A 115,343-nucleotide genomic window follows, 5' to 3' on the forward strand; every position below is an offset into this window, starting at 1 on the left:
GCTTATTTCGTAGGCTAAAAGGCTTTAGACGTATATTTTCACGATTTGAAAAACTAGACGCTGTTTTTCGTTTTTTTATTCACTTTGCGCTTATCGTAGACAAGTTAATTAGTGTTAACAGGCCCTAGTTAAACATAGGATATGTCGTTTATGTCATCATCGTCATAAAGTAAATTCGACTAGTGCTCTTGCATATATTGTATTACACATCTGACTCATTAACTTGCTGACTTTGAGGCTGTTTTATCCTTAAACTATCAACCAGAGTTGATTAACTTTGAATACTCTTTTGAACAAAGTATAAATTATACGTATTTTTCTTGTAAAGGGAGTTATACAGGCTTAAGTAAATGGCTTGTTATGCGCAAATGTTCTACCAGAAGTTCAGTAGCATTTTTACTGCTATCATTTGCTTTGACAAACACAAGTTAGCTAATTACACATATTAAGAGTAAAAGTTAAAAAAAATAATGAAAAATATAATAATTAAGATATAATTCTTCGCTTTTAAAATAGACGAAAGAAATCTATTGAGGGTTGTTAATGATCAATATTGCGAGAGTACTTCCTTTACTTGTTATTTCATTTATCGTTACTGGCTGTGTATCTCATCAGCCAACGGTTAATTTTTCAGACTCTTTTCTTGAAAAAAAGGGGAAAACAGTTGGTATAGCAAGAACAAAAACGATTGAAGCTGAAACCACTTACACAGGGTCGATTGGGTTGTTAGATTATGGTATTATTTCTGCGGTTAACTCTGGGCTAGATAACCATTTAAAAACACTCGAGTTTCCAGAGTATACTAGCTTACAAAATGAAATTGCTAAGCTACTTAAAGAAAAGGGGTTGTCTGTTATTATAATCGAGGACCCTATTGATAAAGAAAAATTTAAAATAAAAACATCTGAAAATGGAAAAAATACAACAAAATTTACTGCTATAAAAGAAAAACACTCCTTAGACTATATATTACTTTTAGATTTGCAAAAATTGGGAACAACACGGAGTTACTATGGGCCAGCCCCCACCTCTGATCCAATTGCAACAACAAATATACTAGGTCAAATGATCGACCTCAATACAGGGAAGCTAGAGTGGTATCGAGCAGCTAAAACTGAAGTATTGATTGATGAACCTTGGGATGAAAGTGAAAGCAAGTACCCAAATTTAACAAATGCAGTGTATCGTTCATTTGATAATGCAATTCAAATAATAAAACAAGATTTTACTTTGGAACAAGCTTCCAACAAGGTAACTACCACAAAAACAGTTAATTAACCATTTTTTGAAAGGGGAAGTGTTTTATTTCCCCTCTCAATGAGCGATAAGTAATATGTCCCTGTTTGTTTGCCAATAGTCTGCCACGTTCGTAGTAGCGCCCTAAGCTATTAGTAAATTTTATACTTTGATTTTTAGTAGGTAGATGTTGCCACTTTTTAATATCGTTGTTTATTAGATCTGGTAATTTTTTCAATAGAGATTTTATCTCAGATGTAGCTAACTTCATAGAATCCGTTTTAGTTTCTAGATTAGAAATAGTCTCATTTGGTTGTAATAAAGGCGATGACTGAAGATGAAAATAATTTCGATAAGATATTTTTTCTGAGTTGTTATATATCTCAACCAAAGCTGTTAGTATTAAGGCTCTGTAGTCTGATGTTAGTTTAATTGTTGGTGTAATATGGATATAGTCGCTTTTTCTTTTAGCCTTAAAGTTAGTGCTATTTTTCCAGTTCAAAAATGAGTTACTGTCGTTTTCTACCAGAATATTCTGATTTTTTTTCCCTAAAGTATCTAAAAACTTCGTTACAGGACGGTTTTTATTCTGTTGAGCTCTGTTTTCTTCCATATTACGAATAATAGCTCCCCCAATGATTGCTCCTGTAAACCCTGCAGTGTGTGTATATCCTGGTTGCATTGCTGCATTCATCTGTGCTTGATGCATAGTCTGATTAATGTGAACACTGCTATAACCCTGCTCCCTGAGCGATACGTTAACACTTTCCATCTGCTCAATATTCACAATTATGATATTTGGGATATTTTCCAGTGGCTGCTCAGTTTTTATAATAGTTTTTTTTGTGTTAGCGCAAGACGCTAATAATATAACAAGTATTACTGCTATTGCTAAACGTGGATAACTATACTTCATTTCCCGAAACCAACATTGTTCTTCAAACGCTATGATTATTATTTGTTGATTAAGTTTTGATCAGGGTTGGGCTGAACTACTAACATCAACTTGAGTGTTGGTAACTTTATCACACTTAAAGGTTGAAGCATAACGCAATATAATTCTTCATTCTTGGATTATGTGTAACAAGTTTAACTATTTAGCAAGATGATTAAAGCAGTGATCTGTAAGTTGGTCATTGAAAATCTATAGGCTTAGTGAACTCATAAGTATAATACAGTAGCAGTAGAGTATATTCGTCACACTGACCAGCTGACTACTTACACCTCAAACTAGAGTTTAGGTAAATTATAGGTAGATGTAAGGCTTGCGATTACCGATTTTTATAAACCTAATTTAATTATGAGTGACCTCTTATATCATGTAAGTTGTCGCCTAACAGGAGTAAACCGCTTGTGTTGAAAATAACTGTTTAGCAAGCTTAGTCCCTTTTTATAAACTTCCGTTGTAACTGTACGGCAGCTTGCTGGATAGTCTGCTCCGTTCCCATCATATCAATAAAACCCCTTTCCTTTTTACTCACATACGTCAGTAGAGCTTCATGATTGATATTCAATCGTTCCAAAATAGAATGAATATGACTGGGAATAACGCCACGTTTATCGTAACGGATAGCGCGCCCAAGCCAATCAATGAGCTGTAAGTAATCTTTTAGCGAAAACGGAATTGTGATTGGTTTGCCTTGCTTTTCGTTACCGGAAAACCGAAGTATAGGAACGGTGGGTAACGCTTGTTTAGGTAGCTTAGTGGTTCGAACAAACGGCTTATTTTGTTTTTTATTTTTACGTTGACGTTTTACCCAAGCCATCATCCGAGCTTGTATTGAGGTAAAATCAGATGCTTCTGGTGTATCAGCTATGCCTGCGCGAACAGGATTTAGGTCGACATAACTCATACAGGTTAGTAGTGCAGCTTCATCATTAGCCCATCGAGCGATAGGTTCATTTAAGCAACGCATAAACCATGACAAGTCAGCTAATCGTTGACGCCATTGCTGAGTAATATCATCTACTAACTTTAAATCGGCGTTATTTAGTTTTGAACCTGCTAAATAGCACTGAACCATGGGGGGACCATGATAAAGCTTTCGCCAACGACGAATGACTTCATCATTTGTCCATTGATTAGTCTTTTGCTCATCAATACGAACTACTAAATGGTAGTGATTCGACACTACGGCATAAGCACAGATATCAATAGCAAAGACTTTAACCAGTTTAGTTAGTTGTTCAACCAGCCAGGTTTTGCGGTGTTCAAAGTTACGCCCAGTAACCTTGTCATCACCACATAAAAAGGTATGGCGGACACACCGGCATATACAGTGGTAGTAGGGGGTATCTGCGACACTGACTAGCTGACTCTGAGGGCGTGTTATTCTTACACCTTCAACTAGGATTTAATAAAATTTATAGGCAGCAGGGAGGTTTGTTGCTGCTGCCTACTCTTTAAAGTCAGTTAAAAAGTGGGTGTCCCCTTTTTCACTTTTTTATTAACCTACAAGAGTTTCATATTCACGAATAAAATTTTCAATAAAATCTATTAATGAATCAATATCATCCGCTTTAAATTCAATAGTTTCGGAATAATTTTCCAACAACGGATCTGGATTAAGATTAACACTACAGTAGATAATGCCTTCTTTGCGAAGCAATCGAATCGAAAAATCAGAACCTAGTTTAAAAACTTCAGCAATATCACCCTCTCCATCCTTAAACTTAATTAGTTCACGCTTCCAAACTTTCGCATCAACCACATGCGAAACGCGAGAGAAAACCGACCAAGAAGTATCACTATTTGTAATAACTAAATCGAGCCAATTTTTGTTTCCCTCATTTGATGGAGAAGCCTCGAAACTATAGGTCTTCCACTGTAAGGTTGACTTTCTCATATTTCCTTCACCTCTATCGAATGACCCTAGTATTTCTAAACTGCTCCATAGTCATACCTCTTTCAAGGAGCAAGTCTCGAACCGATATATCTGCTGCATCCCATGCCTCGGTATGCCAATTTTTCTTAACACTTGGATTATTAGCGATTTCCTTTCGTAGTTGCCCCCAGGTCATAGGCGGGGCTCCAAATTCATCGAGCTCCGTCATTCGATTATAAATTGCCTTAGCTTCGTATACTTCATGAACAACATGTGCAAGTGCTCGCTCATCACTCCTAAGAACATCCGCATTTATGTGGATATCTAGTCTTCCAGTGTCAGGATTAACAATATCATCCCATAGTACGGGTTGATCAAGATTTACTTGTTTATGCTTAAACTGCACTAGATATTCTGCGTCAGCATCCGGTCGAGACCAGCCAGATTTGAACTTGATATCAACGTAGTCAGGAATATCAAAGCCTTGAGCTCTGGCAAGACTAAACGCTTCGTCCGCACTTAAAACTCGACCATCCGCATTATCTAACCAACTTACTCGTGGCTCATGCGCTGAACCTGAAATAGAAGGCCTGTCTGGAACATCAAACTCAACACTGTTCCTATTATTTAAGGGGCTTCTTGTTGGATTCAGATCCATATCTGGCCCATATCGCCCTAAAGCAAGTCCTCCAATTACAGATCCTACAGCAATGATTATTCCTCGAGCGGGTCCTTCTTGAAACTCATTATAAGAGCTTGAGACCTCACCACCCAAACTTGCCGCCATTCGGTTATAGTGTTCTATATGAGGGCTAAATATCGAGCCTAGCCCAAACATCTTACCTATAGCGTAATCATTACTGTTCTGCACAAAGAACGGTGCAGCGCTCGTATCATATCGTAATTTATGTTCTCCCATGTTATGAGAGACGTAATTATTGACACCATAATCACTATCAGATTGAGTGCTACTATAATTCAACGATTCATTTAGTACATCAGCCAGCGTAGAGCGAAAGCTATAGTCATGCGTAGCAGGCCCTTTGTTACCGGTATCCCACGCATTAGAAAACCAATTAGTAATATTTTCCCAAGTAAACCCTGTTCGATCACTGCCTTTAGAGCCTAAAAAGGCTTTATTAGCTGCCATCATACTTTCTTGCTTAGGAGACAAGTAGCGAGCATTATGAACTGGATTACTAAATGGCTCTTGATCAAGGTAATAATTATTTGATCTCGCTTTTTTAAGTCGCTCTTGAACAATAGAATTTTCGCTTTTACCTGCTAACGTGCCTAAAAAGGCTTTATTAGCTGCCATCATATTTTCTTGTTTAGGAGACAAGTAGCGAGCTTTATGAATCGGATCATTAAATGGCGCTGGTTCAAGGTGATCTTTAATGTATCTCGCTTTTTTAAGTCGCTCTTGAGTAATAGGATGCTCATTAATATCGGTTAGCAATGTGTCGGATTGGCGCTTTTGTAACACGTAATTTTCTAAATCCTTCCCATACGCACCACCTACACTGTGACCAATAGTTCCAGCTGCTGCTCTAGCAAAATCAAAACCATCCCCATATACAGCAGTTTGCACCAACTCATGTAACATACTGCTCTTGAAGTAGGCTGGAGCACGTGCTTCAACGAAGGATGAAGCTTTGGCTCGTTCCATCTCTGCAGTTAAACCAATTTTCTGCCCAATGTAACCATTAGCCCCGGCAACTGCCGTCTGACGCCAGTCGTATTTCTTTTGCCAGCCCAGGGCCATGCCAACACCTTGGCTTGCAATATCTCCAACGACTTTTTTCACCCAGTAGTTGTCAGCATTATTCAAAAAGTCGCTGGCTTGTTTAGCCCATTGAAAGCCATCAGTGCCTTTACCAAGCTCAGTTAAGCCTTGGCCAACACCGTAGCTCACAGCACCACTTACTGCGCCACGTATACCGGCTTTGGCTACCTGGCTAAAACTAAAGCCACTTTGAACCCCCATTGCCATTCCAGCCAACTGGCCAGCGGCATTAGCGGCTGCTTGACTAGAAGCTCCTACAGCAACTGCAGTGACGAAAGTATTCATGCCTTGCATCATTGCTTGTACCACAGGCCCCACAAAAGCAGCCGCTGCAATCGCCACGACCATAATGATCAACTCAGCCGCTCCACCACAAGCACCTTCTTTATGAGGGGGAGGTGGCATATCTGGCAGGGTAGGGCTGGTATCACCCAGGGCTAAGCCAGGTTGATAGGGACGATACGTTGAGCTGTTGTTATGAATATTGGTAACTTTGTTAGGGATAGTAAGTACTAACCCCTCCTTTAGTGCTTGTGGATCCTCGATACCATTGGCATCGGCGATTAAAAACCACAGGCTGCTATCACCCCATAAAGCACGGGCAATACTTTGTAAGGTATCGCCTTTGTTGACGGTGTAACTACCAGGAGATTGGGCAGGGTAATCAGCGCTGATGGGCTGGTAGTTGGCATCAAAATCAGCACTGTAAACCGGGGTGATTTTATCGGGTTTGCGCTGCAACCCTTCGGATAGGGCCAGTTGCGTCGCGTAGTCGGTGTAAGAGGGGCCATCATCACCGACATCACCTATCCCTAAGCCATTTACATAGTAATAGTTATGGGTTTTCAGGTAGCCTTCGCCTTTTTCCGTACGGCGCAGTACTTGGCCTTTATGGTTATTCACATAGCGGAAGATACGCTGGTGGTAATCATCGCGCGCCATGCTGACATGACCATTCGCATCATATTCAAAAAAGCTGAAACCTGGTGCCCAGTCATATTGCAGATCTGCATCGGTGCAGGCTTTTAACTCAATTTGCTTCTGTTTGTAGTCATCCCACAGCTCGTAGGTATAGCGGGTGGTCAACTCAGGGTCACGGCCATAGGTGACGGATTGCTTTAGGTTGCCGGCTTTATCAAAACTGTATTTGACGCCGGTGTTATTGCCATCAGTAACCGTATGCTCCTGTATTTTACGGTTATTGGCATTGTAGGTATTGCGAACGTGCTTGAGCAGATTGCCGTCAGACTTGTACTCAAGATACTCCGAGGCATTACCCGCGGCATCATTAATCCGGCGTGCCCGCAGTGCATCATTGATATGGGTAGTGGATAAAAAGCCATTGGTGTCATAGGCATAGGCTTCGTGATTTTGACCATGCTGGGCAGAAGTCCGTTGCCCCAGTGCGTTATAGGTGACGGCATAGCCTTTATCGCCCGCAACCACGTTAACTGCATGGCTGGCTTTATCCGTTGCTCGCTCACCATTTAACTGACCCTGGGTGATGGTGAAGCGATTCATCGCATCATAGGCGTACCAAAAGTCCTGGGAGGCGGTTAAGCCATTCGGCTGTAGATAACGGCTAAAGACCCGACGTCGGTTACCGACAGCATCATATTCATAACGCAGCTCATACTGCTCATCTTTAATATGATCAATGCGGTTAGCGGCGTCATAACTGATAAAGCTTCGCTGGGTGTAGACTTTTTCATGACCGCGTTCTGCATCACTGTAGCTATAACCTTCAAAGGTCAGATTGCCATTCGCATCGTACTGAAATTCAGCAAAGGCATTAATGCCTAAATCATCAATCCCTTTGATATAGCCGTTGTTGTAATAGCGGTAGTGAATTTCCTGGTCAAAATGCTTGTCATTATTGAGTTTGGTATCACCCCGTTGCGCGACTAACCAGCCTGCCTGGTTATAGTCATACCAGGTTTGCCGGCCCCCCATATCGCGGTGAAAACGAATCCGGTTATACAGGTCATGGTGATCAACGCGTTGGTTGCCTTCCGCATCGGTAGTGGTTTTGCGCCAACCACCAATGGCATGCTCCGACTGTTTTTTATAGGCATCTGTGGCTTCATCAAAGCGTTCGGCACCAATGTCTGCATCCCACTGATAATCATATTGCGTGGTATGGCCCAGGTTATCAGTGTGTGCACGAACGCGACTCATGCCATCGTAACGGTAGGTTTCTTTGTGGCCTAACGCATTGGTATGGCTAATGCGGTTACCGGCTTCATCGTAGGTGTAATGGTCATCATTGCTACCCGCACGATCGACATGAAGCAGATTCCCCACATTGTCATAGTGGAACTGAGTGACTTGCCCCAGCTCATTTGTTTCCTGCTGCTTACGACCAAAGGCATCGTAATGGAACTGTTTAACGCCGCCATCAGCATGAAACTCTTTTACCACCCGGTCTTCCAACCACTGCTGGGTGTTGGTATGGCCGTTGGCATCGGTTACACCGACCGTTCGCCCTTGTAGATCAGTGTGGTAGTGGGTTGTAGGCCGTAGCTGTTCAATAAACCCATTGGCGTGGGTGACACTGACTGTTGCACCTTGTTTTTCAGTTAGCTTGCCCAGTTTGTTGTAGCTAAACGCGGTTTTATTACCCAGGCCATCGGTTTCAGCAATGATTTCACCAAAGGCATTAAAGCGCTGTTGTCGATGGATGGCATGCTGCTCCAGTTTACCTTCACCAATCAGGTAGTCCATCGTGCTGCGCTTAACGGGGGGCCGACCGGTATTGCTGTGCGTGGCCGAGGTGTTATCAGATCCTCCCCAATTGATAATGCCCTCAGCCCGATTCGCTAAACGACCTTTATGATCCAGCACCTCATAGTAATATTCATAGGCTTTACCTTTTTCTAAACCTGGGGCATTGGTTAAATCAAAGCCCCAGCGACTGGTGGTTTCATTCACTTTAAGGCGGGAGCCATCCACATAGTGGGTGTATTTAGCGGGGTTATAGTTTTCCTCGTTATAGGGGCGTGCAGCGTAGTCCGCTTCTTGCTTGGGCCGATAGTAGAGCCGAACCCGACTGGCATCGCGAGGCTGGTCTTTTAGGGTTAATAGCCTTGGGTTTTGATGGATGATTTCATTAAAGGCAACAGCAGCCTGGCCTCCTTGGCTATGATAAGCTCCACTCCATTGATAGCGGTTATCCAATTTGGTTAATAATTCCCACTGCTGATTTTCATCTTGTTTGTAAACATTGATGTGATAATAAATGCCATCATTATGAATACTATGGGCTGAGGCATGGCGCCACCAGTGGCCACCATATCGATTGGCTTTGGCTATCCCTGCAGAAGCATCCACTGTCCAGCTGCCTTTGGCATTGGGGTTAAATCCAGTATCCCAGTCTAGTTTTAGCTTGCCAGTGTAGCCCTCTAGCCCTTGCCAGCTGACATGAAACTCGTGCAAGTTGTAGTGCACTTCGGGGTAGTTATGTCGGCGTGCCTTGGCATAAAGCTTAATATCAACTTGGAACCGCTCACCACCCTGAATATCCAGTGCCCCCCGGGTAAAGGGCTTCGCTTCGACTACTTGATCCACTTTGGTAAGCTCAGCATCTTTAATCAAAGTGGTCATTTCAGGCTGGATCACATCTGTGAGCTGGTTACGGACATCATAACGTTGCACGGTCACGGCCAGTTGCGCTGCTGTATCGCTCTTTAAGTCGAGGTTGCGCAGCTGAGCGAGTGATAATTGACTGAGATCGGCACCAGCCGAAGCCACATGCAAGGTCATATTGCCATTTTGGTCATAACCATAAAGACGGGTGGCCCCGGTTTGCTGGTTGGTTTTTACCAAACGTCCCAGCTGGTCATACTCAAAAAACTCATGCTGTTTACCATTGATGATTTTTTCAGTGACCTGGCCATGGCTGTTGTAGTGGGTTTGATAGATTGTGCCTTCCGCATCTATTCGGCTCACTTCACGATTAAGGGCGTCGTAGCCAAAGCGGGTTTGAATAGTGTGTCGTGTACCATCCGCTTGTGTGCGGAGTTCATCCTTACGCACCACATTACCCTGAGCATCATAGTGAAAGTCGATACCAGCACCATTGGCATCCACCGTTTTGCGGAGTAAGCCTGCGGCATCGTAGTGGTGACGGGTGATCAGGTCCTGGTCAGCCAAGTCATAGGGTGCGGTATTAGCATTGGCTTTTTGCACTTGCAGTGCGGATTGGCCTAGGGCGTTGTAGCCAACGACGGTTGTGGGTGTTACCTGGGCACCTGATGCATCGGTAAAGTGGGTATTTTGGGCTGTGGTTTGACGACCTAATGCATCAAACTGCTGTTGGCGCTGCTCTACGTTGCCGACGACCTGCTTCTCGCCATTGGCTGTGGTCATTTCTCCAAACTTGCGGATCAGTACTTGGTGACCCAGGGCATCGTAACCATAGGTGGTGACCTGGTCAGCAACCCCCTGCTGTAACTGACCGTCTGCTAAGACCTCGTTGTGTTGAATGCCCAGTAATCGTGTTTCAACACGCTGGTTTTGGGCGTTATAGCGGTGAGTTGTAATCCGGTCGCTGGTTAAGGGTGTTAGCCCTTGTTCTATAGCCGTTAAAGGGGTGTCAGCGGTTAAGGATCGCCACAGTGTTTGGGGTAATGGTTGTGCATAGCGATGGCTTTTAATGAGGTTACCTGCACCATCAAAGGCTTGCTGTGTCACATAACCCGCCGCATCAACCACTAATACGGCTTGGTTTTTTGCATCGTACCAGGTGAATTGCTGTTGCCCATTAGCATCAACCTTAACCGTCAGGTTGCCATTCGCATCGAACTGGTTTTGTGTACGTTGTTGCCCTTCAAAGTAGCCTTGTTCAGCACTGTAAAAAAGCCCTCGCTGAGCCGTTGACGCCAGTTCTCGGTTTTGTGCATCAAACTGGGTGTGGGTTTCCCGAAAGCTTGCATTCGCATTGGGCTGAGGTGGCTGATGACGAGCGACCGGAAGAGATACAGGGTCATCATAGACACGCTGGCGAATCATATTGCCGGCAGCATCGTACTCAAACTGGGTGAGTACACCATTCGCAGTGACTTCCGCGACTTTTTGGTTAACGGCATTAAAGTAGTACGTGGTGCGGTTACCGTTGCCATCAGTGTGTTGAATCAGGTTACCCGCTAAGTCATACACTCGGCTTAGCTCAGGTTTTACGGCGCGTGCTTGGGATTCGCCATTAGTCTGAAGCTGGAGCACGTTGCGAGAGGGTAATACTTCTTTAATCAACCGGTCTTGGGCATCGTACTCATACAGGATCGTTGCAGCCAGGGCGGTACCAGCGGCTTCTGTGGTAGCGGTTTTACGGCCCAGGGCATCATAACGATGAGTGGTAATAAGGTGTTGGGCTTCAACTTTGCCTGCTAACGCATCAGTAACGACCTGCACCTTAGGGGATTGCTTACGGGTCAGCTGACCTGCTGCGTTGTACTCAAAGTAACTGGTGTAACCATTTTTATCGGTATGGGCGGTTTTATTACCCACACCATCATACTGGTAGGTTTGTTGATACGTGCCATCATGCTCCAGGGTAACGCGTCCTGCCGCATCATACTCAAAGCGCGTTTGTTGCTGCACACCGCCTTTATCCAACTGCTCAAGCAGCTTAGTGACATCGGCTTGTGGATGAACCTGTGCTAAATCCAGGGCCTGCTGATAACGTGTCTTTTGTGCGACATGATCACTGGCCGTATAGGTATAGTGCGTGGCATAACCTGCCGCATCAACCTCAAGCTGGAGTCGGTTATTGGCATCATAAAAGAAGTGTCGCACAGCACCACGAGCATCGGTACTCTGGATCAGGTTGCCAAAAGCATCAAACTGGCTGTGGATAGTATGGCCACTTGCATCCGTTTGACTGATTTTACGGCCTAAGCTGTCTATCTGTTGGTGCTGGGTGTACTGGGCTAATAGTTGCTTACGCTCTGACATCGTTAATGCTGAGGCGCGCTTACCATAGCCTTGTGCATCGACAATGCCTGCGCGTGTACGTTCTGCCAATGCCCATGCACTATCACTGTCAACCAGTGCACTACCACGCCCATCAGTGGTCGCGCTTAGTTGGCCCAACGCATCATAGTGAAAGCGTTGGGTTGTCGCTTCCATTTGGCCTGCTGCTTGTGTTTCAGCAATTTTCAGCCCTCGGGCATCATACTGTCGCTGAGTGGTACGTTGTTGATCAGTGCCTACCGCTTCAGTAGTACTTACCTGTCGGCCCAGGAAGTCATACTGGTGGGCAGTTACAATGGGACTGGAGGGTTCAGCTGGTGTCGGGGTTGGCTGTGGACGCGGTGCTGGTTGATTTTCACCGACCACCAGTGTGCTATTGGGGCGACTGGTAAAAATACCCGTAAGCTGCTTGACAGTGTTACCTTGGGCATCAACATAGGTTAGCTGGTAGTTGAACTCTCCAAATGCTGCTTTTGTCAGCTCCGCAGTGATCTGTTGATCTGCTAGCGTGATGTTGCTGGTTTGCCAGGGTTGATCAGTACCTGTCGGGCGATAGCGGAATTGAACACGGGTATCCTTAAGCGCTTCTGGTAATTGCCAGCTCACTTTGGTTGGGGTAGCTGGTTGGCCAATAACTAACTCAACCCATTGGGAGTCGCTCCACATGGCTTTATCGGCTTCATCATGGCGATTATCCAAAAACGATACGTTGACCCGATAACGTCCTGCAGGCAACTCAGTGCGGGCGAGGTTAACCTGCCCATTCCACTCAGGCACAATCCAGCGGCCTTTTTCAACCACGGAGCCATCGGGTTGTTTTTCTTTCCAGTATTCAAAGCCACCCATACCCGTGTGTTCATATTCGTCTACGACCTTGCCATCCATATCGTAAATAGCGACATAAACCCCAGTAGGACTGTTATCGGTGGTGGTTAAGTGCCCTGGTTTTATCGAGTACCCCCCTGCAACAGGGTAAAGCTCGACCGTAGGCTCAGTGAAGGGATCGGGTTTATGCCAGCGCATTTCCCAATGTTGGTTTTCAACCTCAGTGCTTTGGGGTAATACACTATTACTGATGGTTAATTTAACGCTGGAATTCGTTGAGTTACTGGTTGTTGGGGCCACTGTTGAGGTACTGCTGGCAGACTCTTTGGCAGCCGTTGCTGGGTGCCAGCTTGGACCAATGACTTTTAACAGTTGACCACTGGCATCGTATTGATAGCGGGTGATGCGTGCTTTTGCGGTATCGGGAATGGTTTGCGCAATGCCTGAAGCCAGCGATACAGGGTCAACAAATGCTCGTTGCGAGACTTTACGACCCAACGCATCGTATTGGTACTCGACGAGTTGACCATGGGTGGCTAAGCCTTCAGCATCGACAGTGGTAGGCCGCAATTCACGGGTTAGTTGCCCCTTTGCGTCATAAGCAAAAAAGGTGGTATGGCCATTGGCATCTGTCACTGCAGTACGTTGGCCCAGGTGGTTGTGGTGGTTAAGGGTTTGCGCCTTCGTAATATTTTCTACCACCAGCACGCTATTCGGACGGCTCACAAAGGTGCCGGTGAACTGTTTTAGTAGCGTTCCTTGGCTGTCTGTATATTCCAGCTGGTATTCAAATAGGCCTTCTTCTGCTTGGGTAAGCTCAGCAGTAATCTTTTCATTCTGTTGACTGACTGAACTGTTGCGCCAGGCTTCTTCAGTGTTTGCGGGGCGGTAGCGGAAGGTAGTGGCAAAGTCGCCAGTGAGTTTGGGGGTGTTCCAGCTGACCTGAGTATTTTTAGGGGGTTCGCCAATGACCAGTGTCGTCCATTGGTTTTCACTCCACATGTCAGCATCGCCTTCGTCATGGCGGTTATCGATAAACGACAGTTTGACTTTATATTGCCCTGGTGCGAGATGCTTTCTGGCCAGGTTGACTTGTCCTTGCCACTCAGGAACGATCCAGCGGCCTTTTTCAGTGATACTGCCGTCGGGTTGCTTCTCTTTCCAGCTTTCAAAGCCACCCATGGGGGTGTATTCATACTCATCAACCACATTACCAGCCATATCGTAAATAGCCACATAGACACCAACAGGGCTGTCATCCACCGTTTTGATATGGCCGGGCTTAATGGCATAGCCACCCTCTACGGGGTAAAGCTCTACTTTAGGTTCCGTAAAGGGATCAGGTTTAATCCAGCGCATTTCCCAGTGTTGGTTTTCAACTTCAGCACTTTGTTGATGCAAGCTATTGGCAACCGTTAATACCACGGGAGATATGCCGGTTGCAGCCGCTTCACCCAGTTGCCAGACTTCTTGAGCTTGTTGCTGACCCGCTGCATCAAAGCGAGTCGCCACCATGCGATTGGCCGCCTTTTCAGCTGGGGTTTGACTGTTTAGCGCCTCCGTCACCGCCGCGATGGTTAAGGGGGTAGCCGAATTTAACAGTGAGCTAACCAAGGGGGTTGCATGTTGGGTTTGCTGAATAACACGGTTTAAGTGGTCATAGCGATACGCAGTGACATAGCCCATAGCATCAACCGTATAAGTGACCCGTCCTGCACTATCTCTTAGCTGTTGGGTCACCTGGGGCTGTTCATTGGTGAGTAAATGCTTGAGTTGTAATTCCGTTTGCCCTTGGCCATCCACTTTAAGCGTGCCCGCCAGTGCTGAGCCATCTGCAGTCTCTGGTTGAGTAGTCGCTAATAGTCGCTGCCCTGTTGCGAGCACTTCAATTTCATAGGTGGTTGCTGAGTGCAGTTTAGTGAGTTTGAGCTGTGCTTGATCACCTTCAAGCTGAATAAAGGCTTGTTGCCATTCAGTGTCTGAATGATTGGTAGCAGCGTTGACGGGACGATAGCGAACCGCCATGCCCGCCAGTGTTTTAGGCAGGGTAAATGCGGTGATAGCACGACTTGTGGTTTGGTCACTGAGGGTGATGGTGATTGGCGAGGCGGTTTCAGGGGTACCGTCCTTAAAGTGATACGTTACGGTGAGCTGGTAAGCACCGGCTGGCAGCTGGGTATTATCACTGATATTGACCTGTCCACCTGCCTGTTGATCTAGCCACGTCCAAATAGGGCCGTTATAGGTCATTAACGCACCTGATGCCGCTTCTTTAACATGAATGCTGACGGCTTGTAACTGTGGCAGCAGATTAGCGGGAATTAATCCATCAATGCTGGTACCAGGTTGTGCGGCACTGGCTTTAAACTGGCTAAGTGATAATTGCACATTGGCGTCTTGTCCTGCGCTAAAGCTCCCCAGCAATTGGGCTTGCGGTTGACCTGCAGCGTTTTGGCTTTGGACTCTTAACTGATAGGCCTCACCGTTGGTCAGTGCTGTGGCTGGCATCGCAAGCTGGAGCTTATCGCCTTGTTTGGAGAGGGGGATAGCTTGCCACTCATCTGAACTAGCTAATCGATAATGCGCAACCAGTTTTTCGCTGGGTTGCGGGTTAAGGTCTTTGGCATCAACAGTAATATGTTGTGCCTGATAAGGTTGCTCGCCAATTTGATAATTAAAGGTTTCAGTTTGGGCAGGTCGATTATCCTTAAAGTGTCGGGTAATCGTAACTTGGTAATCACCCTCTGTGAGTGGTTCACCCACACTTAAATTCACAGAGCCATCATATAGCCCTAATTGCTGCGTAATATAATTAGGGTGAGTTAATGCCGTTGAAACAACCTCACCATTTTTATTGACGACTTGCGCTTCAAGGTATTGAATATCTGCCGCATCTAATCGTGAAACATAGCCTTTAATCGCAGTGCCAGTGGTTTTTTCTGCCCAATCGCCACCTAAGGTAAATAGCTTCTCTTGTTGAGAGACTTTGTTATCTTCAGATAGAAACTCGCCTTTTGATTGACAGATCTTTTTTCCATTTGCATCGAAGTATTCTATTCGATACTCGATAGCTCCAGTAATATCATCTGTTATTTGAACTGAGTTACTATTATTTTCTCGGTCGACATTTATAGTAGAAAAACGCCCTTGAAAACCTTTTTGGCGATAGTGAAGGACAACTTTTTTAGCTTCAGTGATATTATCTTGCCATTTAAGTTTTAGAGGTTCTAAGTAATTTCCGATATTAATAAATAGCTCTGTAACTTCTGTCCATTTCCCATCACCATCCCAGCGAGAATGCCTTCCATCTGAGCGTGCGTCATACCGGTCCTCAACAGTAACAACTACTTTATATTTTCCTATCGATAAATTATCTTCTCCTAAGTTTACTTGACCATTCCAGTTTGATGGCGCAAACCATCTGTAGCCCATTTCTGAAAGTCCACCCCATCCACCTTTGTAAATTCTTACTTCTCCTCCCATTGGTGTTGAAATTGTGCGGATATGTTGCCCTGCATTGTCATAAATTGCCGCATTGACTGAGGTTGGGGTTCTGTCCTTAAAATTAATACTGTTGGTTTTTAAAGATAAACCTGACTCAACTTTATACAAAGTTGGTGACTGTATTCTGCCTTCATAGAATAAATTATCTTTATCTTTATAAGGTAAATTATTAATTATTCCGTAAGAAAAGTTTTGTAATTTACTGCTTTGTAAAAATTTAGTTTTTGACACTGTAATAGTGTATTTTTCACTTTTTTGGTCACTCCACGTTTTTATTGCTGAATTAATTAATTTATACGGTTGATTCGGTTTTATGGTTTTGGAAACCCAGTTTGATGTGGCAGTAACTGTGCCGACTTCTTGAGCTTCCCAGGTTTGTCCATAAGTGCCACTAACCAGTGATAAACCAGATTCCAGAATAGGGCGACTTTTTTCGTGCAGTTGAGTGCCATGGACAACAATCGGTGTTTGTTTTAAGCCTGCTCGAATAGCAGTTAAATTTTGTGTATGTTCTTTTGCAATGGGGTGTGGGTAACGCAATGTAGTAATGGACTCACCTAGTGCATTGTAGCGATACTCAGTGACATAACCTAAATCATTGACGGTAAAACGTTTGCGCCCCGCCGTATCATAAACATGGTAATTGGCTTTAGCGATCGTGCTGTTGGCAGATAAATGCTGGGTGATTTGGTTAATGTCTGCACGTGATTGGCGCAAGTTTGGGGCAGGTGTTTTATATTTAAAATTAGCAACAACCTGACCTAATGCATCAAAACGATAACCGGTTAAATAGCCTGCAGCATCTTGTGTATATAAACGTCGTCCTGCATTATCATACCAGTGAGACTCATGATGAATATCTTCTGGTTTTGCAGTGTGTTGCCACTGGCTTACTTTTTCATTAACCTTATTTATTGACGTATCATTGTTTAACTCAAGTTGTTGCCAAGTAACATTATAGCGTTTAGCTGCAATAACACGGCCTGCTTGATCATACTGAAACTCTGTTAGCCAACCATTGGCATCGGCCTTAAACTTGGTTTGACCCAATACATCGTAAATAACTCGCTCGGTAGTGATCCATTCTGTAGTATCAAGATTATTTAAACGGTTTTCGATATCTGTTAAGGTGAGATTAGGATGATTAACCAAATCGCTTAGCGCGTTTTTAGTGATTGCTTTAGCAATAATTTGGCTATTTTTATCGTAGTTAATTTTTGTTAAATAACCTAAACCATCAATGCTAAACGTGAGTCGATTGTCTGCATCATAAATTAACCCCTGCCATTGATCTTCAGCGCTCGAATTTAATGCTGCAGTGAGTTCTTGTTCGGTGTAGGTAAGGCTGGCATCCACTGTATTTTTATAATTGATTTCAGCAATTTTATTGCCATTATTATCATACTGCGTTTCTGATACGGCACCTTGGGGATTAATGGTAAAACGTAGATGGCCAACATTATCATAGACATATTGTGTAGTATGATTTTCAGCATTAATTTTTTTTATCAGTTGGCCGGCATCGTCATAGTAAAAACGCGTGGTTAGTTTTAATCCATCGGGATCAATAATGGTTGCTTCCCGTTGCCCATAACCATTAAAGCGATGTTCAGTCACCCTTTGCCAACCGTTTGCATCACCTTGTTGAATACGAATTTGATTGCCGGCATTGTCGTATTCATAAGCGGTGATCAGGTTTAACCCCTCTGGGTCAACGACTGTTTTGGTCAGTTGTCCATTACGGTTATAGTGATGCTGGGTGAGGGTATTATTGGCATCAGTTACTTGAACTTTATTGCCCAACGCATCGTATTGAATCTGCTCTTTGAGGGCTAAACCATCAGGGTCAGTAATTTGTATGAGTTGGCGACCAACAGCATCATACTCATAGTGAACTTGTAACCCATCAGCCTGTGTGACACTAGTTTTCCAGCCTAATTGATTAAACTGTTGTGTGGTTTCTTGGCCTAGCGCATCAACGGTTTTAATGAGATTACCGGCTTTATCATAGAAAAACTCACTGGTGGTGTTATCAGGGGCTGTAATCCGGACATTTTCACCCTGTAGGTTTTTTTCGGTAATTTTTTGCAAACCCGTTGGGGTGGTGACGATGACTTGATGGCCTGTGACAAACTCAACGCCTTCAGCATTCGTTGCAGTCGTTTTCTGATACTGGTAAGCAGTTGTATTACCCCGCGCGTCTGTTGTGTTTAATACGCGGTTAAAGGCATCATAGGATGTATGTGATGTAGACTGATTAGGGCTGGTAATGCTGAGTTGGCGACCCAATCTATCATACTCAAAGGTTGTGGTATGGCCTAAGGCATTGGTTGTTTGGGTTGTGCGCCCAAATGCATCCAACGTATAGTGGGTGGTTAAATCGGGTAATAATGCATCACCTTGCAGTACGGACGTTGATGTTGTTACTTTTTCCCCGCGCCGGTTATACGTCAGATATTGGGTTTGTGTGATGCTGAGTGACTGGCGAATGGTTTGAGTGATGCTATTAAGTTCACCAAATGCATTATAATTCAGTTGTTGGCTATTATTTTCGGCATCAATTTTTTCAGTGATTTGTCCACGCCGATTATAACGATTACGTTTTATTGCATCGCTCTCTTTAGCTAACTGGCTAAACAGTGTGGCCACCGCCGAAGTAATAATCCCCCCTTCAAGCGACGTGAGCTGTTCTGGTGTAAGCCGTGTTATATAAACACGGGTTGATATTGCATGATCAAAGGCGTTGTAAATAACCGCAGAGACTTCACCTAAGGCATTAATGGTGTGTGTTAAACGCCCACGTTGATCGTAATAAAAACGGGTAATATGGCCGGCTGCATCCTGTTGTTGCGTTTTGCGACCTGCGCTGTCATAACGAAACAGGGTTTCTGCACCCAATGCATTTGTGGTTTTAATCAGCCGGCCAAAGCCATCATATTCTGCCTGTGAGGTACTGGCTTGATTCAGTAACTCATGCTGCTGAGCGAGCATAATGCCTTTGGTTGTGTGGATAACCTGCCCAGCGGCATTATATTGATAGCGATGGGTATTGCCTTGGGCATCGGTTTCTTCCCGCAGGCGGTTGGCCGCATCGTACTTGTAACTATGGAGCTGGTCTTGTTCCGTTTGTTTTTGCTGAATCAGTGCTAACAGTAAATCATTACCTGCTTGAAAGCGTCCAGGTTTTCCTTGTACCCAGTTGATGAGTCGCGTTTGTTCGGTATGAGTGAGCTGTGTCGCTAAACGACGTTGAAGAGTTTTATTACCCACCGCATCGTAGGCGAAAAAGGTGAGATAGCCTTCTGCATCGACTGCAGCAATGATCCAACCCTGTGCATTATAAAAATTGAGCGCATGCTGGTCTTGAACACTGGGTGTGACTTGTAGCTCACTGAGGGAGCAGGTTAACCACTGATGAATGTCTGTTTCAGGATTTAAAACACGGGAAGCCAGTTGGCTGATATAGCTACGTTCGCCGGTTGCCGTATATCCATAGCGAGTGAGATAACCTTCGGCATCTAACATGCCGGAAAGTTGTCCACTCTTCGAATAAAAGAAGCGTTGAACGCGGTCGTCAGCCGTCAGCGTTTCCCCAAGTTGCTGCTGAACTGCAGTAATATTTAGGGCAAGATCAGACTGAGCGTTTAAGTCTGTGGGGGTATTTAAAGTTTTAGCATGTTGAATGGTCAGAATTTTACGGCCTGCTTGGTCGTAACGGTGTTCTGTAACTGCACCCTCTCCATCAATACTGAATCGTAATTGATTGTTTTTAGCAAACACCTGTCGTGTTATTCGATCATGTTCGCTGAGTGATGGGCGAATAGATTCGAAGGGTGTTGGTTTTATCCCCGTGAGTGTGCCTTCGTTATTTCTGACTTGTAATGCCGCAAACGTATTGACTGATAGAGCAGTTGCATAGCGTCGTTGGGCGATTTGCTTACCCGTCTTGTTATAAAAATACTCGGTAACGTAGCCCATCGCATCGACAGTGGCGAGAGGTTGCCCATTGCGATGATAAAAGGTCAGTGAAATTGCACCACTTGGGTCTTGTTCTGCAATCTTTCGACCCTGTTTATCGTAAAGAAAAGTATGAGTGGGTGTAGAGTGATTACCTGTTGTAGTATTTAAGTCAATTTGTGTGCGGTTAATAATACGACCCACAGAATCATACAGTTCAGTGGTTTGTAAGCCATTGGCTGCGGTTTTTAACACCTGTTGTAATTGGTCTTGATATTGATAGCGTGTGGTTTCACCCAGGCTATTGGTTGAAGCTAATAACCGGCCTAATCCGTCATAAACAAAGAGGGTTTCAAAGTTATCTTTATTATGTTGGATTTCATCAGTGCGTGTTGTTGAATTTTCAACGGGTGCTTGTCCACGGCTATCGACGGATTTTATTAATTGGCCGTGAGTATCATAAATAAAATACGTGGTATTGAGGATATTGCTCGCATTAGGTTGTGTGGATACTAAATTACTTTGGTTGAGGGCCTGTGATTGAACCACTTTATGCAACTGTCCACGAAAATCAAAATACTGATCTTTACGCTTAATGTGTCCAAGTGATGTTTGCTGCGCTAACCACTGTTTTATAGTGGCATTACTTGGTTGATTTGAAGGGGAAAAGTTTTCAACAGGCAATATAGCTGAAAGGTAAGTAAGCGTTGTGGTCTGTTGGAGTTGATCATCCCCCCAGCTTTGATACTGATACGCTTCTAGAAAGCCTTCTGCGTTAAGATGAAAACTGATGCGTTGTTTTTCATCATAAACCCAGTATTGACTCACTCCCTGTTGTGTATCGCCTTTAGGGTAAATGGTTTCGCTGATTTTTTGTTGAGCGGAATTAAAAGTACGCGTTATTTTATTTTGTTCCGCATCAATTTCGGTGGTGCGATTACCGTACTGGTCATAGGTATACGAAAGTATGCGTCCAGTGTTGTCGGTTTGTGTTAGCAGATTATCATCATTATCGTATTGGTAATTAATTTCTAACCTAAAACCGTGGGCATCAGCGGGGTTGGCGGTACGAGTTAAGCGACCTTGTTCATCATACCAAAGGCTGTAGGTAGGGCCTGTACCTGAGGTGGCATTATTGACCTGAATAATATCCGTTTTGCGGGCATTAAGGTCATACACGTAGCGAGTAGTGACTGCTTGACTGCCTTTACCCTCTGTGATTTCACTAACACGAAACTGGCCATCACTCCCTTGCTGATAGTTGATGGTGAGTTCTGTGCCATCACTTTGTTTAATATGGGTTATACGACGACTGTCACCGTCGTATTGATATTGTGTTTTATAAACATGATTATCCGTTATGCTGTTATCTTCTGGCGTCAGATCAACAATGACGGAAGTGAGTCGATTGAGTTGATCATATTGATAGCGTGTTTTTACCGATGAGTGACTTGCGGATGAGTGACTTGCGGATGAGTGATGGATTGCAGAGACATTATTGCCAGTGTACTCAATAGAGAGTGTTTGTCCTTGTTCATCCCTAAGAGCGACTACTTTATCGTGCTGATATTCAAGCTGTATTTTGAAACCATGCCGGTCTGAACGAGTAATTAATCGGCCCTGGTTATTTTGCCAGTGATAGGTTTCAGTAATTAAGCTTGAGCCTTCTGTCCAACGCCAGCGATTGTCACCTAAATACTCAAGTTTATCATGAGCACCACTACCGTCAGTACTGATATAACACTGTTGTTGGGTATTGTAGGTATAGGTTGTGGTAGCACCATCTGCACTTATACGCTGGATAGTACTGTTTGGCTGGTTGATTTCACCCGTTAAACTGAGTAGTTGCTGGTTAAAGCCAAAGCGAAAATTATCGCCATTGGCATCATTGAGTAACCCTTGACTGTTATAGGTTCTCAATAGGTGCGCATCGATACCTTGACTAATTAATGCATCGTCTTTTTGTTGAAGAATGAGGTTACCCGTAACCGCATTAATTTTAATGGATTCTTTGCCTTGCCCAAACTTAGTTTTGTTTCCCAAACCTATCGTTGTGGTATTAAACAAACCGAGTCCGTAACCACTGACAACTGCGACCATAAGTCAATCTACTCCTATATTTATACGATGTTATTCGTATAAATGATGAAATCTTTACGTCGACTAATGCTTAAAGAAGTGATGTTTACTAAAAAATTCATTACCGGATCCTGAATACAATCGGCTTAAGTAATGAGTAAGAGCAAAATTTAGACAGAGTACAAAAGTTGACGTCTTTAATATCTATATCCTTAAAAACGTCAAAATCGTTTACTTGTTTTTTGTAAAGTTTTGTAACTTTCGTGCCAAGTTTGATTTAGTCGAGAGGGGAGGTTGCTAAATGAAGTAAAAGGCTACCTGTAACATAAAAATTAAATAGATGTTACTGTAGCCCTATTAAGCTCAATACCAACTAGAGTACAGCCGGTTTAGTGGATGATGTGTCGTATTGGGGCAATGAGGCCTATGAGGCTCATCAATCGCAAGATTTGCATGGCAGTGTGGGCAGTAACTTCCCTTAAGCTTAGTGTTTGAGCTTCTACAATAAGGGCAAGGCTCTGAACGACTAATCATGCCTGTACCACCACAGTAATGACAATTGATTTGTTTCATAGTGATTAATCGTCACCCCAGTGCTTTTTCAAGTGTCGTAGATTATCAGCCTTATTCCTTTCTGCTTCGGCTTTTTTTCTAAGCTCATTTGAGTGAGAGGTTTGAAAAGTTTCACTTTCCTCTGCTTCTCTTGCCTCCTTTTCAAATTTTGATGCGGCATCTTCATGTTTCTTAATTAGACGGTCAGCTTTTTCCTTACTGTATCCTGTCATAACTGTATCCTCATGATTTGGCCTTTTTGGATAAACACCCCTTTAGAGGTGAGTATGCCGTTTGCTTTGGATATAAAATACAACATTCAGAGGTTATATACTCAAAGCGAAGGATTTTTAGTAGCGGTCGTCAAGTGATGAAGCTCCAGGCGCTTATATTAATAAGTGACTGTGGTGGCAGTTAAATGTGCCTCGGCAATAGCTCCTGCATTGCTCTACTATATGACATCCATGTCATTATGCATAAACTGCATTCCCACCATCCTTGGTAGTCAAGATCTCTGACAACAAACCCTAAAATTGATTCGCGAAGTGTATATTTTCATCTCTGTGGGTATAAGTATAGGAACAATTTTGTACCCTGTTAGACGTCAGCAACTATGTAATTATACTTATATTTTTTGCAGAAAATTGAATAAAATATTGGATATTACTTAATTTTCAAGCATGTGAATAATAGTTTTCATTTTATCAACATGACTTCCATGCCAGTAAATTTGTTGGCAATGAGAGCACTGATTAAAGGTGGTAAAACTTGTATAAACATCAGTAGGTACAAGGTGTTTAACGTTCGTTTTATCGACACTGGTAATTTTACTGTTACAACGAATGCATAAGCTAAAAGGTTCTATATATTGTTTTAGGTTATAAAATGTTGAGACTTCTTTAAGCTGTAATAAAGGTTTACGGTTTCGTAACCATCGACCAAACTTAATATTACTTCGCTTTAAAAGACCTAAGTCACGAGATAGCATAATTCGTTGTTCTTTTTCTGCTAAGGCAGCAAGTTTTGCATCACCTAAGTCATGATTCCAATAAAGTGTATCAAAGCCCAACATACGTAAATAGTTGCATAGTCGGCCTAAATGAACATCTAAAATAAAGTGAGGGTGACTGGTCGGTTTTACTGGTAAGTTTGTTGCTTGATGTTGATTTAAAACATCTCTTACGGGATATAGTGTAATAACATCATTGTTATTGAGTTGATAAGTAAATGGTTGGAGTTGATTATTAACATAGAGCGCTCCAACTTCGGTATGGGGTATACCAATTGCTTCAATTGAGTCTTTGATTGCAGGAAAGCGATCAAAAGCGTAGTTTATTTTTGGTTGCTGAACAAAGTCAGTTAACTCCCCGTTAATGAAGAAAGTACACTGATGTTCTTTTGGTGATGCGCTGTAAGTTTTATTGCTGATATATTTTGGCCATATTTTATACAAAACAACTTTGGCATCAGCGAAGCTAATATCACCAAGATGACTAAGTTGATTCGCGAGACTAGAGAACTGTTCCGCTATATACGCTGCGTTTTCTTGTGATTGATAATGATTAATCACCATATGTTTTGTTTGTTTTTGATACTGGTGTAGTGAGCTGAACCCATAGAGATTACAAAGCAATTGGTAGGCGCGTGTTGTTTTTATTGTTTGTGGCCAGTAATGGATGAGGGTTTTAGCCTGTTTCTTCAGGGTGTGAGGTGCTATAAATAGTTGTTTGGTCACTGGGATGTCCTACATCATTAGTACAATGAGCTATCGAAAATGTTAACGACCACTGTTATGCCCCACACTGCAGATAGTCACATACTTGATAGCGTTACTAATAATGTCATGCTCCCAATATACCCTTCGCTGTGGGTATATGATGAGCAGTTAACCATGAGCGATGGCTCTTTTCTTGTGGGGAGAAGGCATATGGTAATACCGCTGCCAATAATACCAATATTGTAGGGGAAGGCAAGTATTGGTGTGTATCTTAGCTTGATCAACAGAGAAGGGGGGGTATGAAAAAAATCATAATTGATATGGAATATTTGTTTAAGAAATGTTTATTGCATTTTGTTATGATTGTTACTTTTTAAAAAGCAAATTATTGCCATCTTTTTTGTCAATCAATTCTATCATTCATATTGCTGACGTGTTTAAGATATAGCTGCAGTGAAAGATATACCCAATACGAATGGTTTTTAGGTGCGGCCATCGAGTGACGAAGCCCCATGAACCTATATTAATAGGTGATTGGGGTGAGGAGTGAAGATAACAAAACCTAGAAATCATTCGTGAAGGGTATACATAAGTGATCGGTACCTGTGTAGCAGTAAGGATATAGCATGACAAACGAAGAGCTTGAGCGTGCAGTAGTAGACTATATTCTGGAAAAAAACCTGATTCCACCGCAGAAGCTTGTTCAAGCAAAAATAATAACAAGTTACTCTGATAATTTAATCTATGAAGTCCTTTATGATTTAAATCTGTTATCTGTTGACCAATTAAATAAAATATTATCTGAAGTGACAGGATTTCCCGTTATAGATCCTCTTTATGAAATAAATAAAATAAACATTCCAGAAGAAGTATTATCGCTATTACCTAATGAATTGGTTCTTCAATATGTCATTTTTCCTTTTCGCCTTGAAGAGAATACGCTCTTTATTGCAATGTCGAACCCTACGGATAAAGCGTTAGTTGATCAGATAGAAAAGAAAGCTGGATATCCCGTTAAGCGCTTTGTTTGTTACTTTAAAACGATACTTCGTGCAGTTGTTCGACACTACTCATACATGGAAGGTAAAAACTTTAATGATGTTATCCAAGATGCCATTGATGAGGTAGAGGGCCGTAAAGATATTAAACCAGAAGTCAGTATTTGGACTGAGCCTTTAGGTAAGGCATTGAAACGGGAGATTACACTTTTTACAAATAAAGCTGAGATGCCTGCAGAAGGTGAGGTGGGTGTCTCCATGTTGATACAGCAAATTATTGACTATGCAATCTATATGGGGGCCAGTGACATACATTTTGAAGCTTTTGAAGATGCTATCAAAGTGCGTTTACGTAAGGATGGTATTTTAGCTACCCAGTGGTATTTACCGAAAATAATCCAGAATAGATTATTCAATCGCATTAAAGTTATGGGTAATCTTCGTTCTACAATGAGCACTTTTGCTCAGGATGGTAGCTTTACTTATCAGAATATTGTGGATGCAGGTGTTGATATACGATTATCCACTGTGCCGACAATACATGGTGAGCGGATTGCCATGCGTATTTTAGATAAGAATCGTAGGGTATTAGAGTTGAATGATTTGGGTATTCCCCCTAAGGAGTATCAGACATTTATCAAAGCACTTAAAACCAGTCAGGGGTTAATCTTAAATGTAGGGCCAACAGGGAGTGGTAAAACAACAACTATATATGGAGCGCTTGACTTTTTAAACAGAGATTTCTGTTCGATTATCACCATGGAATCGCCGATTGAGTATCAAATAAGTGGCGTTAGTCAAATTCATGTTGATCCAAATAAAAAATATAATTTTGTTGAAGCCTTTGCCGATGTGTTAAGGCAAGACCCTGATGTTATTGTATTAGGAGAAATTTTGGATAGGGAATCTGCACATGTTGCGGTCACGGCTGCTTCAACGGGGCACTTAATTTTTTCGACGTTACATGCAACATGTTCCGCATTTGCTATTCCTCGGTTACTATCATTAGGTGTTGATGCATCAGTGCTTTCTGATGTGCTTCGTGTCATAGTAGCTCAACGATTACTGCGGTTATTGTGCCCGCAATGTAAAGTGATTGATGAGTTATCAGAAGAGCGACTGCAAAGACTAGGATTAGCCCGAGACGATCTGGGGCCAAATAATTATTTTCGCGCTAGAGGCTGCGAACACTGTAATCATAGAGGCTATATTGGACGAGTGGGCTGTTTTGAAGTATTAGAAATTGATGACCGGATCAGAGAGATGATCTTAAATGGTAATACAGGGTTGGATGTTTATTACTATGCGCATCAACATGGTATGCGCAGTATGTTCCATGATGCACTCTTTAAAGCGCAACAGGGTTATACATCACTCGATGAGGTTATTTATCAAGCGCCAATATTTAAGAGGGTTTAATTAGGGCCTATTAATAGGCTCAAAATAACTGTTATATAAATCTCTTATGTATCGAATAACCAGCCTACAAATGATTGCTGCACACAGCACATTAAACATAATTTCTGCTATTCATCATTGACTCTATTCCCAGTTTTTCCTTCCAAATGCTGTTATATGAATTAGTTATCATATATATCTTAAGAATATTTAGATATGATTTACCTTATAAATAGAACAAGGTTATAGTATTTTTAGCATGTTTTTTTGGTGTTATGTGAAGGGTAAAAAATACTAAAAAAAACTATAACTAATTTATTATATATGTTTAAAAAATATTGTTTTTGATGATTCACCAGCATGGTGAAAGTCAAAAAAGTGAATACTGAGGGTTGGGTATGAAGTGCTACAAGCAAAAAATATACAGTGGGCTAATCATTTGTATGATATCCACAGTTTGTACTGCGCAATCTAGTCAAGCATATGATGACTCAGATGCGGTTATTATTACAGACTCATACGATGATATTGTCGGCAAACCGACGAAAACGTGGTGGCAACCAAAGCCTGGCTTAACCTGGTGGTGGCAACTTGAGAACAGTGATACGATGTCTACTGATATCAACGCTGAGGTTGTCGACATTGATCTGTTTGATGGCAGTGAAGGTGGTCAAAATAGTAAGATTAATCAATTTAAGAACAAAGGAAAAAAAGTTATATGCTATTTTAGTGCAGGTACTTATGAAAAGTGGCGAAGCGATGCAAAGCGGTTTACTAAAGAAACGTTGATTCCCGATGGTGACATGGACGACTGGCCCGACGAAACCTGGCTAAATATTGGTAATACTAATGCATTGGTAACAATAAAAAGTATCATGGAAGACCGAATTAAACTTGCTAAAGATTCAGGTTGTGATGCTGTTGAGCCTGATAATGTCGATGGTTTTGAAAATACCTCTGAAACTAAAGGCTATATCAAATATGAAGATCAGTTGAAGTATAATAAATGGCTTGCTGGTACAGCTCACAAATATCAACTGGCTATTGCTTTAAAGAATGATATGCAACAAGTTGAAGAGCTTGTTGATTATTTTGATTTTGCTGTCAATGAACAATGCTTTGTATATGATAATGAATGTGTGCAGTATGAATCTACTTTTTTGAAAAAAAATAAAGCAGTGTTTAGTCAAGAATATGGTGGTTCTGATGGGTTAAGTAAAGCAAAATATCTAAACACAGCATGTCCCTACTTTAAAAGCCAGAATATTGTTTCTTTATGGAAAAAAAGTACAAGTCTTGATGGAAAAGGTGTTGTAACCTGCAAGTAATGTATATTTAACATATCCAAAACGAATGGTATAAAAGCTTGTCCTACAGTCAAAATGACCACTGTCCTCGGCTGTAGGCGTTTTATCCCACCTCTCTTTGAATCTCCAAAGCACCTTGTCAGATAGACTATTGATCTTCAATAGATATTAGCTGGAATATGATAAAGTTATTGATCATTTATAGCAATTTGTTGACAATGCTTTCATGTACCCGTTACAAATATAACAATAAATAGCTAAGAAGCCAGGAAGGCAAATATAAAAATAACCTGCTCGCTGTAGAGAGTAGAATAAAAAAACAGGACGAATACCAGCATGGCTAGCACTGATCCAAGTGTATCATCAGCTTCTACTAAAGATGAAGATTATTTAAGCAAACGACAGTTAAAACAAGGGGCTGTTGGTTGGTTTCTACTAACTTTCTTAGGGGTATCTTATGTTATCTCTGGTGATTTTTCTGGGTGGAACTTTGGCCTAGCACAAGGTGGTTTTGGTGGTTTACTGATTGCGACCATTTTAATGGCTGTTATGTACTTGTTGTTGGTATTTTGTCTAGCAGAGATGTCATCCTCGCTGCCAACAGCAGGTGGTGGTTATGGATTTGCTCGCTGTGCTTTAGGACCCTGGGGCGGTTATATTACTGGCACAGCAATTATTTTGGAATATGCTATTGCACCTGCGGCAATTGCCGTATTTATTGGTGGTTATATGAACTCATTGGTCGGTGTTGATGGACCGATCATCTATCTGCTTTTCTATGTCGTCTTTATAGGTATACATCTATTGGGTGTAGGTGAAGCATTTAAAATCATGTTTGTGATTACAGGAACGGCTATTGTTGCAATTGGTGTATTGGTTGTGAGTCTTTTACCACACTTTAATGCACAAAACCTGTTTGATATACCCGTCAATGAGACCGCGTTAGGCGCTAATCTCTTTTTACCACATGGCTTTTTAGGTATTTGGGAAGCAATACCTTTTGCAATTTGGTTTTTTCTAGCCGTAGAAGGTGTACCACTGGCCGCTGAGGAAGCCCATACGCCTCACAAAGATATCCCTAAAAGTATTATTTATGCGATGACAATTTTAATTATTATTGCCTTTCTAGTCTTGTTTTTAGTGCCAGGTGTTGCCGGTTCTGCAGGCATGCAAGATCATACGGCGCCTTTAGTTGGTGCTATTCAAAAAGTGCATGGCGAGTCATCAAATGCTGCGCTATTTGTAAATATTGCTGGTTTAGCTGGTTTAATTGCCAGTTTTTTCTCGATTACTTATGGCTATTCTCGGCAAATTTTTGCGCTCTCTCGCGCAGGATATTTACCCAAAAGCTTGTCACTCACTTCTCGTCGAAAAGTACCGGTTTTAGCGTTAGTTATTCCTGGAATATTTGGTTTCTTGTTATCATTGACCGGGGAAGGGGACTTGTTAATTACCATGGCAGTATTTGGTGCAACATTATCCTATATTATGATGTGCACTTCCCACTTGCTGCTGCGAAAAAGATCATCGGCTAAAAAGTCAAAGTTTGTGACACCCGGTGGAGCTGTGACGCCTTGGGTTGCTTTAATACTCGCGATAGTGGCTTTTATGAGTACGTTTCTTGCCAATATTGTTGCTGCATGTTGGGCTGCAATATTTTTCGGTATTATGATTTTGTATTTTGCTTTATATAGCCGTTTTCGGCTGGTTGCATCAGCACCTGAGGAGGAGTTTGCGGTGGTGAGTAAGGCTGAGAAGCAGATCTATTCTTAAGGGCAGCTCTAAAAATGCACTTTTTACGCAATAGCAGTGTCAGCGCTGTACTTATGCCTTAATAAAAATATAAATATATCTAGGTTAACAAGGATGTAATATGGATAGTTTGAAAAATGTAAAACAGATAATAAATAATCACCCTGCATCACATATCAAAGTGGGAGTTTTTGATATTGATGGCATTATGTTAGGGAAATATCTAAGTAAGAAAAAATTTATTAATGCCTTGGAAAATGGTTTCAATTTTTGTGATGTCGTATTAGGTTGGGATAGCAAAGACCAGCTTTATGATAATGTACAGCATACTGGCTGGCATACTGGATACCCTGATGCGTCATTAGAAATTCTACCTGAAACAGTACGCTCAATACCTTTTGAAAATAACTTACCTTTGTTTCTAACTCAGTTTGTGGGTAAGTCTGCTGAGGTTTGTCCACGGCAAGTATTACAGCGTGTACTACAGCAAGCCGAACAAATGGATATTGATGTTTATGCGGCGTTTGAATATGAGTTTTTTGTGTTTGCAGAAAATGCAGACTCTGTTCGTGATAAAAAATTTGCTGAATTAAAGCCTTTTACACCAGACTACTTTGGTTACTCCGTTATTAGAAATTCTGTTCATGCTGAACTCTATCATGAGTTATTATCGTTGGCAGAAACAATGCAGTTTCCTATTGAAGGTATTCATACAGAAACAGGGCCTGGTGTCATTGAAGCGGCGTTAGCATATACCGAAGGCTTAAAAGCTGCTGATCAAGCAGCATTATTTAAAACATTCACAAAAGTGTTTGCCCAACGCAGGGGATTAATGGCGACATTTATGGCAAAGTGGTCCCCTGAATTTCCTGGTCAAAGTGGTCATTTGCATGTGTCACTACGCTCTAAGAAAACAGGAAAACCATTGTTTTTTGATGCAGATGAAACTCATCATATGAGTGAAATTCAGCAGTATTTTGTGGCAGGTTTACAGCAGCTCATGCCAGAATTCACGGCGTTAATGGCGCCAACAATAAACAGCTACCGTCGGCTTATACCTGATTACTGGGCACCGACTCATGCGACATGGGGTGTGGAAAATCGAACAACAGCATTACGAGTGATACCTGGTAATGAATACAGTCAACGAGTCGAACACCGTTTACCAGGTGCAGATGCCAATCCTTATTTAGTCTTGGCAGCGGTTGTGGCTGCTGGTTTATGGGGTATCCAACAACAGCAAAAACCCTCAGCGGCAATAACGGGAAATGCGTATGCACTAAAGGAGGAGTCATTAGCCTTGCCCAATAACTTATGGGATGCAGCTCAATTGTTTAAGTCATCCACTGCAGCAAAAACCTTTTTCGGTGAGGGGTTTGTATCACATTTTGCCAGTACTCGAGAATGGGAAGTCAGACAGTTTAGAAAACATATATCGAGTTGGGAATTAGACCGGTATTTTGAAATCATTTAGCTTTTTATTAATACCCGAAATGAGAGGTATACCCATGACGAAGGGTATATCTACCACAGCAAGGAATGCACATTATGGCTACCCATTTTCAAACCATAAGCCCTGTGGATAATTCTATATATGTTGAACGGGAATATTCTATAGGTGAACAAATACAGACAGCTTTGGAAAAAGCGCAAAAAGCTCACACCTATTGGAAGAATGTTTCACTCACACAACGAGTGCAATTATGCTCACAAGCAATTGAATTATTAAAGACCAAACAAGATCAATTAGCCCGAGAAATTTGCTGGCAAATGGGTCGTCCTATTGCCCATGCAGGAGGAGAAATTGATGGCGTGGTAGAGCGTGCAGAATATATGTTAAGCATTGCAGAGTCAGCACTAGCGCCTATTCAGATTGCGGGTAATCATAATCGTATTCGTTATATTCAGAAAGAACCACTGGGTGTGGTGTTTTTAATTGCGCCATGGAACTATCCTTATTTGACGGCAATTAATACGTTAATTCCTGCACTTGTTGCAGGTAATGCTGTGATTATTAAGCACTCAAGTCAAACGCCTTTATGTGCAGAAAGGTTGGTGGAAATCTTTCTGGAAGCTGGTTTTCCTGAAAGTGTATTTCAGTATTTACATTTAACACATGCTGATTGTGGGCAAGTTATTGAACATCCAGCCATAAATTTTGTGGCCTTTACAGGCTCAGTTGCTGGCGGGCGCTCTGTAGCAAATAGTGCGGCCCCACTTTTTAAAGGTGTTGGACTTGAGCTAGGCGGTAAAGACCCTGTTTATATCAGGGATGATGCTGATTTATCCACAGCTGTTGCTTCGGTAATGGATGGTGTATTTTACAATGCGGGACAATCTTGTTGTGGTATTGAGCGCATTTATGTACATAAAGGCGTCTACCATGATTTTATTGATGCAGCCTGTCAATGGGTAAAAACATTAAACCTTGGGCGTCCTGATGAATTGGCAACGACTCTGGGCCCTATGGTCAGCAAACAAGCTGCGACTGTTGTGCGTTCACAAATAAAAGAGGCAGTAGCCAGTGGAGCAACCCCACTAATTGATGAGTTTAAATATGCATTATCGAAGCCTGATACACCTTATTTAGCGCCTCAGTTACTGACTAATGTTAACCACACTATGTCATTAATGAGAGAAGAGTCATTTGGCCCTGTAGCAGGTATTATGACTGTGGATAATGACAATGAAGCAGTTAGTCTCATGAATGATTCAGATTATGGATTGACGGCAGCTATTTATACACAGGATGTTGATATCGCCAAGTCGCTGGGTGAACAATTGGAGACAGGAACAGTGTTTATGAATCGCTGTGACTACCTTGATCCTGCATTAGTCTGGACGGGGGTTAAGTACTCAGGGCGTGGTTGTACACTTTCCATTCTTGGCTATGACCAACTAACACAACCTAAGTCTTATAATCTAAAACTTGTCGAGGCTTAAGGGTATGACTAGTGAGTTACAAATAAATACTTGGAGCTACCCCACCTCTGTTATTGCTGGTCCTGGCTCCCGTCAACAGCTTGCATTTAGTATTGAGCAGATAGGTATACAAAATCCATTGTGGGTTGTGGACACTCAACTACAAAATTTAGTGGAGATTCAGTCACTCATAGCGCAATGTACTTCTACAAAATATACGTCTTCTGACTTGAATGTTTTTGATCAGTTTTTAGGAAACCCAAATGAAGTGCATGTTGCTGAAGGTATCAAACAGTTTAACAACGGTGGACATGATGGTGTCATTGCGATTGGTGGAGGCAGTGCATTAGATATTGCAAAAGCTATTGCATTAATGGCTCATCAACACGATATTTCACTATGGCAGCTGGAGGATGTGGGAAATAACTGGACATTAGCAGATGCTTCAAAAATTCATCCGATTATTGCTATTCCTACCACCGCAGGTACAGGTTCGGAAGTCGGACGGGCTGCAGTTATTACCAATACAGAGGCGAAGAAAAAAGTCATTATTTTTCATCCACTGTTATTGCCAAAACGGGTTATTCTTGATCCAGAGCTATTAGTCTATTTACCTTCAAAATTAACTGCTGCGACGGGAATGGATGCACTTGCCCATAATTTAGAAGCATTATGTGCTCCTGGTTATCATCCAATGGCTAAAGGTATTGCATTAGAAGGTATTCGTTTAATTCATGAAAACTTAATCCTAAGTTATCAACAGCCAGATAACCTTGCAGCAAGAATGCATATGTTGTCTGCTTCAATGATGGGGGCGACCGCTTTCCAAGCTGGCTTGGGAGCAATGCATGCGCTCGCGCATCCCTTAGGTGCTTATTACAATATTCATCATGGATTGTTGAATGCGATTTTGATGCCCTATGTGCTGCAAATGAATGCTGACTGCTGTGAAACATTATTTCAGCGTTTAACGGCCTATCTACAGTTAACTGCAATGCAACCAAACCAGTCATCTGCAACAGTATTGATTGATTGGATTTTGCGTCTAAGAACCTCGCTGGAGATTCCTCATACACTTGGGGATGTGGGAGTGGATGAGCACTGTTTATCTTTTATCAGCAAGGCAGCATATGTTGACCCTTCAGCTTCGACAAACCCAAAGCGATTATCAATAGAGGACTATCAATTACTATGCAGCAATGCAATTAAAGGAATTCTGAATTAAAAATAAGGGATAAATAAAAATGAAGCTGGGAATTTTACAGTGTGATGATGTAAGACCTGAATTATTAAGAAAACATGGCAACTATCCAGCCATGATTCAAAAACTACTTTCTGCAGCTGATTTCCCTTGCGAGTTTTCTATTTTTCAGGTCCATCATAATGAGTTTCCTGACCATATTACTGTCTGTGATGCATATATTACGACAGGAAGTCGTTATAGTGCATATGATAATCTTACTTGGATAAGATTGTTGGAGACATTCTTTCTACAAATTGCAGAAACTAATATTCCTGTAGTAGGTATATGTTTTGGTCATCAAGTAATGGCGCAGGCACTAGGAGGACAGGTAGCAAAATCGCCAAATGGATGGGGAGTGGGAGTTTATCAAAATGATATTGTGTTAAAAACGCCATGGATGGACCCTGTACAATCTAACTTGAACTTAGTAGCAAGTCATCAAGACCAGGTTATTAACCTACCATCTGATGCAACGCATATTGCAGGTTGTGCTTTTTGCCCCAATTATATGGCGCTCTTTACAAAGAATATGTTGGGTATTCAAGGTCATCCTGAGTTTTCAAAAGCTTATGGTAGAGACTTGCTAGAGTGCCGCATAGATGTTGTACCTGCAGCGGTAATGGAACAGGCATTAGCTAGCTTTAATAGTGAGGATGACAGCATAGTCTGTGCGCGTTGGATCTTGAATTTTTTTCATGAATTTAAGCGTCAAGCCTATACTAAATCTTATTAGAAGAAGGACCTAGTATCATTCTTACCTGGGGGGTTGTTTGTAGCAAAGTATATGTAAAGATTAGTCTATGCTTAACAGTAGAAAACAATTTATATAAACGCTAGCTATATGCAGACAATACATAATTATTTATTGCTTGCTTTATTTAGTTTCATTAGCTCTCTACAGGCTGCACCTTATAATATCGGTGTCATACCTAAGTCTACTGCAACTAAATTTTGGGAAGAGGTTAGAGAGGGCGCGAAAGCTGCGGGTGAAGAGCTTGATGCGAATGTTGTTTGGTCTGGACCACGGCAGGAGAATCAAAGTCAAGCAGGCTATATAAAACGAATGATTGATAGTGACTTAATTAATGCTATCGTTATCGCCCCAAGTCATTATTTGGAATTGCAGCCTATTTTAGAGGAAGTTATTCATCGTAAAATTAAGCTGGTTATCATTGATTCAGCAATAAATAATGTTGACTACGATTCTTTTATTGCAACAGATAATTATCAAGCTGGTGTTGAAGCTGCAGCGTTTATGGCTCAGTTTATGGACAAAGATGCTAACATTTCTGTCATTCGTTTTCGAAAAGGAAATGCTTCGACTGTTGCCAGAGAAACGGGTTTTACTAATACAATAAAAAAGCATAAAAAAGTTAATATTGTTTTTGAAGACTATTTAGGACCTAGCACAGGTTCTGTTTACCATGAAACAATTAAATTATTAAGCTCTCAGCATGATATTGATGCTTTCTTTACACCAAATGAAGCGACTACTGAGGGTGTGTTACGGGCAATTTATAAGATGAAGAATGCTAAGATTCCTGTGATTGTTGGTTTTGACTCGAATAAGTTTTTGGAGGAGGGACTCAAAAAAAACGTACTGAAAGGCTTGGTTGTTCAACAGCCTTTTAAAATGGGGTATCTTGGTGTTAAGACAGCAATAAATTTATTAAAGGGTAAGAAGGTAAAGAAAAAAATATTTTTACCAATAAAAGTTATCACAGCCAAAGACCTTATGCCAAAAGAGTAGAGTGTTAATAATTAATAAATATTTTGGGGGCTAGAAAGGGAAAAATCAATAATGAGGGGGGGAGCAATATGAAAAGGTTAAATGTCGTGACTCTGGCGGCCATAATAAAAAACTTTATACACCACTTTACTATATTATCATGTTTGGTTTTTTTATTATCTGGATGTAGTAAACCCGTTCCTGAAAATAAATTAGACTATGTTGGTGAATGGCAAAATGAAGAGATGCGGCTTTTCATTGCTCGTGATGGAACTGTGGCCTATAAACGATGGAAAAATGGAGTGACAACATCAGTTAATGGTCCAATTACAGAGTTTATAGAAGATGACTTTGAGGTTGGTTTGTTATTTTTAACGACCCGGTTTGAGGTATCTACTCCACCAATGCAGGTAGATGGCATCTGGCAAATGGTGGTTGATGGAGTAATGTTAACAAAAGTTGAGGAATAAACGATTAGTCAAAGGCTGAGGCAAACCTTGTCAGTTTATTACATTAACTGTATACTTCGTGACCACTTATGATTTGGCTTTAATATATTGATATGACAGGAGGAAATATGATTGTAACTAACCCTAACTTACTACTTGCAGGCTAACATTAAGAAAAACCCTTCCTAACAGGTTATTCCTTTCTTTTTTAGCCTAATAAGCTAGCCTGCAACCAATTGTTTTTTATGTACTGCTCAGTGTATATCACAGTGAGTATTTGGATATTATTTTATTGGTTAACAAGGTTGTTTATGGGCAATTCATTGCGCATTCTTGATGAAAAAACAGCATTAATAGCAACCACAGAATGCTGGATAGAAGGGCGAGCACTTCAACAATTACAAACTACTGCAAAATTAGAGGGTATGCGTCAGGTTGTAGGTATGCCTGATTTACACCCTGGGCGAGGTTATCCAATTGGAGCGGTTTGCTGGAGTAATGAAAACACATTGTATCCAGCATTAGTGGGTAATGATATTGGTTGTGGTGTTGCTCTTTTTAGTACTGATGCGATAGTGCATCGATTGAAGCTAACTAAGTTAGAAAAGCAACTGAGTCAGTTACCCGGCTTGGATGAAACTGACTATGCCTCATTACTACAGCAATCAGAAATACCTGATTTACCGGTGAACGATTCATTAGGTACAGTTGGTGGTGGAAATCATTTTGCTGAACTTCAGCAAGTGGTCGAGGTTTATGAGAACACTGCATCAATGACAATGGCTAAAGACCAGCTCTACTGTCTTATTCATTCAGGTTCCCGAGGTTTAGGTCAACAAATATTGGCGAGCCATATTCGTGAATATGGTCATAAGCCATTATCTAATCAGCAGGTTCAGCAAGCTTATATGGCGCAGCATCATTTGGCACTGGCTTGGGCAAAATTAAATCGTACGTTAATTGCTTTACGTATTCAAAAAGCAATAAAGTGCCAAATGCATTGTTTGTTGGATGTGGCCCATAATTTAGTTGCTCCAGTGAGTATTAATGGGGAGTCAGGTTGGTTACACCGTAAAGGAGCTGTTCCTGCAGACTTAGGGCCAGTAGTGATTCCAGGCTCAAGAGGAGACTATAGCTATTTAGTTCAACCCCATGCAAATTGGATAAGCTTAAACTCGCTGGCACATGGTGCTGGTCGAAAATGGCAGCGAAGTGAGTGCTATGGACGACTAAAAAAACGTTACACGGTACGCGCATTGCAGCAAACAAAAATAGGTGGTCGTGTAATTTGTGATGATCGCGAGCTACTATTTGAAGAAGCTCCTGAAGCGTATAAAGATATTAATCACGTTATCGAAGTAATGGAACGTTCTGGTTTATTAACAAAAATCGCTAAATTAAAGCCAGTCATAACGTATAAAAAGCCTTATGACTAAGTACTTTAAAATGGCGCTTTACTATTTTAGGGGGATCCTAAAGTAAGGGTTCAGAGAGGAGATATATTAATCTCCTCTTTGTATTTAATAAAAAGGTTTATTTAATATCAAATTTCCAGGGGGCTGACTCATTACCAGCCTGGTCAGCAGCTATGACACAAAGTACTTGGGGTAATTCTTCACGTTTAAAGAAAAAATTGGTCCAAAATGGAATACGATAACCTTCCATATTATTGCAATCGGTTTTGTCTGGTTGCCCTTGTTTCACTTTAAAAAGACTGATCTCAGGAGGCAAGTAACCTAGTTGAGCAAATACACTATCTTCACCAGACTCAATGTGAAGTGGTGGCTTCACTGTTGGTGGAGTACTATCAAGCTTTTTGTGTGCAATAGTAGCATGTTGAGGTGATTGCCAATGTTCAGAGTATTCTGGCGTACTTCCTCCAATGACACATAAAAAGCGATACCCTTCTTGAGTGCCAAGCCTATCTTGAATGACTGGCTGAAGCTCAGTAGCAACAACACTACTATAGTTGTATATATCCTGGCAAGCAGCATGAGATGAGGTTACTTTATAACGGTAATAATCATGGCCTTTGACGGAAGCTTCCCAGTTTGGATAGTGCGCGATGCCTTGATCATCTACTTCAGATTTTGCATCACCATATTGATAATCAAGTGTTACGCCATTGCCCTTGTCCAAAGTGCAAGAGGAAGCGTTTAAATCAAAAATACCATTTACAAAACAGGCGCTAAGCTGTGTAACAGGAAAAGCATAGTTACTGTCTTTTTGCTTTTCTACACCGTTTTCAGTTAATTCACAGGGAGCACCACTAAAGCATACAGCATAATCACTGCTGCCTGCTGTTGTCGTATTCAACACACCGACTACTTCATTTGTGTAACGGTTGATGACCGGAGAACCAGAACTACCACCTTTAATATCATGACATTTATTACGTTGAGCTGAAAACCAGTTCCAGTGAGCTTCGATAACATTGTGAGTGGATTCTTGGACACAGGCGGCAATACGCATGTAGGACTGATCGTAGGGCACGCCATCGGTTGGTGCACCGATAATAAGGATATCATTGTTCTCTGGTAACACTTTTGTTGCCAGCTTCATTGGGGTGATGCCTGCTTGTTTTAACTCTCCAACGGTAGTGTTAAGTTCAATAACAGCTAAGTCATGTCCCCGCATGGTTGCCCATTTAATTGTTTTAGCCGAATAGGCTTGTTGCTGTTCCTTTGTATCAATGAAATAGTTAAAAGTGACAGACCCAGATGCTTTTTTATTAACTTGAAACTCGTTTTCATTCCAAACGCCTGTACAGTGCCCATTCGTTAATACATAAGCTGGTCCATTGTCACTGCCTGTATCAATAAATGTACCTGTGCAAGTCATTCCACCGCTAACGGATACCCGAGCAATAGCTCGCCAGTGATTATGTTCCCCCTGCTGGTTATTAAGTAGTGTTGAATCACTAAAATTAATTAAACCTTCCCCCCAATCATATTGATTGTTTGACGCTACAGCTGTAGTAAGGGGAGATAAGAATATTGTTGAGAATAGACTGGAAAGAATTAAATAACGTCCATTTTTTCTTAGTAACATGTTTACACTCCAGTTAGTCATGAACTGTCGTGCCATGTTACTAAACATGCACTCAAGAATAAGTACCAGTTGTCGTACTATTGATAGTATTTATCGCTCGAAAATGTGTTAACAGGCCCTAATAAGAGTGGTGTTGCGTTTAAGCTGCCCAATTAGGTTAGATGTTGCGTAAAATAATAACATTTAACCAGGGCAGCTTGAAGTAAAATAGACCTTTTCGGTTAACCGCTTGGCTTATTGAGGCTGAGCCATAACGGTATCTAAACCAAAGTTATATTTTTTCAAATCACTATTATGTTTTTTGGAAAATTGTTTAAAATCGATAGTTTCCCAGTTCCCTTTTCCAAATCGTTTTAGGTATTCTTGAACAGCATCTTTTGTAATGACACTCATTTTTGAGCGCATGGAAAGACCTTCGTCGACAAAATCAATACCATTAAAGTAGTCGTAGAGCATTACTGCAACCCAGCCTCCTTCCATGAAGTGACCTCCTGCTGTGACTGACATGGTCCCTTGGCTAACAGCCTCCATACCTTCTTTACTTAAATCAACACCACCAGTGAAAATATCCTGGCCTGGTGTTTTCCCTAGTTTTTTTATGGCATCAACAATTCCAATGGACATAAGATCACTGGCTGCCCAGCCGACAGAGGCTTCTGGGTAGCGTTCGTACAGTTTTGAGAATTTGAGGTTAGCAGTATCCTTATCCCAGTTTGCAGGTACGACCTGTTTAAGCACTGCATCACTCCGTTTCATCGCTGCTTTTAAGCCTTTATTTCGCTCAATCGCAGCACCATCGGCGCTATGACCAGAAATGGCAATGACGTGAACCTTGCCATCTTTACCCAGTTTTCCAGCGCTTTTTGCCATATCAACGAGGGTATTGGCGAGGTTTGCTCCAGCGCCTTTGTCATCAGGCAACATTTCCCCCAGCCAGTATTTATACTTTTCGCGAGGTTTGCCAACATCGTTAACATGCTCACTGGATATACCCGAATTAAAGAGAAAAACAGGTACTTTTGCGTCTTCTGACGCTTTAATGAGTTGGTAAGCAGATTTTTGAAAATTTGGGAATACGACGGCATCAACCTTTTCGGTAATGGCTTTCTGAAACGCTGAAATCATATTTTCGCGACGACCCTCTGCGTAGAATACTTTGAGTTCCATACCTAAATCTTTGCAAGCAGCATGCATAAACTCCTCAACGGGCCCCCAGAAAGAGTCACCTGCTGAGCGAGTAGTGATAAGTGCAAGGGTTTTGGCATTAACTGTACAGGTGGTAATAACCAGTAAGCAGATTAAGGATATGTGTCGTATTGATGCAACCATAATAAACTCGCTCCTGACCTTTTGCGGCCCTCATTATGAGGGTAAATATGTATAATGGTTTTACATTGGTATAGCAGTCATTTCTAATGATTGCGACTTGTTGCAGAAAATAATTATTTAAAGCATATGTACTATAAAATTATTTTATAAAGCTATATTAAATAACTATTATATTAACGTGAATGCTGTATAGCGCTTCGTTTATTACTGGATTTGGAGGATAAGTCCATGCCATTGCCGTGGCCTCGAATGTTATTATTCGCAGTGAGCTATTTTGTATTGGGATGGTTGGTAATTGCCATAGCACCCAGTTCAGCTAATGCGGCAGCGTCTTCGCAGATTAATGATAAAACGTCTGTTGAAGCTGAAATAGCACCGCTAAGCGATAAAGAAGTGCGAGCGTTGCTCATTGATAAAATGACAGCTGATGCTGAGTCACGCACCAAGCAACATATGTTTAACACATTTCGGGATCAAGCGGGGTTATTTAGGCAACGCTTTCAAGAAATTAAAAACAGTTTACAGCAGTGGCCAGAAATATCGGATCGACTTTCTCAAGGTATTTTGGGAGAACAAGAGGATGCCTTCACTCTGCTATTGATGCTTACCGCTGGTATGCTGATTTTTGGGATAATAGTAGAGAAAGTGCTTGGTATTAAACTCAATCAGTTTAATCAACGAATTCTAACTCAAGAGTCCCATGAATGGTCGACGGTGCTGGGTTATTTTGTATTGCGCGTTTGTTTTAATCTAATGAGTGTTGGCTTTTTTGCTGCAGGCTGTGCTTTATTTGTATTTGGGATCGAGCAGTTTGAAGGGCTTGAAACTGCAATGCTTTCAGTGCTTTATGCAGTGATTAACATTCGGATTGCATATGTATTATCCCGAGCTATTTTTGCACCTCACAGTAAAGGTATTCGACCTTTACCTTTGCATTGCCTGGATGCTGCAAGGTTCCATCGTTGGGTTATTTTATTCAGTGTTATTTATTTTGCTATGGGGGAAATATTTAGCCTTGCTTTAGCTCAAGGTGTACCCCAGGTATTGAATGACTTTGCAATCATTGTTTTAGTAGGAGTCCCATTAACTATCCTGGTTATTGCTTTTACCTGGCGAGAGCGAAAACTTATTGCTGAACTGTTCCAAGAAAAACTTGTAAAACCAGAGATATTAGAAAAATCAGAGAAAAAAGACTGTTCGACCGCTATACAAATAGTCGCTCAAGCTTGGCCTTTGTTATTCTCGTTCTGGATTGTGGCACTTTGGGGTGTTTGGGCAATGAATTTAATTGCCGGCAATTACGAGCTTGTAGATAAAGTTAGTATTGCGTGGTGGATTACACTATTTTTTCCGCTGATAGACCGTATATTTTACCGCTTATTACTCAAAGTGATCACCCTTCAATGGTTGCAAAGCAGGACATTTCCTGAACGCTCATATCGATTTGTTCATGTATTACAGTTGGGCTTTCGTATATTGCTAATTGGTACTGCCATTGTGGCGTTAGCTGAGTCCTGGGGATTTGGGGCTTTGGCTATTTTGAACACGGCAGTAGGTCAACGGGTAATTTATGCGGCAGTAGATATCATGATTACACTGCTTACTGCGTATATTGCCTGGGAGGTTATTCATTCACTGATAGAGCGTAAATTACCTGAACCATTATCTGACGAGGAAGCCAGTTCTTTGGAGGGAGAAGGTGGGGGCACAGGCGCTTCACGAGTAGAAACCTTTTTGCCGTTGTTAAGAACGTTTTTATTAGCTGTTATTGTTGTCACAGTCATCATTACCATTTTACAGTCACTTGGGGTTCAAATTGGGCCATTAATAGCAGGAGCTGGGGTAGTCGGTATTGCTATTGGTTTTGGCGCTCAAAAATTAGTGCAGGATATTATTTCAGGGGTGTTTTTCCTGTGGGATGATGCATTTCGGCGTGGAGAATATATCGAAGCCGCAGGTTTAAGAGGGACTGTTGAGCATATTTCAGTACGGTCTATGCGACTACGTCACCACCTAGGCGCAGTACAGACATTACCTTATAGTGAAATCGCGACAGTCGTTAATTTAAGTCGTGATTGGGTAACAATGAAACTAGAACTCCGTTTACCTTATGATACTGACCTTGAAAAGGTACGAAAAGTAATTAAAAAAGTGGGACAGCAAATGGCGGAAGACCCGGAATATGGTCAGCATTTTCTGTTACCACTAAAGTCTCAGGGAGTTACACGCGTCGAAGAATCAGCATTAATTGTTCGAATGAAGTTCACCTGTAAGCCTGGTGAGCAATGGGTGATCCGACGTGAAGCTTATCGGAGAGTGAAGGAAGCTCTGGAAAGTAATGGTATTAAGTTTGCCCATCGTGAAGTACGTGTGCGACTACCAGAGGAAGGAGGAGAGGGGGCCGAGGCTACAGGCAATATTCCGCTACCATCTCATATTGCTAAATCGGCTGCAGCGATAGCGGCTGTTTTGGCGGCTGATGAAATCAAAAAACAAAATAGAATTGATGACAATAAAGCAGATAGTTTTGATCAAGATGAAGGTGATGTTTAATTAAACGGCTTGTTTATTTACCCACAGCAAAGGCAACAAACCCTAAAATTGATTCGCGAAAGGTATACGTTACATTTTTTGAGTTTTAGATAACTGAACATATGATTAAGTTAAAACCTTTAACTAAGTGCAATCATCATATTATCTCTTGCGATGGATACGTTGGCTGGCAACCTTGGTTTATGAGTAAGTAAATAATTATCCATTTGATGACTAATATGTGTCAGCCAGCTTTGCTTGGGTTTGAGTTGCTCAATAATCTCAAGAGCCATAGTTAGATTATTATGGCTTTTGGGGTGAGCGTGTTCTGGGCTGTGTGTGCAATCTAAAATAAGGTAGTCTGGTGCAAAATGCTTTAAATAACTTTGGGTGTCATCTGGCAAGCCGACAGTATCAGTTAAATAGGCGAGTTTACCTTGTGGGTGGGTAAAACAGTATCCTTGAGTTGGCTTTGAGTGTTGGAGAGGAACCGTTGTAATGGTTATTCCACATAGTGTTTGTGGCGTAAAGGGCTCAGTAATGGTGTGAATATCAATGATTCCAGGATTTTTGAAAAGGTCATCACAGCCTTGGGGATCATTTGGACCGTATACAGGAATTTTTTTGCCTTTTCCCCAGCGAATTGAGAATAAGCCTGCCACATGATCCATATGGTAATGGGTGAGGAAAATAGCTGTCGGTGGGTGAGTGCGGCAATGCATATCTAAGTTAGGTAAACCTGCGTCAAGTAATAAGCTATGTCCAGCTACATCCAATTGTGCACAGCACGGTGCTCGACGATAGCCGTCATGCGCTATTGCCAGTGAGCAGGCGGCACAGTTGCAGCCAAAGAGAGGGACTCTTCCTGCATCTGCTGTTCCTAAAAAAGTTAATTTCATCAACTTATTAGGCTCCCCAATGGTGATAATGAGTGATGTTATTGCTTAAAGCTTGCAATCATTATAGCTGGTTGGAAAGCCTTTAAGTGACTTAACTTTGTTGGAGCATCTATGTTTTCTATTAAAAAGGCGGCTCAAAAGGATCATTTTCAGGTAAGCAGTTTTTGTTACTAGCAAGTAGTAATGAGTGACCTGTAATGTTTTCTATCGCTTCTATATTGTGAGGACGGTATAAAAGCTGAGTAATTGCAGCAGAGTTAGTATCTAGCTTACTGAAATTTTTTGTAACCTCAAGATAGTAGTGCAGTCTTAGCCATTGAATAAGTACAAAGTCTTTGAATAGCTTTTCGTTGTTAATTTTACTGTAATAATTTGGATGGTTGGCTTTGGCATGTCTTAAATAAAGCTGCAAGTGATACATATAAGCTGTAGCACTATCACGGGCGTTACTTGCACCATAGCCATCTACAAACTCGCCCACTATTCCAACCCCAGCTAGTCCCATTAATCCAGCATTGAGTTCACTTAACACGCCTTGCATTAAGTAATTACCTTGTACACGATCGCGTAAATAAATATCGTCCCACGACTTAGTTGCACTGCCTTCAATTAATGGCAGAATTTCTTTACGAGGAAAGCCGCCATGTATTGGTACTTTAGGCTGCCAGTGTTGATTGACAAATGCGGTGAGGTTTTGCTCCCAGTCGGTTCTTGTTGAATCCAGGTCATACATGTGTGTCTCCTCATGAATAGCAACCATGAGAGACTCTGCCATTTTTCTAAAATTTGTTTTATCAATAAATTGAGAGAAATAGGGATCGTTTGCTTGTGCCTTAACTAACATGGCTCCACTTGGCCATCTTCGGTCGTAAGTAGACTTTAAGATTGAGAGCCAATTTGTACCACGAAAGCGACTAATTAAATCTGAAAGATCAGCATTTGGATTTTGTCTTTCATCATAACAATAACCAGTATTTTTAATTAAAGGTTGGGTAGAGGATTTTAGCTTAATTATGCTTTCAGGATTGCTAGAGGTAATTTCGATGCTATAAAGGCCTTTCTTCTCAATATAAATGCTGCATGAATGATAGCCATTAATATTATTTTCTATAGTTTGGCAGAAAAGACCATCATTGTTAGCATTGCCAATGACATTAATTTGCAAGTTATATTTACGGCTTGTTGCTGGCATATCAAATGTTAAGGTGGTTGCATTGTCAGGTATAATTAAATTGAAATAAATTTTTCGCTTATTTGTTGAGGGCAGTGAAGAATATATTTCTGCATTTACTGTTACAGGTGTGATTATGCTTGATTGCAAAGTGACAGCGTTAGTAGCCAATGAGAGAGAAACACTGCATAACATTAAAGGTATATTGAATAGCTTATATTTCATGCTTTATTCCTCCTTGAATTATTAGCATTTTTTATTTAAAAAATAGCTTTAGTGTAAAGCCATTGACTTATACCCTTCATGAAGGTCTTTTTAGGGTTGCTGTTTCTGGCCACTGGTAAATTTGCAGGCTAGCTTCAGTTTGACTGGGGCTAGTGGGGTGGTATCTGGCCCTAGTAAGCTATCTTGTGCAAGAACCCGTTAATTTGAGCAGAGACCATAAACAGTTATTATAGGTGCTCATAAGACAGTGTAAGCAAGTTTTTTCTTTTAGCTGGCATTTGTGCATCAAAGGTCAGGTATTCTAGACATTAAGCAACTTTTGTTACAGAGCCAACTAACATGAACAGACCCAGATTCGTAACCGGTCCTCTTATGTCTCATATCTTGGCAATGAGTTTTACTAGTGCTGCTGGTATTACTGCGTTGTTTTTAGTGGACCTGCTGGACATGTTCTTTTTAAGTATGTTGGGCACTATTGAACTGGCTGCAGCGGTGGGGTATGCGGGTACGGTTGCATTTTTCACTACGTCTTTTGGTATTGGTCTTTCCATATCATCTGTTGCCTTAATATCAAAGGCTGTAGGGGCAAACGAGCGTGCTAAAGCTGAGCGTCTGATGGTGCATGTATGTGCAACGGCTTTGATTTTTTCGAGTTTGGTCGCAGGTATTGTCTGGTTGTATATTCCTGATTTGTTGTCGCTTCTTGGTGCTCAGGGTAAAACCCTTGCGCTTGCTGTCAGTTATTTGAATATTCTCATTCCCTCGTTACCATTTTTGACGCTTGCCATGTGCCTTGGGGCAGGTCTACGTGCTGTTGGTGATGGTAAACGTGCTATGTATTCCACCATTACAGGTGGATTGGTTAATGCGGTACTAGACCCCATTTTTATCTTTAGTCTAGGTCTTGGTGTAGAGGGGGCGGCCATTGCCTCTGTTTTTGCCCGTATTACTATGTTGGTTATCGCTTGCTGGGCCATTGTGAGACACCACAAGTTGTATACGTCCTTTCACCCTAAACGTTATATGCAAGATTTACGTAGCATTAATGGGATTGCTATACCTGCTATTCTCACTAATATTGCGACGCCTACCAGTAATGCTTTTGTTACTAAGGCAATGGCAGAATTTAGTGATGATGTTGTGGCGGGCTATGCAGTTATCGGCCGACTAATACCAGTTTTATTTGGGGTGATTTTTGCACTTTCAGGAGCTGTGGCACCAATTGTTGGCCAGAACTATGGGGCAGGTCAGCTTGACCGTGTCAGGGAAAGCCTTGATAAGGCTATTCTGTTTTGTATTAGTTATATTAGTGTAGTCAGCCTGCTGTTTTTTCTGGTTAATAATCAAGTGATAGCTGCTTTCACCTTAAAAGATGAGGCTGGCGAGTTAGTACGTTTTTTTAGTCATTTTGTGGCGATTACCTTTATTTTTAATGGTATTTTATTTGTGGCAAATGCCTCGTTTAATAATCTTGGTAAGCCGACTTTTTCTACGATGATGAGCTGGGGCAAAGCTACTCTTGGCACTGTACCATTTATTTGGTTAGGGGCTGAACTCTATGGTGCAGAAGGGGTATTACTTGGCCAGGCAATTGGGGGGATGTTCTTTTCACTCATTGGTATTTACCTGGCTTATCGGCTAGTGGATCAAAAACAAGTAGCTTGTAGCCGAACACCTCAAACACCAGAGTTAGATACTGACCTAAGCTCAGAACTAAATCCTTTATCGTCAAGCTGTGCCCAAATTAATCAGTTAACTGAAAAGCCTGATAGCTAAGAAATCTGTACTCGCAATGTGCTTGATACGATAGGTATTGGTTAAATATTTTTCGGTATCAATGAATATAAATATTTTATAGATATTCTTTATTTTGAGTACTCATTAATATCTAACCAAAGCCGCTTATCATCTAAGGGTGTCTCTTTAGGGAGTATAGGGTTACCTATTTCAAATACTTTTCGTTTTTTTAGTTTGGCCTTGTCAAGCAGTGCTTGATGATATTCAAGGAAAAGTTTATCGAAGCTACCATCTTCAATGGCAATATTTAACCCCTTAGTGAGGAGGTAGGCTAAGTCTCGATCTTTTTTGTTTACAAAGTAATAAAAGGCTGTGGGGTATTTGATTATGATTGAAGGCTCAACCACAATACCGCGCTTGGCATGTGTTTCTGCTTCAGCCCAGATTTCTACAATAGAACGAGGAAAATAATCGAAACGATGAAGGGCAAGCATACGGAACAATCCTTCATAAGATGCGACACCGAGTACTTTAAAACCATTTTGTTTGAGAATGGCTGTATCTGGCCAGTCGTGACCTTGTCCTGCCGTTAGTAGTTTGAGTTGAGGAAGTGTCTCAACAGTTTGAAAAAAAATGACTCGATCATCATTAACTAAAGGTAAGCGCCATCCAATAAGACCTTTATAAATTGGAATGCGAATGGGCTGTAGTTCTTGTTCTCTTTCCTTAGAGGTCATCGACCAGACAACGTTAACCTGCTCACCTGCAGCAAGCATTTTTAACGCCCTTCCTTGTAACATAACACTATCACTTGTGGTGAGGTGATAAGGAGCACCAGACTTCTCAAGGCCAAGTGACAGTAACTTGGATGGGTAAGCCGTTCGTTGATCATCGCTTGTTACAGGTCTTGGGTAGATAACATCAATTTTTTCAGACGCATGACTGGCGCAACAAAGAAGACCCAGTACCAAACTAAAGCTGATTTTAAGTAACCTTGGCATGTTTTGATATCAAAAGGAAAATAATTAAAGCCATTGTATGTAGGGTTAGTATAGCGTACCAGCTGGTAGTGAGTTTTTTCATAGACTTCAAGAATACCCATAATGAAGGGGTATTAGCGTCTTTATGACTTGCTAACTGTTCTGTAACTGTTTTAAGTGCTTCCTAACAAGTTGATCTGCAAGGCGTGTAGTTTGAGGCTGTCTGTAGTGATTACTACATTTTAGCACCCAGTCAATAGCATCCTGATGTTGGGTTAGGTGACCTGGAGAGACAAATACAGGTTTGGTGTCGTTTTGTGTACACACTACGTGGCCAATTATTTGATTATCCGAAAGGATTGGCGAAGTGCTCCCTCGAGTAAGTCGAGGAGGTTCATATTCTCCCCAGTAATGAGTTTTTGCACAGCCTATAGTGGGTATCTCCATAAGTACGCCTAAATGGCTGGCTAATCCAAAGAATCGAGGATGGGCAATGCCTTGACCATCACAGATTATCAGGTCAGGAGCCTGGCTCAGCTGTTCTAATGTAGGAAGGATAGCGGGGATTTCCCGAAAGGAAAGTAACCCTGGAAAATAAGGGAAGGCCGATTGATGGTAAGTAACATGGGACTCTATGAGTTCTAATGAGTCTGCACTCAGTAATACAACACCAGCGACTATTAATTGATGCTGTTTATCATAAGCGACATCAACTCCAGCAACTGTGCTTATGGAGCTATTCAGTGGTCTAAGTTTTACGAAAGTTGACCACTCAGCTTGTAATTGTTGTGCTTGATCTATTGTTAAGTTCCAAGAGTGGGTTCTATGAGCTTTCATACAAAGGTTATTATGCCTATTCTGTCGTTTTATTTGTTTAGTGAAGCTTTTTGCCTATAGATTTCACTGTCAACAGGCCCTAGTAGTCCATACGTAAAATATACCCACAGTGAAGGAATTTTAATAGATTGATAATTAATAAACGTTCGTAACTAAGCCAAAATAATTACTGCTATAAGTACTCTCCGTAGTTAATCAAAACTGCTCATAGCGATTAATGACAAATTATTTTGCGAAGAAAATGTGACCTGCCTAATAAATTGATCGTTTTTTAATCGTTGATGCCGTGTTGAAAAAATATTTTTATTTTAATTGACTTTTAAAAAAATATATTGATGTTGCATGTAGAATAAATTAATGTGGAAACTACTTAAAAATATACCGCTTTTTATTAAGTTTATATCGCACCTTTTTAGGTAATAATACCTACGGTGTCTTTTTTGTGGAAGACATGTTTTTTTAAAATTGAGACATCTATAAAAACTATAGACCTAACTCAAGTTTGCTCAATATATAGACAAATAAAATATATAGACAAATAAAATAAATTATTTTTGCCTACATAATACTTAGGTGGCTTTTATGAATAACGAAGAAATAGTACAGAGCAGTGCTGTAGAGAATAACGTAAAGAAGTCGACATGGACAAAAAATGATGTGAGTTGGGTTTTAAGCCTTTTTGGAACAGCTGTTGGGGCTGGAGTCCTTTTTCTACCCATCAACGCAGGAATGGCAGGGTTTTGGCCATTAGTTATAATGACAATTTTAGTTGGTCCTATGACCTACTTAGCCCATAGAGGTCTTTGCCGGTTTGTGCTGTCATCAGGAAAGCCTGGAAGTGATATTACACAGGTAGTGGCAGAACACTTTGGTGAAGGGGCTGGAAAACTCATAACCATTCTTTATTTCTTTGCTATTTACCCCATTCTTTTAATATACGGTGTTGGTATTACAAATACCGTCGACAGTTTTTTAGTTAATCAGCTTGAAGTTGCTTCACCTGCACGCTGGATTCTGTCGCTAGTGTTAATAATGGGCATGATGTCTGTTATGTTGTTAGGTGAGAAGTTTATGCTGAAAGTGACTCAGCTTTTAGTATATCCATTGATCGCTATTTTAGCGGTATTATCTTTTTGGCTGATTCCAGAGTGGAATTTGAGCTCATTATCAGATATGCCAAGCTTGAGTTCATTCAGTACTACGTTATGGCTAACGATCCCTGTGCTTGTGTTTGCCTTTAACCACTCACCAGCTATTTCCAGTTTCGCACTAGCTCAACATCGTGAATATGGTAAACAAGCGGTACAAAAGTCTGAGCGAATTTTGTTTGCGAATGCAGGCTTACTATTGGGCTTTGTCATGCTGTTTGTGTTCTCTTGTGTGTTGAGTTTAAGCCCTGCAGAGCTGGCAGAAGCAAAAGCTCAAAATATTTCAATTTTATCTTACTTAGCCAATAAGCAAGATAGTTTGATTATTTCCTATATTGGGCCTGTTGTAGCATTTCTTGCAATTGTTAGTTCATTCTTTGGACACTATTTAGGCGCTAGAGAAGGATTAAATGGAATTATTTCTCAGCAAGCTAAAAGTGCCGGAATTACTATTCCTGAAAAAACAGTAAATCTTATAACCATAGTGTTTATTATTGTCACCCTTTGGATCGTAGCTATTATTAATCCAAGTATTTTGGGCATGATTGAGTCTTTAGGTGGACCAATTATAGCGGCGATATTATTCATCATGCCTATGATTGCGGTACGTAAAGTACCTGCCATGCAAAAATATCGTGGGGTGTGGACGAATACATTCGTATTGATAATGGGATGCATCGCAATTTCTGCAATTTTATATCAATTGGTGGCATAGCAGGTCCTTATTGGCCTTGTGGAGTAGGCATCATGTTTAGTGTTCTTGATTTATTCAAAGTAGGGATTGGACCATCAAGCTCGCATACAGTTGGTCCTATGCTTGCTGCCTATCAATTCATTGGCAAGCTGGCAAAGCAGGGAAAGTTATCCCAAGTGACTTCTCTTCGAGTTGAACTGTACGGCTCATTGGCCTTAACAGGCAAGGGGCATGGCACAGACCAAGCAGTAGTCCTTGGCTTGCTTGGCCATAAGCCTGACACTGTTCCTACCGAAATAATCACTGAATTACTGGCAAATGTTGCCGATAAACAAAAGCTAGATTTACCAGGGGGCCCTTCGGTCCCCTGGTTTTCTCGTAGTATTACTTTTATTCCTGAAGCTTTACCAAAGCATGAAAATGGAATGTGTTTTATTGCCAAAACAGCTCAGGGTCAGGATTTAAAAGAAATATACTATTCTATCGGTGGTGGGTATGTTGTCACGGATGAAGAGTTTAGTAGGGATGCATCTCCCACAGAACAAGAGTTGCCATATAAATTCAGTTCTGCAGAAGAGTTATTACATCAATGTGATAACCATGGGTTAAGTTTAAGTCGTGTTATTTACTTAAATGAACTCATGTTTTATGAAAAGTCAGCAATTGTTGCTAAATTGAAGGTAATTTGGAATGTAATGCAGCAAGCAATTGCTAGGGGAATAGAAACTGAAGGGTATTTACCTGGGCCAATCAAGGTTCCTCGCCGTGCTGCAGCATTACACCGTTATCTTTCTGCAAATAATGCACTTTCTGTTGATCCAATGACGATTTTGGATTGGGTTAATATGTTTGCCCTTGCTGTGAGTGAAGAAAATGCAGCGGGTGGCAGGATTGTGACAGCTCCAACAAATGGTGCTGCAGGAATACTACCAGCAGTTTTGGCTTACTACGATAAGTTTGTGCATCCCGTAGGTGATTTGGAATTGAATGCTTATTTTATGGCGGCAGGTGGTATTGGTCTGTTATATAAAATGAATGCATCAATATCTGGCGCTGAAGTAGGTTGCCAAGGTGAGGTTGGCGTTGCATGTTCAATGGCTGCTGCTGGATTGACCGAAATTATGGGTGGTTCTCCACAACAAGTGGCTGTCGCTGCAGAGATAGGGATGGAACATAACCTGGGGCTAACTTGTGACCCTGTGGCAGGGCAAGTACAAGTACCTTGTATTGAGCGTAATGCTTTAGCTGCAGTGAAAGCTATTAATGCTAGTCGAATGGCATTACGTCGCTCATCTTCTCCGACAGTATCTCTCGATAAAGTAATAGAAACTATGTATGAAACCGGAAAGGATATGCATAGTAAATATCGAGAAACATCTCAAGGTGGACTTGCAGTTAAAATTATTGCACGTTGCTAGGTTTTTTTATATTCCATTACTATTAATAAATGGAGTTGTTAGCGGGTACTATATTTATAAAGCAATCAATTGATTGCAGTTATAAATAAAGTGCTCGTTTTTTTGAGCTTGATTTATAAAAATGATTCGTGAAGGGTATAACAAAGTGTCTTTTAGAACTCCGAGGTGTAAGCCTTGAATAAAGTTGATCCTTTCATATTGGATTATAGCTGTATTTGTATGACAGATAGCTTGCCATCCTTGGCTGTTTGCTAGTAAAAAGTGAATATCACAACATGGAATTAATTAGTGAGCTGCCGCTTCGTACAAGTGTGAGTTATAGTATCATTTCAGTTCTGGTATTGAGCTACCAGATTGATTGACAATAATATTTACCACTTTTTCGTTTACCATTTCATTATAAAAATTTTCACTAGATAACATTTGTTGGGTGATATAAGTCCTTGCATAGCGCTCTCCAAGATACATGAGTGCCAAAAACAGTAGGACGATTAAACAGAGTGCTTTAAACGGTGTTAATAAAACAATGAGTCCACCGGCAAGCAGCCATTTAGTGTTCTTTTTTGCTTTTTTCAGCTTCAAGAATGTTTTGTGAACATTAGGATCAGTTTGATGTTGTAAGAGAATTTCTAATGCTTGCTCCATATCAAACTGAATACGAACATTACCTTTGTGATATGCCTGTATAAAGTTTTCGTGTGTTGGGGCTGTCATAGGAACCTCCTGAAGTTACAGTAGATACCATACGAGACAAGACATATTATGTCAATAGTTTCAGTGTTGTGTATTAGTAGGCTCTAAATAAAAGGGGCTTAATCATGTTCAATCTGATGATAGTGCAGCTTTACATCGGTTTATTATTGTTAACAATAGTAGAACCATCGTAATTGCTAATAGGCTATTGATTAAATAGGTGGGTGTATTAAAGGCCAGTAAAATGGCTAACAACCCAAATGTAAAAGCCCGGTCACTTTTGCCCATTGGCCCATTGTAAGCGCGATGATGACTGGTGACTATTGCCAGAATACCCGTTGTTTCTGCAACTATAGAAAGTATTACAATGATAATAACTAAAGGTGCATATGCGTTTACAATAAGTGCAAAGGGAAGATATAAAGTTGTATCTGAGACAATATCACTTAATTCATTTATTAACAGTCCAAGCTTTGTTTCCATTTTCTGTTGTCTAGCTAATAAACCATCAATAGCATTTAGTGCCATTCTTATAAGTAATACGATAGGTAGTAGTAAAAGTAATGCTATGTTTGATGGTGCATAAGCAAGCAACCCGCCGTAAATAATTGATATAATTAGTGCAGAGAGGGTTATCTGATTGGGTGTATAACCAGCTACAGCTAGTTTGTCTACGATAGGCTGTAACAATTGCTGAAACTTTGGTTTTAAATCATAAATCGTTGGCATAATGTTATTTTTCTTGATTAAGTCTGCTCGACAAAAAATATAAGCAAAAAATTGTTTTACTTAAATTGCTCATAATTAGTCATACATTAAAGTGCTACTAATATAGGATTAGTCATATATAAAGAATGCTAAAAGCAAAAGTATAGTTTTACAATACAATAAGTAATAAATATTAATGCCATTATTGAGTAACCTAACTGTTAGGACAAGACCAATGTTTTTGGCTAATCTTATGTTGCAAGATGCTGGGTGGTTGAAGGGAGTCAGATTATGGCATGTGTTTACAGTATGCGCTCTTGTTTATTTTGGATGATGCTCGTAAGTTTGACTGGTTTAGCTATTACTGGCTGTGCAACATCAGTTAGTACGACTACTGACAAGCCACGTCTGGCCCAACAGTCTGTATTAAGTACGTTATGGATGGATAGGGCGGGAGAGTACCGTGCTTTATGTCATCAAGCGTTTAATATGGCAAAACTTCAGGTTGATAGGCGGTTATCTTACCACCGGACTTTAGAAAAACCACTGGCTGTTATTGTGGATATTGATGAAACAGTATTGTCAAATGTTCCCTATTTTAGTCAGCTTATCGATAAAGGTGAGGTATTTCCAAGTGGTTGGAAAGTATGGATGCAAATGTCGACAGCTCAAGCTATTCCTGGGGCTTTAGAATTTTTGAAGTATGCAAGGTTTCGTGGCGTTGAAGTTTTTTATATAAGCAACCGGTCTATGAATGAAGGGTTAACAGCGACAATCAATAATCTTGTAAAAATGGACTTTCCTTTTGCTGATCAACGTCATTTATTGCTTAAGAGTACGTCGGGTAATAAGCAGCCAAGAAGAGATCGGGTTGAGCAAACTCATGAGGTTATTTTATTAATTGGTGATAATTTAAATGATTTTTCACTGATATTTTCAGATAAACCGGTTGTTCAACGAAATAATGCAGTGGATATGATGAGTAGCGAGTTTGGTAAGCGTTTTATTATATTGCCTAACCCCATTTATGGTGACTGGGAGGGGGCACTATATGACTATCAGTGGGGTACCTCTAGTGCACAAAAGTTAAAAGTACGACAACAGCTTTATAGTCAATAAATCAGTTGCTACCAGCAGAAAGTACTTTATTAATGAGTCTTTGTTGCCAAAGTGTAAAAAGATGCTTGTTTTCGATACCCATTGGTGGCTCATCGATTCCAAAGAGCACAGAAGTGTTTTCATACTCAAGTAGTGCTTCTACAAACTCAAAAACATCTTCGTCTTCATAATCGATTATCCATACCCCATCCACTGATTCTAGTTTTGAGATACTTATATTATTCATGTCGTAAAAATGTGGTTGGTATCCATATTGAGTTAATGAGCGAGCAATTTTTTGTCTTTTTTCAGCACATTGGATCAGTAATCTAACATTATATGTTTCATTCAGAGCTGATTCTGGGAGGTACTGGTTCACTAAATCAGTGATTTCCTTTGATCTAAAAGGAATATTTACACAGGCGCTTGCGCCTAAAATAGGGGCAAGTTCGCTTAAGTAATTTTCTCCACGTTCGTTGATAATGATAATAGGTGTATCTTTGTTACTGAGATTATCTTTTAGCATCTTGAGCATGCTTAAACAGGTAAGTCCTTTGATATCAGAGCAAATGAAAATGAGAGTAGGCTGATAAGATGCTAACATTTTGACAGCTGAAGCTGAGTCGCTTGCAACTAAAACATCAATAGGTAAGTAGTTACTGAGAATTTCCAGTAACTTTGAAGCGCATAAGCTATCTCCAATAATAAGTGCTCGCTGGTCAGACTTCATTGGGTCAATTGGAGGAAGCGGTGAGTTAACCTGTTGATTGAAAAGTGAACCCTTTATACTATCAATGTTTTTGTTCATTGTACTGCCTTATCAAAGGTCTCTTTATACCCTTCATGCATCATGTTTATACCGCTGAAAACCCTTCATTATGAGTATAATCAATAGCAAACGATACACGTATTAATTATAAGTACTTTTTATGCGGGTCTACTAATATATTGGCTTTGACTAATGCTTGGGGGTTATGTAAAAACTCACATGGAGTGTTGTTTTACTAACAGTTGCTAAGTATTAGACAATATAGGCTTATGACTTGAAACTAGTTCATTTTGATAGGTTGAATTAAGTCAACAAAATAATTGCTAGTTTGATCTGGTTCGATATATGACTTTGGTGTGCGTCAACTATTGTCTTTGGACTTGTTGCTATTTACTTTCTTCTGTTAAATTATAAGTTGACGGTGTATGAGATTTATACAGCTTTTGGGCTGGGGGCTAGTAAAACTTCCTTGTTGTTCACTTTATGTTCAATATTGATAGTGGTGCTTTATTGAACAAGTGTATTTCCCTAAGAAAAGAACCTTATTTCTTCCAGTTTAAAATTACTTTGCCACAGTTCCTTGAGTTCATAATATCAAATCCGGACTGGTACTCATCTATGTGATAATGGTGAGTAATAACTGGGGATATCGCTAAACCACTTTGTAGTAATGCCAGCATTTTATGCCAGGTTGTGAACATTTCTCTGCCATAAATTCCTTTAAGATGGAGGCCTTTGAAAATAACATTATCCCAGTCAATAGAAACATGTTCAGGGAAAATACCCAGTAAGGCTACTTTACCGCCATGACTTATATTTTTGATAAGGGTTTGCAGTGCATAAGCATTGCCTGACATTTCCAAAGCAATATCATACTCGTGCTCTACACTATCTAGTGGAGTCTGAAGCACATTAATAGTGTGGGTTGCACCCATTTTTTCTGCAAGTGTTAAACGATATTCGTTTACATCAGAAACAATAATGTTCTTAGCACCTATATATTTGGCTATTTGAGTGGCCATTAAACCCGTAGGTCCAGCCCCTGAGATAAACACGGACTCGCCAATAAGGTCAAAAGATAGGGCGGTATGAATTGAGTTCCCTAAAGGATCGAAAATAGCAGCAATTTCATCGGGGATATCTTCTGGTACTTTTACGATATTTTTGGCTGGAAGCGAAACATATTCTGCAAAAGCACCCGGACGGTTAACACCTAAGCCAACAGTATGGGCACAAAGATGTGACTTACCAGTCCTGCAATTTTTACAATGATCACAGGTGATGTGGCCTTCTCCAGAAACACGTTCACCTACTTTAATATTTTTGACATCTTTTCCCACTTCAATGACATGACCAACAAACTCATGTCCAATATGCATTGGTACGGGAATTGTCTTTTGTGCCCATTTGTCCCAGTTATAGATATGTAAGTCAGTGCCACAAATTGCTGTTACGTCAACCTCCACAAGAACTTCATGGGGATCGATTGTTGGTACGGGCACATCTTCCATCCAAAGGCCGGGTTCAGGTTTGGATTTAACTAAAGCCTTCATGATACACCTGCTGCGAAAATACTTCCTTATCTATGCAAACAGAAAACGATAAATTTAGGGGTAACTTTAAATATTAAAAAGCGGTTGAGATTTTATGTTAAGTATCATTAACTCTATTCCTCAAATGAATTTAACCAAACTAATACCAACCCCTTTAGCCCGTCTAGTTTACGGCTAAGTATGGCAGGTTAATAAATAGCTGTCCTGTGTCTATATTGACTTTCCCGTTCACAAAAAAAATTCGCTGGCTACATTTGTGGTATTCCTTATAAACCTTTTTGTTAGTGTTATTAATACTTTGAAATTACACACTTACTGAATCCCCAAATACTTTCCAGCGAGTTCTTATCAGAGAAAGTTTAGATTTGAAGGGCTGATGAAGTTTTTAGTAAGATCTGTTGTTTAGGCCCAGCCTGTGTGTTTTTTAATATATGTTTGATATCTCTAATGTATAAGAAAATGTTCAGGCTTGTGGTATAAAAAGCTGTTCTGGTAGTTGAGGTTACAGCAGCATATCCGGCTCTGTATACAAGAATACTCATTTAAGTTTTATATACCTTTGGCAGCCATGCACTTACTAAGAAAAACAGAGAAATGTCAGGTTGGCCTGAATTTTTGCTCCAAGTGAGATACCTGCATACTTGTATTTGGCGCTTACTGCTCAATTATAATCAAAAGAATGACTTGTGACGAGAGTATGAGAGTTTGTGACCAAATATATGAATTTAGTGTATAAGATATGTGAATATCTAATAAATAAGCCTTACTTATGAGTTTGTTAGTATATAGATATATACAACTAACAGTGTATAATGTAACAGTTTTATTGAATTAATGCTACTATACAATCTCGCCAATAAGGAAGTTCAAACCATTACGGATAGTAGTTACTATATGAAGTGTATAAAATTTAAACTTTTACTGCCCCTGTTGATGGCAATTGTAACTAAGGTTGCTGCATTTTCAGTTGAGCCTGACAAGGTTCTACAATTACCTACCCCTGAAGAAACCTGTGAAGGTGTGAAGTGGTGTGAGTGGGTTGCAGTCAAAAAAGACTGGCCTCGGGGAGAAAGCCGTAAGCGTTTAGTCAAAATATCAAATGAGCTTTTCGAAGTCAGTATTCCTCAAGACTTTAATTATCAATATATTTATGGTGGTTTACCCTCTTACTCCTTGCTATATGATAACTTTAGAATTGGCATCTCTGTAAAACAAACGCCAGAACCCGTTGCTGGTAAGCATTCTGAGTTAATAAAAGCAGCAAAGGAAAAACAGGGAAATAAAAAGCTAGTGCCTGTAGATATTTTTAACATTGCTTACTTGAACAGTAAAAAAGTAAAAGAGCCTGATAATTTATACCAAAAAACAGTTTGGCGCTTGGCTTTTTTGTATAAGGCATCAGAACAGCTTATTAGTGTGCCAGAGTATTATTCTTTTGATGATATTTCTGCTTATATGATGGAAGTTAAGCGTGGAAAAGTTAAGTACAGGGTTACAATTATTACAACAGTAAAAGAGCAGAATAAATATTTAAAAATAATTGATGATGGCGCTCCAAAACAATTTGTTTTAGATATTTTAAGCAGTGTGCGATTGGTTACAAATCAACATCACTATGCTGCTGAAAGTCATCAGCCAATTATACCTAATGGTTTTTCTTGCTGTGGTGCATGATTTTTTATAGGTTAGAAGTTTATATTAATTATTTTTATCGGCTAACACGCCAAGTAAACATAAAATAATGAGCAGTACAGGAAATAATGTTTGGTTGTTAAATGATGATATTGCTGCATGTAAGTATGGGGGGAAAACGATAATCGCTAGGCTGCTACATACCAAGCACAAAATAATAAGCAGAAGTGATCTTAAGAAACTGTTTAATGACGATAAGCGCTTTCGTAAATAGCGAGAAAACTGGCTACCGAACATCAACAATAGCACAGCAATAATGCTTAAGGATATTTCATCAAGGTAGGATCGTGCCCACTGTGATAATGAAGTTACTGTGCTAATGATCACATTCATACTAGTTACATAAATTTTTCGAGCAGTGTATTAAGGTATAGCAGCCCTTTTGGTGTTGCCTGTAGTTGATTTGAAAATGGCATTAACAAAGCTTGCTTTTGTGCCGAGTCTAATTGATTATAAATTGATTGCAATGACTCGCCCGTTCTATCTAAAAAATAGTGACTTGGTACTCCATTATTAAGACGCAGGGTGTTCATTAAAAACTCTAATGCCCGCTCTTCTGGATGTATTTCTCGTTTTCCTGCCAAGTAGCTTTTACTGAGGTCCAGATAGTCTTTAGGTATCCTAGTCTTCCAAAAACGATGAATTTTATTTTGGTCCGGAAAGGTTATTTTGCTATGTGCTCCTGCACCAATGCCAAGATAGTCGCCAAACTCCCAGTAATTCATATTATGTTTAGATTTGCAGTTTTCCTGAGCATAAGCAGAAATCTCATATTGTTGAAAGCCTGCATCATGAAGCCGTCTCTGACCCGCTTGCTGTATAGTGAATAGGCTGTCATCGTCGGGTAACTTGGGTGGCTTTGAAAAGAAAATGGTATTGGGCTCTATTGTCAGTTGATACCAGGAAATATGTGTGGGTGATAAAGATACAGCCTGGTTTAAATCAAACAGTGCGTCATCAAGCGTCTGCTCAGGTAGACCAAACATGAGGTCTATATTGAAGTTTGTAAATCCGGCTTTTTTGGCCATGTCAATGGCACGGCTTGCTTCTTGAGTGTTATGGATTCTCCCTAACTGTTGTAGTTGTTTGGGCTGGAAACTCTGTACACCAATTGATAAGCGGTTAATTCCAGTTTGAAAATAGCCACTGAACTTCGCTTGTTCAAAAGTACCTGGATTGGCTTCAAGGGTGATCTCAATATCATCAGCAAAAGGAATTTTTTGTTGTATTTCCTTTAACAGGTGGTTAAAACTTTTGGCTGAAAACAGGCTTGGTGTTCCGCCTCCAATAAAAATGCTTTGTAGCGGGCGCCCTTGAACTAAATGTAGGTCAGCCATTAAGTCATCAAGGAGTGCACTGCAATATTCCTTTTCAGGGAGCGTATCTTGGGCTGTATGTGAGTTAAAGTCGCAGTATGGACATTTTTTTATGCACCAAGGGATATGTATATATAAGCTTAAAGGCGGTAACTGTAATGGCATAGCGGGTTCACTGCTTTCTTAATGCTTGTAACAGCTTCGCCATTGCTTTGGCTCGGTGGCTGAGTTCATTCTTGGTTCCTGCAGGTAATTCTGCTGCCGAACAGTGCTCGCTGGGAACAAAAAATAAAGGGTCATACCCAAAACCATGTTCACCACGGGGTTCTTCTAAAATGAGTCCTTCCCATGTTCCCTGACATATTAATGGGGTTGGGTCTTTTGCATGCTTTATGTAAACAAGAAGACACTGAAAACGCGCGGTGCGCTGCTGGGTTGGGACGCTATTTAATTCACTGAGCAGTTTTTCAATATTGTCCGCATCTGAAGCTCGCTCACCAGCGAAACGTGCTGAGTAAATACCTGGAGCTCCATCCAGAGCATCAACTTCTAAACCTGAGTCATCAGCAATGGCTGGTAACCCTGTTATTTTGGCAGCATGGCGGGCTTTGATAATGGCATTTTCAACAAATGTCAGGCCTGTTTCAGCGACTTCGGATACACCCATTTGTTGTTGAGGGAGCATCTTGATATTCAGGCTGCCAAGTAAATGTTGTAGTTCGTTTAGCTTACCTTTGTTATTACTGGCTAATACAACTTGTTGGATATCTCCAGGCATAGTTCAGATTAGTCCTTGTAAAACTTCTTAGTGAATTTAACAGAGATGGGAGATGTAGACTCGTTTGTAGTTACAGATATATTAAAGTGGAGAATTTCTTCATTGCTGTAAGGGAATGTGGCTAAGTAATAAATAGCATTTTGTTCTTTTACTTCACTAAACGCTAAAGAGTTTTTTTGTTGTAATAGATTAACAGCAGAGCCTGCAACTTTGGCGGAAACAGCTTGAGAGCCAGTACTTTGTTTCTGTTGAACAGATATATTAATAACACCGGTTGTTCCGCTTCGGGGGATACTATAACGCTTAGCAATTTCAGGTTTAAGGAACGTACTAGGGAAAGCACTGTAGTGAACAGTATAGTCTCCCTGTGTCTTGCTGTTATTTTCTTCTGCGTATGTGTTTAGTGAGCCAAAAAGCATTAAAGTAGTAATAGTAAACACTTGCAGAAATTTGCTGCTGACGGAGTATTCCTGTGAAGTTATATGCGTTTTTAATAAGTTAGGATGCTTGAACATAGCTAACCTCAGGGTGTTAAGACAAGAGTATTTGCAGTGTCATGGCTAAGAAGGCATGGGATAGTTAGTGAATTTATAATTTTGCTAACATGCGTTGAAACCTGTTGCTATCCTCTCCAAAACACTGTTTTCATTAGAGTGATTATTATTGCTGGTGTATGAAAAATTGATTTTACGTTATGTATAACCATGAGTGGTTTTTTGGTGTTGATATTGCCCCCCAGATACATACAACACAATTAATAACACTATAGTGAAGAGTATTCAAAAGTAGATAAGCCCATTTAACAAGAAAGTATAGCTAGCATTGGATTTCTCTTCTGTTATTCAGGTGAAAATGGCGGTTAACTTCTTGCTAATCGGTAAATAGCGATTTCACCAAATACATTAGGTAAAACATTAAATAGCCAATGGCCTTGGTGAGATTGGTCGACTACAGTCCGGTTTAAAATTCGCAGGCGTTTGGTCTGGCATAACTCTTCAAAGTCTTTGAAAGTACAAAAGTGAATGTTTGGGGTATCGTACCAGGTATAAGGCATAAACTTTGATACAGGCATTCTACCGCGCTGTGCAAGGTAAAGCCGACAGCGCCAGTGACCAAAGTTAGGGAATGTGACAATGCATTCATGACCCACGCGCATCATTTCATCGAGCACAAGATGTGGATAGTGAACCGCTTGAAGGGCTTGGGTCATGACAACCGTATCAAAGCTATTGTCAGAAAAGTTTGATAAGCCTTGGTCAAGGTCTTGCTGTATGACATTCACCCCTCTGGTTAGGCACTCATTAATGTAAATTTCATCTATTTCTAAACCATATCCTTGGATATTTTTGTGGGTCTGTAAATGATGAAGCAGTGTTCCATCACCACAGCCTAAGTCCAGTACTCGACTATTGGGTGTAATCCAAGGCTCAATAATGGCAAAGTCGGTACGCATATTATGCTACTTCCCTAATGATACGGTTCATGTATGCGTGAAAAGCTTGTTTGTAACGGTTTATTGGTAGTAGGAAGGCATCATGGCCTTCTGGAGCATCAACCTCCAGATAACTGACCTCTTTCTTCGCATTGAGGAGGGCATCTACAATTTCTTTGGAACGTTCAGGGGAAAATCGCCAATCTGTGGTAAAGGAAATCAGTAAAAATTTACACTGTGTATCAGCAAGCGCTGCAGTAAGGTCACCATTAAACTCGGCGGCAGGATCAAAGTAGTCTAAGGCCTTTGTCATTAATAAATAGCTATTGGCATCAAAGCCTTCTGAAAAAACTTCGCCCTGATAACGTAAATAGCTTTCAACTTGAAAATCTACATCATAATTGAAGTTGAGGTGTCCACTTCTTAGGTCGCGACCAAACTTACTGCGCATCGCTGCATCTGACAGATAAGTGATATGACCTACCATTCGGGCTAACATTAAGCCACTCTTAGGGTATGTTGAGTTTTCAAGATAGCGTCCGCCATGAAAGTCTTCATCTTTCATAATGGCTTGGCGCGCAACTTCATTAAAGGCAATATTTTGGGCGGATAGCTTGGGTGCTGAGGCAATAATCAGCGCGTAGCGAAGGCGTTTGGGATAAGCCATACTCCACTGTAGGGCTTGCATTCCACCTAAACTGCCACCAATAACTGCAGCCCATTGCTCGATTGCAAAGTAGTCAGCTAGCATTGCTTGAGTATTAACCCAGTCCGTGACAGTAATAACGGGAAAGTCTGGCCCGAAAGGCTTCCCTGTTTCTGGGTTTATGGTGGTTGGTCCTGTGGAGCCATGGCAGCCGCCAATATTATTTAGAGAGACGACAAATAGTTCATTTGTATCAATAGGCTTGCCTGGGCCGATGTAATTGTCCCACCAACCAGGTTTTCGGTCTGACATAGAGTGGTAGCCAGCAGCATGGTGGTGTCCACTCAATGCATGACAGATCAGTACCGCATTGGTTTTCTTGGTATTGAGCGTTCCATAGGTTTCTACTTTAAGTTGATAGCCATTCAATACTCTTCCACAAACAAGCGTCAGTGGCTTATCAAAAGTGATCGTTTCAGGCGTAACGAGGCCTACGGAATCAGCAGGAATTGATTCTGGCATATACTTCAAAAACCAATAGTGAGAGTAATAAGCACATGCTATACCCTCTGTGGAGGGTACACTTTCAGTTAGCGAATAATATTCGCAGACCACAGCATAACATCAACTGAAACAATACCATAGTGATAGCAACTCGGTGGTACAACAGGTGATGTAGTACTATATCAACTAAGTGTTGGATTAGTTAAGTGCCAAAAGTGGAGGCCATAAGCTATATAGTTTGGCTATTCGAACTATGGCCTACTGAAGTATTTCTGAAGTGAGTATTAAAATGGCATATTGCCGTTAAATTCAGTATTACCGGTAGGAGATAAGTCACTGCCCATAAAAGTATCAGCAACAGCTAGCTGCTTCTCACGATCATTGATAAAAAGACCTAGTTTCTCTGCACGCCACCGTTGGCCTGTATCTATCATTAAGTTTTTCAGCTGAACCATTTGCTGCTCAATAAGTTGTTTTTGCTCCAAAGTGTGTTGAGTCAAAGGAAGCAAAACGTCTTCATCCCAATAGAGAATTTCTTTTTGAAGGGCGTTGAGCACTTTCTTTATATTCAGTAGTAATGCATTGAAGAAGCGTTGAACAGTTAATCCGTCTTTACTAATATAATCTTTTAACTGAAGGTTAATGCCTTCCGCACGACTTTGAAGGGCTCTTAATTGACGAATAAAGCGGTTAAGGTCAAAGTGAGGCGGCTTGAAGCATTCCTTATCAGCTACACTGGCCGTATTACTGCTGTGATTACCATGTTTTTTATAAAGAGAGGCAGCAAGTTTATTGGCCATGCTAACCTCCATTTGCAGAGAGCTTAAATCCAGGTAAATCATTCTAAAGAATTCTGCAATGCCTTGCGCTAGGTTAGCACCAGGCTGCCAGTTATTGATTAAGTCTGGTTTTATTTTGTACAGATACTGTTCAAACTGTTTTGTTTCTGCGGCAGCCTGTAATAGCTCAGATTGTCTGGCCAGCATTCTCCGATTGGAACGTAATGTCAGTAAACGCTTGTGGAAGAGGTCGTGCTCTTGTCGAGTTTGCTGATTAAATGAGTCAATAATAGCTTGGTTATTATGTTCGTTACTGATTTTTTGCTGTTGCTCTCGAAGCGCATTGTGACGCTCAACCATACTATTGCGGCTGTTATGCATCAGATCGAGAGTACCCCGCAATACATTTTGATTGAGTAAGCCTTCCTTATGTTGGCTAATGGCATTGGAAAGCTCTTCTTCTAATGATTGAATCCTACTTCGCTCTAAGAAGCGTGCATTATTCTTGGTTTTACCCAAGATAGCGTGCTTAGCCGACACTGGGAGTATTTGTGTTGCATCCAGTGATAGTTTTTTAGCAATAGTCCGACAACGGTGATCGATTGTTAAATTGGTAAATCGCTCACCTTCTAATTCATCCCACAGCAGATCAATTTTATTTAAAACAGGGATGAGTGACTTGTTCGTTTCATCAAGAAACGTACGTATATGCTGGCGCCATAATGTTAAGTCCCCTAACCCAACACCATTATCAGCACTGACGACAAAACAAATTGCTTGTGCAGTATTGAGGATGTTGAGAGCTACTTCTGGCTCATTCCCGTAAGCATCTAAGCTGGGCATATCAAAGATGCGAATACCATGATGTAGAAGGGGGTGATCAAAGTTAATAGTGGCGTAGCGCCAGCTAGGAATAAATACTGTTCCTGGCTTAGCTTCATTGGTTTCTAAGGCTCCAGGAGAAAAACCTAAAGCAATAGCCTCTTCTACTGAGACTTGCTTAGTGCGTGATACCTCATTGAAGGCTTTTATTAGTTCTTCAGCATTATTTGAGCGGAGTGGAATTGTTGTCCAGCGACTAAGAACAGCCTGGTAGTACTCTATGGGCTGGTCACTTTTACGGGTTTCGATAGGTAGCAAGCGAATTGCAGGTTCTAGCTCAGGGTCAAATGTCAGTTCAGTGGGGCACATTGTTGTGCGACCTATCTCACTGGGCAGTAACCGTTGCCCATATGTGGCAAAAAATAAAGCATTAACAAGCTCTGTTTTGCCTCTGGAATTTTCCCCTGTGAAGACTAGCCCTATACGATCTTCATTCAGAAGACGTGTAGTCCTCGAAATGCGTTGTTCTAATTCTTGGTTATCAAGCTTGTTGTTTTTTAACCAAGCATGGTAACGGGCTAGCTGATTTTTGAGGTCAAGCTTCCATTGAATATAGTTTTCTATTTGGCATACTAGCTGGCCACGACTCATCGATGACTACCTTTCTTATCCTGTTGCCGCTGCCTTACATCCAAGCAAAGAGATTCCCGCCATTTTCAGGCATGTCATATCAATTAAACGAACGGGAAGCGAATTGGTCAATGTGAGTAGTGGGGTAATGTGACGAGCTGCGCAAAATTGTCAAATAATTGACGTCTAATCTTATTTTTTAAGTCAGTTGTTGTTTTTTCTAATAAAAGTGTTCAATCAAAACTGAAAGACAATATTTGATGTGTGTTTTTGAATAACTAAAAAAATAGTGTAACTGTCTTACAAGTTAATTGGTTTTATTGTAGGCAACAATATTCCTCAAGTTAATAAAAAAGCGCTTTTAAAAGCGCTTATAGGGAGTGATCTTGAGTATTGCTAATTAGCGAAGTGGCATGACTACACTGCGAATACTTAATGAGAGCACTTCGCTGTTAATGCTTGCTAGGCTGACTAACAGCCCTTGCTCAATAAAGAAAATGGCAAGAATAACCACCATCACTGAAAGGTCTAATCCACCTATAGGAGGAATAACTCTTCTAACTATGTTTGTGACTGGGTCAGTTATTTGGCGAAGGATGATCATTGCAGGGTTATAGTTGCCTGGCGCAATCCAACTGGCTATTGCAATAATGATAAGTGCAAAAAAATAAAACTTTAGAATAGCGGCAATTAAACAAAGTAAGGCAGTAAAGACTACTGCAAAAACACTTAAGTCTGCCGGGGAAATTCCATCAAAAGCCGCAATGATATACAACAGGAGTATTTGAATAATAAAAGCCAGTGTTAAGCTGGCAGTGTCAACGCCACCAACACTGGGAACAACTCGGCGTAAAGGTACTAATAGTGGGTTAGTTGCTTTAACAATAAACTGTGAAATAGGGTTGTAAAAGTCGGCGCGAACAAGCTGCAATAATAGGCGAAGTAGAACGGCTAGTATATAAAGTCCTACCACGGTCTGCAGTATATAGTTAAGTGTACTGAAGATAGGCGAGTGCATAGATCTATTAATCCTTGCTGTTTTCAGGAGCGCATATTCTATTTAGGCCAGCTTTGTACCATGTTAGTGCACGATTTTCTGTCTACCACTGACCTTTAATGGTTAATCAAATAAGGATGTTAGCCTGTATTTTCAATAGTAGTGTTACTCAGGGTTACTAAGTTCTTGTGCTCGCTGTTGGGCAGCAGCAGTTGCCTGATCTACCAGCAGTCGAAGGTTATTCTCTTCAAACACATTCAATGCTTGTGCTGTGGTGCCCCCAGGTGATGTCACGTTTTTTCGTAAAGTTGCTATTGCTTGATCACTGGTATTTGCCATAAGTGCGGCACCTGCAGCGGTTTGCATGACCAGCTGTTTGGCCATATCCGGAGGAAGTCCTCGTTGTATTGCTGCATCAATAAGGGCTTCCATAAAGAGAAAGAAGTAAGCAGGTCCGCTGCCAGATATCGCAGTAATTGCATCCAGCGTGCTTTCTTCATCTACCCAGCAAGTTGTGCCTACGGCATTGAATATTGATTCGCAGTAAGCTTTTTGCTGATCAGAGACAAGGTCGTTGGCGAATAGCCCTGTTGCTCCGCAACCAACCATTGCAGGTGTATTAGGCATTGCCCTGGTTATAGCGAGTTCAATGCTGAAATGTTGTTGAATGAATGCTGTAGTAATGCCTGCCGCAATGGATAATAACAGCTTGTTATCTAAGCCGGGCTGAGTACTTAACTCGTTAAGCACATCAGACATCACTTGAGGCTTCACAGCGAGTATTACAATATCAGCATGCTTCATTGCCTCACGGTTATCGTTACTGGTGTTTATATTTAATTGAGATTCAAGCGATATTAAGGCCTCTGCTCTGGTATCTGTTGCCCTGATTAAATTGGGTGAATAACCATTTGTTAATAATCCGTTGATGATGCTTTTGGCCATGTTACCTGCACCAAGAAAAGCAAGCGTTGGTTTGTGCATGCGAACTCCTTTATGGTCACTGTATGCAGTTTGGCTATTTATTTTCTGGCACCAAATAGGGCTGTACCAATTCGCACAATCGTAGCGCCTTCTTTGATGGCTACTTCCATATCACTACTCATTCCCATAGAGAGTGTATCTAGTTTCGCATCAGGGAATGTATGCTGAAGATGCTTTAAGGCCTGAGCTAGCTGATGAAACTGTTGCTGTTGAACAGTGATTTCAGAAGTAGCTAAAGGTATTGCCATTAATCCACGTAAAGTCAAATTAGACAGTTGTAGTATTTCAGCCGCTAAAGGCTCCAGCTGGTCGAGTAAAACACCTGACTTAGATGGTTCTTCACTAACATTTACTTGAATACATACATCTAGTGGGTCCATACCTGAGCGGGCATTATTTAAACGTTGTGCTATTTTTAAACGATCTACACTATGTACCCAAGAAAAATGTTGAGCGATTGTTGTGGTTTTATTTGACTGAATGGGTCCAATGAAATGCCAACTAATATTGAGGTGAGAAAGCTTACTCATTTTAAGTAAAGCTTCTTGTAAATAGTTTTCACCAAATAACGTCTGGCCTGCGGCATAGGCCTCTTCCAGTGACTCAATAGGCTGGTTCTTACTTACGGCTAATAGCTGTACAGTGTTTTCTTCTCGCCCTGCCACCTGCTGAGCAGTACTTATTCGTTGGCGTATGGTATGTAGATTATTAGCTATGTTTGACATGGTAAACCACGATTTAGACTGCTTGGTAAGAGGATAATAAACCATGTAATCTTAAATCAAAATGTTCACAAAGGCTTTCACCTCAAAAGAAAGCCCATCGTTAAATCTTGAAAAAAAGCATGTTATGGCGAGGCCAGTCTTAAGCTAGTGAATAAGCAATCCAGGTAAATTAGGGCTTTTGGAAAGACAGAGCTAAGCTGTAAAAAAAGAAGTTATAAATGTTTGGGGAACTCAAATGGATATCACTGAGTTGTTGGCATTTAGTGCAAAACAGGGTGCATCAGACCTTCATATTTCTGCAGGATTACCTCCTATGATCAGGATTGATGGCGATGTTCGCCGCATCAATCTTCCACCCATGGAGCATAAAACAGTTCATGGACTGATTTACGATATTATGAACGATAAGCAACGGCGCGATTATGAAGAGTTTATGGAAACAGACTTTTCATTTGAAGTACCAGGTGTGGCTCGTTTCAGGGTTAATGCATTTAACCAGAACCGTGGGGCTGGAGCGGTATTTCGGACTATCCCTTCTAAGGTCCTGACCATGGAGGAGCTGGGCATGGGGCAAACATTTAAAAATATTTGTGCCTTTCCCAGGGGGATTGTACTGGTAACGGGACCCACAGGTTCTGGTAAAAGTACAACACTTGCGGCAATGCTGGACTACATTAATGAGCATCGTTACGAACATATTTTGACCATTGAGGACCCCATTGAGTTTGTTCATGAGTCAAAAAAGTGCTTGGTAAACCAACGGGAAGTACACCGGGATACGCTAGGGTTCTCAGAAGCTCTACGTTCGGCTTTGCGGGAAGACCCCGACATTATTCTGGTGGGGGAGATGCGGGACTTGGAGACAATTCGTTTAGCGCTGACAGCGGCAGAAACCGGGCACTTAGTATTTGGGACTTTGCACACCACCTCAGCGGCTAAAACAATTGACCGGGTGGTTGACGTGTTCCCTGCTCAAGAGAAAGACATGGTTCGATCAATGCTGTCCGAGTCGCTACAGGCTGTAATCTCTCAGACATTGCTTAAACGAATAGGAGGAGGACGAGTGGCAGCTCATGAGATCATGATTGGTACGCCAGCGATTCGAAACCTGATTCGTGAGGATAAGATAGCTCAGATGTATTCAGCAATTCAAACGGGTGCTAGCGTGGGCATGCAAACACTGGATCAGTATCTTAAAGAATTGCTGCAGCGGGGTCTGATTTCCAGAGAATCAGCCAAAGAAAAAGCCAAGATACCGGAGAACTTTTAAAGGGGCTTTCATTATCGAGCTTAAAGCATTTTCATTGGAGTTGGTTTTATGGAAATTGAGAAGTTATTACGAGTAATGGTGGAAAAAGCGGCTTCTGACTTATTTATTACTGCTGGCGTTCCTCCTAGCATCAAGGTCCATGGTCGTATTGTACCCGTTACCAAAACAGCACTTTCTCCTGAAAAAACCAGGGAGACTGTTTTAGGGGTAATGAATGAAAAGCAGCAGCAGGAATTTTTAGAAAACCATGAATGTAATTTTGCGATAAGTGCGCGGGGTATTGGTCGCTTTCGGGCAAGCGCCTTTTATCAGCGTAACCTTGTCGGCATGGTTTTGCGGCGTATTGAAACAAATATTCCAAAGATTGATGACTTAGGTCTTCCTGATGTCATTAAAGACTTAGCGATGGCCAAGCGTGGCTTGATTATATTTGTGGGTGCCACAGGCACAGGTAAGTCAACCTCACTTGCTTCTATGATTGGTCATAGAAATGCCAATAGCTCTGGGCATATTATCAGCATTGAAGATCCCATTGAGTACATTCATCAACATCGAGGCTGTATTATTTCCCAGCGGGAAGTTGGGCTTGATACTGATAGCTTTGAAGTAGCACTGAAAAATACCTTACGTCAGGCGCCTGATGTCATCATGATTGGAGAGGTGCGCACAAGAGAAACTATGGAGTATGCCGTAGCATTTGCCGAAACAGGGCACTTGTGTCTTGCTACGTTACACGCAAATAATGCTAACCAAGCACTTGACCGGATTATCCACTTTTTTCCTGCGGATCGGCATGGGCAAATCTGGATGGATTTATCACTAAATATACGTGCAATTGTTGCCCAGCAATTGATACCTACACCAGATGGAAAAGGACGGCGTGCTGTTGTAGAGGTTTTACTCAATACCCCATTAGCATCTGATATCATTCGAAAAGGGGCTGTGCATGAGTTAAAACCGCTAATGACTAAGTCTACTGAGCTAGGTATGCAGACTTTTGACCAAGCACTTTATAGCTTGTATGTGCACGGTGAAATAACTTATGAGGATGCTCTTGCCCATGCAGACTCACCTAATGACTTACGCTTAATGATTAAGCTGGGCTCAGAAACTGATTCTGAGCATCTGAACTCAGTTGCGGGAGGTCTTAGTATTCAGGAGGAGGAGTCTGATAGGCAACGCTTGTTTTAAAGCCTTTTGAGGTACTTATTAATGAGTGCTGGTTTAGATAGGATGCATAGCCAGCCAAGTTTCAAGAATAAGTTGTGCAGCAAGGCTGTCAATTGGGGTTGAGGCATAGTCACCTTTATGACCAAGCTCAGCAGCATACTGTTTGGCCTCAAAGCTGCTAAGGCGCTCATCCATAGGAAACCATGGTTTATTGAAACGTCCATGGAGCCGGTTGCCAAACTTTCTTGCCCTACGACTCATTTCACTTTCAGTGCCATCCATATTGCAGGGTATACCTACTACAAATGCATCAGGCTGCCACTCTTTGATGATTTCGGCAATTACATCCCAATTTGGAATACCATCACGAGCTTTGATAGGGGGCAAAACTGATGCAGTACCAACAATGCGTTGACCTGTTGCCACACCTATTGATTGTGTTCCAAAGTCGAATGCTAAAAGACACTTAATGTTAGTGGGTATTGTCATTTCAAAGTCTGGAGTGTTCTAAATGGATCAGGCGTGGCCGGCAACGGGTGAGAGCATACTACGATTAATGCCTAATGCTGCAACGGCTGCATTCAATCGATCACCAATAGGTGTGTTGAAGAGAATATTTGGGTCAGCTTTACAAACAAGCCATGAGTTGTCGAGTATTTCCTGTTCCAGCTGGCCTTTATCCCAGCCTGAATAGCCCAAGGCGATAAGCGCATTTTCTGGCCCTTCATTCTGAGCAATGGCTAATAATATATCTTTAGATGTGGTGAGTTGTACACCAGGAGCTACTTGCAATGTAGCCTCCCAATGACTTTCGCTGGGAGAGTGAAGTACGAAGCCCCGCTCAAGCTCAACGGGACCTCCTGCACAAATGATATCACTGATGTGAGCATTGCCATGGGAAGGGGTAATACCCACTTGGCGAAAAATTTCATCCAACGTTAAGCCTGTTGGACGATTAATAACGATCCCCATTGCACCTTGGTCGTTATGTTCACAAATATAAGTAACAGAGTCAGCAAAGTTAGGATCTTTTAAATGCGGCATGGCAATTAAAAAGTGATCCTTGAAGCTTTGGGTAGATGTAGTGTTCATATTAAAAGTATTGGGGCTTAGTGGTTTTAATACAAGCCCCAACGAAAGAAAAACTAAAAACTTGAAAGGTAATTACCTTTTTCAAAGCGCCAGGTGCGGATGATCTCTAAAAGATCAATATCATTAAGATCACCTGTGAATGGAGGATAAGGAGCGGCTGCTTTAACAATTTTGATAGCTGCGGAGTCAAGGACTTTATGGCCAGATGACTGCAAGACCTGAATATTTTTGATACTACCATCCGAGTTAATTGCTACCAGTAAACGAAGGCTGCCATACAGCTTGCGCTCTCTGGCTTCCTGGGGATAATTTATATTACCAACGCGCTCCACTTTACGCCGCCATGCTTCTTTATAGTAAGCTCCTTGACTCTGCATGGTTGATGCAGCTGTTAAGCGGAGGACTCTTGGGCGTTTAGCATAGGTTTGAACTTGCTGATCAAGCTGTGCTTCAAGAGAGGCAATTTCTGAGCTTAAGTCGATTCTCTGTCGAGTTTTTTCTTGACTGCTTCTCTTGAGCTTCTTTTTTTCTTCCTGTTGTTTGTGTACCTTTTGTGAACTACTTTGAGTCGTAGTGACAATATTGGACTTTTGCTGCGCTTGGGTTGGTGCTGCTTGAGGTTGAGGCTGGGGGGTGACTTTCCTCACCTGATTATCACGAAATTGTGCTTTTCGATTCGTGGTAGGAAGAGCCTTGTCTTTTTGGGTGCCACTACCTTCTTGGTTTGCCTGGGCCAAAAAGTCAGCATCTTTGACTTTTTTATCACTTTTATAATTGGCTAAAGTAATTTCTAGAGTCTGAACAGGCGCAGGCTTTATTTCAGGTAAGTCAAAGCTTACTAGCAAAATTATTGCAGCATGAATTGCGAGTGCAATAAAAAGGTTAAATAGCAGGCGATCATTGGCAGATACTAGAGTTTTCGCTTGAACCATACCGTTATTCATCCAGCTTAGTTTACTTCCATTTGGTTTGAAGCGCCTTGCCCCATATTAACCTGCAGGAGGCAGATACAAAGGGAGCAAGTTTGCCAACCCTGTATGAAAAAGTCTATGAAGTACTCCGCGCTTGGAGCTTTTTTTCTATGCAATTCATCAGTTCGTTAGCGATATCTAATTGAAATATAGCGTCAAGTTCTCGAATACAGGTAGGGCTTGTGACATTTATTTCTGTCAAAAAATCGCCAATGACGTCAATACCTACAAATATCAGGCCTTTTTCTTGTAGTACGGGGCCAACTTGCTCTGCAATCCATAGGTCTCGTTCTGATAGCGGTTGACCAACCCCAGAGCCGCCTGCTGCTAGATTACCTCGTAGCTCACCTTTGGCGGGCACACGTGCAAGCGCATAAGGAACAGGCTTACCGTCTATGAGTAGAATCCGTTTATCGCCTTCTTTTATTTCAGGAATATATTGTTGTGCCATGATCTGTCGCTGACCATGCAGCGTCAGTGTTTCAATGATGACACTTAAGTTGGGGTCGTTAGGCTGTACCCGAAAAATGGAGCTTCCACCCATGCCATCTAAAGGTTTGTAAATAACATCACCATAACTGGCAGCAAATTCTTTAAGTAAATCAACTCGCCTTGAAATACAGGTTGGTGGTGCACATTGGGGGAACTGAGTGGCAAAGAATTTTTCATTACAGTCCCTGAGACTTTGCGGGTTGTTAACAACCAGAGTGCCTTGGTTTTGAGCTTGCTCTAGTAAATAAGTGGCATAAATATACTCATTATCAAAAGGGGGGTCTTTACGCATTAGAATTACATCAAGGCTCGATAAAGCAATGCGCTGAGGTTCTTCAAGAGAAAACCAATGATTAGCATCCTCAAATACGGTTAATGGGCTGGCAATACCCATACTTTGTCCTTGGCTTTGGAATATATCTTCAGGCTCCATGTAGAATAGGGACCAGCCGCGTTTTTGTGCGGCAATTAACATTGCAAGCGAACTATCTTTTTTATAATTGATAGTTTTAATAGGGTCCATCACTATTCCGAGCCGTACTGTCATATACACACCCTAGTGTTGCCTTCAGTTTAAAGATATGTTTAAGGTGATGAAGTTTACCCTTATTGCCATTTGATAGCTAAACTATTTGTAAGGTAAACAGTTGCTAGCTATATGCTTAATATGCTTCAAGGAATAGAAGCTCCCTCATATACTTGTCAAGAGGCTACAATAAAGGAATGTTGAACACGTAACGTTTCTTATAGATTGCACTAGGATTGTGTGTTAAAACATTTGACGGCACGGAATTCTGTCTAACTTTTAGTGGTCAAACCACTGCGAATGAGACAAAAGTAATTTCCTTTGGGCTGAAGGCTTAAGATATGGAAGATGATTTTAAGAGTTTGAAGGTGATGGTGATCGACGATAGTAAGACTATTCGTCGCACAGCGGAAACTCTGCTTAAAAAAGTTGGGTGTACAGTCGTCACTGCGACTGACGGTTTTGATGCCCTGGCTAAAATTGCAGATACGCAGCCAAACATCATCTTTGTTGATATCATGATGCCACGCCTTGATGGTTATCAAACCTGTGCACTGATCAAAAATAACAGTGCATTTAAATCGACACCTGTGATTATGCTGTCAAGCAAAGATGGTTTGTTTGATAAAGCAAAAGGTCGCATTGTGGGTTCTGACCAATACCTCACTAAGCCTTTTAGTAAAGAAGAGCTGCTTGGGGCGATTCGGGCGCATGTCAACACGAGTTCTAGCGCCTCTGCCAATGCGTAATTTGGCGTAAGTAATTTTTAAGAGCCATTCCTTTATTTGGGAGTGGTTTTGGTAATGTTTGTAGCTGGGGGATTTATGGCTCGAGTACTAATTGTTGAAGACTCTCCTACTGAACGGTACAAGCTTAAAGAAATGTTAGAAAAGCACGGCCACGAAGTCCTGGAGGCTGATAACGGAGCTGATGGTGTTGCTCTTGCGCGAGATCAGAAGCCAGATGCCGTATTAATGGATATCGTAATGCCTGGATTAAATGGTTTTCAGGCTACACGACAGTTGACGAAAGATCCCGACACTAGTCATATACCTGTGATTATTGTTACGACAAAAGATCAGGAGACAGATCGCGTATGGGGTAAACGTCAGGGGGCAAAAGATTATCTTACGAAACCTGTCGAGGAATCTGTTTTAGTGAAAACACTCAATAATGTACTTTGAGGCTGGTTGTTAGAGTGGTTTAAATCATGTCAGAAGTGCAACATCCTTTTGAGCTTCTTCAATCAATTGCTAGGCGTTGCCGTCAACATGCGGCAGGTCTTCCAGCCCAAACCGAAGTTAAAGCCCAGTGGAGTGGAATAGGTTTCCGTCTTGCTAACTTGAACTTTGTGGCCCCAATGGGTGAAGTGGCAGAAATCTTACCAGTTCCTAACTATACTCAATTGCCAGGAGTACAAAGTTGGGTAAAGGGAATCGCGAATGTTCGTGGACGACTGTTACCCATAATGGATTTACCAACTTTTCTTGGACACCAGCTGGCTTCAGCACGAAAAAGCCGGCGTATACTGGTTGTTGAACATGGTGAACTGTTTAGCGGATTAGTGGTTGATGAGGTTATGGGGATGCAGCATTTCCCTGTTGATGGCTACTCAGACCAAATACCACGCAGCACACCAGAGCCATTTCAGTCATTTCTGACGGGCTCTTATGAAAGAGAAGATGGTCGCTGGCTGATTTTTAGCCTGTATGCTCTGGCAGAGCACCCAAGCTTTTCAAAAGTTGCTGTATAGGAATTGAAGTAGTAGGAAGCAGCAGGTGGCGTAACCACCATTATTTTGTTTAACACTGTGCCATAACAAGAAGCTGTAGGCCATGTGGGGGCCAAATACATATGAAGGGTATATCTGCGAAGAACCAAACCAGCCAAATAATCGCTGCATTGTTTGTGCTGTTAATTGTCTCATTAGTTGCGATGATCGCAAACTTCCTTTACGTAAATAATAAAGCCTCTGAAGACAAGGAATATATAGGTCACTCAGGGGAGTTGCGGGTACTTTCTCAGCAGATAGCAAAAAACTCTACAGAGGCTGCAGCGGGTAAGAGTGATGCGTTTAAACTGCTACGTACTGCCCATGATGCCTTCAATGTAAGCTTTACTACCTTGCAGAAGGGATCTGATGACCTTCCTGCGGTAGAGCAGCAAAATTCAGATACACTCAATCAGCAGATGAGCTCCCTTGCAGGAATATGGCAGCGGGTGAGTAAAAACGCGAATGACATCATGAATACAGAAGATACTGTACTCTCTCTTCATGATGTAGCAGGCACCTTATCTGAAACAGTCCCACAGCTGCAAATTGAATATGATGAGGTAGTAGAAATTCTGCTGGAAACCAATGCCCCGGCTGGTCAGGTTGCACTGGCACAAAAGCAATCCTGGTTAGCAGAACGTATCCTAGGTAGTGTAAACAAAGTTTTAGAAGGTACCGAAGACTCAGTTATGGCTGCGGACAGCTTCGGTCGTGATGCTAGCTTATTTGGTCGTGTATTACGCGGGATGATAAATGGCGACAGTGAGTTAGGTATTACCCGAGTGACTGATAGTGAAGCTATTGACCGACTGAATGAAATTTCTGATTTGTTTGAGTTTGTTGATGGTAGTGTGGATGAAATCCTTGAAACATCCCCAGAGTTATTTCAGGTCCGTGAAGCATCTGACCAGATTTTTGCTGATTCTCAGCAGCTACTCCAAGAAGCATCTAAGTTAGTAAACCTGTTTGAAGGCTTGGAAGGTGAGCGGGTTATCAGTACCCAAACGGGTGCACTATTTGGCTTGTTGGCCGTACTATCAATTGTCTTGATTGGTTTGGTTATGGTTCGTGATACTCGCCAGCGTTTACAGGAGCAAGCAGAGCATAATGAACAAAACCAGGCGGCTATCCTGCGACTGCTGGATGAGCTAGCTGACCTGGCCGATGGTGACTTAACTGTATCGGCTACGGTAACGGAAGACTTCACTGGTGCGATTGCAGACTCTATCAACTTCTCTATTGACCAGCTAAGGCAGCTGGTTGCAACCATCAATAACACAGCAGTACAAGTGGCTTCAGCTGCACAAGAAACCCAAGCAACAGCGATGCATCTTGCTGAAGCCGCAGAGCACCAGGCTCAAGAGATTGCAGGTGCTTCTGCAGCGGTTAATGAGATGGCTGTGTCGATTGACCAGGTATCGGCTAACGCTTCTGAGTCTGCTGCGGTAGCGGAGCGGTCGGTGGCGATCGCGAACAAAGGTAATGAGGTTGTACAGAATACCATTGCCGGCATGGATACCATTCGTGAACAGATTCAAGATACTTCTAAGCGTATCAAGCGTCTGGGTGAGTCATCTCAGGAAATCGGTGATATCGTATCGTTGATCAATGACATCGCTGACCAAACGAACATTCTGGCATTGAATGCGGCGATTCAGGCATCGATGGCAGGGGACGCAGGACGTGGTTTCGCGGTGGTTGCCGACGAGGTACAGCGCTTGGCGGAACGTGCATCTGCGGCAACCAAACAGATCGAAGCGTTGGTTAAAACCATTCAGACAGATACCAACGAAGCGGTAATCTCGATGGAGCAAACGACTTCAGAAGTGGTTAAAGGTGCTCGCCTCGCACAAGACGCGGGTGTGGCACTAGAAGAGATCGAGAAAGTATCGAAAAACCTTGCTGACTTGATTCAAAACATTTCTAACGCAGCACGTCAACAGGCCTCATCTGCAGGTCATATCTCTAATACGATGAACGTTATTCAAGAGATTACAGCTCAAACCTCTGCGGGTACCAATGCGACTGCTAACTCTATCGGACACCTTGCTGAACTGGCTACTGAAATGCGTAAATCGGTAGCAGGCTTTAAGCTGCCAGAGGGTTAATAGTCCCTTTGGTTTATAACACTGTTTAGTTTAATTCAAAGGTGGGTCGCCTGAAGTAAGTGAGCATGATAACTAAAGATTGGTCAATGCAGTCACTGCCTGACATGGACCAGCAACAGTTTGAGCAGTGGCAGTCTCTTCTTGAAGATAGGACTGGCATGCGTATATCTGAGCAAAGAAAGTCGTTTTTACAAACCAGTGTTGGCATACGCATGCGTGAGCTCGGCTATTCAGATTACCAGACCTATTTTGAAGAGATTATGAATGGCCCAGCAGCGGCACAAGAGTGGACAACCCTTGTAGATCGCTTAACTGTTCAGGAAACCAGCTTCTTTCGGCACCGTCCTTCCTTTGAAGTTGTTGAAGAGTACTTAAGCCAGCGTGTAAGCGAGTTCAACAAACCTATTGAAATTTGGAGTGTTGGCTGCGCAACCGGTGAAGAGCCATATTCTCTAGCAATGCTCGCAAATGCAGTTCTCGGCGAACAAGGCAAATCTCAATATTTTGGTGTAACTGGAACGGATATTAGTGTACCTGCTTTGGCTAAAGCCAGGCAGGGAATCTATAGTCAGCGTAAACTAGAAAATATAGATTCAGACATTCGTGATCGATACTTTAGAAGTATTGGGCAGCAAAAATTTGAGGTAAATCCAGGACTTAAAGAGCGGGTATGTTTTGCCCGAGTTAATGTTTTGGAGCTTAATAAGGCCCCAATGTACGGTATGGATATTATTTTCTGCCAAAACCTACTGATTTATTTCCGGCGTTGGCGGCGCAAAATGATCGTGAATTGCCTAGTTGAGCGGTTAGTACCAGGGGGGTTATTGGTACTAGGGCTAGGGGAAATTGTAGATTGGAAGCACTCAGATCTGCGGCGCGCATACACTGATCGTGCTTTAGCTTTTATCAAGCATAAGGCGGCGAATTGATGACAAGTGGAGTAGTTATGGGTGATCGCCACGACTATGTAGCCCTGGACTGGGTTAAAGGTGAGATAGAAGAAACGCTTAAACAGGCACGCCAAGCGTTAGAGGCTTATGCGGAAAACCCCCAGGATTCTACCAAGCTTCGCTTTTGTTTGAATTACATACACCAGGTGCATGGAACGTTGCAAATGGTGGAGTTTTATGGTGCTGCTTTGCTTGCTGAAGAAATGGAAGCACTCGCTAAAGGATTGTTAGATGAAGCGGTGACTAATAAGGGGGAAGCGCACGAAGTATTGATGCAGGCGATGTTACAGTTGCCAATGTATCTGGACCGGGTCCAAAGTGGACGCCGAGATTTGCCTGTTATTCTGCTACCTATTCTAAATGATATTCGAGCTGCTCGTGGTGAAAGCCTACTTTCTGAAACATCACTGTTTTCGCCTGATTTAAGCCAAAAAAATCCTAAACTGAGCGACGCTGCTTTAGCCAAGTTACAGGGGGAAAGTTTCAATACACTGGTGCGCAAGCTTCGGCAGATGTATCAGTTTGCCATGGTGGGTATTTTACGAGACCAGCACATGGCCGAAAACCTAGGTTATATGGCAAAGGTTTTCAATCGGCTTGAGCAGTTATTCATGAAAACCCCACTGGGACAACTTTGGTGGATTGCATCTGGGGTAATTGATGGACTTAATAATGGATCAATCCATAACAGCTCAACCATAAGGGCGTTACTCAGACAAATTGATATTGAGCTAAAACGGGTTACAGAAGAGGGACCTGAGTCGTTAAACCAGACAGCCCCTGATGAGCTTCTTAAAAATCTACTGTATTACGTTGCTAAAGCTGATAATGAAACACCTCGTATCAGAGCCCTTAAGGAAGCCTTTAATCTCGTTGAAGCGCTACCTGATGAAGACACGCTAAATCAGGAAAGAGATCTATTTTCAGGCCCTGATAAAGAAGCAATGGCTTCTGTTGTTACTGTACTAACCGATGAGCTAACCAGTATCAAAGAGGCATTGGACCTTTTTGTTCGCAGTGATCGTCATGATATTACCAACTTTAAAGAGCAGGTACCTGTCTTAAAACGCATCGCTGATACTATTGCTGTACTAGGTCTCGGTATTCCCCGCAAAGTGCTCATGGAGCAGCTTGATATCATGCAACAGATGGTTGCTGGTAACAGAGAGATGGATGATGCTGCGCTGATGGATATTGCTGGCTCCCTGCTCTATGTAGAAGCAACACTGACCGGTATTGTTGATAGCTCCACAGGTAAGCCGCGAGTAACAGAAAGTGTTGTGCCTGTCTCAGAGATGAGTGAGGCTCATGAAGCAGTCATTCGTGAGGCAAGGAACGGGCTTGAGCAAGCCAAAGATGCCATTATTGAATTTATTGCTTCTCAGTGGAATCACCAAAATTTAGTTAATGTCCCAGAAGTTCTAGACGCTGTTCGTGGCGGCTTAATCATGATTCCGCTTGAGAGGGCGGCAACATTGATTGCAGCTTGTCGGCGTTATGTGAAAGAACAGCTGCTGGATAAACAACAAGTACCTCAGTGGCAAGCACTGGATACGCTAGCTGATGCAATAACCAGTGTTGAATATTATTTAGAACGGCTTGCTGAGGGTAATACCAGTCAAAATGAATTAATTCTTGATGTTGCAGAAGAAAGCCTCGTACATCTTGGTTTCAGTAGCGATGACTTACGTCAGCCCCCGGTAAGGCCAGAGGCTGAAGTGCTAGCTGAGGCTGAAGCGCGTCAAGCGATAGAAGCTGCAGATACCTCTGGCGAGGAAGATGAAGGCCCTGTACTCAAAGAGCCTGAGGAGCTTGAAGAAGCTGAAGCATTGTACCCTGAAGAGGCTATAGAAACTCAAGAAGAGATAGAGGATATAGCGCTAGAGGAGGTTGCTCCAGCTGAGTCAGCTGAAGACGTTTTTGAAGCACCTGCAGCTGAACCAGAGCCTGTCACTGTTACAGCTGAGCCTGCACCTGTCGATGAGGAAGAAGAAAGCCTAATCGATGATGAGGTCATTGAGATCTTTATTGAAGAAGCGGGTGAGGTTTTAGAAACCATTAATGAATATCTCCCGAAATGGCAGAGTAATCTTGATGATGCCGATGCGCGTGGTGAAGTACGACGAGCATTCCATACTCTCAAGGGTAGTGGTCGCCTGGTAGGTGCAACTGTGGTGGGTGAGCTCGCCTGGGCTATCGAAAACATGCTGAATCGAATAATCGATAATACCATCAGCATTAGTGATGATCATTTTGATCTGGTGAGGCGCGTTACTGAAAGATTGCCAGGACTGGTTAAAGACTTTGAAAACCAACAGCAGAAACAAACACCAGATGTTGACGCATTTGTAGCTGAAGCAGAGGCCTATGCGAAAGGTCTACCTTTTGAAAAACCTGTAGAGGCTGAGACTTTCCCCGAAGAGTTAATGGCAGAGCCTGTTATTTCAGAAGATGATTTTGCTGAAGAGCAGGCGGCTCTTGAAGCAGAAGAATTAGCTGAAGATGAGATAATTTGGGAGTCTGCAGTTGAGTCGTTCATCATGGATGAACAAGAGCTGCCTGCTGATGAAGATGAAGAGGAAATCAAAGCTGAATCTGTTGAGGAAATTGAAGAGATTCCTCTACCAGAACAAGAGGAAGGTAGTGTCGCAGAAGAGCTTGAACTGCTGCAGATGGGCTTGACTGAGGAAGACATTCCTGCAACCGATGAAGTTGCAGAAGAAGTGGAAGTATCATTACCCAGTGAGGCAGCACCAGAGTTTGACCCTGTCTTGCTTGATATTTTCCATGATGAAGCTGTCTCCCACTTTGCAACGGTCAAACAGTTTGTTGCTCAGTACCATGAGGCTCAGCAACCGATTGCTATAGATGAGGCACTACAGCGTGCACTTCACACCCTGAAGGGTAGTGCACATATGGCGGGTGTTATTTGTATTGCTCAACTGGTATCGCCGCTAGAGCAGTTGATTAAGGATTTACGCGCCAACTTAGTAAAAGCAGATCATGAAGTGGCCCTTATCCTTCAGAGAGCGGGTGAGCTGGGTGAAACTGCCTTAGCGTCAATGAAGGCAAACCCACTTATGGAGCTTGATGGGTTGGACCAGTTTTTACAGGATGTTGATCAGATTCAAAGGCGACTTTTTGCTGAAGATGCATCAGAAGATGAAGCGGTAGAGCAAGACACTCAAGTGATCTCTATGTTCTTAGCTGAGGGCATGGAGGTATTGCTGGATGCAGGGGAAATCCTTGAAGAGTGGAGCCGTAATCCTGTAGCCGGTGACGAGCTAAACATGCTTCTTGAGGAGCTGGAAACGCTGGCTAAAGGTGCAGAAATTGCTGAGCTGGATCCTGTTGCAGAGCTCTGTGAAGCATTGATTGATGCGTACAGGGCTGTTGTTGAAGGCCAGTGTCCTTTAAGTGATGACTTTTTCAAAGCCGTACGTGATGGACATGAGCAGCTGATTAGTATGATGGATAGTATTGCTGCCGTCCAAACAGTTGAACCTGCTACCGACTGCATTCAGCAGCTCCATAGACTGACAGCAGAAGAGGATGTGGAAAGCTTTGAGATTGCTGAACCAGCAATGCCTGAAGTAGAAGAGGTTGATCTTAATGCTGATCTGGAAGAGTCACTGAACCTTGATGAAGAAACACTACCCATTATTGAAGTAGATACTGATATTGATATGGGGCTGCCAGAAGAGGAACTGGAAACCTTAAATATTGAGACAGAAGAGATTCCTGAAGAGCCTATTCAGTTGGGTGAGCTAGGTGAAGAAGCGCTGGAGGTAAGTACTCAGGAGCCTGAGCCTGTTGAGCAGCCAGCAGCACCAGTGGTTACTCAAGAAGAAAAAGGCCCGTTGATTGATCCTGAGCTGGTTGAAATCTTCCTGGAAGAAGCTGGTGATATCATGGAAAGCACTGCCAGCTCTCTCCAAAAATGGATTGAAAATCCAGAAAGCTCCATGGAGGTTAAGGAGTTACAGCGGGATCTTCATACTCTAAAAGGTGGTGCAAGAATGGCTGAGATCACTCAAATTGGTGATTTTAGCCATGAGTTAGAGTTTATTTATGAAGGTTTAAGTGATGGTCGACTGAAGACCGAAACACCTCTCTTTGACTTATTGTTGGCATGTCATGACTTGTTAGCAGATATGCTTGATGAGCTTAAAACGCAAGGCTATTGCCGTAACGTCGACTGGCTTATTGATGCTTTAAAAACTTACCGAGCTAATCCTGATAGTGGCATTCCAAACATTCACAAACTGCTATCGCAAACCAGTGAGCTTGAGCAGACCAGCCCACCAAAGCCAGAACTGGAGCAGGCTCCGTTAGTTACTGGAGAGCTGGCGGAGGCTAGCCCTCATGAGCCAGCAGTTGCCCAGGACCTGGACGATCTGGCGTTAGCAGATACTGATGTACTGGATATCTTTTTGGAAGAAGCTGTTGACTTGGTTGATGGTGTCGAAAGGTCTACAGATGCCTGGCGCAAAGATCCAGCCAATGGCCAGTATGCGGATGAGTTGTTACGTTTACTCCATACTCTGAAAGGTGGTGCTCGCCTTGCAGGACTCTCTAAGCTAGGGGATTTTACCCATGAGTTTGAGATGTTTATTACCCAAGCTCAAAATCGCTTACCTGACTTAGAAGGTGCTTTCTTTGCGGATGTTTTCACTCGGCAAGATAAGTTGCAAACGCATGTTGATCATGTGAAAAAGCATATGTCAGGTGAGGTTCCTGTGGTAGCTGAAAAAGCTACTCCTGCGGTTGCAGAACCATCTGCGGAAATTCTTCCGTTTACTCCAAAAACAAAGGCAGTTGAGCCAGTATCACCTGGGGATACCATGCCTGCGAAGGTGAAGCCGATCTCAGCGGCTAAGCGCGCGGCAGGGAAAGCTCGTCAGCCCCAAGAGATGGTGAAAGTGCCTGCTGATTTGCTAGAAAGCCTGGTTAACCTTGCCGGGGAAACCAGTATTTCGAGAGGCCGGGTTGAACAGCAGATTTCGGATATCAGTTTTACGCTTGAGGAAATGCATACCACTATTGAGCGGGTTCGAGAGCAGCTGCGCCGGCTTGATATTGAGACACAAACCCAGATTATCTCTAAACACGAAGCAGAAGCTGCATCTATGGCCTTGGAGTTTGACCCATTGGAGATGGACCAATACTCCGAGCTGACCCAGCTATCTCGCTCACTCTTTGAATCTGCCAGTGACTTAATGGACTTGAAAGAAGCATTGGTTGATAAAAACCGCGATGCTGAAACACTTCTGTTGCAACAGGCACGTGTTAATACTGAGCTGCAAGAAGGGTTAATGCAGACACGCATGGTACCCTTTAACCGTCTGATGCCTAGGCTACGCCGAATTGTCCGGCAAATATCCAGTGAGCTGGATAAGCAAGTTGAGTTTAATGTTGAAAATGCAGAAGGTGAAATGGACCGAACTGTACTGGAGCGTATGGTTGCACCTTTAGAGCATATGTTACGTAATGCCATCGACCATGGTATTGAGCCTGAAGAGCAGCGGAAGGCTTCAGGCAAAGAAGCTGTTGGGCAAGTAGCTTTGAGCTTATCCCGTGAAGGGGGCGATATTCTATTAGAAATGAGTGACGACGGTAGTGGGGTTAACCTTGATGCTGTCAGAGCTAAAGCTATCGAACGTGGGCTTATGGACCCTGATGCTGACCTTTCTGATAATGAAATATTGCAGTTTATTCTTGAGGCTGGCTTTAGCACCGCACGCGCTGTGACCCAGATTTCTGGACGTGGCGTGGGTATGGATGTGGTGCATAGTGAGATTAAGCAGCTGGGTGGTTCAGTGACAATTCACTCAACGCCAGGCAAAGGAACAACTTTCCGGGTTCGCCTACCGTTCACTGTATCTGTGAACCGAGCACTGATGGTTTACATAGGTGAGGACTTATATGCTATTCCTTTAAATAGTATTGAAGGGGTTGTTCGGGTCAGTCCTTATGAGCTTGAAGCGTATTACGAAGATGATGCTCCAGACTTTGAATATGCTGGGCAGGATTACAAGCTTAAGTATTTAGGTGATTTGTTACACCGCTCTGGCAAACCTAACCTACAAGGTGCTTTGGCGCCTTTACCAGTGATTTTGACACGTGGTGCTGAGCACAGTGTTGCGCTTCAAGTAGATAGCTTAGCAGGTAGCCGCGAGATCGTTGTAAAAAGTCTTGGTTTCCAGTTTGCCAGCTTACCAGGTGTATCAGGTGCTACTATTTTGGGTGATGGTCGTGTCGTAATCATCCTTGATGTCGTTGCTCTGATACGTTCTGATTACGCACATCAAGGACTGCTGCTTACTGCAGAAGTGGTTGCGGAAGAGATTGAGGTACCGGCTCAAGTTGAGCGTATACCATTGGTTATGGTGGTTGACGACTCGGTAACGGTACGGAAGGTAACTTCAAGACTGTTAGAGCGTAATGGTTATGAAGTTTTACTTGCACGGGATGGGGTAGAAGCTATTTCATTGCTGCAAGATCGCAAACCTGATGTGATGTTGCTGGATATTGAAATGCCAAGGATGGATGGCTTTGAAGTGGCTAGTACGGTTCGAAATGATAGGCGCTTAAAGAGTGTGCCGATTATCATGATAACCTCACGTACTGGTGAGAAGCACCGGGAGCGTGCTTTAGCCATTGGGGTCAATGAGTATTTAGGTAAGCCCTTCCAGGAAGGCCCCTTACTAGAAACAATTGAGCGAATGGTAAAAACGGATGCCTAATGAAGGCAAGAGTGGATGGCGGGGAAAAATAGGTGTTGTTGCTGACTCATCATTACAGCGGCACCTACTTCAGGTATTGATGCAAACCCATCATTATGATGTGTTAATCAATACCTCGCCAGATCGCCTTGAGCCAAGCCACCATGAATTGAAAGTTGATGCGTGGTTCATTGACGTCACTGGAGAGGATGGCTGGGCGGAGCCACTTGATGATTTGCTGGATGCTAGTGAGGTACCTGTATTATTTGGTGAAGGGGAAGCACCTGCCAGAACGTCAGAGCTATACCCTCGCTGGGAGCGAAGAATACTGGCCAAGCTTGAGCAAGAGGTCATTCCCACTTTACAAGAGCAGGTTGAAGATAAGCCCGCAGCTGAACAATCCGCTATTCCTACGCTATCAACTCCGATTAAGCTTGATTTTAAGGCCCGGGAAAAGGTTATTGAGCTACCTGACCTGCCAAATAAAGAGCTTGCTTCTAAAGCGCCACAACGGGTCTGGGTATTAGGGGCATCGTTAGGAGGGCCTAGCGCAGTCAAAGCATTTTTGGACTGCCTGCCTGGTGATTTGCCAATTGCCTTTGTGTATGCCCAGCATATCGATGCCAGCTTTGAAGAGGTGTTAGTAAACTCTGTGGGACGACATAGTTGCTTAAAGGTGAAAAACGTCGTTGAAGGGGACCCGTTGCGAAGTGGTGAAGTCTTAGTAGTACCGATAGAGCAAGAAATTGTCTTCGATTTTGATCAAACAGTTCAGTTTACTGGAGAGACTTGGCCTGGTCCTTATAACCCATCGATAGACCAGGTAATGCTCAATGTATTGGCAGGTTTTCAGGATAAGTGTGGTGCCATTATTTTTAGTGGCATGGGGCAAGATGGTGCTGATGCGGCTGAATTTTATGCTGAGCGCAAATTACCGCTTTGGACACAATGTAAAGAAAGCTGTGCAAGTAGCACGATGCCTGATGCGATAGTGGCTAAAGGGTTAAGTGCTTTCAGTGGTACACCGCAATTACTTGCTCAGCAGTTGGTAGAAACACTGGTGGCTGATATAAAAAAAAATCCTGGACTAACTGCCTAGAAATGATTTGACGTAAGAGAGAAAGAGATAAAGCCCTATGGCAAAAGCACAGTTAACCCAAGACCGGGATGAAGTTCTTTCAAGCTTACTCATTCCCATCCAAGACAAAATGTTGTTGTTACCTAACGTGAGTGTGGCTGAAATCATTGGTTTTCAACAACCTTCATCTTCAAGTGATACTCCTGAGTGGCATCTTGGACAGATAAATTGGCGCGATCAGTCAATACCGGTCATTTCGTTTGAAGTGGCTAACGGTGAGGAGTATCGAGGCACCAGCCGTAATGCAAGGGTAGCGATTATTAACAGCATCAGTGGCAATCGGGAGCTGCCTTTTTTTGCCATTGTCGTGCAAGGTATACCACACTCAGTACGCCTAACAGAGTCAGATGTGATTGCTCAGGATGAGCCTAACCAAGGTGAGCTTGAAGCAATGCATGTACTTGCCCATGGTGAGCCAGCAATCATTCCTAAACTTGATAGCCTTGAAACGATGATTTTGGCTTATGGTTTAGCTTAAGCTCGCGATCTATTTTACTAAACTTAAAAAGCCTGCAAATGCAGGCTTTTGTTTTTTAATACAGCGATACTTCTATCGCCAATCCCCCCAGCAATACTGAAGTACCGCAAGTGCTGCCACGGGTGCTGTTTCTGTTCTCAAGACACGCGGACCAAAGGTTGTCGAATGAAATTGATGTTGGTTAGCCAGGCTGACTTCTTCCTCTGTTAGTCCACCTTCAGGGCCAATGAGTAGCGCAATATCATGGGGTTGTTTATGGTTGCCCAGTGGGGTTGCAGCATGGTGATGCAGCACTAATCGTAATGCTTCCGAACGTTGGGCTAGCCATTGATCAATGGGTAAAGGCGCATGGATTTCAGGTAACAGATTACGGCCACATTGTTCGCACGCACTTATGGCAATTTGTCGCCAGTGCTGTAGCTTTTTTTCCTGCCTTTCTTTGGCTAGTTTGACTTCACAGCGTGCGCTAAACAGCGGTGTAATTTGTGTCACCCCCATTTCTGTCGCCTTTTGAATAGCGTAGTCCATACGCTCACCACGAGATAAACATTGGCCTATGTGGATTGATAAGGGCGATTCATGCTGGGTTGTGAGTTTCTTAAGTACATTGGCAACAACAGTCTTTTTGGAGACCTCGCTAAGTTCTGCTAAATAGTCATCCCCTGTGCCATTAAATAAATAAATCTGTTCCCCAGGCTTCATTCTTAACACTTTACCCACATGGTTGGCGGCTAAAGCATCAAGTGTCAGGAGGGTAGTATGGGATAGTGGTTGGGGAGTATAAATTCGAGGAATTCGCATGAGGTCAATCACTAAGCTATATTGCCAGAACGGCAACTATAGCATAGTGAGAGGTTCTGATTAACGTCGATTTGACAGGTCCAGATTATTCCAAACAGCCAAACTTGGATCGGCTTGGTTAAGCGTATAAAAGTGAATACCTGGTGCGCCAGCGTCTAGTAGCTGCTCACACAGTCGAGTGATAACTTCTTCCCCAAACTGACGAATACTTGTGATGTCATCACCGTAGGCTTCAAGTTGCTTTCTGATCCAGCGAGGTAACTCTGCACCACAAGCATCACTGAATCGAGCCAGCTTGGTGTAATTAGTGATCGGCATAATGCCAGGGGTAATTGGAATGGTAATGCCCAGTTTTTCACAGCGTTCAACAAAATAAAAATAACTGTCGGCATTATAAAAATACTGGGTAATTGCAGCATTCGCTCCAGCATCAACTTTACGCTTAAAGTTTTCCAGATCTTTTTCTGCATTAGGCGCCTGAGGGTGAATTTCAGGATAGGCAGCGACCTCTAAAATAAATTGCTGTTGTGTTGTTTCCCGAATAAAGCTGACAAGCTCATTAGCATAGCGCATTTCGCCTGTAGCTAGCCCCATTCCAGAAGGCATATCCCCACGAAGTGCAACGATACGCTTAATCTGATGTGTTTTATAATCGTTTAATAAGTCTGCGATTTCTTCTTTACTGGCACCAATACACGAGAGGTGAGGTGCAGTATCTATCTGTGTTGCTTCAGTTATTGCAAGCACGGTGTCTTTGGTTCTATCACGGGTAGAGCCTGCAGCGCCATAGGTGACAGAAAAAAAGTCAGGTTTATACTCGGCCAGTCTCTTCGCCGTTGTTAAAAGCTTTTCTTGGCCTGCCGGAGTTTTGGCTGGGAAAAATTCAAAGCTAAAGCGTTTTGGGTGTTTTTTTTGTGATTCCATAGTTGTGGCTATACGACAGTTTTACCATGTCTTCCTGGCCAGCTAAGGCGAATAGCCAGGAAGTGCTCTGGTATAAATTAATATTTATAGCTATCGGGTTTATAAGGTCCCTCAACAGCTACATTAATATATTTAGCTTGCTCAGGTGTGAGTTGGGTAATCACACCACCAAAACCTTCCACCATATAGCGAGCTACTTCTTCATCGAGTTTTTTAGGCAGTACTCGTACATAAAGACTTTTGGTCTTTTCGGCAGGTGATAGGTCTGCAAACTTGACTTGGAATAAATGAATTTGGGCTAAAACCTGATTGGCAAATGAACCATCCATAATACGTGATGGGTGGCCTGTAGCATTACCCAGGTTAACGAGCCGTCCTTCAGAAAGCAGTAGAATGAAATCTTTAGTCTCATCACTGCGATAAATTTTATGGACTTGGGGTTTAATTTCTTCCCAACGCCAGTGTTTACGCATGTAGGCCGTATCAATTTCGATATCAAAGTGACCTATGTTACAGACAACGGCGCCAGGTTTGAGTGCAGCTAACATAAAGCGATCACAAACATCGGCATTACCGGTAGTTGTAACAATTAAATCAGTGGTATTTAATAGGACTTGATTAATACCATCAGCATTGCCTGTATTTTTGCCGTTGATATAGGGGGATACGACCTCAAAGCCATCCATGCAGGCTTGCATAGCACAGATGGGGTCAATTTCGGTCACTTTAACAATCATGCCTTCTTGTCGAAGGGAAGCAGCTGAGCCTTTGCCGACATCACCATAACCAATCACCAGCGCTTTTTTGCCAGAGAGTAAATGGTCTGTTCCTCTTTTTACCGCATCATTCAGACTATGGCGACATCCATATTTATTGTCATTTTTGGACTTGGTGATGGCGTCGTTAACGTTAATGGCGGGTACTTTTAAGGTGCCTTGCTCAAGCATTTCAAGTAGACGGTGGACACCTGTAGTGGTTTCTTCTGAAATGCCATGTACCGCATCTAATAATTCGGGGTATTTATGATGGAGTATTTCTGTTAAGTCACCACCATCATCTAGAATCATATTACCACCCCAAGGCTTTCCATCTTTGAGAATGGTTTGCTCAATACACCACAAGTATTCTTCTTCTGTTTCACCCTTCCAGGCAAAAACAGGAACACCTTTATCTGCCATTGCTGCTGCAGCATGATCTTGGGTTGAGAAAATATTACATGAGGACCAGCGTACTTCTGCGCCGAGATCAATTAAAGTGTCAATTAATACAGCAGTTTGGATTGTCATGTGAATACAGCCCATGATTTTCGCGCCGGCTAAGGGTTTTTGATTTTTATATTGGGCACGAATAGCCATGAGGGCGGGCATTTCTGTTTCAGCAATGGCTATTTCCTGGTGTCCCCAGTCTGCCAGAGAAATATCAGCCACTTTATAGTCATTATTTGCCATAGCTTCTGTCCTGTGATTTGTCATTTTTTATTATAAACGGGCGATGTTTGCTGAGATCGCGCAATTCAATGTGTTGCAAAAATATGGCTAAAGCGGCTTTATTAAAATCACCATGATAAAAAATAAGGCCAAAGTTGCGCATATTTTTGCAACATTTCAATCCTTGAAGTCTAGGTAATTAGCTTACTGCATCACGAAGAATTTGAGCTTTGTCTGTTTGCTCCCAGGAAAACTCAGGTTCTTCACGGCCAAAGTGCCCATAGGCTGCTGTTCTCTGGTAAATAGGACGCCGTAGATTCAGCATGTCAATTAAACCTTGTGGTGTTAAGTCAAAGTGCTCACGTACCAAAGCTTCAATTTGTTCGTCTGACGCTTTACCTGTACCGAAGGTGTTAATACTGATCGAGGTTGGTTCAGAAACACCAATGGCGTAAGACACCTGAATTTCACAGCGTTCAGCCAGACCTGCAGCAACAATATTCTTGGCCACGTAACGACCTGCATAAGCTGCACTACGGTCTACTTTTGATGGGTCTTTACCAGAGAATGCACCACCACCATGACGAGCCATACCGCCGTAGGTGTCAACAATGATCTTGCGGCCTGTTAGTCCACAGTCACCAACAGGTCCACCAATAACAAACTTACCGGTTGGATTGATAAAGTACTTGGTATGCTTGCCAAGCCACTCAGCTGGTAGTACAGGTTTGATAATTTCTTCAAGCACAGCTTCGCGAATATTCTCTTGGCTGATGCCTTCTTCGTGCTGGGTTGAAAGGACGACCGCATCAATACCCACTGGCTTACCGTAGCTGTCATAATGGAAAGTGACCTGGCTTTTTGCATCGGGACGTAACCAGGGCAAAACACCACTTTTGCGCACATGAGCTTGGCGCTCTACCAAGCGGTGTGCATAAGTAATAGGCGCAGGCATCAGTACCTCGGTTTCATTGGAGGCATAGCCGAACATCAGGCCTTGGTCGCCAGCACCGAGTTTTTTGCTGTCGCTTTCATCGACACCGACGGCGATATCAGCCGACTGTTTACCAATCGCATTTAATACAGCACATGAAGCGCCATCGAAGCCCATATCTGAATGGTCATAACCTATTTTCAGTACAACATCACGAACAAGGTCTTCAATATCTACATAGGTTTCAGTGCGGACTTCGCCTGCTACCAAAACCATGCCTGTTTTAACCAGCGTTTCAACAGCAACGCGTGCATTAGGGTCGTCTTTTATAATGGCATCTAGAATGGCATCGGATATCTGGTCCGCTACTTTATCAGGATGTCCTTCTGAGACGGATTCTGACGTAAACAAAGAGTATTCAGCCATAACGGCATATCCTTTTCTGGAAATTAAGTGATACTTGATTCATTTGGCTTTGATTGTTTACGAAAGCAGCGTACCTGGATCTGGAAACCATTACGCAGCCCAAGGTACAGGCTTTCTCCTGTTTCCAACTGGGCATTGTGTGCCCACTCGGAAAAGTCTTCACTGGCAAACCCCAACCATAAGTCGCCACAATTATCCCTGACCCAGCTTTGGTCATGGCGGCAAAGGTCGCATACCACCAGATGCCCTTCTGGCTTAAGAAGTTTACCAATGGTGATAAACAGCTCTGCGGGTGAAGGAACATGGTGTAAAACCATATTCATTACCACACAGTCTGCTTGTACTCCACGCTCAAGTGCTTGCTGGGCTTCCCCATGTATAAATTCAACATTATTAAGCTGGTTCGCCTGAGCAAAGGCTTGAGCACGGTCTAACATTTGCTGTGAGTTATCAACAGCAAAAATCGTTGAAAACTGTGGTGCTAGCTCCGCAAGAAATACCCCTTCACCTGGACCAATTTCAATGGCCGTATTTTTTGACTCAAAGTGAAGCCCATGGACAGCATCAGCAGCAACCCTTGCGTATTGTCCGTATTCTGCAATAAGCACTTGCTGTTCATTGAAGCGGTCAGCATGGCGTGCAAAGAACGCCTGGGATGATTCAGCACGCTGGGCACGAATCATATCCACCCCTTGCTGATTCTTTTCCTCCAAAGGCAACTGATCAAGGTTATTGAATAAACCTTGAATGACAGCTCTTAGAGGATGGGTTTGAGGTATCACCGCTCGTCGGTAAAAGATCGAATTACCTTCGCGATGGTGCGTAATTAGTTCAGCTTGAACTAATACTTTTAGGTGATGACTGACACCAGACTGTCGGCAATCCAAAATAGTTGATAACTCAAGAACTCCAAATGAGTTGTTTTTTAGTACCCGTAAAATAGCCATTCTTTGAGGGTCTGCACAGGCTTTGCAAAGCCTGACCAGTCGATCAATCGAAAGGTGATAGGTGTCATTTGGTAGTAGGTCTTGGGATTTCATGTGGGGCAGTCTAGCAGTATTAAAATGTGATCACAATATCTATATCAAATCTCATTGATATAGATATTGTTTATTAATATTTGCTTTTTAATATTTGATGGTTGGTAGGTGGTTTTAACGTGCAAGAAATTTGCTGTGAAGGCCAGAAAAAGCGAAAATGCCGTTCTTTGGTTGCTACTTGAACATCCTAGGAGTTTTCCATGCCGTCTAGTGAAGCCATGTCACCTCGGAAAGAATGTGCTAATGCAATTCGTGCACTTAGCATGGATGCAGTACAAAAGGCTAAAAGTGGCCATCCGGGTGCCCCCATGGGCATGGCAGATATCGCAGAAGTACTTTGGCGCGATTACCTGCAACATAATCCTGTAAATCCTAACTGGAGTAACCGTGACCGGTTTGTACTATCTAATGGTCATGGCTCCATGTTGTTGTACTCTTTATTGCATTTGAGTGGTTATGAGTTGTCTATTGATGACTTGAAGAACTTCCGCCAACTGCATTCAAAAACAGCAGGACACCCAGAGTATGGTTATGCGCCTGGTGTTGAGACAACAACAGGTCCTTTGGGACAAGGTATTGCCAACGCAGTAGGTTTTGCTGTTGCAGAAAAAGTATTGGCAGGCCAATTCAATCGTCCAAATCTTTCTATTGTTGATCACTTTACTTATGCATTCTTAGGTGATGGCTGCCTCATGGAAGGTATTTCCCATGAAGTGTGCTCTCTCGCTGGTACGCTGGGGCTTGGTAAGTTAATTGCCTTTTATGACGATAATGGTATTTCCATTGATGGTGAGGTAGAAGGCTGGTTCACTGATGATACTGCCAAGCGTTTTGATGCTTATGGCTGGCAAGTTATTCCTGGTGTTGATGGTCATGATCCTGAAGCCATTAAAGCGGCGATCGAACAAGCTCGTGCTAACACGGATCAACCCACGTTAATCTGCTGTAAAACCATTATTGGTTATGGTTCTCCAAATAAGTCTGGTAAAGAAGAATGTCATGGTGCCCCTCTGGGTGATGATGAAATTGCCTTAACTCGCCAGCAGTTGGGTTGGCAGCATGCACCTTTTGAAGTACCTGAAAGTATTTATAGTGCTTGGGATGCGAAAGAAGCGGGCAAAAACCGTGAGCAGCAATGGAATGACCTATTTGCTGCTTATCAAAAAGAATATCCAGAGCTAGCTGCTGAGTTTAGTCGTCGCATGAGTGGTGAGTTGCCAGCTAACTTTTCTGCTCAAGCGGACCAATATATCCGTGACTGTCAGCTGACAGGTGAGACTATTGCAAGTCGTAAAGCATCGCAAAATACCTTAAACGCGTTTGGTCCTTTGTTGCCTGAGTTTATGGGTGGTTCCGCTGACCTTGCAGGTTCTAACCTGACATTATGGAAAGGTTGCGTAGGTGTAAGCAAAGAGATGCCTGCAGGTAACTACCTGTTTTACGGGGTTCGTGAGTTTGGGATGTCTGCGATCATGAATGGCCTGGCATTGCATGGTGGTTTTGTGCCTTATGGTGCGACGTTCCTTGTGTTCATGGAATATGCACGTAATGCCGTGCGTATGGCTGCTTTGATGAAGAAGCGCAGTATTTTCGTGTATACACATGACTCTATTGGTCTGGGTGAAGACGGTCCTACACACCAGCCGATTGAGCAATTAGCGAACCTAAGATCAACACCCAACCTCGCAATGTGGCGTCCATGTGACACGGTTGAAACTGCAGTAGCATGGAAGTCTGCCATTGAGCGTGTAGATGGCCCTTCTGCATTGATTTTCTCTCGTCAAAACCTGCCTCATCAAGCACGTACTGATGTTCAAGTTGCAGATGTAGCTAAGGGTGGATATGTACTTCGTGATAGCGAAGGTACACCTGACTTGATTCTAATTGCAACAGGTTCAGAAGTGGGCTTGGCGATGGATGCGGCTGATGCACTATCCGTTAAAGGACATAAGGTGCGTGTTGTATCAATGCCTTCTACTGATGTGTTTGATGAGCAGTCTGTTGAATACAAACAGTCAGTTTTACCTTTAGAAGTCACCGCAAGAATTGCTATCGAAGCTGCCCATGCTGACTTCTGGTATAAATATGTTGGCTTGGATGGTCGTATTGTGGGTATGACAACCTATGGCGAATCAGCACCTGCGGGTGAATTATTCGAGATGTTTGGCTTTACAGTAGACCATGTTGTGAGTACTGCAGAAGATTTACTTTCTGATATTTAATTCCGGCATGCAGAAATGGGCGGCGTTAGTCGCCCATTTTGGTTATGGGGCAGGTTTTATAATGTTCAATAACAAAGCATGTAGTAGAGGTTAATTCGTTACTTTGCTAAGCTTGACAGTGACTAATAAGTGCTACCAAGAAGTCTCATACAAACATTACGTGGCTGTTAACAACAACATATAATAGACCAGTCGCTCCTAAGTAAAGTGTTTACCTGATTGGAGTTTTTTCAGAAGTGAAACTTAAAGTGAGGTATCCAGTAACTTAATGGCCCACCGTATAGCAATTAATGGTTATGGTCGAATTGGGCAGTGCGTATTAAGAGCGTTATATGAAAACCGTTATCGCCAGCACCTGCAAGTAGTAGCCATTAATGAGTTAGCCGATCCTGAAACAATAGCTTACCTTACCCGTTTTGATACTACGCATGGTTATTTTCCTGCTCAGGTCAGACAAGAAAATAATTCACTCGTTGTTAATGGGGATCAAATACGGCTGCTTAATCATCCCGAACCTAAAAATTTGCCTTGGGAGGCACTTGGGATTGATTTGGTTTTGGAGTGTACGGGCTCCTACACAGATAGAGAAACTGCCGAAGTGCATCTGCAAAGTGGTGCTAAACGGCTGTTATTTTCACAACCAGCAGAATCTACAGTTGATGCCACCATCGTTTATGGTATTAACGAAGTACAATTAAAACCTTTCCACAGAATTGTTTCCAATGCGTCTTGCACCACCAACTGTATTGTTCCTGTACTAAAAACATTAGACGACCATTTTGGTATTGAGCATGGGACGATTACCACTATCCATTCCGCCATGAATGATCAGCCGGTTATTGATGCATATCACCATACAGACTTACGTCTGACACGAAGTGCAATGCAGTCAATTATACCGAGAGATACTGGATTGGCTAAGGGAATAGACCGTCTCATGCCTCACTTAGCTGGGTGCTTCGCTGCTTTATCAATGCGTGTACCTACCATTAATGTGTCAGCAATGGACTTAACTGTACAGGTAAAACGTACAACAACCGTGGCGGAAATAAATGAAATGATCCGTCAAACGGCTCGAGGCCCATTAAGAGGGCTGATGAGATACGTTGAAGAGCCACTTGTTTCATGTGATTTTAACCATGATTCACACTCATCTATAGTTGACTTGACCCAAACCAAAGTTATTCGTGGTCAGATGGTGAAAATGGTCACCTGGTTTGATAACGAGTGGGGATTTGCCAATCGTATGCTGGACGTCAGTCTACATTGGCTTAAGCAGATGGCTTGAAACAACACAAAAATTCTCGATTACACTACATCTTATGGTGTTGTCGAGTGCTCCAATGACATCACATAAACCAATAAAAACAGTGAAAGATAGGAGTAATACACTCATAGATGTGTATTGAGTAATACGTTGCAACAAGAAGGTATATAGGAAACAGCATGACCATATTGAAAATGACTGATCTTGATCTGGCGGGCAAGCGAGTACTTATCCGTGAAGATCTAAACGTACCCATAAAAAATGGAAAGGTTGCCAGTGATGCTCGTATCATGGCTTCTTTACCAACGGTTAAGCAAGCCATCGCTGCCGGTGCAAAAGTGATGCTAATGTCTCACTTAGGTCGTCCAACAGAAGGTGAATCTGCTGAAGAGTTTTCTTTAGCACCTGTTGCAGAATATATGAGCGAAAAACTAGGCCAGCCAGTTCGCTTAGTGAAAGACTGGCTTGATGGCGTTGAGGTGGACGCTGGAGAGGTCGTATTACTGGAAAATGTTCGCTTTAACAAGGGCGAGAAAAAGAATGATGAAGCGTTAGCTAAAAAAATGGCTGCGCTATGTGATGTTTACGTTATGGATGCATTTGGTACCGCTCACCGGGCACAAGGATCTACCCATGGTGTTGGGCAGTATGCTCCAGTAGCGTGTGCAGGACCTTTGTTAGCCAATGAATTAGATGCTTTAGCAAAAGCTCTATTGAGTCCTGCTAAGCCTGTTGCTGCTATTGTCGGTGGCTCTAAGGTTTCTACCAAGCTGACCGTACTTGAATCATTATCAAATGTCGTTGATCAGTTGATAGTGGGTGGTGGTATCGCTAATACATTTTTAGCCGCTGCAGGCAAGCCTGTAGGTAAGTCTCTATGTGAGCATGACTTGATTCCTGAAGCTAAAAAGCTAATGGCTAAAACCAATATTCCACTGCCTGTTGATGTAGTTACTGCTAAAGAGTTTTCTGAATCTGCAGAAGCTACTATTAAATCTGTAGATGATGTTGCAGATGACGATATGATTTTAGATATTGGCCCTGAAACAGCAAAACAGTTTGCAGAATTGCTGGCTGAAACTAAAACCATTATCTGGAATGGACCTGTAGGTGTTTTTGAGTTTGACCAGTTTGGTGAAGGTACAAAAGCGCTTTCACTTGCAATTGCAGATAGTGATGCTTTTTCTCTGGCGGGTGGGGGCGACACACTTGCGGCAATTGATAAGTATGATATTGCTGAGAAAGTGTCTTATATCTCTACTGGTGGTGGAGCTTTCTTGGAATTTGTAGAAGGCAAAAAACTACCTGCTGTGGCAATGCTTGAAGAGCGTGCTCAACAAAGTTAATTACACCATATAACCAAAGCACATTGCGCTTGGTTATTAGATTTTAAGGTAATGGGCTTGGCGACGGGTTGAGCTCACTACACTACAAACTTTTAAATATTTCAATAATCGGAGAAAACGCATCATGCCAGTGGTTAATTACCAACAGTATTGTCAAATGCTGGATAATGCAAAGCAGAATAAATTTGCCTACCCAGCAATTAATGTTTCTTCCAGTGAAACAGCTAATGCTACTTTGCTGGGCTTAAAAATGGCAAACTCTGATGGCATTATTCAAGTATCCACAGGTGGTGGAAAGTTTGCGTCTGGCCAAGCTGTAGGGTCAATGTCAAAAGGTGCAATTGCGCTGGCTGTTTACGTACATATTCTTGCTGAAGAGTATGATATTAACGTTGCTCTGCACACTGACCACTGCCATCCAGAGTATGTTGACTCATTCTTGAAGCCACTTATTGAGGAAACTAAAAAACGTCGTGCAGCAGGTTTGCCTAATCTGTTTAACTCTCATATGTATGATGGTTCAGCTCTACCAATGGATCAAAACATTGCAGAGTCTAAAAGAATCATGGCTGACTGTGTCGCTAACGAAATTATTCTGGAAATTGAAACAGGTGTTGTTGGTGGGGAGGAAGATGGTCACGACACCTCCGGTGTTTCTGCTGACAAGCTCTACACTACACCAGAAGATATGGTGATGGCAGCGAAAGAAATTGGCTCAATGGGTCGTTTCTTGCTGGCCGCAACGTTCGGTAACGTACATGGTGTTTACAAGCCAGGTAACGTTAAACTGAAACCCACTATTTTGCGTGATGGGCAAGATGCTGTAGCAAAAGCGCTAGGTAAAGATGCCCGTTTGGACTTAGTGTTCCACGGTGGTTCTGGCTCTGAATTGCATGAAATTCATGAGACACTGGAATACGGTGTAGTTAAAATGAATATTGATACAGATACACAATATGCATTTACACGTCCTGTTGTGGATCATATGTTTAAAAACTATGACGGTGTTCTAAAAGTTGAAGGTGAAGTAGGTAACAAGAAAGTCTACGACCCTCGCTCTTGGGGTAAAGCTGCAGAGTTGGGTATGGCTGAACGTATTGCTCAAGCATGTCGCGACTTGCGTTCTGAAAATACATCATTGGGTAAAAATATCTAAACATCCCTGTTTAGTTATTCCAAAAAAAGGGGCCGTATAGGCCCTTTTTTTTATCTATGAGCAAAAAAAGTATCGTAGTTTTTTAATGATTATCTAAATCATTACTCATTTCTTTAATAAATTTTATTTAAGTTTGTGCGAAAGGTATAACAGCTTTCTCTCATTGAACTAGAGTAATAGCTATATTTATGAAAATAAAATTTTATAAGAAAGAAAACTGTAATGACTTATATATTAGGTATTTCTGCATATTATCATGATAGTGCTGCAGCCTTACTGAAAGATGGAAAAATTTTATATGCCTTACAAGAGGAGAGGTTTAGCAGAATAAAGCATGACGCAAGATTTCCTGTGAAAGCCATCAAGATGTGCTTGTCATTGGAAGGTATTCAACTGTCTGATGTTGACTGTGTGGTGTTTTATGACAAGCCCTTATTGAAATTTGAACGTTTGGTGGAAAGCTATTTGGCTTATGCACCCAAGGGCTGGCAGTCCTTTAAAACCTCAATGCCAATTTGGCTTAAAGAAAAGCTATATCTTAAAAGAGAAATTAAGCAACAATTAAGTAATATTGCTGAGGAAAAATTTAAAGGAAAACTGTTCTTTTCTGAGCACCACTTATCTCATGCTGCATCAGCATTTTATCCCTCACCATTTGATAAGGCCCTTATTCTTTGTCTTGATGGGGTAGGAGAGTGGGCTACATCGAGTGCCTGGTTAGGCGAAAAAGAAAAAATTACACCTTTGTGGCAAATTAATTTCCCTCATTCAATAGGTCTACTTTACTCAGCCTTTACCTATTTTACAGGTTTTAAAGTTAATAGTGGCGAGTATAAGTTAATGGGGTTAGCGCCTTATGGAGAAGCAAAATATAGTAACTTAATAAGAGAAAAAATTGTTGAGATAAAGGATGATGGGTCATATAAGTTAAATATGGAGTATTTTGACTATGTTACTGGGTTGAAAATGACAAATGACTCCTTTGCAAAATTGTTTAAAGATGAGCCTCGTAAACCAAATCAGTCTATTCGACAGTTAGATCTTGATATTGCTGCATCAATACAAGAGGTAACCGAGGAAATTATTTTGAAACTTGCTAATACACTTTATAAAGATAAGCAAATTAATTCTATTTGCTTATCTGGTGGGGTGGCTTTGAACTGCGTGGCTAATAGCAAGTTGTTACAAAGTGGACCTTTTTCTAATGTTTGGATTCAACCTGCTTCTGGCGATGCGGGAGGGTCACTAGGTGCTGCATTGGCTCTATGGTACTTACATTTCAATAATGAGAGAAGGGTTTGTCATAATGATAATATGCGAGGAGCATTTCTTGGGAATAAGTACTCCTTAGAAGAAATAACCCACTATTTAGATAGTCTCAATGTAGTTTATTCTATAAAATCTGATGATGAACTTTGTGTTGATGTTGCAAATGAAATTAATAACCAAAATGTTGTTGGTTGGTATCAAGGGCCAATGGAGTTTGGTCCAAGAGCATTGGGAGGTAGATCAATAATTGGTGACCCACGTTCTCCAGATATGCAAATGAAAATGAATATGAAAATTAAGTTTAGGGAGTCATTTAGACCGTTTGCTCCTGCAGTATTAGAAGAGTATACAGAAGAATACTTTGACTTTTCACAGGTAAGCCCTTACATGCTATTTACAGCTCCTGTAAAAGAAAATCATAGGAAGAAAATTCCTGACTCTGTAAAAGGGTTAGAGCTATTAAGTATTGAAAAATCTGATGTGCCTGCAATAACTCACGCGGACTACTCTGCAAGGCTGCAAACTGTAAGTGAAGAAACTAATCCTAAGTTTCATAAACTTATTTCAAGTTTTTACAAGCTTACAGGTATTCCAATGGTAATTAATACATCTTTCAATGTTCGAGGAGAACCTCCTGTATGCTCGCCAAAAGATGCTTTCGAATGTTTCATGGCGACTGACATGGATATACTGGTATTGGAACAAGCTCTTATTTATAAAAGTCAACAGCCAGAAGAATTACTGGCAAGAAAATGGAAAAGGGACTATGAACCAGACTGATAGAAAACAGGTTAATAGTTTTTTTGTTATTTTTGGTGTGATGGTAATACTTATTTTTGGACTTTTATTACCATGGATTTTTGAGTATGAAATACCATTATGGCCTTTTATTATTGCTGGCACATCTTTTTTACTCCTACTTGCTAGCTTTGATTTCAAGAACAAATTGTTTGATGGTTGGATGAAGTTTGCTGGAGTGCTTGGTAAAGTCAATACTTTTTTAATATTAGCTTTACTGTTTTTTATTGTAATAACCCCATTTGGTTTTGTCCTGCGAAAACTTAAAAAACTTGAGATAGAGTCAGGTGAATATGAGTCTAAGAGTAGCTATATAATACCATCAGACCATATGAAAACATTTGATTTCGAGAGGCCTTTCTAATGTGGGATTTAATGAAAGATCTTTGGGGGCTGATGAAAGCTCGCAAAAAATACTGGTTAATGCCAATTATTACAGTATTTGTACTGTTAGGGGCTTTAATCGTTTTATCTCAAGGCTCAGTCATTGCTCCTTTTATATATACACTATTTTAACTATGAACGAGAAACTTAAAGAATATACTGCTATTGGCTTAATTACTCTATTCTTACTATCTATTGCCTTGCTTTTATTGAGGTATTTAGCGCCTGGTTTGCTTGGTCAAGGTACTGACTTACAACTAGTACAAATAGATAAGAAGGTTCCTCCTTTCTTTGACAATATTTTCAGAGACGAAGACATTAAGTCTATGGAATTTCTAATACAAGATCCAGTTTTTAAAGTGAGAGCTAAACCACTATTACCTGAAATGGGGGGAATTGGTCCCCACGATATATTAGGGTTTCGAAACTTTGGCGTTCCAAATCATGCAGAGATAGTGATTGTGGGAGATAGCCAAACCTATGGCAATAATGCACCTATTATATATAACTGGCCACATATCTTTAATAATTACTTGGATTCGAAAAATAAATTTATAACGCAATACACTATGGCCACAGGTGGTTGGGGAGCAATTCAATACTTTGAAGCTGCGCGAAATGCTTCAGTTTTTCAGCCTCTTCTTCTGATAATTGCTTTTTATACTGGTAATGACCCTTTAGAAACTTTCAGTTTAGCGTATGGATCAGATCTTTGGGCAAGGTATAGGCTGAATACTAATTTGTCAGCCAATGATGCTCCTACGGTTGAGTTTCCAGAACCGAAAAAATATCAATGGGCTGTCAGTTTTGGTGATGGTGTATCAACAGTTTTTACACCTAAAATTCGTGGTGAGAATAACTTGCAATCGCCTGTTGTTGATGTTGGGTATAAAATAATGCTGCAGGTAGCAAAAGATATAAGAAATATTTTAAATCCAATTAATATTAAAACTATATATACTATTATCCCAACAAAAGAGCTAGTTTATAAAGATAAAGTTAATCTAGAAAAAGGATTGAGTACTCCAGATCATTATAAAAAATTAATTGCAGATGAGGAAGTGCGAATCAAATGGTTCAGTGAAGAGTTGAGTAAGATTGGTAATGGAAGTGTGTATATAGATATTGTTGAGCCTTTACAGAAAGCTGCTTTAAATCGAGTCATGCTATATCCAAAAAATGAAAATGGCCATCCAGTATTATCAGGATATGCTGTGATTGCTCGAGCTATTGCTGATACCATAGTCAAGGAAATTCCAGATTTTACGCAAGGGTTTGCAGTAGCAGAGAGTGCATCATATCCTGGTCTTATTTTTGTTGATAAGAAAAAGTTCTGGATGGTTTTTGATCGAGAGTTAATTGAAAAATTGAATGTAAACGAGCTACCTAGGTTGAGAGAAGATCAATTAAAAAGGTTAAAGCCAATGGGTAATTTTGCTCAAGTTCAACATATTTATACAAAAAAATAAGACTAAAAACGTACAAATTTCGGATATTGACTTAAAGCTATAGTGATATAGAGCTTACACGAATTATTTTTATTTCTGTTGTCGGTAACGCTCTTGTTGGATTAACTAAGCTGTACTAATGCGTACTGATACATTAGTACAGCTTAATTGTCAGATATTTTCACTATGTCTACTTATTAATATACGCTTTTTAACAGGATGAGAGTCTTACTAGCGCTTTTAAAAACAACTGTGGATGTTATCACTTCTTAAATTATGTGCGACTTCAGAGCTAAACTATATTGTTGTACGTTGGTTTGATGTGCTTGGGTGAGCTTATTTCTATAAATATTGCGTATAAGCGACATTTTTGTTAAAATACTGCGACATAAAAAGGGAGGTGAGGTTTATTTATAAACCATAACAGGAGATTGTAAGTATACAATCTGTAACAAATTTTTATCAGCAACTACTCTGTTACATAAAAGTAACATTTTTAATTATTATCACTATGTTTCTTTTATCTCGCGGTTTCAGTTAATAGTATCTTGATACGCCAGCTTTTTTAGTTATTTATTCTTTTAGATTCGACCTGTCCTTATTATCAAGTTTCGTTATTCTTCGGGTATTGCATTTACTTTGTTGAGGTTCAGTTCTTCGGTCTTAAATGTGATTTAATCCTAGAGTGTGAGAAGAACTACAAACTATAGATGACCTTCTTTAGTGGATGATCAGTGATTACACTTTATAGTGTAGTATGTAGAAAACTTTGTGATCGTTTATAAGGTGCCATTTATGAATAAACCACCATTAGTCATGGGGTTGCATGCAAATCCACCTGTATGGCTAAAGCGTCTGCTAATAGTATTGCCTTTTGTCTTGGTGGTCGTTGTTTACCTTTGGGCTTCTGATGCGCGTTTGGCTGAAAATCCTGCGGATAAGATTCTGCCGAGTTTGTCTCAGATGGGAGATGCTATTCAACGGATGGCTTTTGCTCCTGATCGTCGAACGGGTGAATATTTGCTTTGGCAAGATACCCTTGCCAGTTTGACCCGAATAGTGATTGGTGTAGGTAGTGCGTTACTGGTTGCCATTTTATTGGGCTTAAATATGGGCTTGTTTATAGGCTTCCGGTCTGTCCTTTTAGCTTTTATCACGATGGTGGCAATGGTACCTCCACTGGCAATTTTACCCATTCTATTCATCGCATTTGGTGTTGATGAGTTTGGAAAAGTTGCACTTATTTTTATTGGTACGTTTCCTGTAATGACGAGGGATATATATTTAGCGGTGATAAAAATACCAAGGGAACAGCTGGTAAAATCATTAACTATGGGGGCCTCTTCCATGGCTCTGGCATACCGTATTATTCTACCGCAGGTGTTACCTAGAGCAATTGACTCTTTACGATTGAGTTTAGGAGCTGCATGGCTCTTTTTAATTGCATCTGAAGCAATCGCTGCAACTGAAGGTTTGGGTTATCGCATATTTCTTATGCGTCGATATTTAGCGATGGATGTGATTATTCCTTATGTTGCCTGGATTACACTTCTGGGTTTCACTCTTGATTTCCTGCTAAGTTTGCTTAATCGCAAAGTGTTTAGCTGGTATACAGAAAGCAAAAAGTAAAGGCAAATCATATGACATTAACAGGGGCTGGTGCTGCATTCAAAAAGCTAGAAATAACTGATGTAGTGAAAAGCTATGGCTCAAAATGTGTGTTAGATGACATTGACCTGCATGTATCACACGGTGAGTTTTGTACACTAGTGGGACCAAGTGGTTGTGGAAAGTCCACCTTGTTAAGATTGATACTTGGTCAAGAACAGTCAGACCAGGGATCAATTTTAGTGGAAGGGCAACCTGTTGGATTTCCTGATCCTTACCGAGGCATTGTCTTTCAGAAATATTCATTGTTTCCTCATTTATCGGTTTTAGACAATGTATTGTTAGGGAAGCATCTTTCTCACCAGCGGTGGTGGATGCCCTGGCGACGTCAGTCTGACTGGAAAGGAGAAGCAATGAGTTTGCTTGAGAGAGTTCGTTTGGCTGAAGCTGCAGAAAAATATCCTCATGAGCTATCTGGTGGTATGCAGCAACGTGCAGCTATTGCTCAGGCGCTGATTATGAAGCATCCCATATTGTTGATGGATGAGCCTTTTGGTGCTCTAGATCCAGATACTCGTGAAGATTTGCAGATTTTTTTATTGGATATTTGGGAAAAAGAGCAGCTTACAATATTTTTCGTTACTCATGATTTAGAGGAAGCCTGTTTTTTGGGATCGCGGTTACTTGTGTTGTCTCAGTACTATACTGATGATCGAGGTAATGGACCTAGTGTTAATCGCGGAGGAAAAATTGTGGCTGATCATTCTCTTAAAAACAGTGCAGGCAGCACAGTGATTAAAGATCAAGTGGAGTTCAGAGATTTGATTGAGTCGGTCAGAAGAGAAGGATTCAGTCCTGAAATAAGGCAACATGTTGATAATTTTAACTTAAACCATCCAGACTCATTCAGGACGTTAAATGAGTATTGAATAAGATACAAGTAGCGTATGTTGGCTTAAACTAAAGTTGTTATTAGTTATTTAAAATTTTTTTGCGATAAAAAAATTAAAAAATATGTAAAAATACGTAATCTTCACTGTTTTATGAATGTAAACATCGTATGATTTCGCAGTTCTATTGAGTTAATAAGACAGTTTGTATTCACAATAATTACTGCATATTAAAGATATACCTAATACGAATGGTTTTTAGGTGCGGCCATCGAGTGACGAAGCCCCATGAGCCTATATTAATAGCTGGTTGGGGTGAGGAGTGAAGATAACAAAACCTAGAAATCATTCGTGAAGGGTATAGATAACAAAAAGATTTATATGAAAGGAGAGGTATATGCTGCGAGCATTAGTAGTGACCGCAAGCCTACTATTAAGCAGTTTAGCTGCAGCGGTTGAGTACATAAATATAAAGCCCTTAGATCAAGTGGTTCCAGCTAGCATTGGGTCAGTAAAAGGGGATGTACTGCAGGTTCCTTTTATTAGTTGGGGAGGCGACATAGCAGTCATTCACGCTAATGGTAATAGTCTGTCTACTCAAGCTAACTCAATTGCTGCACAACAAGGACTTCAATTAAGACTAACGCGTGAAGATGATTTTGCAAAACAAGTTCAACATTATTTGAAAGGTGATTCTCCTTTTCTGAGGGGGACTATTGGAATGTTGAACATGGCCATGGATGTTATCAGTAAAGATGCCAAAACAAAGCCTATTGTAATTTATAAGTTAACAGATTCTGCTGGAGGCGATGCCTTAGTCGTTAAGCCTGGCATTAAAACTGTAAAGGATTTAAAAGGCAAAACAGTCGTATTACAAGCTTATGGGCCTCATGTTGACTATTTATCTCGAATACTTGCTGATGCAGGATTAACGTTTAAGGATATTAATGTCCGCTGGGTGAAAGACTTAACAGGCACTGATAATAGTCCTATGGCTGCATTTTATGAAAAAGATATTGATGCGGTGTTTGTCATTATCCCGGATGCATTGGCGTTGACCTCTGGAGGAACTGTAGGAACAGGGGCTGAAGACTCAGTTAAAGGAGCAAAAATATTATTATCCACAAAAACTGCGGATACAGTGATTGCGGATGTTTACGCTGTTCGTAGTGATTTTTTTAAACAAAATCGTGAATTGGTAGAAAAATTTGCACGGAGTTTGTTGTTAGGGCAAGAGTCTATGACCAATGTTGTTCAGCAACGTTCGGTGGATAGCAAGGCTTATGAGCAAATGATGAGAGCGGCTGCAAAAGGCTTGTTGGATAGTGAACAGGCTTTAGCGGATGCTGAGGGTATGTACCAGGATGCTCGTCATGTTGGATATGATGGAAATGTTAAATTTTTTGCAAATAATACGTATCCACGTCGTTTTACTGTCATTGTTAAAGAAAGTCAGAATGGATTGCAGCAAGTGGGTTTGTTACGCCAACAGCAAGAAGTTGCTCAGGCGAAGTGGGATTATGACAAGCTTAAAAAAGGTTTATCACAAGTTAATGTAGCTGAAGCCCCTAAGTTTGATGAAAGTAAAGTGGCTGCTTTGGTCACGCAAAAACAACAACAAGGTAATCTTGACCAAGGTGAGTTATTTTCATTTGAAGTATTTTTTCAACCTAACCAAAAAACTTTTTCTGCTGAGCTATATGAAGATGCTTTCAAAAAAGTAATGGATTTAGCCAGTACCTATGGTGGCGCAATTATCACTGTAGAAGGGCATAGTGATCCCATGAATTATTTACGAAAACGCAAAGCAAATGCTTCGCAGATGGTTTTGGGCAGAATTAAGCAAGCAGCACGAAATTTAAGTCTGAGTCGAGCACAAGAAGTACGTGATAACATCATCGATTTTGCTAAAAGTAAAGGAGTATCACTAGACTCTTCCCAGTTTGCGGTTATTGGCCATGGTATTAGTGCACCTAAAACAGGGGTTTGTGGTGCTGATCCTTGTGTACCAAAAACAGAAAAGCAATGGCGGTCAAATATGCGGGTGCAGTTTAGAATTCTGCAGGTTGAAGCAGAGTCGTCCGTGTTCAGACCATTATAGGCAATCTGAAAAGCAGTCAAGGTAAGGAATGGTCACATGGATAAACGCTTATTTATAATACTTGTGTTGTCGTTTTGGCTAACTGCTTGTGAAGAGTCAGGGACAAACAGTACACAAAATAGTTCAGCTGCAAATAGCGCTGCAAAATCTTCGCTTGTTAATGGAGAAGATATTCAATCTGTCCCATCAATTCGTGATGATGGACGCCCCTATAATATGCAGCCTTTACTCAACACTTGGCCAACACTGCCAGAAAATAACCCCGTGGCAGAGGATTTATTACAAACTAATTATTATGTAGTGCTTGATGGTAGTGGTTCAATGGCAGGGGGAGATTGTGGTGGTGGAAAGTTAAAAATATACGCCGCAATGGAAGCACTAGAAGTTTTTGCAGGTCAGATTCCTGCTAGTGCGAACTTGGGGTTATTAGTATTTGATAAAAACGGACTTTCTGAAAGGGTTACACTCTCGTCTAATAACAAAGACCAGTTCGTACAAGCAGTTAAATCTGTCACTGTTGAAGGTGGTACACCTTTGCTTTCGGCCATTCGCACAGGTTATCAAGCGCTCTCTCAACAAGCCAAAGCGCAACTAGGCTATGGTGAATATCACTTAGTTATTGTGACTGATGGTGAAGCAAATATTGGCGAAGAGCCAGAGTCTATAGTTGGAAAAATTGGTCGAGAATCCCCAGTAATGATTCATACCATTGGCTTTTGTATTAACGAAGCTCACTCTCTGAATCAGCCTGGTATTATTGATTATAAAGCGGCGAATGATCCACAAAGTTTGCAGCGAAGTTTAGAACAAGTACTGGCAGAGTCAGAGGATTTTACGCTTGATACGTTTGGTGAGTAGTTATGTCAAAGCACGTTAAAGCAACCATATTTTTAATTATTTTAGGTCTGGTTGTCATGGGAATAACCAGCCTGATAAAACCCTGGTTTTCAGAGTGGGAACAAAAGACAACAAGTGATGCGCGTATAACAAAAGGTGAAATTAGTATTGCTGTTGATGATTGGGTAGGTTATTTCCCATTATGCTCTCCTCATATTAAGTCGAGACTACGGCAGGAAGGTTACCGATTAAATTGTATCAATGATAAAGCCGATTATGCACAACGTATGAAAGGACTTGCAAAAGGAAAGCTGGATTTTGCGGTGGCGACAGTTGATGCTTATGTTTTAACAGGAAGAGAGACTAATTACCCTGGAACCATTATTAATGTGATTGATGAGTCGAAGGGGGGAGATGCTCTGGTTGCACGAGAAGATACACTTGCTTCACTGGATGAATTAAAAGCAAAAAATAATATACGAATAGCATTTACTCCAGATTCTCCAAGTGACCATTTACTTAAGGCATTATCGGTACATTTTGATATCCCTCACCTACGACAGCGGGGTAACTGGGCGGTAACAGCAGAAGGTTCCGCGCAGGCACTAGAAAAACTGTTAGAGGGTGATGTGGATGCCGCAGTACTTTGGGAGCCTCATGTCAGTAAAGCGTTAAAAGAAGACGGCATTATTAGAATATTGGGTAGTGATCAAACTGCACAATTAATTGTGGATGTGCTGTTAGTAAATCGAGAGTTATCAAAAGACCAGCCTGAAAAAGTAAAACTGTTTTTACAGGCCTATTATCAAACCCAAAAATATTATCGGGATAACCCAAAGCAACTGCAAAAAGACTTGAAAAAAACGCTACGATTAGATGACGATGAAATTAGTACTGTACTTGATGGTGTGCGCTGGATTTCTCTGGCTGATAATGCACGAATTTGGTTTGGTACACATGCGCAAGGCTATGCGAATGAAACCTTAATCAATACGATTGAAGGCACAATTGGTATATTGCGTGAGTATGGAGATGTTACTCATAACCCTTTGCCTGGTGAAGATCCTTACCGGATAACTAATAGCCAGTTTGTCGCTAGTTTATTCGATCAGTTTTCACAGCAAGGACAACTGGATCAAGTTTCTCAAAGTACCGTAGCCCCTGATTTTAAAGCTTTAACGGATAAACAGTGGGATCGGTTAGTGGATGTAGGAACCTTAAAAGTACGCCCTGTCGTATTTTCATCTGGAACAGATCAGCTTACCTTGGAAGGTAAAGAACAGCTTGATCGGGCTGCGGAAAACTTAAAGCACTATCCGCGTTTTCGGATTGAAGTGCGTGGTCACACGTCAACTAGAGGTGATAAAGACGCTAACTTAAGACTTTCTCAAGAACGTGCCGATGCGGTGCGTCGTTATTTATTAATCACTCATGCTATTGCAGAGCACCGCATTCGTGCAAAAGGGTTTGGTGGAACGAAACCTCTTGCTAAACGCTCAGGTGAATCCTCTAGAGCTTATTATTACAGGTTGCCGCGTGTGGAATTGGTTCTAGTAGGCGAAAACTTTTAATGTGAATAAGTACAGAGCGAGTTATTGAGAATAAACCAGAAATATAGGCAAAATGAAAGCGATGATTGCTGAAGTATATAACAGTAGGTATATCTTATGTTGGTCGGTAAAAAAGTAGACCTATCTAAAAAGGCAATTAGTAAAGCGGTATTAAAGCGTTCGCTACAAAGCCCTTTTTTATTATATCCCACAGTTGTTGGTGTACTTTCCACCGCAGCAATGATGTTCTTTGACTTTTCTACCATTGCTTTAGTGGGGGCTATTACAGGTTTTGCAGGTGCATCTCTGGGGTGGATATATGAGTACTTTATTCAAGAGAATAATCATATCATTGCTTTTTTAGGAGAAATTCATGAATCGATGGTAACTAAACGTAATGCGATGCTTAAAAAGCTAGAGAGTGAACTAAATACGGTTGACTCTAAGGAGGGTATTCGTCAACTGGAATTATTTAAAAAGAAATTTGATAACTTCCAGGACATTTTACAGAAAAAGTTTAATTCGACTGAGTTGACGTTTAGTCGATACCTCGCCATTGCTGAGCAGGTATTTCTTGCTGGTTTAGACAATTTAGAAGGGGTTGCACTTGGTTTGAAAAGTGTAAGTGCTATGGACACTGAAACCTTACAAAAAAAAATCAGTAAGCTAGCTGAAGACAGTTCAGCAAATGCTGAATTGGAAAGAAAAACATTGCAAAGCCGTTTAGATATGTATGAGAGTCAGTTGCAGCGTATGCATGATTTACTTGTAACCAATGAACAGGCGCTCACCCAAATTGATAATGTCTCAACCCAACTTGCAAATATTAAGACAACAAGTGGGAGAGCTAAAGTTGATATGGATATGGCAATGCAAGAGTTACAACAAGTCGCAGAGCGTGCATCAGATTATAATTTGCAGCAATAGTTGGAGCATATAGTTATGGTACAAGTGTCAACTGAACAAACGTTAAATACGTTTGATGTGGAAACTGTTCGTAAAGAACTCATGACTGGGGATGATGCTGTAAAAGCAGATATTTCCAACGAATTAATGACACAAGCAGCATCAGTTGTTGATAACTTGCTTAGCGTAAGTCCTGCGGATTTAAACCAAAAAAATCAAGCAATTGCTGCTGTTGAGCAAGTAGGTGGAAAGCTTCAACGTGAAGCTGCTGCGCGCTCTGATATGCTAAAGCAGCCAATACATAGCTTGGCTCAAGCTGGAGAAGATGGAGGGCCTGTTGCTGATTCGTTATTACAACTTCGTAATACTGTAGAGTCTCTTGATCCGAATAAATTTGAGTTTTCAGCCAGTTTTATCCGTCGGTTGCTGTGTAAGCTGCCATTTGTAGGTTCTCCATTAGCCCGATACTTTGCAATGTATCAAAGTTCTGGGCGTGTCATTGACGACATTGTGGAAAGTTTAGAAAAAGGTCGTGAGCAGCTGAAGCGCGATAATATTACGTTACAAAAAGATCAGTCCTCTATGCATGATCTGACGGTCCGGCTGAAAAAAGCTATTACGTTAGCGCAAGCAATAGCAGATAAGCTAAATGAAAAGTTGGAAACAGAAATTCCAATGGATGATCCGAAGCATAATTTTATTAAAGAAGAAATTTTGTTTCCTTTAACTCAGCGTATTATGGACTTGCAACAGCAGCTTGCGGTTAACCAGCAAGGTATTCTCACGATTGAAGTAATTATTCGCAATAATAAAGAGTTAATTCGTGGTGTTAATCGTGCTGTTAGTGTCACTGTACAGGCGCTTCAGGTTGCGGTGACATTAGCGCTTGCATTAGAAAATCAGCGTATTGTGCTTAAGAAAGTGGCAGCTGTTAATGAAACTACCAATAATCTTATCGCAGGTACTGCTGCACGATTACGTCAGCAGGGGGCCGAGATTCATAAGCAAGCAGCATCTACGCAATTGGATATGGATACGCTAAAGAAAGCGTTTGATGATGTAAATGCTGCAATTGAAGACTTATCAAAATTCCGTCAAGAAGCGCTTCCAAAAATGGCGCAGACTGTATTGGAGATGGATCAATTAAATGAAAGAGCTGGTAAGGCTATTGATAAGCTCCAAAAAGGTAAAGCGGTTGAACAAGAATTTGGTTTGGAAATAGTTGATGTTGAAAATGGTCGCTAAAAGATTCCAAAATTAAGGAGAAAAAATGATTAGTTTTTTAAAAAAGGCAACTCTATTTGCTACTGCATCACTATTAAGTACGTTAATACAAGCGGCAGATACGTTTAATGTGGCATGGTCTCATTATACTGGTTGGGAACCTTGGGCCTATGCTGATGAAAAAGGCATTTTAAAAAAGTGGGCTGATAAGTATGATATTGAAATAAAACTCACACTGGTAAATGATTATATAGAATCAATTAATCTTTATACAGGTGGTAAGTTTGATGCTTGCACTATGACGAATATGGATGCCTTAACTATACCGGCAGTTGGTGGTATTGATTCAACGGCTATCATCATTGGTGATTACTCAAATGGCAATGATGGCATTGTGCTTAAAAATGGCAAAACGGTTAAAGATCTTAAAGGTCGTGAGGTGACGTTAGTTGAACTCTCTGTATCTCACTATCTACTCGCAAGAGCGCTGGATATGAATGGTATGTCAGAGCGAGATGTTAAGGTGGTTAATACCTCCGACTCTGATATTGCTTCACTTTTTATTGCTAATGAAAATGCGGCAACTGTAACTTGGAATCCACCTCTACAACAAGTAAGAAACAGTAAAGGTGCAAACCTGGTGTATGATTCCTCAAAAATTCCAGGTGAAATTCTAGACTTAATGATCGTAAAAACAGACGCTGATGAGCGCCTAAAAAAAGCATTAACGGGTGCCTGGTATGAAACAATGGCCATTATGTCTAAGCGTGATAAAGTAGGTAAAGAGGCTATCCAATTTATGGCTAGTAACTCAGGGGCGACTGAAGCTGAGTTCAATGCCCAGTTAAAAACAACACATATGTTTTATACTGCTAAAGAAGCTTCGGAGTTGGCTGCTAGTGGTGATGTGAAGAAAACGATGGAACATGTCAGACAGTTTTCGTTCGATAAAGGGTTATTTGGCGCAAATGCTTCCTCTCCTGACTTTGTAGGAATAGAGTTTGCCAATGGAGATGTGTTAGGTAATAAGAAAAACGTTAAGCTTCGATTTACAGACAAGTATATGAAAATGGCTGCTGATAATAAACTGTAATAAAAAAATTTTATACCGGCAAAGCCTGGTATATTTCTAATATCTATATACACGATCTGCTAAAAGCAATATATACTTATGTAATATATGTGTTGCAATAGTAACTGTAAAAAATAACAGAGTCATATTGTATCTCAAAAGTAAAGCTCCATTCCTGAATGTATATTTGGCTATGGAGCTACTTTGAAAGCAGGTTTAAACATGTTTAGTCAAGTAGAAATCGTTATGCCACAGTATGATGCTTACAGGCATAGTATTTTTCTTGGCTGTAGTTCAAGGCCCAGTTGAGATGTCTCACTGGGCTTTTTTATTTTGGAGTACTTATTCGTGAAATAAAAGGTAGCATGATGGAAACGGCCCATAAAATACTAAAACTTGACAAGTCAGGAAAACCAGTGCGGTGGCTTACAACAGAAGAAGCCGTTATCTTACATGTTAAACAGCAAGTTTTATGGAGCATTGGTGAAAAAACTTTTGTTATGCGAGGAGGAATATCCCGTACGGGGCAGCGTTCAATTATTTATCTACCAAGTATTATGGCTGTCGATGGTAAAGTTCAGGATAAAAGTAATGCGCCACCTTTAAAAAATATTTATTTATTCAGACGGGACTACTTCATGTGTATGTACTGTGGCAAGCAATTTGGTTACACTGACTTATCCCGAGATCATGTAAAACCAAGATGTTTAGGTGGAAAAGATCATTGGACTAATGTCGTAACGGCCTGCAAACGGTGTAATATGCGTAAGGGGAATAAAACACCTGAAGAAGCTGATATGGAATTATTGGCAGTGCCTTTTCAGCCTAATATTTACGAGTTTTTATATTTAGCAAATCACCACGTGCTAGCAGATCAAATGGAGTTTTTGAGGAATAGGTTTAGTAATAGACCCCATTGGGAAATGTTTGTGCACTAACTACTCTGGTAGTTCTATATCGTTAGGGATTTGCATGGCTTCTTTTTGTAGGGCTGAATTGAGTTGTTGTTCAATGAGTAGTTTATATTGTATATGGTCAATAAAACTGGGAAATACTCCTTTAAATACCGTATGCTGTAATGGCGATAGATCAAGGTTAATAATATAAGCGGGGTAGGGAAGAGACATTTCTCGGTGGTTTAAAATTGCTTGTGCAACTTTAATAAAGACTACTTTTCCCAAATGGTTTTCATCGTACTCCTTGTTTTCACATGTTATTTTTATGTTGGTATTCTTAGTGTGATCTAGTGTAACTTGAACGTGGATATCAAATTCATTACTAAAATCACTGTGAAAATTTTTAGTGGCAATGGGGGTAATCTGAGACTGATCGTTATTAATCGTGATTATTTCCCAAAATTGCAGCTCCTGTATAGATGTTCCAGGTTTAAGATCCGCATCTCTTTGACTCAGCCAGTGATGAGTAAATCGTTGTAGTTTATTCAGAAATAAGTGATGGTTCAGGTAGGGAACATGAAAGTAATAAAAATCTCCCATCTCATCACTACAATAAATGAATGCTCGTTGGTTATCTATCTGGAAAAAAAACTGAAGAATACCTTTTTGAGTTTTTTGCTGTATAAAAGGTTCTATAGCTAAAAAGCCTGTTGGGAGTTTTCTTTGCTCTTGTGAACAAAAGGTAAAGCGGTCAATTTGTGTTGAGCTTAAATTTAAAAAAGTATGAATCTGGGTTTCGTGATGAGCCGGTTTCACACCGTACTACTCCTGGTTTTAAAGAAGCGTTGCCATCGATATACCCTTCACTGAGGGTACTTTTTCCCTAAGAAGGATTGTACTGATAGTATAGTGTTATATTGCATTTAGATAAAACTATGATGACAATTTAAGTTTCTCTTTAACACAGAAGGTTGTAAGAATACCCATTACTGTGGGTATTCTTATTACTTTTTGTTTGATTGCTAATAATCGTATGTTATTCAACTTCTGAGAGGGTAGCTAAGCGCTTGGAGAGATTGTTTTGTGCGCGATTTGTCGCTTCAATTACTTGAGAGGGGGCGGTACCACCAAAATGATTTCGTGCACTGACCGAACCTTCAAGGGTGAGCACATTATAAACATCACTGGTAATGACCGTCGAAAACTGTTGTAGTTCTTCAAGAGAAAGCTCAGATAGGTCTTGCTGTTTTTTGAGAGCATAAGCGACAGATTGCCCCACAATTTCATGCGCATCACGGAAGGCGACGCCTTTTTTGACTAAGTAATCAGCCAAATCTGTTGCTGTTGCAAAGCCTTTACGAGCCGCTTCGCACATAATGTCTCTGTTTGCACGAATGGCTGGGATCATATCACCATAGGCTCTCAGGCACCCTAGTAGTGTATCCACAGTATCAAAGAGGGGCTCTTTATCTTCTTGATTGTCTTTGTTATAGGCGAGTGGCTGCGCTTTCATTAATGTTAAGAGCGCATTAAGGTGTCCATATACTCGGCCTGTTTTTCCACGAATAAGTTCAGGTACATCAGGGTTTTTCTTTTGTGGCATGATGGAAGAGCCTGTACAAAAACGGTCAGGTAAATCAATAAAATTGAATTGTGCTGATGTCCAGATAATTAGCTCTTCTGACATGCGAGATAAATGCATCATGATAATGCTAGCAGCAGCTGTA

81 protein-coding genes (1 of these 81 running past the window's edge) are annotated in these 115,343 nt (G+C 41.4%); 44 read left to right on the top strand and 37 right to left on the bottom strand.

Translation table 11 applies throughout. The annotated features are described in order from the left end of the window. Nucleotides 1-543 precede the first annotated feature (543 nt). Nucleotides 544-1,278, top strand: coding sequence for a hypothetical protein (locus KHS79_RS17530; RefSeq protein WP_212720661.1), 735 nt, complete (start codon nt 544-546; stop codon nt 1,276-1,278). Here KHS79_RS17530 and KHS79_RS17535 read toward each other — a convergent pair. The 6 genes from KHS79_RS17535 to KHS79_RS17560 form a co-directional block, all read right to left on the bottom strand. After that, nucleotides 1,271-2,152: a hypothetical protein gene (locus KHS79_RS17535; protein ID WP_212720663.1), complete on the bottom strand. Its 882-nt coding sequence runs from the start codon at nt 2,150-2,152 to the stop codon at nt 1,271-1,273. The genes KHS79_RS17530 and KHS79_RS17535 overlap by 8 nt on opposite strands. Nucleotides 2,153-2,615: 463 nt before the next feature. Next, the gene (locus KHS79_RS17540) at nt 2,616-3,368 is read right to left on the bottom strand and encodes a hypothetical protein (RefSeq protein ID WP_233468483.1); all 753 of its coding nucleotides are present in this window, start codon (nt 3,366-3,368) and stop codon (nt 2,616-2,618) included. A 315-nt stretch (nt 3,369-3,683) separates the two neighbouring features. Next, nucleotides 3,684-4,082, bottom strand: coding sequence for a hypothetical protein (locus tag KHS79_RS17545; RefSeq protein WP_212720669.1), 399 nt, complete (start codon nt 4,080-4,082; stop codon nt 3,684-3,686). Nucleotides 4,083-4,095: 13 nt separating this feature from the next. Beyond that, nucleotides 4,096-22,203, bottom strand: a complete 18,108-nt coding sequence (locus KHS79_RS17550; protein WP_212720671.1) for a LysM peptidoglycan-binding domain-containing protein — start codon at nt 22,201-22,203, stop codon at nt 4,096-4,098. Nucleotides 22,204-22,760: 557 nt separating this feature from the next. Next, nucleotides 22,761-22,967 (bottom strand): hypothetical protein, encoded by a 207-nt coding sequence (locus tag KHS79_RS17555; protein ID WP_094788919.1) that lies wholly within the window; start codon nt 22,965-22,967, stop codon nt 22,761-22,763. Nucleotides 22,968-23,401: 434 nt separating this feature from the next. After that, a complete protein-coding gene (locus KHS79_RS17560; protein WP_212720673.1) occupies nt 23,402-24,469 on the bottom strand; it encodes a Mut7-C RNAse domain-containing protein in 1,068 nt (355 codons plus the stop codon). A 608-nt stretch (nt 24,470-25,077) separates the two neighbouring features. Here KHS79_RS17560 and KHS79_RS17565 point away from each other — a divergent pair. The 10 genes from KHS79_RS17565 (at nt 25,078) to KHS79_RS17610 (ending at nt 37,685) form a co-directional block, all read left to right on the top strand. Further along, nucleotides 25,078-26,868, top strand: coding sequence for a GspE/PulE family protein (locus tag KHS79_RS17565; RefSeq protein WP_212720675.1), 1,791 nt, complete (start codon nt 25,078-25,080; stop codon nt 26,866-26,868). A 377-nt stretch (nt 26,869-27,245) separates the two neighbouring features. Continuing rightward, nucleotides 27,246-28,175: an endo alpha-1,4 polygalactosaminidase gene (locus KHS79_RS17570; RefSeq protein WP_212720677.1), complete on the top strand. Its 930-nt coding sequence runs from the start codon at nt 27,246-27,248 to the stop codon at nt 28,173-28,175. Between the two features lie 315 nt (nt 28,176-28,490). Continuing rightward, nucleotides 28,491-29,927, top strand: coding sequence for an ethanolamine permease (gene eat, locus KHS79_RS17575; RefSeq protein ID WP_212720679.1), 1,437 nt, complete (start codon nt 28,491-28,493; stop codon nt 29,925-29,927). Between the two features lie 100 nt (nt 29,928-30,027). Beyond that, on the top strand, nt 30,028-31,380 hold the full coding sequence (locus KHS79_RS17580; RefSeq protein WP_212720681.1) for a glutamine synthetase family protein: 1,353 nt from the start codon (nt 30,028-30,030) through the stop codon (nt 31,378-31,380). Nucleotides 31,381-31,454: 74 nt separating this feature from the next. Then, nucleotides 31,455-32,849: an aldehyde dehydrogenase family protein gene (locus KHS79_RS17585; RefSeq protein WP_212720683.1), complete on the top strand. Its 1,395-nt coding sequence runs from the start codon at nt 31,455-31,457 to the stop codon at nt 32,847-32,849. A 4-nt stretch (nt 32,850-32,853) separates the two neighbouring features. Beyond that, on the top strand, nt 32,854-34,053 hold the full coding sequence (locus tag KHS79_RS17590; protein ID WP_212720685.1) for an iron-containing alcohol dehydrogenase: 1,200 nt from the start codon (nt 32,854-32,856) through the stop codon (nt 34,051-34,053). A 19-nt stretch (nt 34,054-34,072) separates the two neighbouring features. Next, nucleotides 34,073-34,804: a glutamine amidotransferase-related protein gene (locus tag KHS79_RS17595; protein ID WP_212720687.1), complete on the top strand. Its 732-nt coding sequence runs from the start codon at nt 34,073-34,075 to the stop codon at nt 34,802-34,804. A 132-nt stretch (nt 34,805-34,936) separates the two neighbouring features. Beyond that, complete coding sequence (locus KHS79_RS17600; protein ID WP_212720689.1) at nt 34,937-35,821, top strand: substrate-binding domain-containing protein; 885 nt, start codon at nt 34,937-34,939, stop codon at nt 35,819-35,821. Nucleotides 35,822-35,889: 68 nt separating this feature from the next. Next, nucleotides 35,890-36,270 (top strand): hypothetical protein, encoded by a 381-nt coding sequence (locus tag KHS79_RS17605; protein ID WP_233468484.1) that lies wholly within the window; start codon nt 35,890-35,892, stop codon nt 36,268-36,270. A 290-nt stretch (nt 36,271-36,560) separates the two neighbouring features. Further along, nucleotides 36,561-37,685 (top strand): RNA ligase RtcB family protein, encoded by a 1,125-nt coding sequence (locus KHS79_RS17610; RefSeq protein WP_212720690.1) that lies wholly within the window; start codon nt 36,561-36,563, stop codon nt 37,683-37,685. 97 nt (nt 37,686-37,782) lie between these two features. Here the strand turns inward: KHS79_RS17610 and KHS79_RS17615 are convergent, their stop codons facing one another. Next, nucleotides 37,783-39,300 (bottom strand): trypsin-like serine peptidase, encoded by a 1,518-nt coding sequence (locus KHS79_RS17615; protein ID WP_212720691.1) that lies wholly within the window; start codon nt 39,298-39,300, stop codon nt 37,783-37,785. A gap of 234 nt (nt 39,301-39,534) precedes the next feature. Further along, nucleotides 39,535-40,629, bottom strand: coding sequence for an ABC transporter substrate-binding protein (locus tag KHS79_RS17620; RefSeq protein ID WP_212720692.1), 1,095 nt, complete (start codon nt 40,627-40,629; stop codon nt 39,535-39,537). Nucleotides 40,630-40,857: 228 nt separating this feature from the next. Between KHS79_RS17620 and KHS79_RS17625 the strand changes: the two genes are divergently transcribed. Next, a complete protein-coding gene (locus KHS79_RS17625) occupies nt 40,858-43,182 on the top strand; it encodes a mechanosensitive ion channel family protein (RefSeq protein ID WP_212720693.1) in 2,325 nt (774 codons plus the stop codon). Nucleotides 43,183-43,301: 119 nt separating this feature from the next. Here the strand turns inward: KHS79_RS17625 and phnP are convergent, their stop codons facing one another. Together phnP and KHS79_RS17635 are read right to left on the bottom strand one after the other, a co-directional pair. Beyond that, nucleotides 43,302-44,060, bottom strand: coding sequence for a phosphonate metabolism protein PhnP (gene phnP / locus KHS79_RS17630; RefSeq protein WP_212720694.1), 759 nt, complete (start codon nt 44,058-44,060; stop codon nt 43,302-43,304). A gap of 121 nt (nt 44,061-44,181) precedes the next feature. Continuing rightward, on the bottom strand, nt 44,182-45,456 hold the full coding sequence (locus KHS79_RS17635) for a hypothetical protein (RefSeq protein ID WP_212720695.1): 1,275 nt from the start codon (nt 45,454-45,456) through the stop codon (nt 44,182-44,184). A gap of 339 nt (nt 45,457-45,795) precedes the next feature. Here KHS79_RS17635 and KHS79_RS17640 point away from each other — a divergent pair, with 339 nt between their 5' ends. After that, nucleotides 45,796-47,232: an MATE family efflux transporter gene (locus tag KHS79_RS17640; protein ID WP_212720696.1), complete on the top strand. Its 1,437-nt coding sequence runs from the start codon at nt 45,796-45,798 to the stop codon at nt 47,230-47,232. Nucleotides 47,233-47,321: 89 nt separating this feature from the next. Here KHS79_RS17640 and KHS79_RS17645 read toward each other — a convergent pair whose 3' ends face one another. Both KHS79_RS17645 and nfi read right to left on the bottom strand, forming a co-directional pair. Further along, entirely contained in the window at nt 47,322-48,194 is an 873-nt protein-coding gene (locus tag KHS79_RS17645; protein WP_211233583.1) for a type 2 periplasmic-binding domain-containing protein, read from the bottom strand. Between the two features lie 132 nt (nt 48,195-48,326). Beyond that, complete coding sequence (gene nfi, locus KHS79_RS17650; protein WP_212720698.1) at nt 48,327-49,010, bottom strand: deoxyribonuclease V; 684 nt, start codon at nt 49,008-49,010, stop codon at nt 48,327-48,329. Nucleotides 49,011-49,592: 582 nt separating this feature from the next. On the opposite strand from nfi, the gene KHS79_RS17655 reads away from it, so the two are divergent. Both KHS79_RS17655 and KHS79_RS17660 read left to right on the top strand, forming a co-directional pair. After that, nucleotides 49,593-50,873, top strand: a complete 1,281-nt coding sequence (locus tag KHS79_RS17655) for a serine/threonine transporter (protein ID WP_212720700.1) — start codon at nt 49,593-49,595, stop codon at nt 50,871-50,873. 32 nt (nt 50,874-50,905) lie between these two features. Continuing rightward, nucleotides 50,906-52,270, top strand: coding sequence for an L-serine ammonia-lyase (locus KHS79_RS17660; RefSeq protein ID WP_094788900.1), 1,365 nt, complete (start codon nt 50,906-50,908; stop codon nt 52,268-52,270). A gap of 324 nt (nt 52,271-52,594) precedes the next feature. On the opposite strand, the gene KHS79_RS17665 is transcribed toward KHS79_RS17660, so the two are convergent. Both KHS79_RS17665 and KHS79_RS17670 read right to left on the bottom strand, forming a co-directional pair. Further along, nucleotides 52,595-52,984, bottom strand: a complete 390-nt coding sequence (locus KHS79_RS17665) for a hypothetical protein (RefSeq protein WP_027706695.1) — start codon at nt 52,982-52,984, stop codon at nt 52,595-52,597. A gap of 108 nt (nt 52,985-53,092) precedes the next feature. Further along, nucleotides 53,093-53,692 (bottom strand): CDP-alcohol phosphatidyltransferase family protein, encoded by a 600-nt coding sequence (locus KHS79_RS17670; protein ID WP_212720701.1) that lies wholly within the window; start codon nt 53,690-53,692, stop codon nt 53,093-53,095. 270 nt (nt 53,693-53,962) lie between these two features. Between KHS79_RS17670 and KHS79_RS17675 the strand changes: the two genes are divergently transcribed. Then, nucleotides 53,963-54,790 carry a 5'-nucleotidase, lipoprotein e(P4) family gene (locus tag KHS79_RS17675; RefSeq protein WP_212720704.1) on the top strand — a complete coding sequence of 276 codons (828 nt, stop codon included), beginning with the start codon at nt 53,963-53,965 and terminating at the stop codon, nt 54,788-54,790. A gap of 1 nt (nt 54,791) precedes the next feature. Here the strand turns inward: KHS79_RS17675 and KHS79_RS17680 are convergent, their stop codons facing one another. Continuing rightward, complete coding sequence (locus KHS79_RS17680) at nt 54,792-55,577, bottom strand: PleD family two-component system response regulator (protein ID WP_212720706.1); 786 nt, start codon at nt 55,575-55,577, stop codon at nt 54,792-54,794. A gap of 503 nt (nt 55,578-56,080) precedes the next feature. Beyond that, nucleotides 56,081-57,091, bottom strand: a complete 1,011-nt coding sequence (gene tdh, locus KHS79_RS17685) for an L-threonine 3-dehydrogenase (protein WP_094788895.1) — start codon at nt 57,089-57,091, stop codon at nt 56,081-56,083. 894 nt (nt 57,092-57,985) lie between these two features. Here tdh and KHS79_RS17690 point away from each other — a divergent pair. Next, nucleotides 57,986-58,765 (top strand): hypothetical protein, encoded by a 780-nt coding sequence (locus KHS79_RS17690; protein WP_212720708.1) that lies wholly within the window; start codon nt 57,986-57,988, stop codon nt 58,763-58,765. Between the two features lie 24 nt (nt 58,766-58,789). Here KHS79_RS17690 and KHS79_RS17695 read toward each other — a convergent pair whose 3' ends face one another. From KHS79_RS17695 to KHS79_RS17740, 10 genes are all read right to left on the bottom strand, one after another. Next, on the bottom strand, nt 58,790-59,116 hold the full coding sequence (locus tag KHS79_RS17695) for a DUF3392 family protein (RefSeq protein WP_212720709.1): 327 nt from the start codon (nt 59,114-59,116) through the stop codon (nt 58,790-58,792). 5 nt (nt 59,117-59,121) lie between these two features. Further along, the gene (gene hemW, locus KHS79_RS17700) at nt 59,122-60,264 is read right to left on the bottom strand and encodes a radical SAM family heme chaperone HemW (RefSeq protein ID WP_212720710.1); all 1,143 of its coding nucleotides are present in this window, start codon (nt 60,262-60,264) and stop codon (nt 59,122-59,124) included. 7 nt (nt 60,265-60,271) lie between these two features. Beyond that, nucleotides 60,272-60,877 carry an XTP/dITP diphosphatase gene (locus KHS79_RS17705; protein ID WP_038289601.1) on the bottom strand — a complete coding sequence of 202 codons (606 nt, stop codon included), beginning with the start codon at nt 60,875-60,877 and terminating at the stop codon, nt 60,272-60,274. Nucleotides 60,878-60,885: 8 nt separating this feature from the next. Then, a complete protein-coding gene (locus KHS79_RS17710; protein WP_212720711.1) occupies nt 60,886-61,392 on the bottom strand; it encodes a DUF4426 domain-containing protein in 507 nt (168 codons plus the stop codon). A gap of 344 nt (nt 61,393-61,736) precedes the next feature. Then, the gene (gene metW / locus KHS79_RS17715; protein WP_027706686.1) at nt 61,737-62,330 is read right to left on the bottom strand and encodes a methionine biosynthesis protein MetW; all 594 of its coding nucleotides are present in this window, start codon (nt 62,328-62,330) and stop codon (nt 61,737-61,739) included. Nucleotide 62,331: 1 nt separating this feature from the next. Next, a complete protein-coding gene (gene metX, locus KHS79_RS17720) occupies nt 62,332-63,477 on the bottom strand; it encodes a homoserine O-succinyltransferase MetX (RefSeq protein ID WP_212720712.1) in 1,146 nt (381 codons plus the stop codon). Between the two features lie 266 nt (nt 63,478-63,743). Further along, nucleotides 63,744-65,711 carry a dynamin family protein gene (locus KHS79_RS17725; protein ID WP_051310709.1) on the bottom strand — a complete coding sequence of 656 codons (1,968 nt, stop codon included), beginning with the start codon at nt 65,709-65,711 and terminating at the stop codon, nt 63,744-63,746. 379 nt (nt 65,712-66,090) lie between these two features. Next, nucleotides 66,091-66,708, bottom strand: coding sequence for a YggT family protein (locus KHS79_RS17730; RefSeq protein WP_094788889.1), 618 nt, complete (start codon nt 66,706-66,708; stop codon nt 66,091-66,093). A gap of 144 nt (nt 66,709-66,852) precedes the next feature. Next, nucleotides 66,853-67,671 (bottom strand): pyrroline-5-carboxylate reductase, encoded by an 819-nt coding sequence (gene proC / locus KHS79_RS17735; RefSeq protein ID WP_212720713.1) that lies wholly within the window; start codon nt 67,669-67,671, stop codon nt 66,853-66,855. 38 nt (nt 67,672-67,709) lie between these two features. Then, nucleotides 67,710-68,396 carry a YggS family pyridoxal phosphate-dependent enzyme gene (locus KHS79_RS17740; RefSeq protein ID WP_094789491.1) on the bottom strand — a complete coding sequence of 229 codons (687 nt, stop codon included), beginning with the start codon at nt 68,394-68,396 and terminating at the stop codon, nt 67,710-67,712. Nucleotides 68,397-68,631: 235 nt separating this feature from the next. Here KHS79_RS17740 and KHS79_RS17745 point away from each other — a divergent pair, with 235 nt between their 5' ends. Together KHS79_RS17745 and KHS79_RS17750 are read left to right on the top strand one after the other, a co-directional pair. Beyond that, nucleotides 68,632-69,666: a type IV pilus twitching motility protein PilT gene (locus KHS79_RS17745; RefSeq protein WP_094788887.1), complete on the top strand. Its 1,035-nt coding sequence runs from the start codon at nt 68,632-68,634 to the stop codon at nt 69,664-69,666. A gap of 48 nt (nt 69,667-69,714) precedes the next feature. Further along, complete coding sequence (locus tag KHS79_RS17750) at nt 69,715-70,857, top strand: PilT/PilU family type 4a pilus ATPase (RefSeq protein ID WP_094788886.1); 1,143 nt, start codon at nt 69,715-69,717, stop codon at nt 70,855-70,857. Between the two features lie 33 nt (nt 70,858-70,890). Here KHS79_RS17750 and ruvX read toward each other — a convergent pair whose 3' ends face one another. The 4 genes from ruvX to gshB form a co-directional block, all read right to left on the bottom strand. Next, on the bottom strand, nt 70,891-71,325 hold the full coding sequence (ruvX, locus tag KHS79_RS17755; protein WP_027706679.1) for a Holliday junction resolvase RuvX: 435 nt from the start codon (nt 71,323-71,325) through the stop codon (nt 70,891-70,893). Between the two features lie 27 nt (nt 71,326-71,352). Further along, entirely contained in the window at nt 71,353-71,928 is a 576-nt protein-coding gene (locus KHS79_RS17760) for a YqgE/AlgH family protein (RefSeq protein ID WP_212720720.1), read from the bottom strand. A gap of 53 nt (nt 71,929-71,981) precedes the next feature. Next, complete coding sequence (locus KHS79_RS17765) at nt 71,982-72,872, bottom strand: energy transducer TonB (protein ID WP_233468485.1); 891 nt, start codon at nt 72,870-72,872, stop codon at nt 71,982-71,984. A gap of 103 nt (nt 72,873-72,975) precedes the next feature. After that, the gene (gene gshB, locus KHS79_RS17770) at nt 72,976-73,938 is read right to left on the bottom strand and encodes a glutathione synthase (protein ID WP_027706676.1); all 963 of its coding nucleotides are present in this window, start codon (nt 73,936-73,938) and stop codon (nt 72,976-72,978) included. Between the two features lie 320 nt (nt 73,939-74,258). On the opposite strand from gshB, the gene pilG reads away from it, so the two are divergent. The 8 genes from pilG to KHS79_RS17810 all read left to right on the top strand — a co-directional run bounded on the left by pilG (nt 74,259) and on the right by KHS79_RS17810 (nt 87,090). After that, nucleotides 74,259-74,666: a twitching motility response regulator PilG gene (pilG, locus tag KHS79_RS17775; protein WP_027706675.1), complete on the top strand. Its 408-nt coding sequence runs from the start codon at nt 74,259-74,261 to the stop codon at nt 74,664-74,666. Between the two features lie 75 nt (nt 74,667-74,741). Continuing rightward, entirely contained in the window at nt 74,742-75,101 is a 360-nt protein-coding gene (pilH, locus tag KHS79_RS17780; protein WP_094789489.1) for a twitching motility response regulator PilH, read from the top strand. 26 nt (nt 75,102-75,127) lie between these two features. Further along, on the top strand, nt 75,128-75,670 hold the full coding sequence (locus tag KHS79_RS17785) for a chemotaxis protein CheW (RefSeq protein ID WP_027706673.1): 543 nt from the start codon (nt 75,128-75,130) through the stop codon (nt 75,668-75,670). A gap of 101 nt (nt 75,671-75,771) precedes the next feature. After that, a complete protein-coding gene (locus tag KHS79_RS17790; RefSeq protein WP_212720722.1) occupies nt 75,772-77,799 on the top strand; it encodes a methyl-accepting chemotaxis protein in 2,028 nt (675 codons plus the stop codon). Nucleotides 77,800-77,864: 65 nt separating this feature from the next. Then, on the top strand, nt 77,865-78,728 hold the full coding sequence (locus KHS79_RS17795; protein ID WP_027706671.1) for a CheR family methyltransferase: 864 nt from the start codon (nt 77,865-77,867) through the stop codon (nt 78,726-78,728). A gap of 17 nt (nt 78,729-78,745) precedes the next feature. Then, entirely contained in the window at nt 78,746-85,495 is a 6,750-nt protein-coding gene (locus KHS79_RS17800) for an Hpt domain-containing protein (RefSeq protein WP_212720729.1), read from the top strand. After that, the gene (locus KHS79_RS17805; protein ID WP_212720731.1) at nt 85,488-86,573 is read left to right on the top strand and encodes a chemotaxis protein CheB; all 1,086 of its coding nucleotides are present in this window, start codon (nt 85,488-85,490) and stop codon (nt 86,571-86,573) included. The genes KHS79_RS17800 and KHS79_RS17805 overlap by 8 nt, the downstream gene beginning before the upstream one ends. 37 nt (nt 86,574-86,610) lie before the next feature. Beyond that, nucleotides 86,611-87,090, top strand: a complete 480-nt coding sequence (locus KHS79_RS17810) for a chemotaxis protein CheW (RefSeq protein WP_027706668.1) — start codon at nt 86,611-86,613, stop codon at nt 87,088-87,090. A 72-nt stretch (nt 87,091-87,162) separates the two neighbouring features. Here KHS79_RS17810 and KHS79_RS17815 read toward each other — a convergent pair whose 3' ends face one another. From KHS79_RS17815 to KHS79_RS17835, 5 genes are all read right to left on the bottom strand, one after another. Continuing rightward, entirely contained in the window at nt 87,163-87,891 is a 729-nt protein-coding gene (locus KHS79_RS17815; protein ID WP_094788880.1) for a 16S rRNA (uracil(1498)-N(3))-methyltransferase, read from the bottom strand. A gap of 60 nt (nt 87,892-87,951) precedes the next feature. Then, nucleotides 87,952-88,815, bottom strand: a complete 864-nt coding sequence (gene metF, locus KHS79_RS17820; RefSeq protein ID WP_027706666.1) for a methylenetetrahydrofolate reductase [NAD(P)H] — start codon at nt 88,813-88,815, stop codon at nt 87,952-87,954. Between the two features lie 77 nt (nt 88,816-88,892). Next, a complete protein-coding gene (gene ahcY, locus KHS79_RS17825; RefSeq protein ID WP_212720733.1) occupies nt 88,893-90,263 on the bottom strand; it encodes an adenosylhomocysteinase in 1,371 nt (456 codons plus the stop codon). Between the two features lie 178 nt (nt 90,264-90,441). Further along, on the bottom strand, nt 90,442-91,602 hold the full coding sequence (gene metK / locus KHS79_RS17830) for a methionine adenosyltransferase (RefSeq protein WP_094788879.1): 1,161 nt from the start codon (nt 91,600-91,602) through the stop codon (nt 90,442-90,444). Nucleotides 91,603-91,625: 23 nt separating this feature from the next. Continuing rightward, nucleotides 91,626-92,642 carry an ArsR/SmtB family transcription factor gene (locus KHS79_RS17835; protein WP_212720735.1) on the bottom strand — a complete coding sequence of 339 codons (1,017 nt, stop codon included), beginning with the start codon at nt 92,640-92,642 and terminating at the stop codon, nt 91,626-91,628. A 218-nt stretch (nt 92,643-92,860) separates the two neighbouring features. On the opposite strand from KHS79_RS17835, the gene tkt reads away from it, so the two are divergent. The 17 genes from tkt (at nt 92,861) to KHS79_RS17915 (ending at nt 113,658) form a co-directional block, all read left to right on the top strand. After that, nucleotides 92,861-94,864, top strand: a complete 2,004-nt coding sequence (gene tkt, locus KHS79_RS17840; protein WP_212720811.1) for a transketolase — start codon at nt 92,861-92,863, stop codon at nt 94,862-94,864. A 268-nt stretch (nt 94,865-95,132) separates the two neighbouring features. Beyond that, nucleotides 95,133-96,152 carry a type I glyceraldehyde-3-phosphate dehydrogenase gene (gene gap, locus KHS79_RS17845; RefSeq protein WP_027706661.1) on the top strand — a complete coding sequence of 340 codons (1,020 nt, stop codon included), beginning with the start codon at nt 95,133-95,135 and terminating at the stop codon, nt 96,150-96,152. Between the two features lie 158 nt (nt 96,153-96,310). Continuing rightward, nucleotides 96,311-97,477 carry a phosphoglycerate kinase gene (locus KHS79_RS17850; protein WP_212720737.1) on the top strand — a complete coding sequence of 389 codons (1,167 nt, stop codon included), beginning with the start codon at nt 96,311-96,313 and terminating at the stop codon, nt 97,475-97,477. A 124-nt stretch (nt 97,478-97,601) separates the two neighbouring features. Continuing rightward, entirely contained in the window at nt 97,602-98,633 is a 1,032-nt protein-coding gene (gene fbaA, locus KHS79_RS17855) for a class II fructose-bisphosphate aldolase (protein ID WP_027706659.1), read from the top strand. 222 nt (nt 98,634-98,855) lie between these two features. Then, nucleotides 98,856-100,682, top strand: coding sequence for a carbamoyltransferase family protein (locus tag KHS79_RS17860; RefSeq protein ID WP_212720739.1), 1,827 nt, complete (start codon nt 98,856-98,858; stop codon nt 100,680-100,682). Then, nucleotides 100,669-101,064: an SxtJ family membrane protein gene (locus KHS79_RS17865; RefSeq protein ID WP_212720741.1), complete on the top strand. Its 396-nt coding sequence runs from the start codon at nt 100,669-100,671 to the stop codon at nt 101,062-101,064. The genes KHS79_RS17860 and KHS79_RS17865 overlap by 14 nt, the downstream gene beginning before the upstream one ends. Nucleotides 101,065-101,123: 59 nt before the next feature. Further along, nucleotides 101,124-101,216, top strand: a complete 93-nt coding sequence (locus tag KHS79_RS25955) for a DUF5989 family protein (protein WP_233468492.1) — start codon at nt 101,124-101,126, stop codon at nt 101,214-101,216. A 2-nt stretch (nt 101,217-101,218) separates the two neighbouring features. Continuing rightward, entirely contained in the window at nt 101,219-102,553 is a 1,335-nt protein-coding gene (locus KHS79_RS17870) for a hypothetical protein (RefSeq protein ID WP_233468486.1), read from the top strand. A gap of 774 nt (nt 102,554-103,327) precedes the next feature. Beyond that, nucleotides 103,328-104,161 (top strand): ABC transporter permease, encoded by an 834-nt coding sequence (locus KHS79_RS17875; protein ID WP_230400354.1) that lies wholly within the window; start codon nt 103,328-103,330, stop codon nt 104,159-104,161. Nucleotides 104,162-104,172: 11 nt separating this feature from the next. Beyond that, a complete protein-coding gene (locus KHS79_RS17880) occupies nt 104,173-105,069 on the top strand; it encodes an ABC transporter ATP-binding protein (protein WP_212720745.1) in 897 nt (298 codons plus the stop codon). Nucleotides 105,070-105,427: 358 nt separating this feature from the next. Continuing rightward, nucleotides 105,428-107,131 carry an ABC transporter substrate-binding protein gene (locus tag KHS79_RS17885; protein WP_212720747.1) on the top strand — a complete coding sequence of 568 codons (1,704 nt, stop codon included), beginning with the start codon at nt 105,428-105,430 and terminating at the stop codon, nt 107,129-107,131. A gap of 36 nt (nt 107,132-107,167) precedes the next feature. Further along, nucleotides 107,168-107,989, top strand: a complete 822-nt coding sequence (locus KHS79_RS17890; RefSeq protein ID WP_051310700.1) for a vWA domain-containing protein — start codon at nt 107,168-107,170, stop codon at nt 107,987-107,989. A gap of 2 nt (nt 107,990-107,991) precedes the next feature. Beyond that, nucleotides 107,992-109,539, top strand: a complete 1,548-nt coding sequence (locus KHS79_RS17895; RefSeq protein WP_212720749.1) for a phosphate ABC transporter substrate-binding/OmpA family protein — start codon at nt 107,992-107,994, stop codon at nt 109,537-109,539. A gap of 96 nt (nt 109,540-109,635) precedes the next feature. Then, entirely contained in the window at nt 109,636-110,445 is an 810-nt protein-coding gene (locus KHS79_RS17900; protein ID WP_212720751.1) for a hypothetical protein, read from the top strand. A 15-nt stretch (nt 110,446-110,460) separates the two neighbouring features. Beyond that, nucleotides 110,461-111,669, top strand: coding sequence for a toxic anion resistance protein (locus KHS79_RS17905; RefSeq protein ID WP_051310697.1), 1,209 nt, complete (start codon nt 110,461-110,463; stop codon nt 111,667-111,669). A 25-nt stretch (nt 111,670-111,694) separates the two neighbouring features. Next, nucleotides 111,695-112,741 (top strand): putative urea ABC transporter substrate-binding protein, encoded by a 1,047-nt coding sequence (locus KHS79_RS17910; RefSeq protein WP_212720753.1) that lies wholly within the window; start codon nt 111,695-111,697, stop codon nt 112,739-112,741. A gap of 395 nt (nt 112,742-113,136) precedes the next feature. Next, the gene (locus KHS79_RS17915; RefSeq protein ID WP_325167630.1) at nt 113,137-113,658 is read left to right on the top strand and encodes an HNH endonuclease; all 522 of its coding nucleotides are present in this window, start codon (nt 113,137-113,139) and stop codon (nt 113,656-113,658) included. Here the strand turns inward: KHS79_RS17915 and KHS79_RS17920 are convergent, their stop codons facing one another. Next, nucleotides 113,659-114,432, bottom strand: a complete 774-nt coding sequence (locus tag KHS79_RS17920; RefSeq protein ID WP_212720755.1) for a hypothetical protein — start codon at nt 114,430-114,432, stop codon at nt 113,659-113,661. 220 nt (nt 114,433-114,652) lie between these two features. Then, a protein-coding gene (gene argH, locus KHS79_RS17925; protein ID WP_051310695.1) for an argininosuccinate lyase crosses the window boundary here: on the bottom strand, nt 114,653-115,343 show its final stretch. 752 nt of this gene lie beyond the right edge of the window; only the last 691 of its 1,443 coding nucleotides appear in the window; its start codon lies off the right edge, out of view; it ends in the stop codon at nt 114,653-114,655.

Origin of the sequence: Zooshikella ganghwensis (assembly GCF_018263875.1) — a bacterium.
GTDB lineage: Bacteria > Pseudomonadota > Gammaproteobacteria > Pseudomonadales > Zooshikellaceae > Zooshikella > Zooshikella ganghwensis.

What these genes read in the sequence shown, in the direction of transcription:
- KHS79_RS17530 (WP_212720661.1), top strand. Translation starts at nt 544, where the DNA reads ATGATCAATATTGCGAGAGTACTTCCTTTACTTGTTATTTCATTTATC.
- KHS79_RS17535 (WP_212720663.1), bottom strand. Translation starts at nt 2,152, where the DNA reads ATGAAGTATAGTTATCCACGTTTAGCAATAGCAGTAATACTTGTTATA.
- KHS79_RS17545 (WP_212720669.1), bottom strand. Translation starts at nt 4,082, where the DNA reads ATGAGAAAGTCAACCTTACAGTGGAAGACCTATAGTTTCGAGGCTTCT.
- KHS79_RS17550 (WP_212720671.1), bottom strand. Translation starts at nt 22,203, where the DNA reads ATGGTCGCAGTTGTCAGTGGTTACGGACTCGGTTTGTTTAATACCACA.
- KHS79_RS17555 (WP_094788919.1), bottom strand. Translation starts at nt 22,967, where the DNA reads ATGACAGGATACAGTAAGGAAAAAGCTGACCGTCTAATTAAGAAACAT.
- KHS79_RS17565 (WP_212720675.1), top strand. Translation starts at nt 25,078, where the DNA reads ATGACAAACGAAGAGCTTGAGCGTGCAGTAGTAGACTATATTCTGGAA.
- KHS79_RS17570 (WP_212720677.1), top strand. Translation starts at nt 27,246, where the DNA reads ATGAAGTGCTACAAGCAAAAAATATACAGTGGGCTAATCATTTGTATG.
- eat (WP_212720679.1), top strand. Translation starts at nt 28,491, where the DNA reads ATGGCTAGCACTGATCCAAGTGTATCATCAGCTTCTACTAAAGATGAA.
- KHS79_RS17580 (WP_212720681.1), top strand. Translation starts at nt 30,028, where the DNA reads ATGGATAGTTTGAAAAATGTAAAACAGATAATAAATAATCACCCTGCA.
- KHS79_RS17585 (WP_212720683.1), top strand. Translation starts at nt 31,455, where the DNA reads ATGGCTACCCATTTTCAAACCATAAGCCCTGTGGATAATTCTATATAT.
- KHS79_RS17590 (WP_212720685.1), top strand. Translation starts at nt 32,854, where the DNA reads ATGACTAGTGAGTTACAAATAAATACTTGGAGCTACCCCACCTCTGTT.
- KHS79_RS17595 (WP_212720687.1), top strand. Translation starts at nt 34,073, where the DNA reads ATGAAGCTGGGAATTTTACAGTGTGATGATGTAAGACCTGAATTATTA.
- KHS79_RS17605 (WP_233468484.1), top strand. Translation starts at nt 35,890, where the DNA reads ATGAAAAGGTTAAATGTCGTGACTCTGGCGGCCATAATAAAAAACTTT.
- KHS79_RS17610 (WP_212720690.1), top strand. Translation starts at nt 36,561, where the DNA reads ATGGGCAATTCATTGCGCATTCTTGATGAAAAAACAGCATTAATAGCA.
- KHS79_RS17615 (WP_212720691.1), bottom strand. Translation starts at nt 39,300, where the DNA reads ATGTTACTAAGAAAAAATGGACGTTATTTAATTCTTTCCAGTCTATTC.
- KHS79_RS17620 (WP_212720692.1), bottom strand. Translation starts at nt 40,629, where the DNA reads ATGGTTGCATCAATACGACACATATCCTTAATCTGCTTACTGGTTATT.
- KHS79_RS17625 (WP_212720693.1), top strand. Translation starts at nt 40,858, where the DNA reads ATGCCATTGCCGTGGCCTCGAATGTTATTATTCGCAGTGAGCTATTTT.
- phnP (WP_212720694.1), bottom strand. Translation starts at nt 44,060, where the DNA reads ATGAAATTAACTTTTTTAGGAACAGCAGATGCAGGAAGAGTCCCTCTC.
- KHS79_RS17635 (WP_212720695.1), bottom strand. Translation starts at nt 45,456, where the DNA reads ATGAAATATAAGCTATTCAATATACCTTTAATGTTATGCAGTGTTTCT.
- KHS79_RS17640 (WP_212720696.1), top strand. Translation starts at nt 45,796, where the DNA reads ATGAACAGACCCAGATTCGTAACCGGTCCTCTTATGTCTCATATCTTG.
- KHS79_RS17645 (WP_211233583.1), bottom strand. Translation starts at nt 48,194, where the DNA reads ATGCCAAGGTTACTTAAAATCAGCTTTAGTTTGGTACTGGGTCTTCTT.
- nfi (WP_212720698.1), bottom strand. Translation starts at nt 49,010, where the DNA reads ATGAAAGCTCATAGAACCCACTCTTGGAACTTAACAATAGATCAAGCA.
- KHS79_RS17655 (WP_212720700.1), top strand. Translation starts at nt 49,593, where the DNA reads ATGAATAACGAAGAAATAGTACAGAGCAGTGCTGTAGAGAATAACGTA.
- KHS79_RS17660 (WP_094788900.1), top strand. Translation starts at nt 50,906, where the DNA reads ATGTTTAGTGTTCTTGATTTATTCAAAGTAGGGATTGGACCATCAAGC.
- KHS79_RS17665 (WP_027706695.1), bottom strand. Translation starts at nt 52,984, where the DNA reads ATGACAGCCCCAACACACGAAAACTTTATACAGGCATATCACAAAGGT.
- KHS79_RS17670 (WP_212720701.1), bottom strand. Translation starts at nt 53,692, where the DNA reads ATGCCAACGATTTATGATTTAAAACCAAAGTTTCAGCAATTGTTACAG.
- KHS79_RS17675 (WP_212720704.1), top strand. Translation starts at nt 53,963, where the DNA reads ATGGCATGTGTTTACAGTATGCGCTCTTGTTTATTTTGGATGATGCTC.
- KHS79_RS17680 (WP_212720706.1), bottom strand. Translation starts at nt 55,577, where the DNA reads ATGAACAAAAACATTGATAGTATAAAGGGTTCACTTTTCAATCAACAG.
- tdh (WP_094788895.1), bottom strand. Translation starts at nt 57,091, where the DNA reads ATGAAGGCTTTAGTTAAATCCAAACCTGAACCCGGCCTTTGGATGGAA.
- KHS79_RS17690 (WP_212720708.1), top strand. Translation starts at nt 57,986, where the DNA reads ATGAAGTGTATAAAATTTAAACTTTTACTGCCCCTGTTGATGGCAATT.
- KHS79_RS17695 (WP_212720709.1), bottom strand. Translation starts at nt 59,116, where the DNA reads ATGAATGTGATCATTAGCACAGTAACTTCATTATCACAGTGGGCACGA.
- hemW (WP_212720710.1), bottom strand. Translation starts at nt 60,264, where the DNA reads ATGCCATTACAGTTACCGCCTTTAAGCTTATATATACATATCCCTTGG.
- KHS79_RS17705 (WP_038289601.1), bottom strand. Translation starts at nt 60,877, where the DNA reads ATGCCTGGAGATATCCAACAAGTTGTATTAGCCAGTAATAACAAAGGT.
- KHS79_RS17710 (WP_212720711.1), bottom strand. Translation starts at nt 61,392, where the DNA reads ATGTTCAAGCATCCTAACTTATTAAAAACGCATATAACTTCACAGGAA.
- metW (WP_027706686.1), bottom strand. Translation starts at nt 62,330, where the DNA reads ATGCGTACCGACTTTGCCATTATTGAGCCTTGGATTACACCCAATAGT.
- metX (WP_212720712.1), bottom strand. Translation starts at nt 63,477, where the DNA reads ATGCCAGAATCAATTCCTGCTGATTCCGTAGGCCTCGTTACGCCTGAA.
- KHS79_RS17725 (WP_051310709.1), bottom strand. Translation starts at nt 65,711, where the DNA reads ATGAGTCGTGGCCAGCTAGTATGCCAAATAGAAAACTATATTCAATGG.
- KHS79_RS17730 (WP_094788889.1), bottom strand. Translation starts at nt 66,708, where the DNA reads ATGCACTCGCCTATCTTCAGTACACTTAACTATATACTGCAGACCGTG.
- proC (WP_212720713.1), bottom strand. Translation starts at nt 67,671, where the DNA reads ATGCACAAACCAACGCTTGCTTTTCTTGGTGCAGGTAACATGGCCAAA.
- KHS79_RS17740 (WP_094789491.1), bottom strand. Translation starts at nt 68,396, where the DNA reads ATGTCAAACATAGCTAATAATCTACATACCATACGCCAACGAATAAGT.
- KHS79_RS17745 (WP_094788887.1), top strand. Translation starts at nt 68,632, where the DNA reads ATGGATATCACTGAGTTGTTGGCATTTAGTGCAAAACAGGGTGCATCA.
- KHS79_RS17750 (WP_094788886.1), top strand. Translation starts at nt 69,715, where the DNA reads ATGGAAATTGAGAAGTTATTACGAGTAATGGTGGAAAAAGCGGCTTCT.
- ruvX (WP_027706679.1), bottom strand. Translation starts at nt 71,325, where the DNA reads ATGACAATACCCACTAACATTAAGTGTCTTTTAGCATTCGACTTTGGA.
- KHS79_RS17760 (WP_212720720.1), bottom strand. Translation starts at nt 71,928, where the DNA reads ATGAACACTACATCTACCCAAAGCTTCAAGGATCACTTTTTAATTGCC.
- KHS79_RS17765 (WP_233468485.1), bottom strand. Translation starts at nt 72,872, where the DNA reads ATGAATAACGGTATGGTTCAAGCGAAAACTCTAGTATCTGCCAATGAT.
- gshB (WP_027706676.1), bottom strand. Translation starts at nt 73,938, where the DNA reads ATGACAGTACGGCTCGGAATAGTGATGGACCCTATTAAAACTATCAAT.
- pilG (WP_027706675.1), top strand. Translation starts at nt 74,259, where the DNA reads ATGGAAGATGATTTTAAGAGTTTGAAGGTGATGGTGATCGACGATAGT.
- pilH (WP_094789489.1), top strand. Translation starts at nt 74,742, where the DNA reads ATGGCTCGAGTACTAATTGTTGAAGACTCTCCTACTGAACGGTACAAG.
- KHS79_RS17785 (WP_027706673.1), top strand. Translation starts at nt 75,128, where the DNA reads ATGTCAGAAGTGCAACATCCTTTTGAGCTTCTTCAATCAATTGCTAGG.
- KHS79_RS17790 (WP_212720722.1), top strand. Translation starts at nt 75,772, where the DNA reads ATGAAGGGTATATCTGCGAAGAACCAAACCAGCCAAATAATCGCTGCA.
- KHS79_RS17795 (WP_027706671.1), top strand. Translation starts at nt 77,865, where the DNA reads ATGATAACTAAAGATTGGTCAATGCAGTCACTGCCTGACATGGACCAG.
- KHS79_RS17800 (WP_212720729.1), top strand. Translation starts at nt 78,746, where the DNA reads ATGGGTGATCGCCACGACTATGTAGCCCTGGACTGGGTTAAAGGTGAG.
- KHS79_RS17805 (WP_212720731.1), top strand. Translation starts at nt 85,488, where the DNA reads ATGCCTAATGAAGGCAAGAGTGGATGGCGGGGAAAAATAGGTGTTGTT.
- KHS79_RS17810 (WP_027706668.1), top strand. Translation starts at nt 86,611, where the DNA reads ATGGCAAAAGCACAGTTAACCCAAGACCGGGATGAAGTTCTTTCAAGC.
- KHS79_RS17815 (WP_094788880.1), bottom strand. Translation starts at nt 87,891, where the DNA reads ATGCGAATTCCTCGAATTTATACTCCCCAACCACTATCCCATACTACC.
- metF (WP_027706666.1), bottom strand. Translation starts at nt 88,815, where the DNA reads ATGGAATCACAAAAAAAACACCCAAAACGCTTTAGCTTTGAATTTTTC.
- ahcY (WP_212720733.1), bottom strand. Translation starts at nt 90,263, where the DNA reads ATGGCAAATAATGACTATAAAGTGGCTGATATTTCTCTGGCAGACTGG.
- metK (WP_094788879.1), bottom strand. Translation starts at nt 91,602, where the DNA reads ATGGCTGAATACTCTTTGTTTACGTCAGAATCCGTCTCAGAAGGACAT.
- KHS79_RS17835 (WP_212720735.1), bottom strand. Translation starts at nt 92,642, where the DNA reads ATGAAATCCCAAGACCTACTACCAAATGACACCTATCACCTTTCGATT.
- tkt (WP_212720811.1), top strand. Translation starts at nt 92,861, where the DNA reads ATGTCACCTCGGAAAGAATGTGCTAATGCAATTCGTGCACTTAGCATG.
- gap (WP_027706661.1), top strand. Translation starts at nt 95,133, where the DNA reads ATGGCCCACCGTATAGCAATTAATGGTTATGGTCGAATTGGGCAGTGC.
- KHS79_RS17850 (WP_212720737.1), top strand. Translation starts at nt 96,311, where the DNA reads ATGACCATATTGAAAATGACTGATCTTGATCTGGCGGGCAAGCGAGTA.
- fbaA (WP_027706659.1), top strand. Translation starts at nt 97,602, where the DNA reads ATGCCAGTGGTTAATTACCAACAGTATTGTCAAATGCTGGATAATGCA.
- KHS79_RS17860 (WP_212720739.1), top strand. Translation starts at nt 98,856, where the DNA reads ATGACTTATATATTAGGTATTTCTGCATATTATCATGATAGTGCTGCA.
- KHS79_RS17865 (WP_212720741.1), top strand. Translation starts at nt 100,669, where the DNA reads ATGAACCAGACTGATAGAAAACAGGTTAATAGTTTTTTTGTTATTTTT.
- KHS79_RS25955 (WP_233468492.1), top strand. Translation starts at nt 101,124, where the DNA reads ATGCCAATTATTACAGTATTTGTACTGTTAGGGGCTTTAATCGTTTTA.
- KHS79_RS17870 (WP_233468486.1), top strand. Translation starts at nt 101,219, where the DNA reads ATGAACGAGAAACTTAAAGAATATACTGCTATTGGCTTAATTACTCTA.
- KHS79_RS17875 (WP_230400354.1), top strand. Translation starts at nt 103,328, where the DNA reads ATGAATAAACCACCATTAGTCATGGGGTTGCATGCAAATCCACCTGTA.
- KHS79_RS17880 (WP_212720745.1), top strand. Translation starts at nt 104,173, where the DNA reads ATGACATTAACAGGGGCTGGTGCTGCATTCAAAAAGCTAGAAATAACT.
- KHS79_RS17885 (WP_212720747.1), top strand. Translation starts at nt 105,428, where the DNA reads ATGCTGCGAGCATTAGTAGTGACCGCAAGCCTACTATTAAGCAGTTTA.
- KHS79_RS17890 (WP_051310700.1), top strand. Translation starts at nt 107,168, where the DNA reads ATGGATAAACGCTTATTTATAATACTTGTGTTGTCGTTTTGGCTAACT.
- KHS79_RS17895 (WP_212720749.1), top strand. Translation starts at nt 107,992, where the DNA reads ATGTCAAAGCACGTTAAAGCAACCATATTTTTAATTATTTTAGGTCTG.
- KHS79_RS17900 (WP_212720751.1), top strand. Translation starts at nt 109,636, where the DNA reads ATGTTGGTCGGTAAAAAAGTAGACCTATCTAAAAAGGCAATTAGTAAA.
- KHS79_RS17905 (WP_051310697.1), top strand. Translation starts at nt 110,461, where the DNA reads ATGGTACAAGTGTCAACTGAACAAACGTTAAATACGTTTGATGTGGAA.
- KHS79_RS17910 (WP_212720753.1), top strand. Translation starts at nt 111,695, where the DNA reads ATGATTAGTTTTTTAAAAAAGGCAACTCTATTTGCTACTGCATCACTA.